This window comes from Streptomyces sp. NPDC058741, from assembly GCF_042746715.1.
In the GTDB taxonomy this organism is placed as follows: Bacteria; Actinomycetota; Actinomycetes; order Streptomycetales; family Streptomycetaceae; genus Streptomyces.
The window spans coordinates 94,313-206,847 of the sequence record NZ_JBHYQH010000007.1 but is presented as its reverse complement, the minus strand read 5'-3'; the positions used below and the strand labels follow the sequence as shown (position 1 = coordinate 206,847).

General features: G+C 71.9%; 98 protein-coding genes, 2 tRNA genes and 8 pseudogenes. 53 read left to right on the top strand and 55 right to left on the bottom strand.

What is annotated here, in order from left to right; genetic code table 11:
• Window positions 1-68 precede the first annotated feature (68 nt).
• From ACFW6P_RS08760 to ACFW6P_RS08735, 6 genes are all read right to left on the bottom strand, one after another.
• Window positions 69-665 (bottom strand): RcpC/CpaB family pilus assembly protein, encoded by a 597-nt coding sequence (locus ACFW6P_RS08760; RefSeq protein ID WP_386347443.1) that lies wholly within the window; start codon window positions 663-665, stop codon window positions 69-71.
• Window positions 666-684: 19 nt separating this feature from the next.
• Window positions 685-876: a hypothetical protein gene (locus tag ACFW6P_RS08755; protein WP_386423254.1), complete on the bottom strand. Its 192-nt coding sequence runs from the start codon at window positions 874-876 to the stop codon at window positions 685-687.
• Window positions 877-1,050: 174 nt separating this feature from the next.
• Window positions 1,051-2,052 carry an S-methyl-5'-thioadenosine phosphorylase gene (locus ACFW6P_RS08750; RefSeq protein ID WP_386423252.1) on the bottom strand — a complete coding sequence of 334 codons (1,002 nt, stop codon included), beginning with the start codon at window positions 2,050-2,052 and terminating at the stop codon, window positions 1,051-1,053.
• A 78-nt stretch (window positions 2,053-2,130) separates the two neighbouring features.
• On the bottom strand, window positions 2,131-2,448 hold the full coding sequence (locus ACFW6P_RS08745; RefSeq protein ID WP_386346868.1) for an FmdB family zinc ribbon protein: 318 nt from the start codon (window positions 2,446-2,448) through the stop codon (window positions 2,131-2,133).
• A gap of 67 nt (window positions 2,449-2,515) precedes the next feature.
• The gene (locus ACFW6P_RS08740; RefSeq protein WP_386423251.1) at window positions 2,516-3,808 is read right to left on the bottom strand and encodes an MFS transporter; all 1,293 of its coding nucleotides are present in this window, start codon (window positions 3,806-3,808) and stop codon (window positions 2,516-2,518) included.
• 296 nt (window positions 3,809-4,104) lie between these two features.
• Window positions 4,105-5,664, bottom strand: a complete 1,560-nt coding sequence (locus tag ACFW6P_RS08735) for a potassium/proton antiporter (RefSeq protein WP_386346864.1) — start codon at window positions 5,662-5,664, stop codon at window positions 4,105-4,107.
• A gap of 209 nt (window positions 5,665-5,873) precedes the next feature.
• Here ACFW6P_RS08735 and ACFW6P_RS08730 point away from each other — a divergent pair, with 209 nt between their 5' ends.
• Window positions 5,874-8,747 carry a penicillin acylase family protein gene (locus ACFW6P_RS08730; protein ID WP_386423250.1) on the top strand — a complete coding sequence of 958 codons (2,874 nt, stop codon included), beginning with the start codon at window positions 5,874-5,876 and terminating at the stop codon, window positions 8,745-8,747.
• Window positions 8,748-8,813: 66 nt separating this feature from the next.
• Here the strand turns inward: ACFW6P_RS08730 and ACFW6P_RS08725 are convergent, their stop codons facing one another.
• Window positions 8,814-9,356, bottom strand: coding sequence for a 5-formyltetrahydrofolate cyclo-ligase (locus tag ACFW6P_RS08725; RefSeq protein WP_386346860.1), 543 nt, complete (start codon window positions 9,354-9,356; stop codon window positions 8,814-8,816).
• A gap of 168 nt (window positions 9,357-9,524) precedes the next feature.
• Here ACFW6P_RS08725 and galU point away from each other — a divergent pair, with 168 nt between their 5' ends.
• The 7 genes from galU (at window position 9,525) to ACFW6P_RS08690 (ending at window position 14,990) form a co-directional block, all read left to right on the top strand.
• Window positions 9,525-10,427 (top strand): UTP--glucose-1-phosphate uridylyltransferase GalU, encoded by a 903-nt coding sequence (gene galU, locus ACFW6P_RS08720; RefSeq protein ID WP_386346858.1) that lies wholly within the window; start codon window positions 9,525-9,527, stop codon window positions 10,425-10,427.
• A gap of 4 nt (window positions 10,428-10,431) precedes the next feature.
• A complete protein-coding gene (glp, locus tag ACFW6P_RS08715) occupies window positions 10,432-11,772 on the top strand; it encodes a gephyrin-like molybdotransferase Glp (protein ID WP_386346856.1) in 1,341 nt (446 codons plus the stop codon).
• Between the two features lie 83 nt (window positions 11,773-11,855).
• Window positions 11,856-12,350: a cyclic pyranopterin monophosphate synthase MoaC gene (moaC, locus tag ACFW6P_RS08710; protein ID WP_386346855.1), complete on the top strand. Its 495-nt coding sequence runs from the start codon at window positions 11,856-11,858 to the stop codon at window positions 12,348-12,350.
• Entirely contained in the window at window positions 12,347-12,847 is a 501-nt protein-coding gene (locus ACFW6P_RS08705) for a molybdenum cofactor biosynthesis protein B (protein ID WP_386346854.1), read from the top strand. Before moaC ends, ACFW6P_RS08705 begins: the two co-directional genes overlap by 4 nt.
• 23 nt (window positions 12,848-12,870) lie before the next feature.
• Complete coding sequence (locus ACFW6P_RS08700) at window positions 12,871-13,491, top strand: GNAT family N-acetyltransferase (RefSeq protein ID WP_386347437.1); 621 nt, start codon at window positions 12,871-12,873, stop codon at window positions 13,489-13,491.
• Window positions 13,492-13,663: 172 nt separating this feature from the next.
• On the top strand, window positions 13,664-14,833 hold the full coding sequence (gene glpR, locus ACFW6P_RS08695; protein WP_386346852.1) for a gephyrin-like molybdotransferase receptor GlpR: 1,170 nt from the start codon (window positions 13,664-13,666) through the stop codon (window positions 14,831-14,833).
• Window positions 14,834-14,916: 83 nt separating this feature from the next.
• Window positions 14,917-14,990: transfer RNA gene (locus ACFW6P_RS08690), tRNA-Ala, on the top strand.
• A 220-nt stretch (window positions 14,991-15,210) separates the two neighbouring features.
• Here the strand turns inward: ACFW6P_RS08690 and ACFW6P_RS08685 are convergent.
• Together ACFW6P_RS08685 and ACFW6P_RS08680 are read right to left on the bottom strand one after the other, a co-directional pair.
• Window positions 15,211-17,022, bottom strand: a complete 1,812-nt coding sequence (locus ACFW6P_RS08685) for a hypothetical protein (protein ID WP_386423249.1) — start codon at window positions 17,020-17,022, stop codon at window positions 15,211-15,213.
• Window positions 17,022-17,945, bottom strand: coding sequence for a hypothetical protein (locus ACFW6P_RS08680; protein ID WP_386423248.1), 924 nt, complete (start codon window positions 17,943-17,945; stop codon window positions 17,022-17,024). The genes ACFW6P_RS08685 and ACFW6P_RS08680 overlap by 1 nt, the downstream gene beginning before the upstream one ends.
• 75 nt (window positions 17,946-18,020) lie before the next feature.
• Between ACFW6P_RS08680 and ACFW6P_RS08675 the strand changes: the two genes are divergently transcribed.
• Window positions 18,021-18,383 (top strand): helix-turn-helix transcriptional regulator, encoded by a 363-nt coding sequence (locus tag ACFW6P_RS08675; RefSeq protein ID WP_386423247.1) that lies wholly within the window; start codon window positions 18,021-18,023, stop codon window positions 18,381-18,383.
• A 172-nt stretch (window positions 18,384-18,555) separates the two neighbouring features.
• On the opposite strand, the gene ACFW6P_RS08670 is transcribed toward ACFW6P_RS08675, so the two are convergent.
• The 3 genes from ACFW6P_RS08670 to ACFW6P_RS08660 form a co-directional block, all read right to left on the bottom strand.
• A complete protein-coding gene (locus ACFW6P_RS08670; RefSeq protein ID WP_386423245.1) occupies window positions 18,556-19,080 on the bottom strand; it encodes a hypothetical protein in 525 nt (174 codons plus the stop codon).
• Window positions 19,081-19,270: 190 nt separating this feature from the next.
• A complete protein-coding gene (locus ACFW6P_RS08665; RefSeq protein ID WP_386423244.1) occupies window positions 19,271-19,501 on the bottom strand; it encodes a hypothetical protein in 231 nt (76 codons plus the stop codon).
• A 214-nt stretch (window positions 19,502-19,715) separates the two neighbouring features.
• Window positions 19,716-20,684 (bottom strand): LysR family transcriptional regulator, encoded by a 969-nt coding sequence (locus ACFW6P_RS08660; protein WP_386423243.1) that lies wholly within the window; start codon window positions 20,682-20,684, stop codon window positions 19,716-19,718.
• Between the two features lie 44 nt (window positions 20,685-20,728).
• Here ACFW6P_RS08660 and ACFW6P_RS08655 point away from each other — a divergent pair, with 44 nt between their 5' ends.
• Window positions 20,729-21,937, top strand: a complete 1,209-nt coding sequence (locus ACFW6P_RS08655) for a nuclear transport factor 2 family protein (RefSeq protein ID WP_386423242.1) — start codon at window positions 20,729-20,731, stop codon at window positions 21,935-21,937.
• A 120-nt stretch (window positions 21,938-22,057) separates the two neighbouring features.
• Here the strand turns inward: ACFW6P_RS08655 and ACFW6P_RS08650 are convergent, their stop codons facing one another.
• The 3 genes from ACFW6P_RS08650 to ACFW6P_RS08640 form a co-directional block, all read right to left on the bottom strand.
• Window positions 22,058-22,315, bottom strand: a complete 258-nt coding sequence (locus tag ACFW6P_RS08650; protein WP_386423240.1) for a hypothetical protein — start codon at window positions 22,313-22,315, stop codon at window positions 22,058-22,060.
• Entirely contained in the window at window positions 22,312-22,791 is a 480-nt protein-coding gene (locus ACFW6P_RS08645) for a hypothetical protein (protein WP_386423238.1), read from the bottom strand. Before ACFW6P_RS08645 ends, ACFW6P_RS08650 begins: the two co-directional genes overlap by 4 nt.
• A 289-nt stretch (window positions 22,792-23,080) precedes the next feature.
• Window positions 23,081-23,557, bottom strand: a complete 477-nt coding sequence (locus ACFW6P_RS08640) for a GNAT family N-acetyltransferase (RefSeq protein WP_386423236.1) — start codon at window positions 23,555-23,557, stop codon at window positions 23,081-23,083.
• Window positions 23,558-23,625: 68 nt separating this feature from the next.
• Here ACFW6P_RS08640 and ACFW6P_RS08635 point away from each other — a divergent pair, with 68 nt between their 5' ends.
• Window positions 23,626-24,429 carry an exodeoxyribonuclease III gene (locus tag ACFW6P_RS08635; protein ID WP_386423234.1) on the top strand — a complete coding sequence of 268 codons (804 nt, stop codon included), beginning with the start codon at window positions 23,626-23,628 and terminating at the stop codon, window positions 24,427-24,429.
• An 11-nt stretch (window positions 24,430-24,440) separates the two neighbouring features.
• On the opposite strand, the gene ACFW6P_RS08630 is transcribed toward ACFW6P_RS08635, so the two are convergent.
• Window positions 24,441-25,058, bottom strand: a complete 618-nt coding sequence (locus tag ACFW6P_RS08630) for a MerR family transcriptional regulator (RefSeq protein ID WP_386347434.1) — start codon at window positions 25,056-25,058, stop codon at window positions 24,441-24,443.
• 155 nt (window positions 25,059-25,213) lie between these two features.
• Between ACFW6P_RS08630 and ACFW6P_RS08625 the strand changes: the two genes are divergently transcribed.
• The 4 genes from ACFW6P_RS08625 (at window position 25,214) to ACFW6P_RS08610 (ending at window position 28,812) form a co-directional block, all read left to right on the top strand.
• Window positions 25,214-26,737 (top strand): flavin-containing monooxygenase, encoded by a 1,524-nt coding sequence (locus ACFW6P_RS08625; RefSeq protein WP_386346846.1) that lies wholly within the window; start codon window positions 25,214-25,216, stop codon window positions 26,735-26,737.
• Window positions 26,734-27,657 (top strand): alpha/beta fold hydrolase, encoded by a 924-nt coding sequence (locus ACFW6P_RS08620; RefSeq protein ID WP_386346844.1) that lies wholly within the window; start codon window positions 26,734-26,736, stop codon window positions 27,655-27,657. The genes ACFW6P_RS08625 and ACFW6P_RS08620 overlap by 4 nt, the downstream gene beginning before the upstream one ends.
• Complete coding sequence (locus ACFW6P_RS08615) at window positions 27,654-28,538, top strand: SDR family oxidoreductase (RefSeq protein ID WP_386346842.1); 885 nt, start codon at window positions 27,654-27,656, stop codon at window positions 28,536-28,538. The genes ACFW6P_RS08620 and ACFW6P_RS08615 overlap by 4 nt, the downstream gene beginning before the upstream one ends.
• Window positions 28,539-28,614: 76 nt before the next feature.
• Window positions 28,615-28,812: a hypothetical protein gene (locus tag ACFW6P_RS08610; protein ID WP_386346840.1), complete on the top strand. Its 198-nt coding sequence runs from the start codon at window positions 28,615-28,617 to the stop codon at window positions 28,810-28,812.
• Window positions 28,813-28,873: 61 nt separating this feature from the next.
• On the opposite strand, the pseudogene ACFW6P_RS08605 reads toward ACFW6P_RS08610, so the two are convergent.
• Window positions 28,874-29,767: pseudogene (locus ACFW6P_RS08605) on the bottom strand (PDZ domain-containing protein); the annotation flags it as partial.
• Window positions 29,768-30,075: 308 nt separating this feature from the next.
• Between ACFW6P_RS08605 and ACFW6P_RS08600 the strand changes: the two are divergent.
• Both ACFW6P_RS08600 and ACFW6P_RS08595 read left to right on the top strand, forming a co-directional pair.
• Window positions 30,076-30,678 carry a TetR/AcrR family transcriptional regulator gene (locus tag ACFW6P_RS08600; protein ID WP_386346838.1) on the top strand — a complete coding sequence of 201 codons (603 nt, stop codon included), beginning with the start codon at window positions 30,076-30,078 and terminating at the stop codon, window positions 30,676-30,678.
• Window positions 30,679-30,775: 97 nt separating this feature from the next.
• Window positions 30,776-32,986, top strand: a complete 2,211-nt coding sequence (locus ACFW6P_RS08595) for an MMPL family transporter (protein WP_386423232.1) — start codon at window positions 30,776-30,778, stop codon at window positions 32,984-32,986.
• A gap of 97 nt (window positions 32,987-33,083) precedes the next feature.
• Here the strand turns inward: ACFW6P_RS08595 and ACFW6P_RS08590 are convergent, their stop codons facing one another.
• A complete protein-coding gene (locus tag ACFW6P_RS08590; RefSeq protein WP_386423230.1) occupies window positions 33,084-34,223 on the bottom strand; it encodes a glutathione-independent formaldehyde dehydrogenase in 1,140 nt (379 codons plus the stop codon).
• A gap of 90 nt (window positions 34,224-34,313) precedes the next feature.
• Here ACFW6P_RS08590 and ACFW6P_RS08585 point away from each other — a divergent pair, with 90 nt between their 5' ends.
• The 4 genes from ACFW6P_RS08585 to ACFW6P_RS08570 all read left to right on the top strand — a co-directional run bounded on the left by ACFW6P_RS08585 (window position 34,314) and on the right by ACFW6P_RS08570 (window position 36,245).
• On the top strand, window positions 34,314-34,499 hold the full coding sequence (locus ACFW6P_RS08585) for a hypothetical protein (RefSeq protein ID WP_386423228.1): 186 nt from the start codon (window positions 34,314-34,316) through the stop codon (window positions 34,497-34,499).
• Between the two features lie 42 nt (window positions 34,500-34,541).
• A complete protein-coding gene (locus ACFW6P_RS08580; protein ID WP_386423226.1) occupies window positions 34,542-35,057 on the top strand; it encodes a YbaK/EbsC family protein in 516 nt (171 codons plus the stop codon).
• Window positions 35,054-35,899 (top strand): EamA family transporter, encoded by an 846-nt coding sequence (locus ACFW6P_RS08575; RefSeq protein WP_386423224.1) that lies wholly within the window; start codon window positions 35,054-35,056, stop codon window positions 35,897-35,899. Before ACFW6P_RS08580 ends, ACFW6P_RS08575 begins: the two co-directional genes overlap by 4 nt.
• A 70-nt stretch (window positions 35,900-35,969) precedes the next feature.
• Window positions 35,970-36,245: a DUF1876 domain-containing protein gene (locus tag ACFW6P_RS08570; RefSeq protein WP_386423223.1), complete on the top strand. Its 276-nt coding sequence runs from the start codon at window positions 35,970-35,972 to the stop codon at window positions 36,243-36,245.
• Window positions 36,246-36,252: 7 nt separating this feature from the next.
• On the opposite strand, the gene ACFW6P_RS08565 is transcribed toward ACFW6P_RS08570, so the two are convergent.
• The 6 genes from ACFW6P_RS08565 to ACFW6P_RS08540 all read right to left on the bottom strand — a co-directional run bounded on the left by ACFW6P_RS08565 (window position 36,253) and on the right by ACFW6P_RS08540 (window position 41,070).
• On the bottom strand, window positions 36,253-37,416 hold the full coding sequence (locus tag ACFW6P_RS08565) for a serine hydrolase domain-containing protein (protein WP_386423221.1): 1,164 nt from the start codon (window positions 37,414-37,416) through the stop codon (window positions 36,253-36,255).
• Window positions 37,417-37,453: 37 nt separating this feature from the next.
• Window positions 37,454-37,900, bottom strand: coding sequence for an organic hydroperoxide resistance protein (locus ACFW6P_RS08560; RefSeq protein ID WP_386423219.1), 447 nt, complete (start codon window positions 37,898-37,900; stop codon window positions 37,454-37,456).
• 103 nt (window positions 37,901-38,003) lie between these two features.
• Entirely contained in the window at window positions 38,004-38,465 is a 462-nt protein-coding gene (locus ACFW6P_RS08555; RefSeq protein WP_386423218.1) for a MarR family winged helix-turn-helix transcriptional regulator, read from the bottom strand.
• 10 nt (window positions 38,466-38,475) lie between these two features.
• The gene (locus tag ACFW6P_RS08550) at window positions 38,476-39,243 is read right to left on the bottom strand and encodes an energy-coupling factor ABC transporter ATP-binding protein (RefSeq protein ID WP_386423217.1); all 768 of its coding nucleotides are present in this window, start codon (window positions 39,241-39,243) and stop codon (window positions 38,476-38,478) included.
• Window positions 39,231-39,992 (bottom strand): cobalt ECF transporter T component CbiQ, encoded by a 762-nt coding sequence (gene cbiQ / locus ACFW6P_RS08545; protein ID WP_386346816.1) that lies wholly within the window; start codon window positions 39,990-39,992, stop codon window positions 39,231-39,233. Before cbiQ ends, ACFW6P_RS08550 begins: the two co-directional genes overlap by 13 nt.
• A gap of 1 nt (window position 39,993) precedes the next feature.
• Window positions 39,994-41,070, bottom strand: a complete 1,077-nt coding sequence (locus ACFW6P_RS08540; protein ID WP_386423216.1) for an energy-coupling factor ABC transporter permease — start codon at window positions 41,068-41,070, stop codon at window positions 39,994-39,996.
• 168 nt (window positions 41,071-41,238) lie between these two features.
• Between ACFW6P_RS08540 and ACFW6P_RS08535 the strand changes: the two genes are divergently transcribed.
• Window positions 41,239-41,604 carry an SsgA family sporulation/cell division regulator gene (locus ACFW6P_RS08535; RefSeq protein ID WP_386346812.1) on the top strand — a complete coding sequence of 122 codons (366 nt, stop codon included), beginning with the start codon at window positions 41,239-41,241 and terminating at the stop codon, window positions 41,602-41,604.
• Window positions 41,605-41,613: 9 nt separating this feature from the next.
• Here the strand turns inward: ACFW6P_RS08535 and ACFW6P_RS08530 are convergent, their stop codons facing one another.
• The 3 genes from ACFW6P_RS08530 to ACFW6P_RS08520 form a co-directional block, all read right to left on the bottom strand.
• A complete protein-coding gene (locus tag ACFW6P_RS08530; protein WP_386346810.1) occupies window positions 41,614-43,284 on the bottom strand; it encodes a penicillin-binding transpeptidase domain-containing protein in 1,671 nt (556 codons plus the stop codon).
• Between the two features lie 97 nt (window positions 43,285-43,381).
• A complete protein-coding gene (locus ACFW6P_RS08525; protein WP_386346808.1) occupies window positions 43,382-45,004 on the bottom strand; it encodes a penicillin-binding transpeptidase domain-containing protein in 1,623 nt (540 codons plus the stop codon).
• Window positions 45,005-45,132: 128 nt separating this feature from the next.
• Window positions 45,133-46,881 carry a dolichyl-phosphate-mannose--protein mannosyltransferase gene (locus ACFW6P_RS08520; protein ID WP_386346806.1) on the bottom strand — a complete coding sequence of 583 codons (1,749 nt, stop codon included), beginning with the start codon at window positions 46,879-46,881 and terminating at the stop codon, window positions 45,133-45,135.
• 111 nt (window positions 46,882-46,992) lie between these two features.
• Between ACFW6P_RS08520 and rsmI the strand changes: the two genes are divergently transcribed.
• From rsmI to ACFW6P_RS08465, 11 genes and pseudogenes are all read left to right on the top strand, one after another.
• Window positions 46,993-47,838 (top strand): 16S rRNA (cytidine(1402)-2'-O)-methyltransferase, encoded by an 846-nt coding sequence (rsmI, locus tag ACFW6P_RS08515; protein ID WP_386346804.1) that lies wholly within the window; start codon window positions 46,993-46,995, stop codon window positions 47,836-47,838.
• A gap of 270 nt (window positions 47,839-48,108) precedes the next feature.
• Window positions 48,109-48,522, top strand: a complete 414-nt coding sequence (locus ACFW6P_RS08510; RefSeq protein ID WP_386346802.1) for a hypothetical protein — start codon at window positions 48,109-48,111, stop codon at window positions 48,520-48,522.
• Window positions 48,523-48,591: 69 nt separating this feature from the next.
• The gene (locus tag ACFW6P_RS08505) at window positions 48,592-49,482 is read left to right on the top strand and encodes a TatD family hydrolase (protein ID WP_386346800.1); all 891 of its coding nucleotides are present in this window, start codon (window positions 48,592-48,594) and stop codon (window positions 49,480-49,482) included.
• A 137-nt stretch (window positions 49,483-49,619) separates the two neighbouring features.
• Window positions 49,620-51,279: pseudogene (locus ACFW6P_RS08500) on the top strand (ubiquitin-like domain-containing protein).
• Window positions 51,276-52,163 carry a 16S rRNA (adenine(1518)-N(6)/adenine(1519)-N(6))-dimethyltransferase RsmA gene (gene rsmA / locus ACFW6P_RS08495; protein WP_386346798.1) on the top strand — a complete coding sequence of 296 codons (888 nt, stop codon included), beginning with the start codon at window positions 51,276-51,278 and terminating at the stop codon, window positions 52,161-52,163. Before ACFW6P_RS08500 ends, rsmA begins: the two are co-directional and overlap by 4 nt.
• Entirely contained in the window at window positions 52,160-53,059 is a 900-nt protein-coding gene (locus ACFW6P_RS08490) for a 4-(cytidine 5'-diphospho)-2-C-methyl-D-erythritol kinase (RefSeq protein WP_386346796.1), read from the top strand. Before rsmA ends, ACFW6P_RS08490 begins: the two co-directional genes overlap by 4 nt.
• 494 nt (window positions 53,060-53,553) lie before the next feature.
• Window positions 53,554-55,362: an ABC-F family ATP-binding cassette domain-containing protein gene (locus tag ACFW6P_RS08485; RefSeq protein ID WP_386346794.1), complete on the top strand. Its 1,809-nt coding sequence runs from the start codon at window positions 53,554-53,556 to the stop codon at window positions 55,360-55,362.
• Window positions 55,363-55,556: 194 nt separating this feature from the next.
• Window positions 55,557-57,335 (top strand): PQQ-binding-like beta-propeller repeat protein, encoded by a 1,779-nt coding sequence (locus ACFW6P_RS08480; protein WP_386423214.1) that lies wholly within the window; start codon window positions 55,557-55,559, stop codon window positions 57,333-57,335.
• 77 nt (window positions 57,336-57,412) lie between these two features.
• Complete coding sequence (locus tag ACFW6P_RS08475) at window positions 57,413-59,290, top strand: PQQ-binding-like beta-propeller repeat protein (RefSeq protein WP_386423212.1); 1,878 nt, start codon at window positions 57,413-57,415, stop codon at window positions 59,288-59,290.
• 260 nt (window positions 59,291-59,550) lie between these two features.
• Window positions 59,551-60,243 carry a LuxR C-terminal-related transcriptional regulator gene (locus ACFW6P_RS08470; protein WP_386346786.1) on the top strand — a complete coding sequence of 231 codons (693 nt, stop codon included), beginning with the start codon at window positions 59,551-59,553 and terminating at the stop codon, window positions 60,241-60,243.
• 29 nt (window positions 60,244-60,272) lie between these two features.
• On the top strand, window positions 60,273-60,704 hold the full coding sequence (locus tag ACFW6P_RS08465) for a hypothetical protein (protein WP_386346784.1): 432 nt from the start codon (window positions 60,273-60,275) through the stop codon (window positions 60,702-60,704).
• Between the two features lie 19 nt (window positions 60,705-60,723).
• On the opposite strand, the pseudogene ACFW6P_RS08460 reads toward ACFW6P_RS08465, so the two are convergent.
• A pseudogene (locus ACFW6P_RS08460) lies at window positions 60,724-61,829 on the bottom strand (Na+/galactose cotransporter); the annotation flags it as partial.
• 164 nt (window positions 61,830-61,993) lie between these two features.
• On the opposite strand from ACFW6P_RS08460, the gene galT reads away from it, so the two are divergent.
• The 3 genes from galT to galK are packed head-to-tail and all read left to right on the top strand — an operon-like array spanning window position 61,994 to window position 65,206.
• The gene (gene galT, locus ACFW6P_RS08455) at window positions 61,994-63,055 is read left to right on the top strand and encodes a galactose-1-phosphate uridylyltransferase (RefSeq protein WP_386346782.1); all 1,062 of its coding nucleotides are present in this window, start codon (window positions 61,994-61,996) and stop codon (window positions 63,053-63,055) included.
• Entirely contained in the window at window positions 63,052-64,014 is a 963-nt protein-coding gene (gene galE / locus ACFW6P_RS08450; RefSeq protein WP_386346780.1) for a UDP-glucose 4-epimerase GalE, read from the top strand. The genes galT and galE overlap by 4 nt, the downstream gene beginning before the upstream one ends.
• A 28-nt stretch (window positions 64,015-64,042) precedes the next feature.
• Entirely contained in the window at window positions 64,043-65,206 is a 1,164-nt protein-coding gene (gene galK, locus ACFW6P_RS08445; protein WP_386346778.1) for a galactokinase, read from the top strand.
• A 3-nt stretch (window positions 65,207-65,209) separates the two neighbouring features.
• On the opposite strand, the gene ACFW6P_RS08440 is transcribed toward galK, so the two are convergent.
• Entirely contained in the window at window positions 65,210-65,656 is a 447-nt protein-coding gene (locus ACFW6P_RS08440) for a GNAT family N-acetyltransferase (protein ID WP_386346776.1), read from the bottom strand.
• Window positions 65,657-65,965: 309 nt separating this feature from the next.
• On the opposite strand from ACFW6P_RS08440, the gene ACFW6P_RS08435 reads away from it, so the two are divergent.
• Window positions 65,966-66,733 carry a LuxR C-terminal-related transcriptional regulator gene (locus tag ACFW6P_RS08435; RefSeq protein ID WP_386346774.1) on the top strand — a complete coding sequence of 256 codons (768 nt, stop codon included), beginning with the start codon at window positions 65,966-65,968 and terminating at the stop codon, window positions 66,731-66,733.
• Here ACFW6P_RS08435 and tamR read toward each other — a convergent pair.
• Window positions 66,692-67,189 carry a MarR family transcriptional regulator TamR gene (gene tamR, locus ACFW6P_RS08430; RefSeq protein ID WP_059196100.1) on the bottom strand — a complete coding sequence of 166 codons (498 nt, stop codon included), beginning with the start codon at window positions 67,187-67,189 and terminating at the stop codon, window positions 66,692-66,694. The genes ACFW6P_RS08435 and tamR overlap by 42 nt on opposite strands.
• A 115-nt stretch (window positions 67,190-67,304) precedes the next feature.
• Between tamR and ACFW6P_RS08425 the strand changes: the two are divergent.
• Window positions 67,305-68,133: pseudogene (locus tag ACFW6P_RS08425) on the top strand (methyltransferase domain-containing protein).
• 7 nt (window positions 68,134-68,140) lie between these two features.
• On the opposite strand, the gene ACFW6P_RS08420 reads toward ACFW6P_RS08425, so the two are convergent.
• The 4 genes from ACFW6P_RS08420 to ACFW6P_RS08405 are packed head-to-tail and all read right to left on the bottom strand — an operon-like array spanning window position 68,141 to window position 70,382.
• Window positions 68,141-68,389, bottom strand: a complete 249-nt coding sequence (locus tag ACFW6P_RS08420) for a type II toxin-antitoxin system RelE/ParE family toxin (RefSeq protein ID WP_386346771.1) — start codon at window positions 68,387-68,389, stop codon at window positions 68,141-68,143.
• Window positions 68,386-68,637 carry a type II toxin-antitoxin system Phd/YefM family antitoxin gene (locus ACFW6P_RS08415; RefSeq protein WP_386346769.1) on the bottom strand — a complete coding sequence of 84 codons (252 nt, stop codon included), beginning with the start codon at window positions 68,635-68,637 and terminating at the stop codon, window positions 68,386-68,388. The genes ACFW6P_RS08420 and ACFW6P_RS08415 overlap by 4 nt, the downstream gene beginning before the upstream one ends.
• A gap of 51 nt (window positions 68,638-68,688) precedes the next feature.
• Complete coding sequence (locus ACFW6P_RS08410; RefSeq protein WP_386346767.1) at window positions 68,689-69,366, bottom strand: TetR family transcriptional regulator; 678 nt, start codon at window positions 69,364-69,366, stop codon at window positions 68,689-68,691.
• Window positions 69,363-70,382, bottom strand: a complete 1,020-nt coding sequence (locus ACFW6P_RS08405) for an acyl-CoA desaturase (protein WP_386346765.1) — start codon at window positions 70,380-70,382, stop codon at window positions 69,363-69,365. The genes ACFW6P_RS08410 and ACFW6P_RS08405 overlap by 4 nt, the downstream gene beginning before the upstream one ends.
• 297 nt (window positions 70,383-70,679) lie before the next feature.
• On the opposite strand from ACFW6P_RS08405, the gene ppc reads away from it, so the two are divergent.
• Window positions 70,680-73,412: a phosphoenolpyruvate carboxylase gene (gene ppc, locus ACFW6P_RS08400; protein WP_386423209.1), complete on the top strand. Its 2,733-nt coding sequence runs from the start codon at window positions 70,680-70,682 to the stop codon at window positions 73,410-73,412.
• 99 nt (window positions 73,413-73,511) lie between these two features.
• Here ppc and ACFW6P_RS08395 read toward each other — a convergent pair whose 3' ends face one another.
• The 7 genes and pseudogenes from ACFW6P_RS08395 to ACFW6P_RS08365 all read right to left on the bottom strand — a co-directional run bounded on the left by ACFW6P_RS08395 (window position 73,512) and on the right by ACFW6P_RS08365 (window position 79,183).
• Window positions 73,512-74,003: a hypothetical protein gene (locus ACFW6P_RS08395; protein ID WP_386346761.1), complete on the bottom strand. Its 492-nt coding sequence runs from the start codon at window positions 74,001-74,003 to the stop codon at window positions 73,512-73,514.
• Window positions 74,004-74,057: 54 nt separating this feature from the next.
• Window positions 74,058-74,660, bottom strand: coding sequence for an aminoacyl-tRNA hydrolase (gene pth / locus ACFW6P_RS08390; RefSeq protein WP_386346759.1), 603 nt, complete (start codon window positions 74,658-74,660; stop codon window positions 74,058-74,060).
• 87 nt (window positions 74,661-74,747) lie between these two features.
• The gene (locus ACFW6P_RS08385) at window positions 74,748-75,344 is read right to left on the bottom strand and encodes a 50S ribosomal protein L25/general stress protein Ctc (RefSeq protein ID WP_386346757.1); all 597 of its coding nucleotides are present in this window, start codon (window positions 75,342-75,344) and stop codon (window positions 74,748-74,750) included.
• A 197-nt stretch (window positions 75,345-75,541) separates the two neighbouring features.
• On the bottom strand, window positions 75,542-76,522 hold the full coding sequence (locus ACFW6P_RS08380; RefSeq protein WP_386346755.1) for a ribose-phosphate diphosphokinase: 981 nt from the start codon (window positions 76,520-76,522) through the stop codon (window positions 75,542-75,544).
• 136 nt (window positions 76,523-76,658) lie between these two features.
• A complete protein-coding gene (gene glmU, locus ACFW6P_RS08375; protein WP_386423208.1) occupies window positions 76,659-78,104 on the bottom strand; it encodes a bifunctional UDP-N-acetylglucosamine diphosphorylase/glucosamine-1-phosphate N-acetyltransferase GlmU in 1,446 nt (481 codons plus the stop codon).
• A gap of 122 nt (window positions 78,105-78,226) precedes the next feature.
• Window positions 78,227-78,298: transfer RNA gene (locus ACFW6P_RS08370), tRNA-Gln, on the bottom strand.
• Window positions 78,299-78,310: 12 nt separating this feature from the next.
• Window positions 78,311-79,183, bottom strand: a pseudogene (locus tag ACFW6P_RS08365) (hypothetical protein).
• 166 nt (window positions 79,184-79,349) lie between these two features.
• On the opposite strand from ACFW6P_RS08365, the gene ACFW6P_RS08360 reads away from it, so the two are divergent.
• Window positions 79,350-80,648 (top strand): sensor histidine kinase, encoded by a 1,299-nt coding sequence (locus ACFW6P_RS08360; protein WP_386346751.1) that lies wholly within the window; start codon window positions 79,350-79,352, stop codon window positions 80,646-80,648.
• Window positions 80,649-80,680: 32 nt separating this feature from the next.
• On the opposite strand, the gene ACFW6P_RS08355 is transcribed toward ACFW6P_RS08360, so the two are convergent.
• Together ACFW6P_RS08355 and ACFW6P_RS08350 are read right to left on the bottom strand one after the other, a co-directional pair.
• Window positions 80,681-81,175 carry an SUKH-3 domain-containing protein gene (locus ACFW6P_RS08355; protein WP_386346749.1) on the bottom strand — a complete coding sequence of 165 codons (495 nt, stop codon included), beginning with the start codon at window positions 81,173-81,175 and terminating at the stop codon, window positions 80,681-80,683.
• A gap of 107 nt (window positions 81,176-81,282) precedes the next feature.
• Window positions 81,283-81,813 (bottom strand): YwqJ-related putative deaminase, encoded by a 531-nt coding sequence (locus tag ACFW6P_RS08350; RefSeq protein WP_386346747.1) that lies wholly within the window; start codon window positions 81,811-81,813, stop codon window positions 81,283-81,285.
• Window positions 81,814-82,119: 306 nt separating this feature from the next.
• Between ACFW6P_RS08350 and ACFW6P_RS08345 the strand changes: the two genes are divergently transcribed.
• Together ACFW6P_RS08345 and ACFW6P_RS08340 are read left to right on the top strand one after the other, a co-directional pair.
• Window positions 82,120-83,154 (top strand): SMI1/KNR4 family protein, encoded by a 1,035-nt coding sequence (locus tag ACFW6P_RS08345; protein ID WP_386346745.1) that lies wholly within the window; start codon window positions 82,120-82,122, stop codon window positions 83,152-83,154.
• Between the two features lie 8 nt (window positions 83,155-83,162).
• Entirely contained in the window at window positions 83,163-85,838 is a 2,676-nt protein-coding gene (locus ACFW6P_RS08340) for an SUKH-4 family immunity protein (RefSeq protein WP_386346743.1), read from the top strand.
• Between the two features lie 198 nt (window positions 85,839-86,036).
• Here ACFW6P_RS08340 and ACFW6P_RS08335 read toward each other — a convergent pair whose 3' ends face one another.
• From ACFW6P_RS08335 to ACFW6P_RS08320, 4 genes and pseudogenes are all read right to left on the bottom strand, one after another.
• Entirely contained in the window at window positions 86,037-87,650 is a 1,614-nt protein-coding gene (locus ACFW6P_RS08335) for a cation acetate symporter (RefSeq protein ID WP_386346741.1), read from the bottom strand.
• Window positions 87,647-88,096, bottom strand: a complete 450-nt coding sequence (locus ACFW6P_RS08330; RefSeq protein WP_386346739.1) for a DUF485 domain-containing protein — start codon at window positions 88,094-88,096, stop codon at window positions 87,647-87,649. The genes ACFW6P_RS08335 and ACFW6P_RS08330 overlap by 4 nt, the downstream gene beginning before the upstream one ends.
• Before the next feature lie 203 nt (window positions 88,097-88,299).
• A complete protein-coding gene (locus ACFW6P_RS08325) occupies window positions 88,300-88,806 on the bottom strand; it encodes a GNAT family N-acetyltransferase (RefSeq protein ID WP_386346737.1) in 507 nt (168 codons plus the stop codon).
• Between the two features lie 19 nt (window positions 88,807-88,825).
• Window positions 88,826-89,609 (bottom strand): annotated as a pseudogene (locus ACFW6P_RS08320) (MFS transporter).
• A 442-nt stretch (window positions 89,610-90,051) separates the two neighbouring features.
• Between ACFW6P_RS08320 and ACFW6P_RS08315 the strand changes: the two are divergent.
• The 3 genes from ACFW6P_RS08315 (at window position 90,052) to mfd (ending at window position 97,233) form a co-directional block, all read left to right on the top strand.
• Window positions 90,052-90,840: an ABC transporter ATP-binding protein gene (locus ACFW6P_RS08315; RefSeq protein ID WP_356440760.1), complete on the top strand. Its 789-nt coding sequence runs from the start codon at window positions 90,052-90,054 to the stop codon at window positions 90,838-90,840.
• Entirely contained in the window at window positions 90,837-93,416 is a 2,580-nt protein-coding gene (locus tag ACFW6P_RS08310; RefSeq protein WP_386423205.1) for an ABC transporter permease, read from the top strand. Before ACFW6P_RS08315 ends, ACFW6P_RS08310 begins: the two co-directional genes overlap by 4 nt.
• A gap of 283 nt (window positions 93,417-93,699) precedes the next feature.
• Window positions 93,700-97,233, top strand: a complete 3,534-nt coding sequence (gene mfd, locus ACFW6P_RS08305; RefSeq protein ID WP_386423204.1) for a transcription-repair coupling factor — start codon at window positions 93,700-93,702, stop codon at window positions 97,231-97,233.
• Between the two features lie 19 nt (window positions 97,234-97,252).
• On the opposite strand, the gene ACFW6P_RS08300 is transcribed toward mfd, so the two are convergent.
• From ACFW6P_RS08300 to ACFW6P_RS08290, 3 genes are read right to left on the bottom strand one after another with little or no spacing between them, the layout of a single operon-like run.
• On the bottom strand, window positions 97,253-97,450 hold the full coding sequence (locus ACFW6P_RS08300) for a GNAT family N-acetyltransferase (protein WP_386346731.1): 198 nt from the start codon (window positions 97,448-97,450) through the stop codon (window positions 97,253-97,255).
• Window positions 97,408-97,704, bottom strand: coding sequence for a hypothetical protein (locus ACFW6P_RS08295; RefSeq protein ID WP_386346729.1), 297 nt, complete (start codon window positions 97,702-97,704; stop codon window positions 97,408-97,410). Before ACFW6P_RS08295 ends, ACFW6P_RS08300 begins: the two co-directional genes overlap by 43 nt.
• Window positions 97,701-98,348 carry a TetR/AcrR family transcriptional regulator gene (locus ACFW6P_RS08290; RefSeq protein WP_386423202.1) on the bottom strand — a complete coding sequence of 216 codons (648 nt, stop codon included), beginning with the start codon at window positions 98,346-98,348 and terminating at the stop codon, window positions 97,701-97,703. Before ACFW6P_RS08290 ends, ACFW6P_RS08295 begins: the two co-directional genes overlap by 4 nt.
• 130 nt (window positions 98,349-98,478) lie before the next feature.
• On the opposite strand from ACFW6P_RS08290, the gene ACFW6P_RS08285 reads away from it, so the two are divergent.
• The 3 genes and pseudogenes from ACFW6P_RS08285 to ACFW6P_RS08275 all read left to right on the top strand — a co-directional run bounded on the left by ACFW6P_RS08285 (window position 98,479) and on the right by ACFW6P_RS08275 (window position 101,138).
• Entirely contained in the window at window positions 98,479-99,417 is a 939-nt protein-coding gene (locus ACFW6P_RS08285; RefSeq protein ID WP_386346725.1) for a hypothetical protein, read from the top strand.
• A 275-nt stretch (window positions 99,418-99,692) separates the two neighbouring features.
• Window positions 99,693-100,238 (top strand): annotated as a pseudogene (locus ACFW6P_RS08280) (HNH endonuclease family protein); the annotation flags it as partial.
• A 135-nt stretch (window positions 100,239-100,373) separates the two neighbouring features.
• A complete protein-coding gene (locus ACFW6P_RS08275; RefSeq protein WP_386347431.1) occupies window positions 100,374-101,138 on the top strand; it encodes an HNH endonuclease family protein in 765 nt (254 codons plus the stop codon).
• 60 nt (window positions 101,139-101,198) lie between these two features.
• Here ACFW6P_RS08275 and ACFW6P_RS08270 read toward each other — a convergent pair whose 3' ends face one another.
• The 5 genes from ACFW6P_RS08270 to ACFW6P_RS08250 form a co-directional block, all read right to left on the bottom strand.
• Window positions 101,199-102,140 carry an aminoglycoside phosphotransferase family protein gene (locus ACFW6P_RS08270; RefSeq protein WP_386346723.1) on the bottom strand — a complete coding sequence of 314 codons (942 nt, stop codon included), beginning with the start codon at window positions 102,138-102,140 and terminating at the stop codon, window positions 101,199-101,201.
• A 130-nt stretch (window positions 102,141-102,270) separates the two neighbouring features.
• Window positions 102,271-102,795: a hypothetical protein gene (locus ACFW6P_RS08265; RefSeq protein ID WP_386423200.1), complete on the bottom strand. Its 525-nt coding sequence runs from the start codon at window positions 102,793-102,795 to the stop codon at window positions 102,271-102,273.
• Complete coding sequence (locus ACFW6P_RS08260) at window positions 102,792-104,957, bottom strand: hypothetical protein (RefSeq protein WP_386346719.1); 2,166 nt, start codon at window positions 104,955-104,957, stop codon at window positions 102,792-102,794. Before ACFW6P_RS08260 ends, ACFW6P_RS08265 begins: the two co-directional genes overlap by 4 nt.
• Window positions 104,954-106,762: a hypothetical protein gene (locus tag ACFW6P_RS08255; protein WP_386346717.1), complete on the bottom strand. Its 1,809-nt coding sequence runs from the start codon at window positions 106,760-106,762 to the stop codon at window positions 104,954-104,956. Before ACFW6P_RS08255 ends, ACFW6P_RS08260 begins: the two co-directional genes overlap by 4 nt.
• Window positions 106,759-108,138: a tyrosine-type recombinase/integrase gene (locus tag ACFW6P_RS08250; RefSeq protein WP_386423198.1), complete on the bottom strand. Its 1,380-nt coding sequence runs from the start codon at window positions 108,136-108,138 to the stop codon at window positions 106,759-106,761. The genes ACFW6P_RS08255 and ACFW6P_RS08250 overlap by 4 nt, the downstream gene beginning before the upstream one ends.
• 182 nt (window positions 108,139-108,320) lie before the next feature.
• Between ACFW6P_RS08250 and ACFW6P_RS08245 the strand changes: the two are divergent.
• The 5 genes and pseudogenes from ACFW6P_RS08245 to ACFW6P_RS08225 form a co-directional block, all read left to right on the top strand.
• Window positions 108,321-108,518: pseudogene (locus tag ACFW6P_RS08245) on the top strand (DUF1524 domain-containing protein); the annotation flags it as partial.
• Between the two features lie 332 nt (window positions 108,519-108,850).
• Window positions 108,851-109,303 (top strand): DNA alkylation repair protein, encoded by a 453-nt coding sequence (locus ACFW6P_RS08240; RefSeq protein WP_386423196.1) that lies wholly within the window; start codon window positions 108,851-108,853, stop codon window positions 109,301-109,303.
• Between the two features lie 149 nt (window positions 109,304-109,452).
• The gene (locus ACFW6P_RS08235; RefSeq protein ID WP_386346711.1) at window positions 109,453-110,097 is read left to right on the top strand and encodes a hypothetical protein; all 645 of its coding nucleotides are present in this window, start codon (window positions 109,453-109,455) and stop codon (window positions 110,095-110,097) included.
• A 38-nt stretch (window positions 110,098-110,135) separates the two neighbouring features.
• Complete coding sequence (locus ACFW6P_RS08230; protein ID WP_386347428.1) at window positions 110,136-111,635, top strand: protein kinase; 1,500 nt, start codon at window positions 110,136-110,138, stop codon at window positions 111,633-111,635.
• A 142-nt stretch (window positions 111,636-111,777) separates the two neighbouring features.
• The gene (locus tag ACFW6P_RS08225) at window positions 111,778-112,422 is read left to right on the top strand and encodes a SurA N-terminal domain-containing protein (protein ID WP_386346709.1); all 645 of its coding nucleotides are present in this window, start codon (window positions 111,778-111,780) and stop codon (window positions 112,420-112,422) included.
• The last annotated feature ends 113 nt before the right edge of the window (window positions 112,423-112,535 follow it).

Below are 112,535 nucleotides of genomic sequence, written 5' to 3'. Positions count from 1 at the left end.
TGTCCACGTGACCTCCGCACTCCTCACCGGGCTCACCGGGCTCACCGGGCTCATCGGGCTCACCGCCCTCACCACAAGGTCACCGCCAACCGAGCCGTGGCACCGGCCCCGGCCAGGCGTGCGGCGGTCGAACGCGGTACCGCGAGCACCACCAGCGCCCCGTCCCCGGAAACCTTTCCGGCAACACCTCCGGAAACGGAAGCACCCTCGGAAACGCCGTCCGGCGGCTCCGGCACCTTCGCCACCCGGGCCCCGCGCGCGACGACCCGGACGTCACCGCCTCGCGCGGTCTCCTCGGCTGCGATGACGTCCACCCGGTCACCGGGCCGCAGCAGCCGGACGGCCGCCGCGTCGGCGATCCGGACCGGGGCACTCACCGTCCGCGCGGAACGCTGCGAGCCGATGGACTGCTCCGAGGGCCGATCCCCGGGCCGATCTCCGGGCCTTTCCCCGAACCGATCCCCGGTCGGCTCTCCATACCGAGCCCCGGACGCGGAGCCCACGTGAGCCGGCGCGTGCGCCCGGGGGTGACCGCGGGCACCGTCGGCATCCCGTGGTCCCGCCGCCACCAGCGCGGTCGCGGTGACCGCGAGACCGACCACCACGGCTCGCCTCTTCCGATGCCCCAGCCGGCCCGTCCCGCGCCGCCCGCCACGCACCCGCACGGGATCGAACCGCGGCACCTCACGGGTCGCCGGGACCTCGGGCCCGGGCGGGCACGGGACGGCGGACCAGGAGGGCGACGGCGCCACGGACCACGAGGGCGACGACGCCACGGACCACGAGGGCGAGGACGCCATGGACCGAGAGGGCGAGGACGCCATGGACCGAGAGGGCGAGGACGCCATGGACCGAGAGGGCGACGACGGCACGCACGAAGACCGAGCTTGGGACACGGAGACCACCACCTGCGTCGAGGGACCGGCTTGCGCTCCCCACGATGAGGCTTCGGCCCGCCGCCCGTTCAGGCCTGTGGACCGGCCACGACCCTGTGGACAACTCGCTCACCCGAACGGCGAGTTCCGCACCTGAGACCCCCCGGCGCCACCCCTACGGCAGGGCGAACCCCGGATCCATCCCACCCAGCGCACTCACACACAGGCAGTCCCGCTCGACCTCGGCCGGCAACCCCGCCACCGCGTCGAACAGCACGCCCCGCAGCCGGTCGACGTTCGCCGAGAACACCCGCAGCACCTCGTCGTGCGAGACGCCCTCGCCCGTCTCGGCCCCCGCGTCGAGGTCGGTGACCAGGGTCAACGACGTGTAGCAGAGCTCCAGCTCACGGGCGAGGGCCGCCTCGGGATGACCGGTCATGCCCACCACGGACCAGCCCTGGGCCTGGTGCCACAGCGATTCTGCGCGGGTCGAGAAGCGCGGCCCCTCGACCACGACCAGCGTGCCGCCGTCCACCGGCTCCCAGTCCCGTCCGCGCGCCGCCTTCAGCGCGACGGCCCGCCCGGTCGGGCAGTAGGGGTCGGCCAGCGAGACGTGCACCACGTTGGGCACCGTGCCGTCGGGCAGCGGCAGCCCGTCGAAGTAGGAGTTCGCGCGGGTCCTCGTGCGGTCGACCAGCTGGTCCGGCACGAGCAGCGTGCCCGGCCCGTACTCGGGACGCAGCCCGCCCACGGCACACGGGGCGAGCACCTGCCCTACGCCGACCGAGCGAAGGGCCCACAGGTTGGCCCGGTAGTTGATCCGGTGGGGCGGCAGGTGGTGGCCCCGTCCGTGCCGGGGCAGGAAGGCCACCCGCCGGCCCGCGACCTCACCGAGGAAGAGGGAGTCGCTGGGCGCCCCGTAAGGCGTGTCGATCTGCACCTCGGTCACGTCGTCCAGGAAGGAGTAGAAGCCGGACCCACCGATGACACCGATCCCGGCGCCCTCGACTCCGGCACCGGCACCGACTCCGGCACCGGCACCGACTCCGGCACCGGCACCGACTCCGGCACCGGCACCGACTCCGGCACCGACTCCGGTACCGACTCCGGTACCGACTCCGGCACCCGCCCCGTCGCCCGCGCTCACCTTGTTCGCCTTACCCGCTGTTTCCGCCATGTCGGCACCCTAACCGCATGCGGAAACGGCGGGGACCCTGTCGCCCGAGGGCGACAGGGTCCCGTAAGAATCAGGGCCTTACGCGGCGGTGGTGCTGCTGCTGGAGGAGCTGCCGGCCGACGACGAGCTCGAGGTGGAGCTCGACGAGCCGGAGTCGGAGGACGAGCTCGACGAGGAGCCGCTCGACGACTTCGACGCCGGGGTGCTGCTCGACGAGGAGCCGCGGCTGTCGTTCCGGTAGAAGCCGGAGCCCTTGAAGACGATGCCGACAGCCGAGAACACCTTCTTCAGGCGGCCCTTGCAGCTGGGGCACTCGGTGAGAGCGTCGTCGGTGAACTTCTGCACCGCCTCGAGGCCCTCGCCGCACTCGGTGCACTGGTACTGGTAGGTGGGCACTGTCTTCCTCCTGGCACTCTCACTCGATGAGTGCTAACGACGCTCCATACTGACGTATTCCGGCCGCTCAGTCCACTGCCACCGGCACGCGGTGACCCACGCCACGTGCCAGCGTCCGGCCGTGGGCGCGCACGGACAGCCGGGATTGCAGTGCCAGGAGGGTCGTGAGGGCGAGCACCGTGCCGCCCGTCGGGACCAGGAAACCGGCGCCGCCCCAGAGGCGGTCCTCCAGTTGTCCGGCGACCGTGACGGCGGCCGCCTGGCCCAGGGCCACCGCACCGGTCAGCCAGGTGAAGGCCTCGGTGCGGGCACCGGCGGGGACCAGGCCCTCGACGAGGGTGTAGCCGGTGATCAGGGCGGGCGCGATGCACATGCCCACGAGCAGGCCGAGTCCGGCCAGGACCAGGACCGAGTGGGCGGCCCACAGGCCGGACGCGGTGAGCGCGAGCGCCGCGTAGCAGACGACCAGGCGCCGCTGCGGGGCGATCCTCCAGGCGACCGCGCCGCACGCCAGGCCGGAGAGCATGTTGCCCGCGGCGAAGACGCCGTACAGGACGCCGTTCAGGCCCGGTTCGCCGATCGACTCGGTGAACGCTGCCAGGGAGACCTGCATGCCGCCGAAGACGGAGCCGATGCCCAGGAAGGTCACGATCAGCACCCGCACACCGGGGATGCGCAGCGCGGAGGCGTGCTCCACGCGCGCGTGCCCGCCGCCGGAGACCGAGGGCTGCGTGCGCTTCTGCGCGGCGAACAGCAGACCGCCGACCAGGCTCAGCGACGCCTCCGTGACCAGGCCCGCGGCCGGGTCGACGGTGGTGCACAGGGCGGTGGCCAGCAGCGGTCCGACGACGAAGGTCAGCTCGTCCGTGACGGACTCGAAGGCCGCCGCGGTGGTCGTCAGGGGCGAGTCCTTCAGGACGACGCCCCAGCGGGCCCGCACCATCGGGCCGACCTGCGGCACCGAGGCGCCGGTGGGGACGGCCGCCGCGAAGACCGCCCACAGCGGGGCGTCCATGAGGGCCAGCCCCGTCAGGACCAGCCCGGACAGCGCGTGCAGCAGTACGCCGGGGATCAGCACGGTCCGCTGCCCGTAGCGGTCGGCGAGGCGCCCGCTGTAGGGCGCGAACAGGGCCATGGAGACGCCGGTGACGGCCGCGGCGGCGCCCGCCGCGCCGTAGGAGCCCGTGGTGTGCTGCACCAGCAGCACGATGGAGATCGTCAGCATCGCGAAGGGCTGGCGCGCCGCGAAGCCGGGGAGCAGGAACGTCCAGGCGCCGCGGGTGCGCAGCAGCCGGCCGTATCCCGGGCGGGTGGAGGCCGTCGAGTTCACCGGCTTCTCCGAGGTGACCGTGGATGCCACGGCCCGTGCCTTTCTGCCGCCTGGTAGCGCGGCCCCGTCGTGGGCGGCGCCGAGAGCTGTCCTCTTGCGCGGAACTGCGGTAGATGCCGGGGCCCGGTGAGGAGGGGCTTCCCGACCGCCATACGGTCGCGCCAGCTCTGCGTCAGGCAGAGTGGGTTCGATCTGAATACGCCTTCATGTTACAGGGATCAAGGGCGGCAGACCTGTGGAAGCGAGCACCGTCGGCCCGGCCGCCTCCACATGCAGATCAACCCTCCGAATGCAGACCGACGCGAAGAGCACACAACGGCCCTGCGTCATCGGCCCGCCCCGTCCGTCCCCAGCCACCCGGCCAGCTTGCCCCCGTGCCCGACCGCGCGCAGGCGCTTCTCCGCCGCGTCCCGGACCGGGTCCGTGGCGATCACCAGGAGCTCGTCCCCGCGCTGCAATATCGTCGCCGGCAGCGGCACGAAGGACTCGCCCCCGCGCACGACGAGGGTCACGGCCGCGCCGTGCGGCAGCCGCAGTTCGGCCACCTCCACGCCGTGCATCCTGGAGCCGTCCGGGATCGCCACCGACAGCAGGTGCCCTTGCAGCCGTTCCAGCGGGGCCGACTCGATGCCGAGGTCGGCCGCCTCCGGACCGTCGCCGAGATGCAGCTTGCGGCCCAGCCAGGGCAGCGTCGGGCCCTGGACCAGCGTGTAGACGACGACCAGGATGAAGACGATGTTGAAGATCCGGCGGCTGGCCTCCACGCCCTCCACCATGGGGATGGTCGCCAGGATGATGGGCACGGCGCCGCGCAGGCCCGCCCAGGACATCAGGGCCTGCTCCTGCCACGGCACCCGCAACGGGGTCAGGCAGACCAGCACGCTCAGCGGGCGCGCCACCATGGTCAGCACCAGCCCGATGACCAGCGCGGGCACGATGTCGTCGCCCAGTTCGTGCGGGGTGACCAGCAGGCCGAGCAGGACGAACATGCCGATCTGAGCCATCCAGCCCAGCCCGTCGGCGAACCCGCGGGTGGCCGGCCAGTGCGGCAGCCGCGCGTTGCCCATCACCATCGCGGCGAGGTACACCGCGAGGAAGCCGCTGCCGTGGGCCAGCGCACCGGCCGCGTAGGCCACCACGGCGATCGCCATCACGGCGATCGGGTAGAGGCCGGAGGCCGGCAGGGCCACGTGCCGCAGCCCCAGGGATCCCAGCCAGCCCACCGCGAGCCCGATGGCGGCGCCGATGGCCAGTTCCAGCAGGATGACGCCCAGCAGCACGTACCAGTGCTCGACCGGGCCCGCCGTCGACAGGGACACCACCAGGATGACCACCGGGGCGTCGTTGAAGCCGGACTCCGCCTCCAGGGTGCCGGTCACGCGGGCCGGCAGGGGGATCTTCCGCAGCACGGAGAACACCGCCGCCGCGTCGGTCGAGGAGACGACCGCCCCGATGATGAGCGCCTGCCGCCACTCCAGCCCGACCAGGTAGTGCGCGGCCGAGGCGGTGACCCCGACGCTCACCGCGACACCCGCCAAGGCCAGGGCGCTGGCGGCCGGCAGGGCCGGCCTGATCTCCTTCCACTTCGTGCCCAGGCCGCCCTCGGCCAGGATCACGACCAGGGCCGCGTAGCCGATGACCTGGGTCAGCTCGGCGTTGTCGAAGTGGATGTCGCCCACGCCGTCCTGGCCCATGGCGACGCCGATCCCCAGGTACACGAGCAGGCTGGGGAGCCCGCTGCGCGAGGAGATCCGTACCGCTGCGACGGCGACGAGCAGGACGAGCGAGCAGACGAGCAGGAGCTGGTTGAGATGGTGGACAGTCAGCGGCCGAATCCTTTCCTGGCCCGACGCGCACCCGCGCGCGGGCTCACGTACATCGCACATGAAACTGGGGCGCAACGCGCCGACTACTTCGTTACCTTACCTAACTCTTGACGATTTCTTGACACTCGGGAGGGCAAGATCGAACGTCCGTGCGCGCTGGTTCCCGACTCCGCGTCAAGGGGCGCAAGGCCCTGCGCCTATCGTTGCTCCAGCGCTCAGTTAGAAGCACAGCCGAACCTGCCGCTCGCGTTAGGACAGCAAGGACAGCGATGCCCCCCAACACCACCGCCTCCACGGGTCAGCAGCCCGGCAAGTCCGGCAGGAGAAAGGGGCGCAAAGCCCGTCTCGTCGTGCTCGTCCTGGTGCTGGCCCTCATCGGGGGCGTCGCCTTCGCGGGGTACTGGACCGTCAGTACCGTCCGGGCCTCCTTCCCGCAGACCAAGGGCACCCTCACATTGAAGGGCCTGTCGGGACCCGTCGAGGTCAAGCGGGACGGCTACGGCATCCCGCAGATCTACGCCTCCTCCGACGCGGACCTGTTCATGGCGCAGGGCTACGTCCAGGCCCAGGACCGCTTCTACGAGATGGACGTCCGCCGCCACATGGCCGCCGGGCGCCTGTCCGAGATGTTCGGCAAGAGCCAGGTCGACAACGACGAGTTCCTGCGCACGCTCGGCTGGGACCGGGTCGCCAAGCAGGAGTACGACACCAAGCTCTCGGCCGCCACGAAGAAGCACCTGCAGGCCTACTCCGCGGGAGTCAACGCCTACCTCCAGGACAAGGAGGGCGAGGACATCTCCCTGGAGTACGCGGCGCTGGGCTTCACCAACAGCTACAAGCCGCAGCGGTGGACCCCGGTCGACTCGGTCTCCTGGTTGAAGGCGATGGCCTGGGACCTGCGCGGCAACATGCAGGACGAGATCGACCGCGCCCTGCTGACCAGCCGCCTCGGCCCGAAGCAGATCGCCGACCTGTACCCGCGGTACCCGTACGGCCGCAACAAGGCGATAGTGCAGGAGGGCCGGTACGACGAGCTCGCGGAGTCCTTCGAGCAGGGCGGCACGACCGGCGCGGCGGGAGGGAACGGCACCGGCGGGACCGGCGGCTCATCCGGTACCTCCGGAGCGAACGGCACCGGCGGGACCGGCGGTACATCCGGCACCGGCGGGACCGCCCCTGGCAGCACGGGCGGCACTGGCGGCCCGGGCACCGGCGGGACCGCCGCGGGCGCTTCCGCCGGCTCGGACCTGAACAGCCAGCTCACCGGACTCACCAAGGTCCTGGAGGACCTCCCGCCGGCCGTCGGCGTGAACGGCGACGGCATCGGCTCCAACTCCTGGGTCGTCCGCGGGCAGCACACCATCACCGGCAAGCCGCTGCTGGCCAACGACCCGCACCTGGGCCCCTCGCTGCCGTCCGTCTGGTACCAGATGGGCCTGCACTGCCGCAGCGTCTCCAGCACCTGCCAGTACGACGTCACGGGGTACACCTTCGCCGGCATGCCCGGCGTGATCATCGGCCACAACCAGGACATCGCCTGGGGCATGACGAACTCCGGCGTCGACGTCACCGACCTCTACCTGCAGAAGATCACCGGCGACGGCTATCTCTACGACGGCAAGGTCAGGCCCTTCGAGACCCGCGAGGAGACCATCAAGGTCGCCGGCGGCCCGTCCAAGAAGATCGTCGTCCGTACGACGGACAACGGGCCGCTGCTCTCCGACCGCGCCGAGGAGCTCGTGAGGGTCGGCAAGAAGGCCACCGTCGACACGGCGGCCCCCGACCGCGGCGACGGCTACGGCGTCGCCCTGCGCTGGACCGCACTCGACCCGGGCACCACGATGGACGCCGTCTTCGCCATGAACCGGGCGAAGGACTGGACCGGCTTCCGCAAGGCCGCCGCCCTGTTCGAGGTGCCCTCGCAGAACCTGATCTACGCCGACACCGAGAACAACATCGGCTACACGCTGCCCGGCAGGATCCCCACCCGCGCGAAGGCCGTCGACGGCTCCGTCCCGGCGCCCGGCTGGGACCCCGACTACCGCTGGACCGGCTACGTCCCGCAGGAGGCGCTGCCGTACGAGTACAACCCGGAGCGCGGCTACATCGTCACCGCCAACCAGGCCGTGGTCGACCCTGACACGTACCCGTACACGCTCACCGCGGACTGGGGCTACGGCACGCGCAGCCAGCGGATCTCCGACCTGATCCAGTCGAAGATCAAGGACGGCGGCAAGATCTCCACGGACGACATGCGCCAGATGCAGCTGGACAACAGCAGCGAGGTCGCGCGGCTGCTGGTGCCCACGCTGCTGAAGATCGACACCGAGGACGGGGACGTCCGCGAGGCGCAGAAGCTGCTGGAGGGCTGGGACTACACCCAGGACGCCGACTCGGCGGCCGCCGCGTACTTCAACGCCGTCTGGCGCAACGTCCTCAAGCTCGCGTTCGGCAACAAACTGCCCAAGGAGCTGCGGCCCAAGGGCCAGTGCCTCATGGTCGAGCCGGTGAACACCACCGGCCCCGCCGACGAGGCCGGGAAGGTGCGCGAGTGCGGCCGGCGCGACCCGGACCAGGCGCAGCCCGACGGCGGCGACCGCTGGTTCGAGGTCGTCCGGGGGCTCATGGACACGCCGGACAGCGACTGGTGGACGGCGCCGGAGGCGGGCACGCGCCCGGCGGCCGCCAACCGCGACCAGCTGTTCAAGCGCGCCCTGATCGACGCCCGCTGGGAGCTGACCGCCAAGCTCGGCAAGGACATCGACTCCTGGAGCTGGGGCCGGCTGCACCGGCTGTTCCTGAAGAACCAGACCCTCGGCACCGCGGGCCCCGGTTTCGTGCAGTACGCGCTCAACCGCGGCCCCTGGGAGCTCAGCGGCGGCGAGGCGACGGTCAACGCGACCGGCTGGAACGCCGCCGGCGGCTTCGGGGTGGTGTGGGTGCCGTCCATGCGGATGGTGGTGAACCTCGGCGACCTCGACAAGTCCCGCTGGATCAACCTCACCGGCGCCTCCGGGCACGCCTACAGCGCCCACTACGTCGACCAGACGGACAAGTGGGCCGACGGCGAGCTGCTGCCGTGGTCCTTCTCGGACCGGGCGGTCGAGGGCGGCACGGCCGACAAGCTGGTGCTCAAGCCGTGAGCCGCTGACCCCGTCGGACGGGAACGGCCCTCCACGCGCGCGTGGAGGGCCGTTCCCGTGTCCGGGCTACCGCCGGAACCGCCGTACCCCCGACGGCGTCACCACCGCGTCCACCGGCCGGTCGTGCGGCTCCCCGGGGACGTGCGCGACGACCTCGGAGTCGTACAGCAGCACCACCAGCGCCGGACGCGCCCCCGCCCGCTCCAGCCGCTCCAGCACCCGGTCGTAGGAGCCGCCGCCGCGCCCCAGCCGCATCCCGCGCGCGTCGACCGCGAGCCCGGGCAGCAGCACGGCGTCGGCCGCGGTCACCGCGTCCGGCCCGAGGCGCTCGCCCGCGGGCTCGAGGAGGGCCATCCTGCCGCCGTGCCGGACCCGCGCCAGCGAGCCCTCGCCCTCGTACGCGCCCCAGTCCAGGTCGTTGTCGGGCAGCAGCACCGGCAACAGCACGCGCACGCCCCGGGCGCGCAGCGCGTCGAGGAGCGCGAGCGTCCCCGGTTCACTCCCCACCGAGACGTATGCGGCGACCGTGCCGGCCCGCGCCAACTCCGGCAGCTCCAGCGCCCGCCCGGCCAGCGCCGCCGATGTCTCCCGCAGGTCATTCGCCGTCAATCCGCTTCTCACCGCGAGGATTTCCCGGCGCAACGTGCGCTTGTCAGGATCGTCCTGACCTGCGAAGTGCCTCAATGGTTGCTCCCGTACCGTGACAATATGCTCGTATGAGCGCCTTTAATCCGGAGCCCCAGATTCCGTCTCAAGGCACCGGATAAGGTGGCGGCCATGACACAGTCCCACCCTCGGATCAGCAAGGCTGTCATCCCCGCAGCGGGCCTCGGCACCCGGTTCCTGCCGGCCACCAAGGCCACGCCCAAGGAGATGCTGCCGGTCGTCGACAAGCCGGCGATCCAGTACGTGGTCGAGGAGGCCGTCGCCGCGGGCCTGGACGATGTCCTCATGGTGACGGGCCGCAACAAGCGCCCCCTGGAGGACCACTTCGACCGCAACTACGAGCTGGAATCCGCCCTCATGAAGAAGGGTGACGAGAGCCGCCTCGCCAAGGTCCAGGAATCCAGCGACCTCGCGACCATCCACTACGTGCGCCAGGGCGACCCCAAGGGCCTGGGTCACGCCGTCCTGTGCGCCGCGCCACACGTCGGTGACGAGCCCTTCGCCGTCCTCCTCGGCGACGACCTGATCGACCCCCGCGACCCGCTCCTGCGGCGCATGGTCGAGGTCCAAGGGCAGCACGGCGGCAGCGTCGTCGCCCTCATGGAGGTCGCCCCGGAGCAGATCCACCTCTACGGCTGCGCCGCCGTCGAGAACACCGAGGACGGCGACGTCGTCAAGGTCGGCGGCCTCGTCGAGAAGCCCGACCCGGCCGACGCCCCGTCGAACTACGCGGTCATCGGCCGCTACGTCCTCGACCCGCACATCTTCGACATACTGCACCGGACCGAGCCGGGCCGCGGCGGCGAGATCCAGCTCACCGACGCCCTCCAGCAGCTCGCCGAGGACGAGAAGATCGGCGGACCGGTGCACGGCGTCGTCTTCAAGGGCCGCCGCTATGACACCGGCGACCGCGGCGACTACCTGCGTGCCATTGTCCGACTCGCGTGCGAACGTGAAGACCTGGGCCCGGAGTTCCGGACCTGGCTTCGCAGTTACGTAGCCGAGGAGATGTAACACGTTGAGCAGCGCCGCGCCCCGCGTCACCGGCCAGGACCACTCCGGCCCCGACCACCTGTGGTCGGTGGACGAGCACCTGGAGGACATCCTCGCCACCGTCCGCCCCCTGGAACCGATCGAACTGCACCTGCTCGACGCCCAGGGCTGCGTCCTGGTCGACGACGTCACGGTGCCGGTGTCCCTGCCGCCGTTCGACAACAGCTCCATGGACGGCTACGCGGTACGGGTCGCGGACGTGGCGGGCGCGAGCGAGGAGTACCCGGCGGCCCTGGAGGTCGTCGGGGACGTCGCCGCGGGCCAGGCCGAGCCGCTCCACGTCGGGCCCGGCCAGGCCGCCCGCATCATGACCGGCGCCCCGCTGCCGCCCGGCGCCGAGACGGTCGTGCCCGTCGAGTGGACCGACGGCGGACTCGGCGAGGGCCCGGTGCGCGGGATGCGCGCCCGCAGCCTCGCCCCCGAGGGCGCCACCGGCCATGTGCACGTCTACCGCCCGGCCGGGGCCCGCGCGCACGTGCGCGCCAAGGGCAGCGACGTGAAGGCCGGCGACCGTGCCCTGGAGGCGGGCACGGTCCTCGGCCCGCCCCAGATCGCCCTGCTCGCCGCCATCGGCCGCGGCACCGTCCGCGTCCGCCCGCGCCCGCGCGTGGTGGTGCTCTCCACCGGCAGCGAACTCGTCCAGCCCGACACGGAACTGGGCACGGGTCAGATCTACGACTCCAACAGCTTCGCCCTGACCGCGGCCGCCCGCGACGCCGGCGCCCTCGCCTACCGCGTCGGCGCCGTCGCCGACGACGCCGAGACCCTGCGCTCCACCATCGAGGACCAGCTGGTCCGCGCCGACCTGATGGTCACCACCGGCGGCGTGAGCGTCGGTGCCTACGACGTCGTCAAGGAGGCCCTGTCCCACGTCGGCGACGAGGACGAGCCGGGCAGCGGCGTGGAGTTCCGCGAGCTCGCCATGCAGCCCGGCAAGCCCCAGGGCTTCGGCTCCGTCGGCCCCGACCACACCCCGCTGCTGGCCCTGCCGGGCAACCCGGTGTCGTCGTACGTCTCCTTCGAGCTGTTCGTCCGCCCGGCGATCCGCAGGCTCATGGGCCTGGAGGACGTCCACCGCCCAGTGACCCGGGCGACCCTGCGCGCCCCGAAGCCGCTGACCTCGCCCAGGGGCCGCCGCCAGTTCCTGCGCGGCAGATACGCCGACGGCGGCGTCACGCCGGTCGGCGGCGCCGGATCCCACCTCGTCGCGGCCCTGGCCCGGGCCGACGCGCTGATCGTCGTCCCCGAGGACACCGAGTCCGTCGAGCCCGGCAGCGAGGTCGAGGTGGTCCTGCTCGGCCGATAGCCCCTGGTTGGGGGTACCGTGTCGCGCACAGCAGGCCCGTAGCGCCGCACCGCGACGGGCCCGGACCGGGAGCGCCACACAGCATGAGCACGCAGGACCCATCCCCGCAGGACCGGCTGACGCACCTCGACGAGGCGGGTGCCGCCCGCATGGTCGACGTGTCGGACAAGGACGTGACCGCCCGCACCGCCCGCGCCGGCGGGCGCGTCCTCGTCTCGCCCCGCGTGATCGAGCTGCTGCGCGGCGAGGGCGTACCCAAGGGCGACGCCCTCGCGACCGCGCGCATCGCCGGGATCATGGGCGCCAAGCGCACCCCCGACCTGATTCCCCTGTGCCACCCGCTGGCCGTCTCCGGTGTGAAACTGGACCTGTCGGTCGCGGACGACGCCGTGGAGATCCGGGCCACGGTGAGGACGACGGACCGCACGGGCGTCGAGATGGAGGCGCTCACCGCGGTCTGTGTCGCCGGGCTCACCGTGATCGACATGGTCAAGGCGGTCGACAAGGGAGCGGTCATCACGGACGTGCGGGTGGAGGAGAAGACGGGCGGCACGTCGGGCGACTGGAGCCGGGCATGACCTATCGCGCTCTCGTCGTCACGGCCTCCAACCGGGCCGCCGCCGGGGTCTACGAGGACACGGGCGGTCCGCTGATCGCCCACGGCCTGCAGGGCTTCGGCTTCGAGGTCGACGGCCCGCAGGTGGTCCCCGACGGCGACCCGGTCGAGGCGGCCCTGCGCGCCGGTGTCGGGGCCGGCTACGACGTCATCGTCACCACGGGCGGCACGGGCATCTCGCCCACCGACCGCACCCCCGAGGCGACCCGCCGGGTGATCGACCACGAGGTCCCCGGCATCGCCGAGGCCATCCGGGCGTTCGGCCGCGAGAAGGTGCCGACCGCGGCACTCTCCCGTGGCCTGGCCGGAGTCACGGGCCGGACCCTGATCGTCAACCTGCCCGGCTCCCGCGGCGGCGTGCAGGACGGCCTCGCCGTCCTGGAGCCGCTGCTCGTCCACGCCGTCGAGCAGCTGCGGGGCGGCGACCATCCGGGATCCGGCAGCGGGGGTGCGAGCTGAACAGCCCGTCCTGGCCCGCCGAGCTGGTGGACGGTGACGTCGTCCTGAGGCCGATAAAGCTGCGCGACCAGCGGGCGTGGCGCGAGGTCAACCGGCGCAACCGCGACTGGCTGCGCCCCTGGGAGGCGACCATCCCGCCGCCCACGCCCGGCGGCCCGATCACCCACCGCCCGACCTTCCGCCAGATGGTCCGCCATCTGAGGTCGGAGGCGAACGCGGGCCGGATGCTGCCCTTCGTCATCGAGTACCAGGGGCGGCTGGTGGGGCAGTTGACGGTCGCCGGGATCACCTGGGGGTCGATGTGCTCGGGGCACGTCGGCTACTGGGTGGACGAGGAGGTGGCCGGGCGCGGGGTGATGCCCACGGCCGTGGCGCTCGTGGTGGACCACTGTTTCCGCACGGTCGGACTGCACCGCGTCGAGGTCTGCATTCGCCCCGAGAACACGCCGAGCCGGCGCGTGGTGGAGAAACTCGGATTCCGCGAGGAGGGACTGCGCCCGCGTTATCTCCACATCGACGGGGCCTGGCGGGACCATCTGGTCTTCGCGCTCACGGCGGAGGAGCTGCCGGACGGGTTGCTCAGGCGCTGGCACCGGTCGCGCGCGCAGAGCAATCCGGGAATGCGGCGCCACCCCGGAAATTGAATATGTGTTCGAAAATGATCGGCGGGTGACCGTCTCAGGGCAATGAATTCCCCGCCTCGACGGTGTGCTGATCGCATCCATCACAAAAAAAGCTCGAAATATCAGCCAGATCGTGCGACACACCGGCTCAATTGGCGGATGGCCCCCGGCAAACCCCTCTACGGTGTGAGACGTGAGCAGCAGCGGCCTCATCTACGCAGTCATTGTCGGGGCCTGGGCCGCCTACTTGGTGCCGATGTGGCTCCGTAGGCAGGACGAGCTGAACGAGGCCCGTCCGACGGAACGCTTCAGCACCGCCATCCGGCTGCTGTCCGGACGGGCGGGGATGGAGCGCCGGTACGCCAAGGACCTGCAGGCGCGCTCCACCGAGGAGGGGGAGCAGGACGCCGACGACCTGGACGTCACCGAGTCGGTGGACGTCCGGGCCTTCGCCGTGTCCAAGACCCGTCCGCAGACCCAGGTTCCCGTACCGTCGCCCGAACCCGAACAGCCGGCCCGCCCCGCACCCGCGGGTCCGGCGCGCGCCGGACGCGGCCGGGTTCCCGTGCCCGCCGCCCGGCGCCCGTCGCCGCAGGCCCAGGCGGCCGCGGCACGAGCCCGGCGCACGAAGGTGCTCGCACGCCGCCGGCGCACCACCACCATGCTGTTCCTCGCCTTCACCCTCGGCGCGATCGTCGCCGCGGTCGGGGGGCTGGCCTTCCTGTGGGCGCCCGGCGTGCCCGCGGTGATGCTCAGCGTGTACATCGGCTACCTCCGCGCCCAGGAGCGCCGCCGCTTCGCGTACCAGATGGACCGCCGTCGCGCCGAGGCCGCCGCCCAGCGGCTGCGGGAGCGGCAGCGCCAGCCCCGCCGTCGTCCGCCGGGCGAGGAGGACGCCGACGAGCCGGAGGAGGGCCCCGAGCCGGTGACCGACCCCGGCCTGTCGGCCCTCGCGGCCGACCGGCGCGCGCTCGTGGAGCAGACCGACCACGCGGAGTGGGTCGACCAGCAGCGCGAACGGCAGCGCCGGCCCGGCCAGGGCGACAGCTGGGACCCGGTGCCGGTGCCCCTGCCGACGTACGTGACCGCCCCGGTCGCCCCGCGGGCCGTCGGCGACGTCGACCTCGGCGCCCCCGACACCTGGAGTTCGGCCCGGTCGAGTACCGTCACCCCGGACGCCGAGGCCGAGCCCGACCTGGCCGACCCGGCCGAGCCGGAGCCCCACGCGCAGGACAGGACGGACGACGACGGGCGCACCGACGCCCGCCGTGCGGCCTCCGCACGACGGGCCCGCGAGCGCGGCCGGACGCCGCTGTTCGACCAGTACGAGGACGGGGACCGGCCCCGGGCCGCCAACGAGTAGGGCCACGAAACCGCAGGTGACCGCCCCTCGGGAACGGATTTCCAAGCAGGCCGATCGGGGTGCTAGAGTTTCACTCGTTGCAAGGGCCTGTGGCGCAGTCCGGTAGCGCACCTCGTTCGCATCGAGGGGGCCAGGGGTTCAAATCCCCTCAGGTCCACGCACGGCCGTTCTTGAGTTAGCTCAAGGTCGGTTGACGAGATCCCGGCGATCATGACGATCGCACGGGATCTTCGTCGTTTCCGGGGTCTGTTCGATGGTGTTCGGGGTGGCGGATGGCGAGCGGTGGTCGTGCCACTGTCCCCCGTTTCCGTGTCGCACGCATCACAGCCAGCCCCGGGGCGCCGGGGCTGGCTGCGGTCGTGTTCGGTTCTTGTGGTTCAGCGGCCTGTGGTGGGTGGCGGCGGCCGTCCGGTCTGTGTGGGTGGTTCCGTCTCCCGTGGTGCTGGCGGCTGGGGATCAGCGTTGTAGAAGACGGTGTCGGTGAGTCGGGTGCCGGTGTGCTGGTAGAGCCAGGTCTCGAGGATGTCGAGGTTTCCGGCGGTGACCATGAGGGCGACGAGGAGCGTCTGGGCTACCTGGCCCGGTGCCCGGCGGTGCTTCGGGTTGCTGATGTCGATCTCGTCGCCCTTGAGGCGCCCGTGGATGCCCTCGTTGTGAGAGCGGATGGGCTTGTAGGCGGCGATCCAGTCGTCGGACAGGTAGTGGCTGTCCTGCCGGAACTTGGCGGTCTTGAGATCGCCCGCGGCGTCGGCGGGGACGGTGATGTCGGACTTGCTGCAGACGCGGGGCAGTTCGTCCGCTGGTGGTGGGTTGAGCCATTCGTCCTGGGGGAGTTGGACGGTGGGCCGGGCGGAGGGGTGTGCGGCGCGTTGGCGGCGGTCGCTGAAGTCGACCACTGCAGAGGGCGGGCCCGGGGTGCGGGGACGGAGGCGGTCGCGGCGTGCGCAGTTCACCGACGGCGACGGTCCGGCGGCCGGGCACTGGAGGCGGATCGCGCCTCGGGCATCGGGCCCTTGTTTGGTCTTGAGGTAGTGCGGCTCGCGGGCGGTGATGTGTTCGGTGAGCTGCTGGTTTTCGTGGATTTCGCGTACGGCTTTGTCGTCCAGCCCGCTGGTGGCCTCCACGAGTGTGTCACGCATGTGGGGGCATGCGAGGGAGCCGTCAACGAGCAGGGCGCCCTGCCAACTGCCCTGCTGACCGCGGTCATTGACCTTGTAGTCGAGGGCGAGTCGGTAGCCGAGACGGCGTACGGGGATCTGGAAGTTCTCGGGAGAGCACCCGGTGTAGGCGCGGTCGGCAGCGCAGGTGCCCGCCGGCACTCCGAGTCCGGACAGTTCTTCCAGGGCGAGGACCGCGTTGCGGCTGGTGCGGACGGTGGGCGTGTCCAGGACCAGGCCGACACACATCTGCGGGTAGGCGGTCGGTTTTCCCGCGCGCTCGCCGGGGCGGCGGCGGTGGGCCGCGACGACGAAGGTGGCGCTGTAGCCGAAGGTGCCCTCTCCGGAGCCGCCGCTGTAGTGCCAGCCTGCGGTGATCTCCACCGGCGCGGTCGGGGTGCGGTCGCCGGCGGGACGGGCCAGAACGGGGATGGAGGTGGCATCCACGCCCACGTCCCCGCGCCAGCCGCGCAGGTGACCGCGCTCCTGGGCGAAGCGGACCGGGGTCAGGACCAACTGGTTGGCCAGCAATTGGAGCCGCTCGGCGGCCTGCCGGCCGGAGGGGACGTTCCAGGCGTCCGCGTAGGCGTCGGCGATCTCCTGGGGCAGGCGGGAGCGGCGGTCGCAGCGGGCTGGGTCGAGGACGGTGGTGATGCGGTCGAAGCCTCGGTAGAGGCGGCGGCTGGCCGCGACGCATTCACGCGCAGTCGCCGGGGCCTGTTGTGGGATGTCCAGCCAGGTGCGGGCTCTGGGTTCGAGGCGGAAGTGGAGGATGCGCCAGGCTTCGGCGATGGTGGCCCGGCCCGTGTAGTAGGCGGCCAGCAGCAGTCCGGCCAGCACCGTGCGCGGACGCACCCCCGCTGGTCCCGGCCGCCCGGCCAGGAGTTCCTCCAGTTGCTGGGGGACGCCGGAGCGGTCGAGCAGGGTCAGCAGCTGGCCGACCTTGGAGTCCTCGATCTTCGTGATTTTCCCGGGCCGGATACGAGGCCGCAGAGCGCGTGCGGCCGTCTCGTCCGCCGCCGGGCGAGCCATCACCGGCGGTGTCCGTGCAGCAGCCGGATGACCTCCTTCCTCGGCAGCGGCGGGACCCACTGGTGGTAGGGAGCCAGGCCAGCTGGCGAGGACATCCCGGCAGCCGCAGCGACGACGGACGGGCTGATGCCCTCGGCCAGCAGGCCCACGATCCACGTGGAGCGCAGACGGCGGGCCGACAACGGCGGCAGTCCGCCGGAGGGCCGGTGTCGGGAGGGCCAGGACGACACCAGGTTCTTCGCCGCCGTGACCTTCCGGCCGGGCCGGAACAGGTAGCCCTCTCCTGCGGTGTCGGCCAGCTCTGCCAGTACGACGCTCCAGCCCGCCCGGCAGGCCACGAGCCGACCCAACAGGTCCTCGTCCAGGACCGGAACACCGCTGGTGGTGTCGATGTGGTGGCCGCGCACCTGACGGAGTTCACCGGATGTGAGACCGCAGCCGGCGCCGAGTGCCATCAGCGCCAGCCCGTCCAGCCGCGCTCGCCCCGGCAGATGCCCGGCCCAGTCCCGGAGCCTAGCCAACTCACCTTCCTCGTAGGGAGGTTGCGGGCTGCGCGGAGAGGCGATCCGCACCGGCGGGGCCTCGCCGCGCTCGACCCATACGAGGGCTTCCCGGGTACGCCGCAGCCAGGTCCGGCAGGTCTGCACGGTCGAGCCCTCCAGGTCCGGGCAGCCGGACAGCACGAATGCGTCGATCGTCTCCGTCCGCAGCCACAGACCTGGATCGCGCGGCAGTCCTCCGCTGTCGGCCCACACGGCCAGCCGCCCGACGGCATACAGAAGCCGCCGCACCTCATAACAAGTGGCCGGGGCGGCGGCCGCCACCGTCGCCCGCACCTGGTCGGCGACCGGCGCCCACCGCCGGTACGGCAGCCGCGGGCGATAGTCGCGGATCAGACCGGAGATCTCCGAGTTCAAGGTCACGGACCAAGCCCACCGGCTGGTCAAGCAGCCAGTGAAGGGGTTGAAGCCGATCTTCACGGAAAGGAGTGCATCTGCATGGTCGGAGGCATGAACCGACGAAGGCCGCCGCGCGAGCTTGCCGGCGATCCGGAAGCCTGGCCCCACGCCCAGCTCGCCGACCCCGGCGCCGCCGCCGTCCAGCACATCGCCCGTACCCTTGCCGAGTTCCTGGCGGAGCACGGTGTGAGTCTGCGCAGGGTCGCGGTCCGTTCCGGCGTGAACCGTCAGGCCGTCGCCGACCTGATCAACGGGCGGTCCTGGCCGGACGTCGCCACCGTGGCCCGTCTCGGAGCCGCCCTCGCAATCCCGCTGTGGCCGCAGAAGGCCGCTTTTGACGGGAAGATGAGCCATGAAACCTCGTTCCCTGCCCGAACTCGCGCGAACGGTGATCGGGCATGACGATTTCGTGGCTCCACCCGTCGAGCGCTGTATGCCTCGATTACGCTCGGACACGCGTTGAGCCACCTGATGGGAGCTCGCGTGCCGGCACCGCCGATCGGTTACCAGGCCACCGGCGGTGCCGACCCTCTCCTGCCACGCGCCTTCAAAAGGCGGCGCAGGAGTCTGTGTTTCAGCCCTCTTCGGCCGTCCCTTCTCCGCTGCCTGCGGCGATGGCGAACCAGCCGACAGGGTCCTCCACCACGTGACCTTCCTCCGCCAGCCTTTTCAGACGGCCGCGGGTGGTTTCCACCCTGGCCGGAGTCGAGACGTCCTCGCCGATCGCCATAGCAATCTCCCGCGCTTTCATCGCCTGCCCCGCCGTGGCCAGCAACGACAACATCCGCTGCCGCCCCTCCTCCCACTCAAGCGGCCCCGCAGACCCAGGCGCGGCCTCGGAAGCCGGTGGGACGTGAACCTCTTCAGGCATCGGCGCTGACGGAGCAGCCGACTCGCCCTCCGGCGCTCCGGTGCCGCCTGGCGGGTCGGTATCCGGCGGCAAAGAGTTCAGGGTCTCCCGCGTGATGGCCAACCGGCGCAGCCGGTCCTCGGCCTCGCCGATCTGCTTGTGGATCTGCTCGCGATCCTCATGCAGCCCGGACAGCTGATCACGTACCGCTGACTCTTCCCGGTCCAAACGCTCAAAGTACGACGCCACGATCTGCTCCGGCTCCCGTCGACACCGCAGAAAGACCCCACAGCCCCGTCAGGGCCTCAGCACACCGTAGGAGTCGCAGTCACAAGATCGCACGAGCTGTCCGCCAACGATCGCAAAGGACAACTCCCGTCCGCCTCACGGCCCTTGATGCCACAAGCGAAGGAAGGGTTGGACCGGCCGACTGGGGGTTTCAGCCCTGGGTGCCCCGCAGCTTCGACCACCGGTGCCACTGGCCAGTGAGGAAGCGGTTGCAAGCCACGAGAAGAACCAGGCACAGCGCCAGCAGAGCCAGCCCCTTGAGCACGTCGGCACTCAGCCCGCCATGGGCCGCCACGAGCACCCCACATGCCAGGCCAAGGACGAGGACCGCAAGGACAAGGACGCCTGCGAAGAAAACAACCAGCGGACGCAGAACGCTCATGTTCACCTCTCTTCGGCGCGGCAGGAGACCACGTGAGTCGCAAAGGGTCCTGATCGCATCAGGCCGAAACCCTAACAGTCGCGATCTTCACACGACCTCAAGGCCCCAGGGCCAAGTCGCCCTGGAGCCACATCAGTTGATGCTTCCGGGCGGGAGATGCCCCCGCTTCCGGGCTGGTCGGGAGGTCCCGGTGCGGATACCGGGGGGCGGGGTTCTATTCCGTGGGAGGTTGGCCAGCGGACGCGTGCGGGTGGTGGGTGCCCGTCCCATCCGGCTGGTGGGTGGTGTGAGCTGGACGGTCCGAGGCGAACACAGCGGCGAGCCGGTCATGGAGAGACCCTGCGCAGGGGTGGACATCGCCCCGCGGTGTGATCGTGTAGATACCGCGCGTCGGGGGATCCACAAGGCTGACCGTGGTGGCATCGGCCCGCAGTGCGCTCGTCAGCACTCCGGGGATCAACGCGATGGCATGACCGGTGGCGACCAGGGCCAGCTTGCCGGGCAGATCGGCCGCGGCGAGGTCGATGCGGGCGCTGACTCGGGCGCGGGCGGCGTGCTGGCGCAGGAGTGCCGCCGAGCCGTCGTTGTCCTCGACCCAGGTCTCGTCGGCCAGCGCCTCAATGCGCACAGGCCCGCGCCCGGCCAGCGGATGACCGGCGGGCAGTACGACGACCATCTCGTCCAGCCCGAGGAACCGCCGGTCGACCCGCGGGTCGACGGCCAGCCCCGGCGGAGCGTCGGTGACGACGGCGATGTCGAGATCGCCCGCGATCACCCGTCCGTGCAGCTGTGCGCTCAGGCCGGGGAGCAGGCTCCACCGGATGGATCCGGCCTGCCTCAGCAGACCCCGCACGGCCTCAGGGACGATCCCCGCAGCGAGAGATGGTGTCGCGCCGATGGCCAGGGGCCGATCACACACTCCGTCACGAACGTCTCGTACCGCGCGAACGGCGCGGTCGGCCTCGTTGAGCGTGGCCAGGGCACGGCGCCGGAACACCTCACCGGCCGGCGTCGGACGCACACCACGCGCGTGGCGCTCCACCAGAGGCACGCCGAGCTGCCGTTCCAGTCCGGCGATCTGCCGGGAGACAGCCGACTGTGTGTGATTCAGCTCGGCTGCCGCCGCCGACAGCGATCCGACCCGGCACACGGTCACGAAGGCCCGCCACACAGTCAGATCCATGGCGGCAGTATGCCCAACCCATATGCGAGTCCCGCAGGGCGGGCATGCGAAATCTGCGCTTGTCGCAGTCATCGCGGTGCACCACTGTGGCGCGCATGACCACACCGCACACGATCGCCGTCCTCGGTCTGGGGCGCATGGGCGGCGCGATCGCGACACGCCTGGCCGCCCAGGACTGGGACGTCGTCGGCTGGACGCGCTCAGGGCGCACATCAGGCACCGTCAAGACGACCGCCGACCCGAACGAGGCCGTGGCCCAGGCGGACCTCGTCCTCCTGGCCCTGTTCGACGGCCCGGCCTGCCAGCAAGTCCTCGACGAAGTCCGTGACTCACTGCGAACGGACACGATCGTGCTCAACACCAGCACCATCGCCCCAGCCGAAGCATCGAGGCTGGCCCGGCAACTCGGCTCGTCCTACGTCCACGCGCCCCTGCTCGGCTCGGCGCCGGCTGCCGCCGCCGGCACCCTGCAGATCCTCGCCGCCGCCGACCAGAACGCACTCGACCGAGTCCGACCGGTTCTGGAAACACTCGGCACCATCCGGCACACGGACGACGCCTCCACCGCCGCCATGCTCAAGCTGATCGCCAACAACGGCCTCGCCGGCGCCGTCCTCGCGCTGCGGGACTCGCTGCGGCAGGCCGACGCCCTCGCCCTGCCCCGTACCCAGACGCTGGACATCCTCGAACTCGGCCAGCTCGGCGGCCTCGTGGCCCGCAAGCGACACTTCCTCCTCGATGAGCCGACCGCTGCCGCAGCCGAATTCACGATCGGTGCGCTCGCCAAGGACATGGCGCTGCTGGCCGCCGCGTCGGACACCCCTTTGCGCAGCGCGGCCGGCCTGGCCGACACCCCTGCCGCCCCCGAGGCCGACATCGCCGTCGCCGCCACGGTCCCCGCCGTGGAGAAGGCCGTGCTCAAACCGCTCCACGCCTACATCCGCGGACACGCCACCGGCGACCCCACCCACTTCCGCGACGCGTTCCTTCCCACCGCCCACATCGAAGGGATCCGAGACGGCTCATTCGTCTCCTGGCGACTGGACGAGTACTGCACCCTCTTCCAGGGCCAGCCCGCCCCGGACGAACCGACCCGCACCCGCCGCATCGACGCCATCGATGTCCACGGCACCGTCGCGACCGCGACCATGACGCTCTCGCACGGGGCAGACACGTTCACTGACATCTTCCTGCTGATCCGTGCCGACGACAGCTGGCGCATCGCCAACAAGGCGTATCACCGGCACTCTTGAGAGGGCGCCCACTCGGCTGTCAGCATCAATCTGTGGCTCGCGGGTGCCCCGCACCTGCGAAGGTGATCCAGCAAGTCTCCCGGACAGTGTCGAGGAGATACCAGATACGGCCGCCGCTGGTCACCTCGACTGCCATTGTTCGCAGGTCTGTCCGCGGTGGGTGCCATGTGCCAGACCCCCCTTGAGGCGATGGTGGCGGGGTGTCTCGGTGGCCGGTCTGGGGGCGGTGCGCATGGTGATCCAGGCACGGTAGGTGTTCTCACGGGCCTGCTGGGCGAGGTTCTCCCAGCCCTTGGCCGAGGCGGCGTCAGCGAAGCGGACTTCCCAGTGGCCGTTCGGTGCCGGGGGCGCGGCGCGGTCGCCGCGGCCCGCAGTCATGCGACGTCCCGCGGGTCTGGTACCGGGCCGTAGTCCTCGCCGTGGTCCCTGGTCAGCGCGGCCAGCAGCTCAGGGTCGGAGTAGACCTCGGCGGTGTGCTGCCAGGCGATGAGCAGCTGGGCGACGGAGGCACTGTTGCCGAGCGAGTCGGCGGCGCGCATGGTGTCGACAAGTTCGACGGCGAAGGCGTGGAGATCGGGCTCGGGCAGGAAACGGATCCAGGGGAAGGCGTCCGGCAGTATGTCGAGCAGCAGTTCCGTGCTGCCGGGCTCCCGGCGGGCCATCGCGGCCAGCATCCGGGTGGCTGCCGACACTACCGTCTGGTCCTGCTCGGCCCGCGCCGCGGTGGTCAGGACCAGATCCTCGCCGTCTCTGCGGTGCAGGAGCAGTCTCGGCGATTCCTGGAGCCGGGCAAGCGTCTGCTTGTTCTTGTTCACCAGCTCGGAGAAGTTCACGGCCGCGTTCTCGGTACCCATGACTTTGAAAGTACTTTGAAATTTGCCGCGGCGCCATCACCCAAAAGGAGGGGAACAGGGCAGTGACTGGTCACGCCCGCCTCGCGCCCGGCCGATCACCGGCGACCGGTTCCGTTCTCTTCATTGTCGGGTAACGATCTCCGACGGCACGGGGAGCGATCTTCAGAGCCTCTCGTCGCCCCACGTCAGCCCCACTCGTGAACACCCCACGCAGCTTCGAGCCCCTGTCGGCGACAGCCGACAGGGGCTCTGCTCTGTTCACAGGGTCTCCGCCCGCCCCTTCGGCCCGTCAGAGGCGCTTGGCGTAGCAGCGGCTGGTCTCGTAGAAGCGGTAGTAGCCGAACTTCGCGCACGGCTCGTAGCCGCTGGACGTGTACAGGGCGATCGCCTCCGGCTGCTTGGTGCCCGTCTCCAGGACCATCCGGACGCGGCCCGCCTGCCGGGCGTCCTCCTCCAGGGCGGCCAGGATGCGGCCGGCCAGGCCCCGGCCGCGCATCTGATCCACCACGTACATGCGCTTCACCTCGGCGTCGCCGTCCAGGTTCCCCTCGTCGTTGGCGTCCTGCGCGCGCCAGCCGCCCGAGGCGACCGGGGAGCCGTGCTCGTCGTACGCGATCAGGTAGGTGCCGTTCGGCGGCCGGAAGTCCGCGGCGGCCATGGGCGTGGCGTCGCCGTCGTCGCCGTAGCGGACGGCGTACTCGGCCTGGACCTGGTCGTTGAGCTTCACGGCGTCGGGGTGGTCGAAGGGGACCCGGCGTATGTACATGCTCGCTACCGTATGCCGATTCGGAGAGGGGGGCAGGGTCTTGTCCAGTGTGCCGGTATCGTGCCGGGGTGCTGACAGTGACCTCTGTGAACGTGAACGGGCTGCGGGCCGCCGCGAAGAAGGGCTTCGTGGAGTGGCTGGCCGGGACCGACGCCGACGTGCTGTGTCTGCAGGAGGTGCGTGCCGAGCCGGAGCAGCTGCCCGAGCACGTCCGCGCGCCCGAGGGGTGGCATGTGGTGCACGCCCCGGCCGCCGCCAAGGGGCGGGCCGGGGTCTCGCTGTACAGCCGGCGCGAGCCCGAGCGGGTGCGGATCGGATTCGGCTCCGCCGAGTTCGACACCGCCGGACGGTACGTGGAGGCCGATCTGCCGGGCGTCACCGTCGCCTCCCTCTACCTGCCCTCCGGCGAGGTCGGCACCGAGCGGCAGGACGAGAAGGAGCGCTTCATGGGCGAGTTCCTCGCCCACCTGAAGGAGCTCCGGGAGCGGGCCGCCGCCGAGGGGCGCGAGGTGCTGGTGTGCGGCGACTGGAACATCGCCCACCAGCGGGCCGACCTGAGGAACTGGCGCGGCAACGCCAAGAGCTCCGGCTTCCTGCCCGAGGAGCGGGAGTGGCTGACCCGCGTACTCGACCCGGCCGACGGCGGCTACGCCGACGTCGTGCGGGCGCTGCACCCGGACGTCGAGGGGCCGTACTCGTGGTGGTCGTACCGGGGGCGGGCGTTTCAGAACGACACGGGTTGGCGCATCGATTACCACATGGCCACCCCCGGGCTCGCCGGGCGGGCGGTGAAGGGGTTCGTGGAGCGGGCCGCCACGCATGCCGAGCGCTGGTCGGACCACGCGCCGGTGACCGTCGTCTACGAGCGTTAGGGCGCAGGCCGTCAGGACCCGCGCATCCTGCGGTCCAGTGCCAGCGACAGCTCCGCCTCCACCACGCTGCGGGCCAGGGGGCGCAGGCGGGGCAGGTCGGTGGGGGAGGCGTGGCGGAGGACCAGGTTCGCGAAGAGGTCGGCGAGGGCGTCCGCGTGGGTGCGGACCTGCTGGGCGGCGGCGAGGACCGCGGCGAGCGGGATGCCCTCGCGGACCAGGGCCGAGGAGACGTCCAGGAGGCGGCGGCTGATGTGGACGATCTCGCCGCCGTCGGTGCCGAGGTAGCCGAGGTCCATCGCGGCGGCGAGGTTCTCGGGGGTGGCCTCGCCGGCGAAGTGGTCGGCGAGTTCCTCGGGCGTGAGGTGGACCGGCTCCTCCTCGGTGGGGGCGCCGACGCCGAGGAGGTCGCCGACGTCGCGGCCGTGGTCGAAGGCCTCCGCCAGCTCCGCGATGCCGCTGAGGGTGTGCCCGCGCTCCAGCAGGGCCGTGATGGTGCGCAGCCGGGCCAGGTGGTCGTCGTCGTACCAGGCGATACGGCCCTCGCGGCGGGGCGGGGGGATCAGTTTGCGCTCCCGGTAGAAGCGCAGGGTGCGCACTGTGATCCCGGCGAGGCGGGCCAGCTCTTCCATGCGGTATTCACGCTTCTCGGCCACCTGGGCACCCTAAGGCGTACCGCGGGTAACTTCCTCGTCCTGCCCCCTACCCATCGGTAGGGCCTCTGCCCTACTCTCCCATTGCGCCAGTGTTCACTGGCGCGGTTCTCGTGGTGTGTGGAGGTGTCGGCATGGGCGAGCGCGAGCACGTACGGGTCGCGGTGGTGGGGTCCGGGTTCGGCGGGCTGGGGGCCGCCGTGCGGCTCCGCCGGGAGGGGATCACCGACTTCGTCGTCCTGGAGCGGGCGAGCGGCGTCGGCGGCACCTGGCGGGACAACAGCTACCCGGGGTGCGCGTGCGACGTGCCGTCGCATCTGTACTCGTTCTCCTTCGCGCCCCACCCCGACTGGCCGCGCACCTTCTCCGGGCAGGAGCACATCCGCGCCTACCTGGAGCACGTGACGGACACGTTCCGGCTGCGCCCGCACATCCGCTTCGACTCGGAGGTGAAGCGGATGGCCTGGGACGGCGAGCGGTTGTGCTGGGACATCGAGACCAGCAGCGGGAACCTCTCCGCCGACCTCGTCGTGTCGGCCACCGGGCCGCTGTCCGACCCCAGGGTTCCGGACATCCCCGGCCTGGACACCTTCCCCGGGAAGGTCTTCCACTCGGCCCGCTGGGACCACGACTACGACCTGCGCGGCAAGCGCGTCGCCATGGTGGGCACCGGCGCCTCGGCCATCCAGATCGTGCCGTCGATCCAGCCGGACGTCTCCCGCCTCACCCTCTTCCAGCGCACCCCGCCGTGGGTCATGCCCCGGGTCGACCGGGCCATCAGCGGCGCCGAGCGGTGGCTGCACCGGCAGCTGCCGGTCACCTCGCAGGTGCGGCGCGGACTGCTGTGGGGCATCCGGGAGTTGCAGGTCCAGGCGTTCACCAGGCGGCCGAACGAGCTCGGCCTCGTCGAGAAGCTGGCCAAGCGCAACATGGCCCGCGCCGTCAAGGACCCGGGGCTGCGGGCCAAGCTCACCCCGGACTACCGCATCGGCTGCAAGCGGATCCTGCTGTCCAGCACCTACTATCCGGCGCTCGCGCAGCCCAACGTGGACGTCGTCGCCAGCGGCCTGGCCGAGGTGCGCGGCTCGACCCTGGTCGCCGCCGACGGCAGCGAGGCCGAGGTGGACGCGATCGTCTTCGGCACCGGCTTCCACGTCACCGACATGCCCATCGCCGACCGGGTCGTGGGCGCCGACGGACGGACCCTCGCGGAGGCCTGGAAGGGCGGCATGGAGGCCCTGCGCGGCGCCTCCGCGGCCGGCTTCCCCAACTGGATGACGATCATCGGCCCCAACACCGGCCTCGGGAACTCCTCGATGATCCTCATGATCGAGTCCCAGCTGAACTACCTCGCCGACTACGTCCGCCAGCTCGACGTCCTCGGCGGCCGCGTCGCCCTGGACGCCCTCCCGAGCGCGGTGCGGGACTGGAACCACCGGGTGCAGGAGCGCATGAAGCGCACGGTGTGGAACACCGGCGGCTGCACCAGCTGGTACCTCGACGCCAACGGCCGTAACACCACCATCTGGCCCGGGACGACGGCCGAGTTCCGGCGCGCCACGCGGCGCGTCGACCTCGCGGAGTACGACGTGCTGCGGCCCCCCGCCGCGTCACCGGCCGGGCGGCAGAGCGCGACGAAGGCGGAGGTGGACGCGTGAGCCGCCTCCTGCACGTCGACTCCGGCCCCTACGCCCCGCCCGTCCCGGCCCGTGAACTGACCGCCGTCTCCGCCGACGGCGCCCGGCTGCACGTCGAGATCCACGGCCCCGAGGGCGCCCCCGCCGTGGTGCTCGCCCACGGCTGGACCTGCTCCACGGCCTTCTGGGCGGCCCAGATCCGCGCACTGGCCGCCGACCACCGCGTCATCGCCTACGACCAGCGCGGCCACGGGCGCAGTCCCGCGCACCCGACGTGCAGCACCGACGCCCTCGCCGACGACCTGGAAGCCGTCCTCGACGCCGCCCTGGCCCCCGGCGAACAGGCCGTGATCGCGGGGCACTCCATGGGCGGCATGACCGTCATGGCGGCCTCCGCCCGGGCCGGATTCCGGGCGCACGCCGCAGCCGTCCTGCTGTGCAGCACGGGCAGTTCGCAGCTGGTCGCGGCCTCCACCGTCGTGCCCATGCGGCCCGGGCGGCTGCGGACCTGGCTGACCCGGCGGATCCTCGGCTCGCGCGCCCCGCTCGGACCGGTGACGCCGCTGGCCCGCCGGATCCTCAAGTACGGGACCATGGGCCCCGCTTCCGCCCCGCACATGGTCGAGGCCTGCGCCCGCATCGTGCACGCCTGCCCGCGCGCGGTCCGCCACACCTGGTCGAACGTGCTGGACGTGCTCGATCTCGACCACGCCGTGCGGGAGGTGCGGGTGCCCGCGGTGGTGGTCGCCGGTACGGCGGACCGGCTGACGCCGCCGGTGCACGCCCGGGCCCTGGCCGCGGCCCTGCCGCAGTGCACCGGGCTCGTGGAGCTGCCCGGCATCGGCCACATGACGCCGGTGGAGGCGCCCGAGCTGGTCACCGGGAAGATACGGGAACTCGTCCACGCACACATCCGGGTCGTCACCGAGGAGAGCGCATGAGCAGGGTCAGCCTCGAAGGCAGGGTCGCCGTGGTGACCGGGGCGGCGCGCGGCGTCGGGGAGTTGCTCGCCCGCAAGCTCTCCGCGCGCGGGGTGAAGGTCGCGCTGGTCGGCCTGGAGCCGGACGCCCTCAAGCAGGTCTCGGCGCGGCTGCACGGCGACAGCGGCCACTGGCACGCCGACGTCACCGACCACGTGGCGATGGCCCGGGTCGCCGAGGAGGTCGAGGAGCGCTTCGGCCGGGTCGACATCGTCGTCGCCAACGCCGGTGTGGCCACGGGCGGTCCGTTCACCGAGTCCGACCCGGAGTCGTGGCGGCGGGTGATCGAGGTCAATCTCGTCGGGTCGGCGGTGACCGCCCGCGCCTTCCTCCCGATGCTGCTGGAGAGCCGCGGCTATCTGCTGCAGATCGCCTCCCTCGCGGCGATCACCCCGGCGCCGATGATGTCCGCGTACTGCGCCTCCAAGTCGGGCGTGGAGGCGTACGCGCACAGCCTGCGCGCCGAGGTCGGCCACCGGGGCGTGAAGGTCGGCGTCGGCTATCTGTCGTGGACCGACACCGACATGGTGCGCGGGGCCGACCAGGACGACGTGATGCGGGAGTTGAGGCAGCGGCTGCCCTGGCCGTCCAACAAGACGTATCCGCTGGGGCCGGCCGTGGACCGGCTGGTGGCCGGGATCGAGCGGCGGTCGAGCCATGTGTACGGGCAGTGGTGGCTGCGCGGGATGCAGGGCGTGCGGGGTTGTCTGCCCGCGGTCATCGGGACGGTGGGACAGCGCGAGATGCGGCGGTTCGCGGACCGGCTGACGGGCGTCCGCACGGGCCTGGTCGGGGCCGGTGGAGCGGCCGACGAGCAGCAGCGCGCTACGCTCCGTGAGTGATCGACGTGCGCGGCGTCACGGCCCGTGTGAATCTGAACGAGCCAGATCCCCTCACCCCCAACGGGAGTGAACCCACATGGGTATGAAGGACCAGTTCCAGGAGAAGTCCGAGCAGTGGCAGGACCAGGCCCGTCAGAAGGCGGACCAGGCTCGCGAACAGACGCAGGGCCGCGGCCGCCGGCGTGACGAGGACATGGACCCCTCGCAGCCGCGGCGCGACCGCGAGCGTGAGCGCGAGCAGGAGGACCGCTTCGACCAGGACTTCGACGCCTGACGTCGCGTGCCGAGGGGAAGGGGCGTCCCGCGCGGGGACGCCCCTTCCCCGCGTTCCGCCCTCACGCCCTCGGCGGCAGCTCCGGGCGGGAGCGGTCGGGTACGTCGCTGTAAGTCGGCGGTGTGGCGAGCGGGTTGGTCTCCAGCAGCCCGAGCGCGACTTCCACCGCGTCGGTCAGCCGGGCGGGCCGTCCCTCGGCCCAGTCCGGCGGGGTGCGCAGCACGTCGACGTCCGGGTCGACGCCCCGGTTCTCCACGGACCAGCCGTAGGCGTCGAACCGGGCGCGGCCGTTCGTCGGCCGGCGGGACGACCGCGACCCGGCGGAGCGGTCCCTCGCCCCCGGCGGGGCAGAAGGTCAGCTCCACCGTCGTCCCGCCCGCACCGGCCGGCAGCGGGTTGGGGCCCGCGTCCGGGTCGACCGCGCGGCCGTCGACATGGGTGAGGACCGCGCCCTCCCGGATGCCCGTACCGGCCGGCGGGGAGCGGGCCTCGGAGTCGGAGGAGTCGCCGGGCAGGATGCGCCGGACGTCCAGCCGGCTTCCCCGCGGACGAAGTTGGCGCCCAGCAGGCCGTGGCGGCGCTGGTGGTGCGGTGGGTCCTCGTTGCGCCGGGCGGCGGTGACGTACGCGTGGGAGGTGCCCGGCTCGCCCAGCACCTCGCGCCGCAGGTCCGCGAACTCGTCCGGGGAGGCGACCCGTTCGACCAGCGGACGGTACTGCTCCAGCACCCCGTCCCCGTCGATGCCGCACATGCCCGGGTCCCGGAAGTGGGCCCGGATCAGCCGCCCGGCCTCGTCGTAGGCCTGCCGCCACTCGGCCTCCGGGTCGACCGTGTGCAGGATGCGCCGCGCGTCGATCCACACCGTCGAGTCGGATTCGCCCGGCTCGGCCGCCGGGACCGCGCGCCGTTCGCCCTCGTCGACGATCACCGGGCGGCTGCCGTCGCCGCGGACCGCGGGCGAGGTGGCGGCCGGGGGGCGAGAGGCGGGGGTGACCGACCTTGGTGCGGTCGACGGTGAGCCGCCAGGCACCGGGGCCGTCGAACGGGGCCGGCCAGAGGTCGTCCTCGGCCACGACGGCAGGTCGTCATGGAGGTGCGGCAGAGGCAGACAGGTCACGCCCTCATGCTGTGCCGGGGTGCAGCAAGTCAATACAGAACGCGCACGTGCGCCCAGCGTTCGTACGAAACAGTTTCGTTTCTCTGATGGATGGGGTACCGTCGTGGTGTACGAAACCGTATCGTTCGGAGCAGAAGGTGAGAGAGATGACCGAGGCCGCCGCCGCGCGTCGCAGTCGGATCACCCCCGAGCGCGAGGCCGAGTTCTACGGCGCCGTCCTCGACCTGCTCCGCGAGGTCGGCTACGACGCCCTCACCATGGACGCCGTGGCCGCCCGCACCCGCTCCAGCAAGGCCACGCTCTACCGCCAGTGGGGCGGCAAGCCGGAGCTGGTGGCGAAGGCGGTGCGGCACGGCAAGCCCGGTGACGTCTCCGACGTCGACACGGGGTCCCTGCGGGGCGACCTGCACGCCCTGGTCTCCCGTGAGGACGACTGCGCCATGCAGCAGAACGCCGCTTTGATGCGGGGTCTGTTCATGGCGGTGCACGCCGATCCGGACCTCTTCGAAGCCTTCAAGGAACTGCTCATCGAGCCGGAGATGGAGGAGTTCCGCCGGATGGTGCGGCGCGCCGTCGACCGCGGCGAGGTCCGGCCCGACTGCCCGGCCCTGGACTACGTCGTGCACATGCTCATCGGCGCGTTCGCGACCCGGACGGTGATCGACGACCGGCCGCCGACGCGCACCTTCCTCACCTCCTACATCGACGCCGTGGTCCTCCCCGCCCTCGGCGTCCCCACCCCCGAGTAGTCCCCCTCGGCAAGCCCCTACCTGACGTCTCCGCTCACGTCGTCGGGCTGATCACCCCTGCCCCGAAGACCCACGACCTGACCGGGAGTACGCCCTCGTGGCCACATTCCTCTGCAAACTCGGCCGGCTCTCGTTCCGGCGGCGGCACCTCGTCGCCCTGATCTGGGTGGCCCTGCTGGCCCTCGCCGGTGCCGGCGCGGCCAGCGCCCCGGCCGCCGGCAACAGCTCGTTCTCGATCCCCGGCACGGAGGCACAGAAGGCCTTCGACCTGCTGGAACAGCGCTTCCCCGGCACCACCGCCGACGGGGCCACCGCCCGCGTGGTCTTCAAGGCGCCGGACGGCGAGAAGATGACCGACCCGGGCAACAAGGCGACCGTCCAGGACACCGTCAAGGAACTGGCCGACGGCTCCGAGGTCGCCCGCGTCACCGACCCGTACCAGGCGAAGGCCGTCAGCAAGGACGGCACCATCGCCTACGCGCAGGTGTCGTACAAGGTCTCCGGCATGGAGCTCGACGACGCCGCCAAGGACGCCCTGCGGGACACCGCGCGGGACGCGCGCGAGGCCGGGCTCACCGTCGAGATCGGCGGTGACGCGCTCCAGGCGGTGCCGCACACCGGCTCCAGCGAGATCATCGGCATCGCGGTCGCCGCGGTCGTCCTCGTCATCACCTTCGGCTCGCTCGTCGCGGCCGGACTGCCGCTGCTGACGGCGCTCGTCGGCGTGGGCATCGGCGTCTCCACGATCACCGCCCTGGCCAGTGCCCTGGACCTCGGCTCCACCACCTCCATCCTCGCCACGATGATCGGGCTCGCGGTCGGCATCGACTACGCGCTGTTCATCGTCTCCCGCTACCGCGCGGAACTGGCCGAGGGCCGCGAGCGCGAGGAGGCGGCGGGCCGCGCCGTCGGCACGGCGGGCTCGGCGGTGGTCTTCGCGGGCCTGACGGTCGTCATCGCCCTGGTCGGCCTGTCCGTCGTCAACATCCCGATGCTGACCAAGATGGGCATCGCCGCGGCCGGCACCGTGGCCATCGCCGTGCTGATCGCCCTCACCATGATCCCCGCGCTCCTCGGCTACGCCGGGCGCAAGGTCAGGCCCGCGGGACAGAAGGGCAAGCTGCCCGGCCGCTCCCGCACGCGGCAGGACACCCCGGCCCGGCCGAACCTCGGCACCCGCTGGGCGAGTTTCGTCGTGCGCCGCCCCGTCGCGGTCCTGCTGCTCGGCGTCATCGGCCTCGGCGCCGCGGCCGTCCCCGCGGCGAGCCTGGAGCTGGGCCTGCCCGACGACGGCTCCCAGCCCGTCTCCACCACCCAGCGCCGCGCCTACGACCTGCTCTCCGAGGGCTTCGGTCCGGGCGTCAACGGCCCGCTGGTGGTGGTGGTCGACGCGCGGGGCAGCGACGACCCGAAGGCGGCCTTCACCCGGGCCGGCGACGAGATCAAGGGCCTGGAGGACGTCGTCACGGTCACCCCGGCGCAGCCCAACCAGGCCGGTGACACCGCGACCATCACCGTCGTCCCCGGCTCCCCGCCGTCCTCCGTGGCGACGGAGGACCTGGTGCACGGCATCCGCGACGCGGGCACCGGCATCAAGGCCGGCACCGGCGCGGACGTCCTGGTCACCGGCAGCACGGCCATGAACATCGACGTCAGCGAGAAGCTCAACGACGCCCTGGTCCCGTACCTGGTCCTGGTGGTCGGCCTGGCCTTCCTGCTGCTGATCGTGGTCTTCCGCTCGATCCTGGTCCCGCTGAAGGCGGCCCTCGGCTTCCTGCTGTCGGTGACGGCGGCCCTCGGCGCGGTCGTCGCGGTCTTCCAGTGGGGCTGGCTGTCGGACCTCGTGGGTGTGGAGCAGACGGGCCCGGTCATGTCGATGATGCCGATCTTCATGGTCGGCGTGGTCTTCGGCCTGGCGATGGACTACGAGGTGTTCCTCGTGACCCGGATGCGGGAGGCCTACGTGCACGGCGAGAAGCCCACGCAGGCGGTCGTGACGGGCTTCCGGCACGGGGCGAGGGTGGTGACGGCCGCCGCGGTCATCATGATGGCCGTCTTCGCCGGCTTCATCGGCTCCTCCGACTCGATGGTCAAGATGATCGGCTTCGGCCTCGCGATCGCGGTCCTCTTCGACGCGTTCGTCGTCCGCATGGCCGTCGTCCCGGCGGTCCTGGCGCTCCTCGGCCGCAAGGCCTGGTGGCTGCCCGGGTGGCTCGACCGCGCCCTGCCCAACGTCGACGTCGAGGGCGAGGGCCTGCGTGCCGCGGACGACGGCGACGACACGGACCGGGAGCTGGTACGCGCCTGACCCTCCGCCTCCGGCGGGAAACCGGCCGCCCGCGCCGGCGACAACGGCAGTGATGACGCCGGGGCCTTCGACGGCCCCGGCGTCAGCCCTTCTCTTCTCAGCCGTGCGGATGGAGGACGACCTTGGTGTAGCCCTCGACCCGCTTGTCGAACTTCTCGTACGCCGACGGGGCCTGGTCCAGAGGCAGTTCGTGCGAGACGACGAAGCTCGGCGTCGCGCGGTCCTCGATGATCATGTCCCGCAGCTGGCGGTTGTACCGCTTGACGTTGCACTGGCCGGTGCCCATGCGGAGCCCCTTCTCGAAGAGGCGCCCGATGGAGACCATCAGCATGCCCTGCTTGGCCTGGTCGTCCGGCCCGCCCGGATCGCGCGGGACGTACAGGCCCGGCACACCGAGAGCACCGGTCGGGCGGACGGTGTCGACGAGCGAGTTCAGCACGATCGCCGGCTCCTCGCGGTCCTCGCCCTGGGCCTGGGCCTGGTAGCCGACGGCGTCGACGCCCTTGTCCGTGCCCTGGCCGTCCGTGTGCTCCTTGATCTGCTCCGCCGGGTTGCCCCGGGTGAAGTCGATCGGCACGGCGCCGATCTCCTCCGCCTTCTGCAGGCGCTCCGCCACACGGTCGACCACGAACACCTTGCTCGCGCCGCGCAGCATCGCGGAGTAGGCCGCCATGAGTCCGACGGGGCCGCCGCCGTACACGGCGACGCTCTCACCGGGACGCACATCGGCCAGCTCGTTGCCGTGGTAGCCGGTCGGGAAGATGTCGGCGAGAAGGACGAAGTCGGTCTCCTTCTCGGTGCCCTCCGGGAGCTTGAGGCAGTTGAAGTCGGCGTACGGCACGCGTACGTACTCCGCCTGCCCGCCCACGTAGGGCCCCATCGCGACATAGCCGTAGGCACCGCCGGCGAACCCCGGGTTCACGGTCAGGCAGAAGCCCGTGAATCCCGCCGTACAGTTCTTGCAGAATCCGCAGGCGACGTTGAACGGCATGACCACCCGGTCGCCGCGGCTGAGTGAGGTGACTCCCTCTCCCGTCTCCTCGATGACGCCGAGGTTCTCGTGACCGAACACGATACCCGGCTCGGCGGCGGTCCTGCCCTCGTACATGTGCAGGTCCGAGCCGCAGATGGCGGTCGACGTGACCCTGACGATCACATCGTTCGGATGCTGGATTCGAGGATCCTCCACTTGCTCGATCGCAACCTCGAAGGGGCCCTTGTAGACGACAGCCCTCATTGTGAAGCACCTCCCAATGTGCCGTAGCTCATATACCAGGCTGGTGCATGATGAGACGATTTGCACTCAGAAGAGAAAGGATCTACGACCTTGTCACGACGAAACGGCACACTTCTCGTAGCGGTCTCCGGGCTGTCCGGCCGGACCTACCCCGTGGGAACCCACGTCGCCATCCACGGCACCGGAGGGTCCGTCGACGGCTTCGTCGACGGGGACTGGCTGCCTCTGGCGTGGTGGGAGTTCGCGGACGTCCCGGTGGAGGAGGGCGCCGTCTGAAACCGCTCGCGTGCCCCGTGCACGCGCCACTAGCGTGCCCGCATGACGACGACAGCCGCCCCTGACGCCGAAGACTCCGGAGCACACCCCCGATTCGTCGAGGCCCTGCGCCGGTCCGGGCTCGACGGTCTCGTGGGCCGGGTCCGCCGGTTCCCGGAAGCCACCCGCACCGCCGCCGAGGCCGCCGCCGCCCTCGGCTGCGAGCTGAGCCAGATCTGCAAGTCCCTGATCTTCGCGGCCGACCGGGTGCCCGTGCTGGTGCTCATGGACGGGGCCTCGCGGGTCGACGTCGAGCGCGTGCGCGACGTGCTCGGCGCGCGGAACGTCACCCGCGCCGGGGCGGACCTCGTACGGGAGACCACCGGGTACGCCATCGGCGGTGTGCCCCCCTTCGGGCACCGGACGAACACGCGCGTCCTCGCCGACCGCTCCCTGCTGCACCACGACGTCGTCTGGGCCGCCGCCGGGACGCCGTACACCGTGTTCCCGATGGCGCCCGACGCCCTCGTCGCCCACGCCGGCGGCACGCTCGTGGACGTGCGTGAGCGCACCTCGTGACCCCCCTGGTCACCACCGCCGTCCTGCTCGCCGCCGTCACCCACGCCAGCTGGAACGCCATCGCCCACAAGATCACCGACAAGCTCGCCGGCTTCGCGCTGATCTCGGGCGGGGGACTCGTCATCGGGCTCGCCCTGGCACCCTTCGTGAGCTTCCCCGCGGCCGGGGCCCGGCCGTACCTGCTCGGCTCCGCCGCCATCCACCTCGTCTACTACGCCCTGCTGATGACGTCCTTCCGGCTGGGCGACTTCGGGCAGGCCTACCCGATCGCCCGCGGCACCGCGCCGCTGGTCGTGACCTTGTTCGCCGCCCTCTTCGCGCACGAGGTGCCCGACGGCCCGGCCGCCGCCGGCATCGCCCTGTCCTGCGCCGGGCTGACCGGCGTCGCGCTGTGGGGCGTGCGCGGCCGCCGGCCCGACTGGGCAGCCGTCGGGGCCGCCCTCGCCACCGGGCTGACGATCGCCGCGTACACCGTCGTCGACGGGCTCGGCGTGCGCGCCTCCGGCTCCTCCCTCGGATACATCGCCTGGCTGATGGCGGTGCAGGGAGCCGTGATCCCGGCGTACGTGCTGGTGCGCCGGCGCGGGCGGACCGCGGCGACCCTGCGGCCCTTCGCGGCCCTCGGCCTGCTCGGCGCCGCGCTGTCCGTCGCCGCCTACGCCCTCGTCCTGTGGGCCCAGACCAAGGCGGAGCTGGCGCCCATCGCGGCCCTGCGCGAGTCGTCGATCCTGGTCGGCGCGGCGATCGGGGCCGTGTTCTTCAAGGAGCGTTTCGGGGCGCCGAGGATCGCCGCGGCCGGGCTGCTCGTCGTCGGGATCGGGCTGATGCTGCGCTCCGGATAGACCCGAGCGGGACGGGTGCGCCCGGCCGCATCGAGGAGCACCCTGGAACTAGGTCTTCCGGAGGTGATCCATGATGCACACCACAGTGGGATGGCACGTCGAGCTGGAGTTCATGGAGGACGACCAGCACACGCGCGCGGCCGCGCTGGTCCGCTTGCCGGACGGCACCGAGGTACGGGCGCACGGTCAGGCGAGCCGGCACCGGTCCGACGCGAACCAGCCCCGGGTCGGCGAGGAGATCGCCGGGGCCCGGGCGCTCAACGAACTTGCCATGCAGCTGCTGACCAAGGCGCACGAGGAGATCGACCAGGCGTCCGGGCGGACCTCCCACCCGATCCACGTCTAGCTCCCCTCTACGCTCCGAGCACCCCCCGCACCGCGCGGACCAGCCCCTGCGCTCTCGGGTCCGCCGTCACGGTCTTGCGGAAGCCGTTGGTGACATAGCCGAAGGCGATGCCGCTCTCCGGGTCGGCGAAGCCGAGGGCGCCGCCGCGGCCCGGGTGGCCGAAGGAGCCCGGTGCGAGGAAGGGGGAGGCCGTGCCGTGCAGCATGTAGCCGAGGCCGAAGCGGGTGCCGACCACCAGGACCCGGTCGGGGCCCGCCGACTCCTCGGCCCGGGCCCGCTCCACCGTCTCCGGCGTGAACAGCCGTGAGGTCCCGGTGGTGCCGCCGATCAGCGCCGCGTAGAAGCGGGCCAGCCCGTCCGCCGTCGCGACGGCGTTGGTGGCGGGGAGGGCCGCCGCGCGGTAGGCGGGGTCGTTCTGCTCGGGGAACGGCGTGATCGCGGCGAAGGCACGGCGGGTGAGGGAGTCCGGGTCCTGGTAGGCCTCGGAGACCGAGCGCTTCGGGCGGGCGCGCAGCCCCCCGGCCGGTTCCGGTCCCTCGACCCGGCCGACGCGCCCGACCCGCCCGGCCTCCGCCTCGGGCAGACCGAGCCAGAGGTCCAGCCCCAGCGGGCCGGATATCCGCTCGGCGAGCCACCGGCCGGTGCCCTGCCCGGTCACCCGCCGCACCAGTTCGTCGACCAGCCAGCCGTAGGTCAGGGCGTGGTAGCCGTGGTCGGTGCCGGGCTCCCAGACGGGGGCCTGCGCGGCGAGGGCATCCGGTCCCCGGCTCGGGTCCAGGGCCTCCTGGGGGGTGAGGGGCCGGTCCAGGACCGGAAGACCGGCCCGGTGGTTCAGCACGTGCCGGACCAGCACCCGCTCCTTGCCCCGCGCCTTGAACTCCGGCCAGTAGTGCCCCACCGGCGCGTCCAGGTCCAGCCGCCCGTCCTGGTGCAGCAGCAGGAGCACGGCGGCGGCCACGCCCTTCGTCGCCGACCGCACGACCTGTGCCGTGCCACGCTCCCAGGGGCCGGTGCCGTCGACGTCCCTCGTGCCGCCCCACAGGTCGACGACGCGCCGCCCGTCCCGATAGACCGCGACCGCGGCGCCCCGCTCCCCGAGCGTGGCGAAGTTCCGCGCGAACGCCTCTCTCACCGGCTCGAAGCCTTCGGCCACTGTGCCGTGCACGTCCACGCCCGGTACCTCTCCTCGTCGCGCCTGCTCGCCCCCCTCACCCAAGCAGGATGGTCACGTCGATGTTCCCGCGGGTGGCGTTCGAGTACGGGCAGACCTCGTGCGCCGCGTCCACCAGCCGGTTCGCGAGGTCGGGGTCGACGACCGGGAGGGAGACGGTGAGGGCGACCGCGAGGCCGTAGCCGTGCTGCCGGTTGGGGCCTATGCCGACCTTCGCGGAGACCGCGGAGCCGGTCAGGTCGTATCCCTCGCGGTTGCCGACCAGGATCAGGGCGTTGTGGAAGCAGGAGCTGTAGCCGGCCGCGAAGAGCTGTTCGGGGTTGGTGCCGTTGCCGTCGCCACCGAGCTGCGGGGGCATCGCGACCTTGAGGTCGAGGTGCCCGTCCTGGCTGGTGACATAGCCGTCGCGGCCACCGTGGGCGGTGGCCTCGGCCACGTACATGATCTTCGTCGGGCGGGTGTCGACGTCGGGGCCGTCAGTCATGCTGTCCTCCCCCGGAAACAAGTGCGTACAAACACATCGCGCACAAGGTACTGGCCGGTAATCGAACGGTCCCCGCCAGGGGGTGTAACCGGGGGTAACGAGATCAGCGGGCCCGGTCCGCGGCCGACCCCGCCCGTTCGGCCAGGCGCCACAGCTCCGCGCGCAGCCGTGCGACCTCCGCCTCGTCGAGTCGCGTCGCCTCGAGCAGCGCGCCCGGCACCCGCGCCGCGCGCTCCCGCAGCGCCTCACCGCGCCCCGTCACCGCCACGAGCACCGAGCGCTCGTCACGTTCCGAGCGCTCACGCCGGACGAGACCGGCCGACTCCAGCCGCTTCAGCAGCGGCGAGACCGTGCCGTAGTCCAGACGCAGGGCCGCGGCCAGGTCCTTCACCGGGGTCTCGCCGCGCTCCCAGAGGACCAGCAGCACCAGGTACTGCGGGTAGGTGAGACCGAGCTTGTCGAGGAGCGGACGGTACGCGGCCGTCACCGCGCGCTGGGCCGCGTACAGCGCGAAGCACAGCTGCTCGTCCAGCAGCGGGGAACCGCCGGCCTCCTCGTTCGTCACCCGCCCATTGTCACGGACGGGCCGCGGGAGCCGGTACGGAACGCGGGTCGAAACCGAACGGCAGCTCCAGCCGGTGCGCCCGCATCAGCTCCTCGTCGCCCAGCAGCTCGGCGGTCGGCCCGTCCGCCGCGATCACGCCCTCGCTGAGCACCAGGGAGCGCGGGCACAGCTCCAGGGCGTAGGGCAGGTCGTGCGTGACCATCAGCACGGTCACGTCCAGCGAGCGCAGGATGTCGGCCAGCTCGCGGCGGGAGGCGGGGTCGAGGTTGGAGGAGGGCTCGTCCAGCACGAGGATCTCCGGCTCCATCGCCAGCACGGTCGCCACGGCCACCCGGCGGCGCTGCCCGAAGGACAGGTGGTGCGGCGGCCGGTCCTTGAACTCGGCCATGCCGACCCGCTCCAGCGCCCGGTCGACGCGCTCCTCCAGTTCCGCCCCCTTCAGCCCGGCCGCGGCCGGACCGAACGCCACGTCCTCGCGGACCGTCGGCATGAAGAGCTGGTCGTCCGGGTCCTGGAAGACGATGCCGACCCGGCGCCGGATCTCCGCCATGTGCTGCCGCCCCACGGGCAGCCCCGCCACCCGCACCGTGCCGGTGCCTCCGCTCAGGATGCCGTTGAGGTGCAGGACGAGGGTCGTCTTGCCGGCGCCGTTCGGCCCGAGCAGCGCGACCCGCTCGCCGCGCGCGAGGGAGAAGTCCACGCCGAACAGGGCCTGGTGGCCGTCGGGATAGGCGAAGGCCAGTCCGGCCACGTCGAGAGAAGGTGTCACAGGGTCCATCCCAGCAGACAGACGACCAGGGCCGTGCAGGGGAGGGCGAGGGCGTACGACCACTGCGCCCGGGACGCGGTCACCTCGTCGATGACCGGCATGGAGCCGGCGTAGCCGCGGCTGACCATCGCCAGGTGCACGCGCTCGCCGCGCTCGTAGGAGCGGATGAACAGCGCGCCGGCCGACTTGGCCAGCACGCCCCAGTGCCGTACGCCCCTGGCCTCGAAGCCGCGCGACTCCCGGGCGATGCGCATGCGCCGCATCTCGCCGGTGATCACGTCGCCGTAGCGGATCATGAAGGACGCGATCTGCACCAGCAGCGGCGGGAGCTTCAGACGCTGCAGGCCGAGGAGCAGTTCGCGCAGCTCGGTGGTGGCGGCCAGCAGGACCGAGGCGGCGACGCCGAGGGTGCCCTTGGCGAGCACGTTCCAGGCGCCCCACAGGCCGTTCACGCTCAGGGACAGACCGAGGACCTCGACCCGCTCGCCCTCCGCCACGAACGGCATCAGCACCGCGAACGCGACGAACGGCACCTCGATCAGCAGCCGCTTCAGCAGGAAGGCGGCGGGCACGCGCGCGGCCACCGCCACGGCCGCCAGCAGCACCGCGTACAGGGCGAACGCCCACATCGCCTCGCGGGGCGTGGACACCACGACGACCACGAAGGCGAAGACGGCGGCCAGCTTGGTGTGCGGCGGAAGGGCGTGCACGGGCGAGTGCCCGTGCCGGTAGAGCTTGTGCGCGTGCCCGGCTCCCACGTCAGACGCCCGTGGTGCGCGAGGGGGCCGGCACGTTCCTGGTGTCCGCCGGGGACGCGCCGTCGCAGCGGCGGCGCCGTACCGCCCAGAAGACCGTGCTGCCCGCGGCGACCGTGACACCCACGCCGATGACACCCGCCAGCCCCCCGGACAGGCGGGCGTCGTCGACGTCCTCGACGCCGTAGTCGGCGAGCGGGGATCCGGCCGCGTCGTGGTCCTCGGTCTTCCGGTCGATGCCGTGGTCGGCGGCGACCTTCTCCAGGCCGTCCGGGTTCGCGGAGGCGTAGAAGCTGACGAACCCGGCCAGCACGAGGGAGGCGACCAGGCCCGCGGCCCACACCGCGCGCGGCGAGGTCCGGGCCGCGGCCGGAGCGGGCCCGGTGCCGGGGGCGTCGACCAGTTCGCCGTTCACCCGCAGCTTCAGCTTTCGCCTCAGGCCGCGCGCCCCGTACACCAGGTCGGGCCGTACGGCGACGACCGCGCCCACGGTCAGCGAGGTGATCACGGCCTCTCCGATGCCGATCAGCAGGTGCACGCCGACCATGGCGGTGGCGACCTTGCCGATCGAGACGTCGGTGGTGCCGCCGACGGCGTACATCAGGGTGAAGGCCAGCGCGGCGGCGGGGACGGAGACCAGGGCGGCGACGAAGGAGGCCACGGTGACCGAGCGGCGGGTGCGGGGCAGCACCTTCACCAGTCCGCGGAAGAGGGCGTAGGCGACCACGACCGTGACGATCGCCATGGTGGTGATGTTCACCCCGAGCGCGGTCAGCCCGCCGTCCGCGAAGAGGACGCCCTGCATCAGCAGCACGACGGAGACGCACAGCACCCCGGTGAAGGGCCCGACCAGGATCGCGGCCAGCGCACCCCCGAGCAGATGGCCGCTGGTCCCGGCGGCCACGGGGAAGTTCAGCATCTGCACCGCGAAGATGAACGCCGCCACGAGTCCGGCCAGCGGCGCGGTGCGCTCGTCGAGCTCCCGTCGTGCCCCGCGCAGGCTCACGGCGATGGCGCTCGCCGCGACGACACCGGCGGCGGCGGAGGTGGGGGCGTCGATGAATCCGTCAGGTACATGCACCGTTCGATGATGTGGTCAGATGCGAACGATATGCAAGAGCGTGCTGCTTGTTTTATCTCACGGGCGACATCACCGGCCGAGCAGGCGCAATCACGGAAATATGCGACATTGGTGGAGGGGTGGACTCGCGGTTTCCGGTGGGTTGGCGCACGGAGAAGGGGTCGTCCGATGTCCGTAGTCGAGCAGTACGCGCGAGCCCACATCGTCACGGACGCGGCCGTCCCGCTGGTCGACGAGCTGGAGACGATCCCGGTCACCCTCCGGTACGACCCCGAGCGCGACCCCGGCCGTGTGCGCGTCGGGCTGCCCGGCACCGGGGGACGCGAGTGGACCTTCGACCGCCGGCTGCTGGAGGAGGGGCTGCGCGCCCCCGCGGGCAGCGGCGAGGTGCGGGTCTGGCCGTGCGGGCGGGTGCAGGCCATCGTGGAGTTCCACTCCCCGCAGGGCGTGTCGGTGGTGCAGTTCGAGCGTCAGGCGCTGCTGCGGTTCCTGCGGCGGACGTACATGGCCGCCGCGGAACCCGTCAGCCACTGACCCCCCGGGTCAGCCGCCCGCCTTCAGCAGGGCCGCGACGATCGGTCCGGCCGTGGAGCCGCCGTGCCCGCCCTGCTGGACCACGCCCGCGGCCGCCAGGTCACCCCGGTAGGCCGTGAACCATCCGTTGGGCTTCTTCTGCCCGTCGACCTCGGCGGAGCCGGTCTTCGCGCCGACGTCACCGCCCACCCCGGCCATGGCCTCGGCGGCGGTGCCGGCCGTGGCCGTGTAGGCCATCAGCTCGCGCAGCTGCCCCAGAGTGCCCGCCGACATCGTGCGCGAGGCGGTGGCCAGCTCGCGGCCGTCGACCTCCGGGGAGACCAGGTACGGCTGGCGGAACCTGCCGGACTTGACCGTCGCCGACACCGACGCCATGTTCAGCGGGTTCATCCGCACCCCGCCCTGCCCGATCAGCGAGGCCCCCATCTGGGCCGCCGACTGCACCGGCACCGAGCCGTCGAAGGACGGCACCCCGATCGCCCAGTCGCCCAGCCCCAGCCCGAAGACCTGCTGGGCCTGCCTGGTCAGGTCGTCGTCCTTCAGCTTCGGCGCCTGGCTGATGAAGGCCGTGTTGCAGGAGCGGGCGAAGCTCGCCTTGAACGTGCCGTCCTTGATCTGGAACTTGTCGTCGTTCTGGAACTTCCAGTGCCCGTACGTGAAGTACTTCGGGCACGGGTGCTTCTTGTCGGCCGAGGCCAGGCCCTTCTCGATCAGCAGCGAGGAGGTGACGACCTTCATCGTGGAACCGGGGGCCAGGGAGCCCAGGAAGGCGGTGTTGAAGCCTGCGGAGGCGTTGGCGGCGGCCAGGATCTCACCGGTCGACACCCGCACCACGGCCACCGACGACCTGGCCTTCTTCGCGACCTGCTCCTCGGCGGCCGCCTGCAGTCCCGGGTCCAGCGTGGTCCGCACCGTGCCGGGCGTGCCCTCGCTCAGCTCCAGCAGGGTCTTGTCGGACAGGTCCGCGGCCTTGGCGGCCTTCCCGCGCACGACCCGGAGCTCGACGCCGGCCCTGCCGCCCGCCGTCTTGCCGTACTTCTCGCGCAGCCCGTCCAGGATCGGGCCGAGCGAGGCGTACTTCTTCCGGGTCAGCTCGCCGCCCTCCCGGTCGAGGGCCTTGACCGGGGGCGTGCCCGCCTCGCCGGTGACCAGGCTGTCGCCGTCCCTCAGGTCCGGGTGGACGACCGCCGCGTGCCACTGCACCAGGGGCTTGCCGTCGTCGGCGCGGCGGGCGACGGTCAGCGCGCTGGCGTACGTCAGCGGCTTCTCGGTGCCCTCGTGGGCGACCGTCGCCCTGACGGTGAACGGCACCTTGGCGCCCGCGCGGGCGCCCGGGGTCAGGGTGACGTCCTTGATGCGGGCGTCCTCGGCGTAGCCGGTGAGCACGGAAAGGGCGGCGGAGGGGTCGTCGGTGGCGTCGGCGGCCCGGGCGGCCTGCCCCGACTGCCAGGCGGTCAGGAAGGCCCGGGCGGCGGTGGTGACCTCGGCGGCCGACAGCGGGCCGGTCTTCACCTCGGCCTTCTGGTCGGTGGCCGCGTGCCCCCCGTCGTCCGCGGCGGCTCCGCCGCCGTACAGCGCGTAGGCACCGAGCCCGGCGCCGCCGACGACCACGGCGATCATCCCGCCGACCACCGCGGGCTTCGTCTTCCGTCGCTCGGCGACGCGCCTTCTGTTGCCCACTGCTGTCCCGTTCCTCCGCGAATCCCCAGGGTCCCCGTCGCCCTCAGCCGCACCCATGACGGCCCCCACCCTAGAGTCCGCTCCGGCGGGGGCGATATCAGCCACCCGTTCGTAGCACGGCTGCGACAATCGGACCGGCCGCGTCGCCGCCGTGGCCGCCCCGCTCGGTCATGGCCGCGGCCGCGATGTCGTCGCGGAATCCGGTGAACCAGCTGTTGGACTTCGCGGCCCCGTCGACCTCGGCGGAACCGGTCTTGGCGCCGACGTCGCCGCCGATCCCGCGCATGGCCTCCTCGGCGGTGCCCTGGGTGGCGGTGAGCCGCATCATCTGCTTCAGCTGGGCGGCGGTGCCCGGCCGCAGGCCCTCGGCCCGCGCCGGCTCGCGGCCGTCGAGCCCGGGTGGGACGAGGTAGGGCTGGCGGAACGTGCCGGTGATCGCGGTCGCGGTCACCGAGGCCATGTTCAGCGGGCTCATCTGCACCTGGCCCTGCCCGATGGCACCGGCCGCCCGGTCCGGTCCGCCGGCTTCGGGGACGCTGCCGTCGAAGGACGCGATGCCGGTCCTCCAGTCGTTCCGTCCGAGCCCGAAGCGCTCGGCCTCCCGGGCCAGCGAGGCGTCCGTCAGCGGCTTCTCGTCGATGAGCTTGATGAAGGCGGTGTTGCAGGAGCGCAGGAAGCTGTTCGCGAGCGTGGCGTTCTCGTCGGGCCGCATGTCCGTGAGGTTCTTGAACGTCTGGCCCTGCCACACGGCGGTGTCGGGGCAGGGAGCCGGGCCGTTCATGGACGTCACGCCGTTGTCGATGAGCATCGCGGCGGTGATGATCTTCATGGTGGAGCCGGGGGCCGCCTGGCCCTGGAAGGCCGCGTTGAAGCCGTCCGCGCGGTGGTTCGCGACGGCCAGGACCTCGCCGGTGCTGGGTTCGACGGCCACCACCGACGACTCGGCGAACCGCTGGACCGCCTTCTCCGCCGCCGCCTGGGCGCTCGGGCTGATGGTCGTCCGCAGCGTGCCGGCCCTGCCCTCGGCGAGGGTCAGCAGCGGGGTGTCGGGAGCGCCGTTGCCGGGATGGCGGACGACCAGCTCGATCCCGGGGGTGCCGCCGGCCCTGTCGCCGTACTTCTCGCGCAAGGTGTCCAGCACCGGGCCGAGGGAGGGGTACTTCTCCCTCGTCAGCTCGCCGCCGTCGCGGCCGACGGCCTTGATCGGCGGGACGGGCGCCTGCTCGGTGACGAGGGTGTCGTCCTTCTTCAGCCCGGGGTGCACGACGGACGGCTGCCAGTCGACCAGCGCCCGGCCGGTGGTGAGCCCGCGCACGACGGTGAGCCGGCTCCTGTAGCTCAGCGGCCTCGACTTCCCCTCGTAGGTCACCTGGGCCTTCACCGTGTACGGCACGGCGGCGCCCCGCACCGGACCGGGCGTGATCCTCACGTCGGTGAGGTGCGCGTCGTCCGCGAAGGCGGTGAGCAGCCGCTCGGCGGCCGCGTCGTTGTTCGTGTACGAGGCCGCCGTGGAGGAGGCTCCCGACTCCCAGGCCGCGAAGAACTCGGCCGTGGTCTCCTCGACCTCGCCCTCGTCCGGCGGCCCCGACTTCTTCTCCGCCGCGGCCCCGCCCGCGTCACCGCCCAGCGCGCTCACGAGGTTGTAGGCGCCGTACCCCGCGCCCCCCACCATCACCGCGAAGACGCCGCCTATGACGGCGACCTTGACCCCCTTGCCCATGGGAATGTCCCCTCCCCGTTGAGCCCCACACGCCCGACTGAACGCGTTCAGAAAGCTCGGTCCCGGAGCACTCTAGGGTCAGGGAGTCACATCGGAGCCACAGGTTGTCAACTTTGGCCGAACGTCGGTCACACCCAGGTGTCCAGCCACATCCTTGAACGCCAGTCGTCGATCGGGATGGCCTGGCCGGTGTACAGCGGCCAGAAGTAGATGAAGTTCCAGGCGATCAGCAGGACCAGGACGCCCGCCGTCGTGGCGCCCGCGACGCGGCGGGTGTCGGTGGAGCGGGGCGGGCCGATGATCGCGCCGAGGAGCATCGCCACCGCCAGGCACAGGAAGGGGAGGAAGACGACGGCGTAGAAGAAGAAGATCGTGCGCTCCTGGTACATGAACCAGGGCAGGTAGCCGGCCGCGATGCCGCAGGCGATGGCGCCCGCGCGCCAGTCGCGGCGGAACAGCCAGCGCCACAGCACGTACAGGACCGCGAAGCAGGCCACCCACCACAGCAGCGGTGTGCCGAGGGCCAGGACCTCGCGGGCGCACTTCTCGCCGGCGTCGGCCGGGCAGCCGTCCTTGCCGGGCGCCGGGGACTCGTAGAAGTACGACACCGGGCGGCCCAGGACGAGCCAGCTCCACGGGTTGGACTGGTAGGTGTGCGGCGAGGACAGGCCGACGTGGAACTCGTACACCTGGTGCTCGTAGTGCCACAGGCTGCGCAGCCAGTCGGGCAGGAACGTCCAGCTGCCCCCCTTGCCGCCGGTCGAGGCCCAGTCGCGGAAGTAGCCGCCGGAGCCGTCCGTCGCGGACAGGATCCAGCCCGTCCAGGAGGCGAGGTAGGTGACCAGGGCGACCGGGACGGTGGCCACGAACGCCAGGGGCGTGTCGCGGCGCAGCACGGCCGAGTAGGGGTGGCGGGCACCGGCGACGCGGCGCGAGCCGACGTCCCACAACACGGCCATCAGACAGAACGCGGCCAGGATGTACAGGCCGTTCCACTTGGTGCCGATGGCCAGGCCCAGCATCAGGCCCGCCGCCCAGCGCCAGGGGCGCCATCCGAGCCGGGCCGACTCGGCCGTGTCCCGGTCGGGGCGCACCCGGCCGTCGGCGTCCACCGGCAGCGCGGCGGCCAGTCGCTCGCGGGCCTTGTCCCGGTCGACCAGCAGACAGCCGAACGCGGCCAGCACGAAGAACATCAGCACGCCGTCGAGCAGCGCCGTGCGGCTCATCACGAAGTGCAGGCCGTCCAGCGCCATCAGCGTGCCCGCGAGGCACCCCAGGAACGTGGAGCGGAACAGCCGGCGGCCGATCCGGCACAGCAGCAGCACCGACAGCGTGCCGAGCAGGGCCGTCATGAAGCGCCAGCCGAACGGGTCGAAGCCGAACACCAGCTCGCCCAGACCGATGACGTACTTGCCGACCGGCGGGTGAACGACGTACGCCGCCTCGGTCGGGATCGGCACCTGGCCGCCCGACGACAGCACCTGGCCGTTGGCGTTCTTGTCCCAGCTGACCTCGAAGCCGCGGTGGATCAGACCCCACGCGTCCTTCGCGTAGTACGTCTCGTCGAATATCACCGCCTTCGGGCTGCCCAGGTGCCAGAACCGCAGCACCCCCGCCAGCAGCGTGACCAGCAGCGGGCCGATCCAGCCCGACCAGCGCACCAGCCGGCCCGCGAGGGTGTGCGGGATGCCGAGCGCCCCCCACAGGCGCGGGGAGGGCTCGGTGTACGGCGGCACCAGGCGGTCACGGACGTCGCGGGTGGCGCTTCTCGGCTGCCCCTGGTAGCCGAAGCGGCGCAGCCGCTGCTGCCAGGACGGCCGCTGCTCGTGCGGCGTCTGGCCCTTCCGGGTGTCCGTGGAGGACGCGGTACTGGTCACCGCGCCATCGTAGGGAACCGTGCTGTGTGAGTCCCGTGCATGGCCGGTATGCGTCCGCGTCCTCCGCCCCTGGGAGGAGTCCGGGCCTCGGTCCCCTGGGAGGATGGGGGCGTGACCGGAACCCTCGTACTCGCAGGCACCCCCATCGGCGACATCGCGGACGCCCCGCCCCGGCTCGCCGAGGAACTGGCCGGAGCCGACGTCGTCGCCGCGGAGGACACGCGGCGGCTGCGCCGGCTGACCCAGGCGCTCGGCGTCACGCCCAAGGGGCGGGTGGTGTCGTACTTCGAGGGCAACGAGTCCGCGCGGACTCCGGAACTGGTCGAGGAACTGGTGGGCGGGGCGCGGGTGCTGCTCGTCACGGACGCGGGCATGCCGTCGGTGTCCGACCCGGGCTACCGGCTGGTCGCGGCCGCGGTCGAGCGGGACGTACGGGTCACCGCCGTGCCCGGGCCGTCGGCGGTGCTCACCGCGCTCGCGCTGTCGGGGCTGCCCGTGGACCGGTTCTGCTTCGAGGGCTTCCTGCCGCGGAAGGCGGGGGAGCGGCTCGGGCGGCTGCGGGAGGTGGCCGACGAGCGGCGCACGCTCGTGTACTTCGAGGCCCCGCACCGGCTGGACGACACGCTCGCCGCCATGGCCGAGGCGTTCGGGGCCGAGCGGCGGGCCGCGGTGTGCCGGGAGCTCACCAAGACGTACGAAGAGGTCCGGCGGGGCGGTCTCGGCGAGTTGGCGGCCTGGGCCGCGGAGGGCGTGCGCGGAGAGATCACCGTCGTGGTGGAGGGGGCGCCGGAGAAGGGGCCCGAGGAGGTCGGGCCGGAGGAACTGGTGCGGCGGGTGCGGGCGCGGGAGGAGGCCGGGGAGCGGCGCAAGGAGGCGATCGCGGCCGTGGCGGTGGAGGCCGGTGTGCCGAAGCGGGCCGTGTTCGACGCCGTGGTCGCCGCGAAGAACGCCGGCTGACGGCCGGTCCCGGCCGCGGGCAGGAATGCCGGCTGACGCCCGGCCCCGGTCGCGCGCACGGCTCCTGACGGCGCTGCACCACCTCTGAGCAGGGCGCTTGTCGTTTGAGCGTGCGCCCCATGGGCGGGCAAAGGCGATCCGCCCCCGGGGCAAGGGACGCCCAAATCGGGGCCAACACTCGACAGGTCTGCTGCCAACCGTCCTTGCCGGGCGGTCCACTGGGGTGCGGGGAGCGAATCGTCCCCACGCCACAGCGGAACAGGAGTGGGCATGAGTGAGATCGCAGGGTGGACCGGGCTCCGCGCCGGTGCGAACGCCGTCGTCAAGGAGTCGTACTCCTTCGCCTGCATGCGCTGCGGGTACGGCTGGGAGCAGTCGTACGAGATAGAGCACCACACCGATGCCGAGGGCCACGAGTTCGTCCTGTACGTCGCGGACGGCAAGGTCGTGCCCTCGCCCCTGAGCAAGCCGGCCTGCCAGAACTGCGACGGGCACGTCGTCCGGATCATGCGGCCCGGCCGGGTCGCCTCGGCCCACGACGCCGCGCACCGGCCCCACCGGGTGCCGCCACCCGCCGGTCCCGTCGAGGCGCCCATCGCGCACCCGGAGGCCGGTGAGCCCCACGACAGGCACCACTGGCACCTGTCCGACCTGCTGCACCCCTTCCAGCGCAGGGCGAGCTGACCCGCGGGCCCCTTCGTCGCGGCGCCCTCCCCCGGCGGGGAGGGCGCCGCCCTTTCGTAGGATCGGGACATGCCTTCGAACGACGCCGGCCCGCAGGACAAGAACGCCGCCCCGCCCCTGCCGGAACCCCTCCGGGTGCCGGTCGCCGACTCCCACACCCACCTGGACATGCAGTCCGGCACGGTCGAGGAGGCGCTGGCGAAGGCCGCGTCGGTCGGGGTGACGACGGTCGTGCAGGTCGGCTGCGACCTGGAGGGCTCCCGGTGGGCGGCCGAGACGGCGGCGGCGTACGACGCCGTCCACGCGACGGTCGCCCTGCACCCGAACGAGGCACCGCGCATCGTGCACGGCGACCCCGACGGCTGGTCCCGGCAGGGCGCCCGCGCCCCCGGCGGGCAGGCGGCCCTGGACGACGCCCTCGCCGAGATCGACCGGCTGGCCGCGCTGGAGCACGTCAAGGGCGTCGGCGAGACCGGCCTCGACCACTTCCGCACCGGACCCGAGGGCAAGGACGCGCAGGAGCTGTCCTTCCGCGCGCACATCGAGATCGCCAAGCGGCACGGCAAGGCCCTGGTCATCCACGACCGCGAGGCCCACGCCGACGTGCTGCGCGTGCTGAAGGAGGAGGGCGCCCCCGAGCGGACCGTCTTCCACTGCTACTCCGGCGACGCCGAGATGGCGGAGATCTGCGCGAGCGCCGGCTACTTCATGTCCTTCGCCGGCAACGTCACCTTCAAGAACGCCCGGAACCTGCGGGACGCGGTGGCGGTGGCCCCGCTGGAGCTGCTGCTCGTGGAGACGGACGCGCCCTTCCTCACGCCCGTGCCCTATCGCGGGCGGCCCAACGCGCCCTGTCTCGTGCCGATCACCGTGCGGGCGATGGCCGAGGTGCGCGGCGTGGACGAGGACACGCTGGCCTCGGCGCTCGGCGCGAACACGGCACGCGCGTTCGGGTACTGACCCGCTCCCGCGCTCCCCGCCGCACCGCACGACTGTGCGTAGCCGCGTCGATCCTGAGGGTGACGAACGCTCCGCTAGGTTCTGGGGGCCCGATCCGGACCCCTCTGGAACCCCTCCGGCCCCTGGAGCGTGTCGGCGTGAGCAATCCGCAGTACGAGACGTACGAGAGGTACGAGCCGTACGCCGCGGCGCCGTACGCCCCGGCCCACGCGGACACCGTGCCCGGCGGCCTCGCCGTGCCGCCCGCCGGCCCGCACAGCGCCGAGACGCTCGCGTACGGAGCCCCGGCCGCGTACGGAGCCCCGGCCGCGTACGACGACCCGTACCGTCCCGGCTACGACGACCCGTACCGTCCCGGCTACGAGGACCCCTACCGTCCCGGCTACGAGGACGTCGTCCGTCCGCCCGCACACGAGGCGCCCACCCTGCCGGCGCTGCCCCGGCAGGGGGCACCGGACGGCCGCGCGGTCCCCGGCCCCGGCGAGCGGTCTGCCCTCGGCGAGCGGCCCGCGGCCGACGAGCGGCCTGCCCCCGGTGAGGGATCTGCCTCCGGCGAGCGGCCCGCGGCCGGCGCGGGCGGACGCGCGGGCTCGCGCGTCGTGCCGCGCACCGGCGCGCACCGCGGATCCGCACGCCCGCGCAGGGCCCGCTCCGCAGAGCGCCCCGACCACGGCCCCCTGCTGAGGCTGCTCCCGCAGGCCCTGGTCGTCGCCTTCCTGGCGGGCGGCACCACGGCGTTCGTCGCCGAGGACAAGGCGATCGAGCTGAACGTCGACGGCAGGACGCGCACCCTGCACACCTTCGCCGACGACGTCACCGGACTGCTCGCGCAGGAAGGCGTCGAGATCGGCGCCCACGACCTGGTCGCGCCCCGGGCCCGGCGCGCGGATCACCAGGGGTGACGAGGTCGACGTGCGCCACGCCCGCCCCGTACGGCTCACCCTCGACGGACGGCGGCGCGAGGTGTGGACGACCGCCCGCACGGTGGACGAGGCGCTCCGGCGGCTCGGCGTGCGGCAGGAGGGCGCCTACGTGTCCACCTCGGGCTCCCGGCGCATCGGGCGCGAGGGCCTCGCCCTGGACGTGCGGACCGAGCGCACGGTCAGCGTCATGGCGGACGGCCGGGCCCGCACCGTCCGCACCAACGCGGCCACCGTGCGCGAGGCCGTCGAGCAGGCGGGCATCACCCTGCGAGGCCAGGACACCACCTCGATGCCGCAGGGCAGCTTCCCGCGGGACGGGCAGACCGTCACGGTGCTGCGGATCACCGGCGGCCGGGAGGTCCGCGAGGAGGCGGTCCCGTTCGCCGTGCGGCGCACGGAGGATCCGGAGCTGTTCCGGGGCACGGAGGTCGTGGAGCGGGCCGGCGAGCCGGGGCTGCGCCGCATCACCTACGCCGTGCGCACCGTCAACGGCGTCCGGCAGAAGCCGCGCCGCATCCGGTCCGAGGTGGTGCGCACGCCGCGCACCCAGGTGGTGAAGGTCGGCACCAAGCCACGCCCCGCCTCCGTCCGGGACGCCGGCCACCTCGACTGGCGGGGCCTGGCGGCCTGTGAGTCCGGCGGCCGCCCCGACGCGGTCGACCCCTCCGGCACCTACGGCGGCCTCTACCAGTTCGACACCCACACCTGGCAGTCCCTCGGAGGCCGCGGCCGCCCCCAGGACGCCCCGGCGGCGGAGCAGACGTACCGGGCGAAGAAGCTGTACGTGCGGCGGGGAGCAGGTCCCTGGCCGCACTGCGGAGGGCGGCTGCACGGACAGGGCGCGGAGGCACGCCCCGTACCCTTGTCCCCGTGACCAGCAGCCCCACCCCCGACGCCCTCCTGGGCCCCGCCGACATCCGCGAGCTCGCGGCAGCGCTCGGCGTACGCCCCACCAAGCAGCGCGGACAGAACTTCGTCATCGACGCGAACACCGTCCGCCGTATCGTCCGCACCGCACAGGTCCGCCCCGACGACGTGGTCGTCGAGGTCGGCCCGGGGCTCGGGTCGCTCACCCTGGCGCTGCTGGAGGTCGCCGAGCGGGTCACGGCCGTGGAGATCGACGACGTGCTGGCCGCCGCGCTGCCCGCGACCATCACGGCCCGGATGCCCGGGCGCGCCGACCGGTTCGCCCTCGTCCACTCCGACGCGATGCACGTCGCCGGGCTGCCGGGCCCCGCCCCGACCGCGCTGGTCGCCAACCTCCCCTACAACGTGGCCGTCCCGGTGCTGCTGCACATGCTCGACACCTTCCCGACCATCGAACGCACCCTCGTCATGGTCCAGTCGGAGGTCGCCGACCGGCTCGCCGCCGCCCCCGGTTCCAAGGTGTACGGCGTCCCCTCGGTCAAGGCCAACTGGTACGCCGAGGTCAAGCGCGCCGGCGCCATCGGCCGGAACGTGTTCTGGCCTGCGCCCAACGTCGACAGCGGCCTGGTCTCCCTCGTCCGCCGGACCGAGCCGGTGCGGACGACGGCCTCGAAGCGCGAGGTCTTCGCCGTCGTCGACGCGGCCTTCGCGCAGCGCCGCAAGACGCTGCGGGCCGCCCTCGCCGGCTGGGCGGGCTCCGCCGCCGCGGCGGAGGCGGCCCTCGTCGCCGCCGGTGTCCCGCCGCAGGCCCGGGGCGAGTCCCTGACCGTGGAAGAGTTCGCGCGTATCGCCGAGCACAAGGCGCGGCACCAGCAGAAGGAGCCCGTGTGAGCGTCACGGTCCGCGTCCCCGCCAAGGTCAACGTCCAGCTGGCGGTCGGCGCCGCCCGCCCCGACGGCTTCCACGACCTGGCCAACGTCTTCCTCGCGGTCGGCCTCTACGACGAGATCACCGTCACCCCCGCCGAGGGACTCCGCGTCACCTGCGAGGGTCCGGACGCCGACCAGGTCCCCCTGGACCGCACCAACCTGGCGGCCCGCGCGGCCGTCGCGCTGGCCGAGCGGTACGGCCTCAGCCCCGACGTCCACGTCCACATCGCCAAGGACATCCCCGTCGCCGGCGGCATGGCGGGCGGCAGCGCCGACGGCGCCGGCGCGCTGGTCGCCTGCGACGCGCTGTGGGGGACCGGCGCCTCGCGTGACGAACTGCTCCGGATCTGCGCCGAGTTGGGCAGTGACGTGCCGTTCAGCCTGGTCGGCGGCGCGGCCCTCGGTGTCGGACGGGGTGAGCGGCTGACGCCCCTGGACGCCGGCGGCGTCTTCCACTGGGTGTTCGCGATGGCCGGCCGCGGCCTGTCCACCCCGGCCGTGTTCCGCGAGTTCGACCGGCTGGGGGAGGGCACGGACATCCCCGAGCCCGTCGCCTCCCAGGAGCTCCTCGCCGCCCTCGCCAAGGGCGACCCGGACGCGCTCGCCGCCGCCGTCTCCAACGACCTGCAGCCCGCCGCGCTCTCCCTGTTCCCGGAGCTCGCCGGCACGCTCGCCACCGGCCGCGCCGCGGGCGCCCTCGCCGCCCTGGTCTCCGGCTCCGGCCCCACCACGGCGTTCCTGGTGCGCGACCCGGAGTCGGCGGCCGCGGTGGCCCAGGCCCTGGTCGCGTCGGGCACCTGCCGGACCGTGCGGACTGCCTCGGGGCCGGCGCCGGGAGCGACGATCGCCGGGCGCTGACGTCGTGCGGAGGGCTTCGGGGCCGGTGCCGGGAGCGACGGTCGCCGGGTGCTGGCGTCGTGCGGAGGGCTTCGGGGCCGGTGCCGGGAGCGACGGTCGCCGGGTGCTGGCGTCGTGCGGAGGGCTTCGGGGCCGGTGCCGGGAGCGACGGTCGCCGGGTGCTGGCGTCGTGCGGAGGGCTTCGGGGCCGGTGCCGGGAGCGACCGGGCGCTGACGCCACGCACGGATCCCGGCGGACGGGGGCGCCCGTGCCCACCCGCGGCGACGGCAGCGCGGTCCCGGGCTGCGAGGAGTACCAGGGGTCACGCCAGGGCGGCGCACGTCCCCCCGGGGCCCGTGCGCGTGCCGGCCGCGCCCTCGGGCGTGGGGCTGCCGGACGTGTGGCGCCACCGGCGGCGGCAGGACTCCGCCCGGCCCCGCTGAACACCCCGGCCGCGGCACCCCGCCGCCCGACTACCCTGGAGGGTCGATCGATCCCCCCTGTCAGGAGAGAAATGGCCGTCAACCTGGTCAATGTCGAGAACGTCAGCAAGGTGTACGGCACCCGCGCCCTGCTCGACGGCGTCTCCCTCGGCGTCTCCGAAGGGGACCGCATCGGCGTCGTCGGCCGCAACGGCGACGGCAAGACCACGCTGATCCGCATGCTCGCCAAGCAGGAGAGCGCCGACACCGGACGCGTCACGCACTCCGGCGGGCTGCGCCTGGGCGTGCTCACCCAGCACGACTCCCTCGACCCCGCGGCCACCGTCCGCCACGAGGTCATCGGCGACATGGCCGACCACGAGTGGGCGGGCGACGCCAAGGTCCGGGACGTGCTGACCGGTCTGTTCGGCGGGCTCGACCTGCCGGGGTTCCCCAAGGGGCTCGACACCGTCATCGGCCCGCTCTCCGGCGGTGAGCGCCGCCGAATCGCGCTGGCCAAGCTGCTCATCGAGGAGCAGGACCTGCTCGTCCTCGACGAGCCCACCAACCACCTCGACGTGGAGGGCATCGCCTGGCTCGCCCGGCACCTGCAGAACCGCCGCTCCGGCCTCGTCTGCGTCACCCACGACCGCTGGTTCCTCGACCAGGTCTGCACCCGCATGTGGGACGTCCAGCGCGGCGCGGTCTACGAGTACGAGGGCGGCTACTCCGACTACGTCTTCGCCCGGGCCGAGCGCGAGCGCATCGCCGCCACCGAGGAGGTCAAGCGGCAGAACCTCGTCCGCAAGGAGCTGGCCTGGCTGCGCCGCGGGGCACCGGCCCGGACGTCCAAGCCGCGCTTCCGCGTCGAGGCCGCCAACGAGCTGATCAAGGACGTGCCCCCGCCCCGGGACAGCAGCGAGCTGATGCGCTTCGCGTCCTCGCGGCTCGGCAAGACCGTGTTCGACCTGGAGGACATCACCGTCCAGGCGGGTCCCAAGGTCCTCCTCAAGCACGTCACCTGGCAGCTCGGTCCCGGCGACCGCATCGGCCTCGTCGGCGTCAACGGCGCCGGCAAGACGTCCCTGCTGCGGGCCATGGCGGAGGCGGCCCGGACGGAGGGCGACGTCCAGCCCGCCGGCGGCCGCGTCCGCGTCGGGAAGACCGTCAGGCTGGCCTACCTCTCCCAGGAGGTCGCCGAACTCGACCCGGCCACCCGCGTGCTGGAGGCCGTGCAGCAGGTGCGCGAGCGGGTCGACCTCGGCAAGGGGCGCGAGATGACGGCCGGGCAGCTGTGCGAGACGTTCGGCTTCACCAAGGAGAAGCAGTGGACGCCGGTCGGCGACCTGTCCGGCGGTGAGCGCCGCAGGCTCCAGCTGCTGCGCCTGCTCATGGACGAGCCCAACGTCCTCTTCCTCGACGAGCCCACCAACGACCTGGACATCGAGACCCTGAACCAGCTGGAGGACGTCCTCGACGGCTGGCCCGGCTCGATGATCGTCATCTCCCACGACCGGTTCTTCATCGAGCGCACCACCGACCGGGTGTTCGCGCTGCTCGGCGACGGCGCCCTGCGGATGCTGCCGCGCGGCATCGACGAGTACCTGGAGCGGCGGCAGCGCATGGAGGAGGCCGCCGTCTCCGCGCCCGCCGCGGCGCCGCAGCCGTCCGCGGCCCCGGAGCGGAGCGCGCAGGACCAGCGCGCCGCCAAGAAGGAGCTGCAGAAGATCGAGCGGCAGCTCGACAAGGTCTCCGAGAAGGAGACCAAGCTCCACGCACAAATCGCCGAAAATGCCACGGAATTCGCCAAGGTCGCCGAACTGGACGCCGAGCTGCGCGAATTGGCTGGTCAGCGCGAGGAACTCGAAATGCGGTGGCTGGAACTCGCCGAGGACGCGTGAAGGGTGCGTGAAGGCGCGTAACAACGGCATCACGGGCCGGTCCTCCCTTGGGAACAGGGGTTGGGACGGCCCGGTCCCTTCTGGGAACGGGGTGATAGAAAGAGCCGTCTTGGAACTTTATGAAGCGACTCTGAGCCCATCGCGTACCTCAGGGCGTGGCTAAAAATCAGTGAAGTGAACGGGGGAAGCGACTGATGACTCAGCCGCCCAGTCAGCCACCGTACGGTGGTTTCGGAGCACCGCAGGACCCGCCGCCGCAGGGTGGTGGCTTCGGGGCGCCGCAGACCCCGCCACCGCCCCAGGGCGCGCCCCAGCCGCCGCCGCACCCGCAGGGGCCGCCGCAGCCCGGGTACGGCTACCCGCAGCAGCCCGGCCCCTACGGGCAGCCCGGCCCCTACACCTCCGGTCCCTACGGCCAGCCGCAGCAGCCCGGCCCCTACGGCCAGCAGCCCGGCCCGTACGGACAGCCCGCCTACGGCCACCCGACCCAGCCCTCGTACCCGGGCGGTCCCGGCACCCCGCCCGGGGGCGGTTCCGGCAACCCCTTCAAGGGCAAGCCGGCCATGATCATCGGCGCGGCCCTCGCCGTGCTGCTCGTGGTCGGCGGCACCGTCCTCGCCGTCACCGGCGGTGGTGACGACGACGGCAAGGGCAAGAAGAAGCCCGTCGCCCAGCCGAGCGACGACGCCAAGCAGGGCGGCTCCGACCCCGTGAACCCCGGTGACGGCAGCGGCGACGGCGGCGAGGACCCGGAGAACCTCAACGAGGGCCGCCAGGCCGGCGAGGCCAGGGTCCTCTGGTACAAGGAGGCGCCCGACGCCCCCGGGCGGGGCGCCGACGCCGACGGCATGTGGATCACCGACAAGGCCGCCGTGAAGGCCGCGTACAAGCAACTCTTCGCCTACGACGTCGGGGACGGCAAGCCCGCCTGGGACGCCGTCACCTTCCCGCAGAAGATCTGCGCCACGACCCCGCAGAAGACCGACGACGACAAGATCGTCGTCGCGTACATGAGCGGCAGCAGCGACCGCGCCAAGTGCAACCAGCTCCAGGAGATCGACCTCGCCACCGGTGAGAAGGGCTGGAAGGAACAGGTCGCCGACGGCGCCCTGTTCGACTCCACGCTCTCCGTCGAACTGTCCATCACCGGCACCACGCTGATGGTGGGCCGCTCCCAGTCCGGCACGGCCTACGACGTCACCAGCGGCGACAAGCTGTTCGACAAGAAGCGCTACGGCAACGCCTGCTTCCCCGCCGCGTTCGCCGGCGGCGAGAAGCTGATCGCCGTCTCCTCCTGCGGTGCCGGCACCGGCAAGGAGCACGACGAGGTCCAGGAGCTCGACCCGAAGACCGGCAAGGCCCTGTGGACCCAGCCGTTCGACAAGGGCTGGCGGGTCGCGCGCACCTACTCGGTGAGCCCGCTGGTCGTCTACAGCACCAACGAGGACAAGAAGGCCTGGAACATCTCCACCTTCACCTCCGGCGGCAAGTTCCGCTCGCAGGTCGGCTTCGACGAGGACTTCGCCCCCGAGTGCGGCTGGGCGATCCTGGAGCGCGACCTCACGGGCTGCCGGGGCGTCGCCGCCGACGCCGACACGCTCTACCTGCCGACGAAGGCGACCACCGGCGCCAACGAGATCGTCGCGGTCAACCTCGCCGACGGCAAGGAGAAGTGGCGGGTGAAGTCCCCGGCCGACGAGTCGATGCTGCCGATGAAGGTCGAGAACGGAAAGCTCATCGCCTACGTGCAGCCGTCCTACGACGCCGGCGGCCAGATCGTCGCCATCCCGACCGGCGGCGGCAGCCACGAGCCCGCCAAGCTGCTGCAGAACCCGCAGGGCGCCGCGGACATCGAGAACGGGTTCTTCTCCAAGGACGTCGACTGGGTCGACGGGCGCTTCTACATCTCGACGACCCGGCTGAGCGGAAACGACGACACGAAGGAGAAGTTGATGCTCGCCTACGGCAAGTGACGCTTCCCCCCGGCGCTTCTCCCTCCCTTCGCGCGTTCGTCCCCGCCGACCGTCCCCTTCCCCGAGGTACTCACGACATGAGCCAGCCCCCGCCGCCGCAGCAGCCCCCGCAGGGGGACGGCTTCGGACCGCCGCAGGACCAGCCGCCGCAGACCCCGCCGCCCGCGCCCGGCCCGGACCTGAGCAAGAACCCCCAGCCGGGCTACGGGTACCCGCAGGCCCCCCAGCCGCCGCAGGCTCCGCAGACGCCTTTGCCGCAGTCACCCCCGCCCGGACCGCCCCAGCCGCAGCCCGGCTACGGGTACCCGCAGGCCCCCCAGCCGCCGCAGGCTCCGCCCGGTTACGGCTACCCCGGTCAGCAGCCGGGCCCGTACGGCCAGCCCGGGTACGGGCAGCCGCCGACCCAGCCCGGGTACGGGCAGCCGCCGACCCAGCCCGGGTACGGGCAGCCGCCCGGCTACGGCTACCCGCAGGCGACCGTGCCGCTCCAGCCGCAGCCCGGACAGCCCGGCGGCGGCGGGAAGTTCAACGCCCAGGTGGCGATCATCGTCGCCGCGGTCGCGGCCATCGCCCTGATCATCGGCGGCGGCATCTGGTACTCCTCGACCAAGGACGACGGTGGGAAGGACGGCACCGCGAGCTCCGGCGGTGCCACCGGCGGCACGACCGAGGGCAAGGGCGGCGGCTCCGGCGGCAAGGAGAAGGTCCCGTCCGACCCCGGCGCCAAGGTCCTCTTCCAGGTCCCGGCGCCCGAGGTGAAGAACGACAGCACGGTCGTCGTCGCCGGCTCGTGGCTCACCGACAAGGCCTACGTCAAGAGCGGCATCGCCCAGATCGTCGGCTACGACCGCGACAAGGGCGAGGAGCTGTGGAAGATCCCGCTGGACGGCCCGGTCTGCCAGGCCAGCCGCCAGGTCACCGACGACAACCTGACGGCGGTCGTCTACCAGCCCGCCATGCCGACCAAGGCCGAGCCCTCGCACGGGTGCAGCCAGGTCGCGCTGATCGACCTCGACGCGGGCAAGGAGCTGTGGACCAAGACGGTCAAGACCGGTGACCGGCTGATCAATCTCGACAACATCACGCTCAGCGGGAAGACCATCGCGGTCGGCAGCACCAGCGGCGGCGCCGCCTTCGACGTGTCCGGCAGGCTGCTGTGGAGTCCGAAACCGACCGACTCCTGCTACGACGCCGGGTACGGCGGCGGCGCGAAGCTGGTCGCCGTGCGCAAGTGCGGTTCGTACGACGACCGGCAGCTGAACATCCAGACCATCGACCCGAAGTCCGGGAAGGTGATCTCGGAGTACAAGATGACCCGGGGCATCGAGTACGCGAGCATCGTGTCGACCGACCCGCTGGTGGTGGCCGCCGACGTCGGCGACTCCGCGGGCGACGGCAGCGGCATCTCGGACTTCTTCTCCATCGACAACAAGACCGGCAAGCTGCGCACCCGCATCTCCGCGCCGGGCGAGCAGTTCGCGGCCCGCTGCGAGGGCATCACCCGCATCGAGGCCTGCACGCTGCTGGCCGTCGGCAACGACCGGCTCTACCTGCCGACCGAGGAGCACGACGGGACGGGCGAGTACAGCCAGACCAACGAGATCGTCAGCTTCGACCTCGCGACCGGCAAGCAGACCGGCCAGCGGGCCGACGCCGGGGACGGCTACACCATCACGCCGCTGCGCATGGACGGCGGCAACCTCCTCGCGTACAAGCGGCCGCCGTACAACAAGGGCGGACAGGTCGTCAGCATCGACGCCGGCAGCTTCAAGCAGACGACGCTGCTGGAGAACCCCGCGACGAGGCAGGTGCGCGACGTGGAGACCAGCATGTCGCCGGAGTACGCCGAGTTCCTGTACGGCGACGGGCGGCTGTACATGTCCAAGGTGTACGCGAGCAAGCGGTCCGGCATCAGCGACAAGGAGTACCTCGCGGTCGGCTTCGGCACCGGTTGATCGACTGCTGACGGCTGGTGATCAATGGCTGATCGCCGGCTGACCTTCTGGTGGTCCGTACGGTCCCGTCCCTGGTCAGGGGCGGGACCGTACGCGTGTGGCCCAGTCGACCTCGTGGGCGGGGAATTTCGGTGATCCGGGGCGATTCTCGCGGGTAGGGGAAGCGCGACGTCGAACAAGCGTGTAGCTTCCGGGGGCATGAAGGCGGGGAGGCCGGGGGGCTTCCATCGGGGGGTACTGGGTGACTGGGGGGTTGCTCGATGGGAGTGCGGCTCATGGTGGTCGACGACCACCGACTGCTGGCGGAAGCGCTGGCCTCGGCGCTGAAGTTGCGGGGCCACCGGGTGCTGGCCGCGGCGGCACCGGCGGCGGGGGCGGCTGAACTGGTGATCACGCGGGCGCCGGAGGTGTGCCTGCTGGGGACGGCCGCGCCGGCCGAGCCGGGGATCTTCGACCCGGTGGTGCGGATCAAGCGGGAGCGGCCGCAGGTGGCGATGGTGGTGCTGGGCCCGGTGCCCAGTCCGCGCGGCATCGCGGCGGCCTTCGCGGCGGGCGCCTCCGGCTACGTCCGGCACGACGAGCGCATCGAGGGCGTCGAGCGGGCGATCATGAAGGCACGGGCGGGGGAGGCGGCGGTGGCGCCGCAACTGCTGCAAGGGGCGTTCAGCGAGCTGCTCAACCCGGCGGCCCAGCCGGACGACGAGGGCCGGCGCCTGCTGTCGATGCTCACGCCCCGGGAGATCGAGGTCCTGGTCCGCGTCGCGGACGGCGAGGACACACGCCTGATCGCGGCGGGCATGGGCATCGCCCCGTCGACGGCCCGCACGCACGTCCAGCGGGTCCTGATGAAACTGGGTGTGGGCTCCCGCCTGGAGGCGGCGGCCCTGGCGGCGCGGACGGGGCTGCTGGACCGGGCGGGTGCGGTGAACCGGGACCCGGGGCCGGGGGTCTGACGCGGTGGCAGGACTTCGGTAGGAGTTCCATGAGTCACAGCCCGTCGATCTACCGGTTCGTCGACGGGGACGACGTGCCCGTTCCCCTGGACCTGGTGGGGGTGCGGGCACTCCTTGAGCCTCACGATGCCGGGGACCCGCAGCTCACGGTGGGCGAGGACGGAAGCCTGCGGTTCTGGATCCGGGCGTCCGGCGGCGGCGCAGCCGAGATCTCCGTTGATGAGACCGGCATCCTGGTGGAGCGCCCACAGAACGGTGGCGTCCTCGCCGTCCTCGCGGAACTGGTCGCCGAGCTCGGAGCTGTGGTCATCGACCCCGCAGCGGCAGAGCTGTGCGCCGTGCGGAGGAGCGAACACAACTCCCCCCGGACATGCAGGAGGACGGAGGTCATCGTCATCGACACGACCGGTGACGCCCTTGTCGACGCGCTGACAGGACCGACTCGCCGGGCGTCCCAGTGACCGCCACCGCACTGTGACAGATGTCCGTCGTGAACACGGTGTTGACGGACGACACGTTCGCCGCCATGCCCGCCATGAAGGCCGCGAGCAGCCCGGTGACGGCGATGCCCAGCACCCCGTTGGGCAGCAGCTGTTCCATCAGGTAGGCGATGGCGTCGTTGTACTGCAGGTCGGAGCCCGAGGTGCCGATCTTCGGGACCAGGACCGCGGCGACCAGGCCCGGGATCATCACCAGGAACACGATGAAGATCTTCGGGAACGCGGCGATGAGCGGGGTGCGCCGGGCTGCCGAGAGGTTCTTCGCCGACAGGGCGCGCTGCACCTCGGCGAAGTTCGTCGTCCAGTAGCCGAAGGAGAGGACGAAGCCGAGGCCGAGGACCATGGTCAGCCAGTTCGCGCCCAGCGGGTTGGCGTTGCCGATGCCGGTGCCGCCCCAGGACGTCAGGAAGTCGGCGCCGCGGCTGGCGGTGAGCGAGCCGGACAGGCCGTCCCAGCCGCCGACCTTCTTCAGGCCGAGGGCGGTGAGGGGGATGAGCGCGGCGAGGATGACGAAGAACTGCGGTACGTCGTGGTAGATGGCCGAGGACAGGCCGCCGAGGGTGATGTAGGCGAGGACGAAGAAGGCGGCGACCACGATCGCCACCCACGCCGGCCAGCCCAGCAGCGCCTCCACGACGATGGCGAGCGCGTAGAGGTTGACGCCGGCGAAGGCGAACAGGACCGAGCTCAGCAGGTGCGCCGCCCGGTCGAAGCGCAGCAGCAGGAACGCGGGGACCGAGCGGACCTTGGAGCCGTAGTAGAAGGGCATCATCACCAGGCCGAGGAAGACCATGGCCGGGATGGCGCCGATCCAGTACCAGTGGGTCGTGGAGACGCCGTACTGCGCGCTGTTGGCGGCCATGCCCAGGATCTCGGTCGCGCCCAGGTTGGCGGCGATGAACGCCAGACCGGTGACCCGGGCGGGCAGGGAGCGGCCGGAGAGGAAGAAGTCGAGGCTGGTCCTCACCGAGCGTCTGGCGGCGAAGCCATGCCGAGGACGACGACGAAGTAGAGGCCGAGGATCGTGTAGTCGAGCCAGTTGGCCGGGAGCCGCAGCTCGGCTGCCAGGTACGTGGGGGGATGCATGAGCCCTCGCTTCGTCGCGCGAACCGATACCTCGCGGAATCTACGCCTCGGCGGTCGGCGATCGCACACGTCCGGTGATGCCCTTTGTTGGATTGTGATGTTGACGTATGGGGTGAGGTGTGTTGTGATCTGTTGAGTTATGTTTGAAGGATGAGGAGTCCGGTGTGAAGAAGACCTCGACCCGGCTGGCCGACGGTCGTGAGCTCATCTACTACGACCTGCGGGACGACCGCGTGCGCGGCGCGGCCGACCGCCGCCCGCTGGACCGCACCGTCACCACGTCGGAGGTCCGCCGCGACCCCCTCCTCGGAGACGCCGTCGCCGTGGCCTCGCACCGCCAGGGCCGTACGTACCACCCGCCGGCCGACGAGTGCCCCCTGTGCCCCTCCGAGGGCGACCGCCTGAGCGAGATCCCGGACTCCTCGTACGACGTCGTGGTCTTCGAGAACCGCTTCCCGTCGCTGGCCGGCGACTCCGGCCGCTGCGAGGTCGTGTGCTTCACCTCCGACCACACCGCGTCCTTCGCCGATCTCTCCGAGGAGCAGGCGCGCCTGGTGCTGGAGGCGTGGACGGACCGCACGTCGGAGCTGTCCCATCTCCCCTCCGTCGAGCAGGTGTTCTGCTTCGAGAACCGCGGCGCCGAGATCGGTGTGACGCTCCAGCACCCCCACGGGCAGATCTACGCCTACCCCTTCACCACACCGCGCACCGCCCTGATGCTCCGTTCGGCCGCCGACCACAAGGAGATGACCGGCGGGGAGAACCTCTTCGACGCCGTCCTGGAGAGCGAACTCGCCGGTGAGCGGGTCGTCCTGGAGGGCGAGCACTGGGTGGCCTTCGTCCCGTACGCGGCGCACTGGCCCTACGAGGTGCACCTCTACCCCAAGCGCCGGGTGCCCGACCTGCTCGGGCTGGGCGAGGACGCGCGCACGGAGTTCCCCAAGGTCTACCTGGAACTGTTGCGGCGGTTCGACCGGATCTTCGGCGAGGGTGAGCCTCCGACGCCGTACATCGCGGCCTGGCACCAGGCCCCGTTCGGCGCGCTGGAGGACTTCGACGGGGTCGTGCGCGAGGACTTCGCGCTCCACCTCGAGCTTTTCACCATCCGCCGTACTTCCGGCAAGCTGAAGTTTCTCGCGGGTTCCGAGTCCGGCATGAACGTGTTCATCAACGACGTGCCGCCGGAGCGCGCGGCCGAGCGACTGCGAGAGGTAGCGAGTTCATGAGCGGGAAGTACCTGGTGACGGGCGGCGCGGGTTACGTCGGCAGCGTGGTCGCACAGCACCTGCTGGAGGCCGGTCACGAGGTCGTCGTCCTCGACAACCTCTCCACGGGCTTCCGCGAGGGCGTCCCGGCGGGCGCCGCCTTCGTGGAGGGCGACATCCGCGACGCCGCCAAGTGGCTGGACGCCTCCTTCGACGGCGTCCTGCACTTCGCTGCGTTCTCCCAGGTCGGCGAGTCCGTCGTCAAGCCGGAGAAGTACTGGGACAACAACGTCGGCGGCACCATGGCCCTGCTCGCGGCGATGCGCGAGGCAGGCGTGCGCACCCTCGTCTTCTCCTCCACGGCCGCGACCTACGGCGAGCCGGAGCAGGTCCCGATCGTGGAGTCGGCACCGACGCAGCCGACGAACCCCTACGGCGCCTCGAAGCTCGCCGTCGACCACATGATCACGGGCGAGGCGGCGGCGCACGGCCTGGGCGCGGTCTCGCTGCGCTACTTCAACGTGGCCGGGGCGTACGGCGCGTACGGCGAGCGCCACGACCCCGAGTCGCACCTGATCCCGCTGGTGCTGCAGGTCGCGCAGGGCCGGCGCGAGGCGATCTCCGTCTTCGGCGACGACTACCCGACGCCGGACGGCACCTGCGTGCGCGACTACATCCACGTCGCGGACCTCGCCGAGGCCCACCTGCTGGCCCTGAAGGCCGCCGCCCCCGGCGAGCACCTCATCTGCAACCTCGGCAACGGCAACGGCTTCTCCGTCCGCGAGGTCGTCGAGACGGTCCGCCGCGTGACCGGCCACCCGATCCCGGAAGTGATCGCTCCCCGCCGCGCCGGCGACCCGGCGGTCCTGGTGGCCTCGGCCGCCACCGCCCGCGAGAAGCTGGGCTGGAACCCGTCCCGCGCGGACCTCGCGGGCATCGTCGCCGACGCGTGGGACTTCGCGCAGCGGCACGGCAACTAGTACGTACGGAAGGGTCAGGGGTCAGGGCATGAGCGAGGCTGTTGCCGAGACGGTCGCCGGGCGGTTCACCGAGCTGTACGGCGCCGAGCCGCACGGGGTGTGGGCGGCGCCGGGCCGCGTCAACCTCATCGGCGAGCACACCGACTACAACGACGGCTTCGTCATGCCGTTCGCCCTGCCGCACCGGGCGGTGGCGGCGGTCTCACGCCGGGAGGACGGCGTGCTGCGCCTGCACTCGGGGGACGTCGAGGGCGGGGTCGCCGAGTTCCGCCTGGAGGACCTGGCGCCCGAGACGGACCGGAACTGGACGGCGTACCCGGCCGGCGTGGTGTGGGCCCTGCGCGAGGCCGGCCACGCGGTCACGGGCGCGGACATCCACCTGTCCTCCGCGGTCCCCTCGGGCGCTGGCCTGTCGTCCTCGGCGGCCCTGGAGGTCGTGGTCGCCCTGGCCCTGAACGACCTGTTCTCCCTCGGCCTGCGCGGCTGGCAGCTGGCCCGCCTGTGCCAGCGCGCCGAGAACGTCTACGTCGGCGCCCCGGTCGGCATCATGGACCAGACGGCGTCGGCGTGCTGCGAGGCCGGTCACGCGCTGTTCCTCGACACCCGGGACCTCTCCCAGCGCCAGATCCCCTTCGACCTGGCCGCCGAGGGCATGCGCCTGCTGGTCGTCGACACGCAGGTCAAGCACTCCCACAGCGAGGGCGAGTACGGCAAGCGCCGCGCGGGCTGCGAGAGGGGCGCCGCCCTGCTCGGCCTCGACGCCCTGCGCGACGTCCCCTACGCCGGCCTGGACGCGGCCCTGGCCCGCCTGGGCGACGAGGAGGAGGTCCGCCGCCTGGTCCGCCACGTGGTCACGGAGGACCAGCGCGTGGAGCGCGTGGTCTCCCTCCTGGAGGCCGGTGAGACCCGCGCGATCGGCCCGGTCCTGGTCGAGGGCCACGCCTCCCTGCGCGACGACTTCCGCATCTCCTGCCCGGAACTGGACCTGGTCGTCGACACGGCCCTGTCCGCCGGCGCCCTGGGCGCCCGTATGACCGGCGGCGGCTTCGGCGGCTCGGCGATCGTCCTCGCGGAGGAGGCGGACGTCGACGGCATCACCAAGGCCGTCACGGAGGCCTTCGCGGCGGCGGGCTTCACGGCCCCCCGGGTCTTCGAGGCGGTACCCGCGGCGGGCGCCCACCGTCTGGCCTGAGGCTCAGCCCAGCTTCTTCGTCAGCAGGTACTCCGTGATACCCGGCGGATAGTCCGGCACCGCGCACACCACCTCGTACCCCCGTTTCTCGTAGAAGCGGGGGGCCTGGAAGTCCCAGGTCTCCAGGCGGGCCGCGCGGCAGCCGCGCCGGGTGGCCGCGAGGTGCTCCGCACGCGCCAGGAGGCGGGTGCCCAGGCCCGCGCCCCGGAGGCGGTCGTCGACCCACAGGTAGGTCACGTGGAGCCAGGTCGCCCAGGTGTAGCCGACCAGGCCGCCGGCGAGGGTGCCGTCCGTGTCGTTCACAGCCCACACGTGCAACGGGACGTCCCGTTCGGCCGGTGTTCCGCGCAGGGCTCGCAGGACCGGGGAGGCGGCTGTGTTCGAGTCCCGCAGCCGTGTGCGGAGCAGATCACGTCGGGCCTTGTCGACTTCTGTCTCAAGACGGAACATGCGGCACACCATAAACGCGCCGGACGGCCAGTTCTGCAAAGAGCCTTCCGCTCCGGGCCCCCGTCCGTACCCTGATGAACAGCACCGGAGGGGGCCGGTGCCGTTCAGGGGGCGAGACAGCCGGGTACGACGCCCGGGGTGGGGGTGGCGGTTCCTGCACGGCGGCGGCCGTGCGGCTGCGGCGACCCGGCCAGGCCGCGGCACGGACGGACGCGGCGATCAGGACACCCCGGCGTCGTGCCCGCGCGGTGTCGTCTGCCGCCGATGGGGTATCCCCTGCTCCTCAGGAGCACCGGGGAAGGGGGTTAGGTGGTTCGCATCCGAGTCCTGGTCGTCGACGACCATCGCATCTTCGCCGAGTCACTCGCCGCGGCCCTGGCCGCCGAGCCCGACGTGGAGGTCTCCGCGGCCGCCAGCGGCCCGGCCGCGCTGCGCTGCCTGGAGCGGGCGGTCGCCGAGGGGCGCCGGTTCGACGTGCTGCTCGTCGACGCCGACCTGGGCGGGAAGGTGCCGGGCGCCCGGCCGGCCGTACCCGTCCAGGAGGGCAACGAGGACGGGCTCGTCGACGGGATCTCCCTCGTCACGGGCGTGCGCTCCGCGCAGCCGAACGTACGGATCGTGGTGCTCGCCGCGAAGGACGACCCGCGCCGGGCGGCGCTCGCCCTGCAGGCCGGCGCGTCCGGCTGGGTCGCGAAGGACTGCTCGCTCTCCCGGCTGCTCACCGTCGTCCGGGGCGTCCTGCGGGACGAGACGCATCTGCCGCCCGCCCTGCTCACCGGTGTGCTGCGCGAGCTCACCGCCGCCCGCAAGCACCGCACCGAGAGCGAGCGGCTCGTCCAGTCGCTGACGCCGAGGGAGCGGGAAGTGCTGCGCTGCATGCTCGCCGGGCTGGGGCGCAAGGCCGTCGCCGAGCGGCTCTACCTGTCGCCGCACACCGTACGGACCCATATGCAGAACGTCCTCGGCAAGCTGGGCGTGCACTCCACGCTCGCCGCCGTCGCCCTCGCGCGCCGGGCCGGTGTCGGGCCCGTCGACCTAGCCGGGGATGTTGTCGAACGGGGCGGTCAGCTGGCGTAGCAGCCCCGCCAGTTCGCCGCGCTGGGCGCGGGAGAGCTCCGCGAGGATCGCGCGCTCCTGGTCCAGCAGACCCGCCAGGGCCTGGTCCGCGCGGTCGCGGCCCTCGTCCGTCAGCCGGACCAGCACACCGCGGCGGTCGGAGGGGTCGGGGAGGCGCTCCACCAGGCCCTTCTTGGCCAGGCGGTCGATGCGGTTCGTCATCGTGCCCGACGTGACCAGCGTCTGGGTCAGGAGCTGACCGGGGGAGAGCTGGTACGGCGTGCCCGCGCGCCGCAGGGCCGTCAGGACGTCGAACTCCCACGGCTCCAGACTGTGCTCCGAGAAGGCCAGCCGGCGCGCCCGGTCCAGATGCCGGGCCAGTCTGCTCACGCGGCTCAGCACCTCGAGCGGTTCCACGTCGAGGTCCGGGCGCTCCCGGCGCCATGCTGCGACCAGCCGGTCGACCTCGTCCTCCATGGCGATCAGTGTAGTGGTTGTGTCGACGTAGAGTCTCTTGACGCCCACTATCTTGACATCGAGATACTGTGGGCCGAGGCCGGCCTCACGTCCCGTACGGTCAGCACCACAGGACATCCGGAGGAGCCGTGTCCGCTGCCGTCCCCACCGGGACCCCGCCCAGTACCTGCGCCACGCCGGCCCTCGCGCCCGCCCCTTCGCCGACCTCCTCGCCCGCGTCCCCGATCCGCCCACGGACCCGCCCCGCATCGCAGACCTCGGCTGCGGCCCCGGCAACGTCACCGCGCTGCTCACCGGCCGCCGGCCCGCCGCCCGCTCACCGGCTACGCCGACTCCCCCGAGATGCTCGACCGGGCCCACGTCGACCACGAGGGCCCGACGCCCGGCGGCGGACACCTCGACTTCACCCACGCCGACGTCCGGACCTGGACGCCCGGAGAGCCGCACGACCTGATCATCGGCAACGCCACGCTGCAGTGGGTGCTCGGGCACGTCGAACGCTTCACCGACGGGGCCGCCGGCCTGAAACCCGGAGGCACCTCGCCTTCCAGGTCCCCGGTAACTTCGCCGCCCCCAGTCACCGCCTGATGCGCGAGCCCGCCGCGTCGCCCCGCTGGCGCGACCGGCCGGGCGGCGTCCTGCGGCACGCCGACGCCGTGCACACCCCCGGGACCTACCTGGAACGGCTGACGTCCGTCGGCTGCGTGGCGGACGTCTGGGAGACGACGTACCTCCACCTGCTGCACGGCGAGGACCCGGTGCTCGACCGGGTGCGGGGGACCGGGCTGCGGCCCGTGCTGACCGCCCTCGCCGACGACCCCGGAGCCCGGGACGCCGTCGTCGCCGCGTACCGGACCGCCCTGCGCCAGGCGTGTCCGGCCGGGCCGCACGGCACGCCGTTTCCGTTCCGCCGGGTCTTCGCGGTGGCGCGGAAGCCGGCGTGACCGGTGGTCAGGTGATGCGGCCGAGGTGGGTGACGAGGATGTGGATGACGTCGTCGTCGAGGGCGTAGAGGACGCGGTAGGCGCCGACGCGGAGCCGGCGGAATTCCCAGCCGAAAGGGGCTGAGGTGGAGGGACGTGGAGTCTCGGCGAGTGCGTCGACGGCCTCGTACACGGCGGCGAGCCCGGTCGGATCGTCCTTGAGGAAGCGCACCGCCGCGTCCGTGGCGTTCGGTTCCCAGATGATGCGGTAGGTCACGGACGCAGCCCCAGCACGCGCCCGACCTCTTCGTGCGGAATGCCCTCGCCGAGCGTGCCCTCCGCCTTGCGCCGCTGATAGTCCGCGACGGCCAGCGCGTCTTCGAGATCCTCTATCACCTGCGGAGACACGAGCAGCGCGGCCACGTGGCCGTGGTCGGTGATGGCGATGGTCTCGCGGCTGTGGGCCGCGCGCCGGACCAGGTCGCCGAGCTGGGAACGGGCGGAGCTGATCGTGATCTCAGTCATGCGCACATGATGTCACAAGATTAATCTCGTGACCCAAGCGTGCACATGTCCTCAGCTCTTGCGCCGGCCTATCAGGTGCGGCTTGGCCTCCAGGCCGTCCAGACCGTGCCACGCCAGGTTCACCAGGTGCGCGGCCACCTCGGCCTTCCCCGGCTTGCGCACGTCCAGCCACCACTGGCCGGTCAGCGCGACCATGCCGACCAGCGCCTGGGCGTACAGCGGCGCCAGCTTGGGGTCGAAGCCCCGGCTCTTGAACTCCCGGCCCAGGATGTCCTCGACCTGCGTGGCGATGTCGGAGATCAGCGAGGCGAAGGAGCCGGTCGACTGGGGGATGGGGGAGTCACGGACCAGGATGCGGAACCCGTCCGTGTACTCCTCGATGTAGTCCAGGAGCGCGAAGGCAGCCTGTTCGCACAGCTCACGGGGGTGGCCGGCGGTCAGCGAGCCGGTGACCATGTCCAGCAGGCGCCGCATCTCGCGGTCCACCACCACCGCGTACAGGCCCTCCTTGCCGCCGAAGTGCTCGTACACCACCGGCTTGGAGACCCCGGCCTTCGCCGCGATCTCCTCCACCGACGTGCCCTCGAAGCCCTTCGCGGCGAAGAGCGTGCGACCGATCTCCAGCAGCTGCTGACGGCGCTCGGCACCGGTCATCCGGGTGCGACGCACTCGCCGCGGCTTGTCATCGCTGGGGGTGCTGCTCGAGTCGGTCGCCACAGCGACCATCATGCCGCCTCGACGGGCTCCTTCCCGCGCCGGGAGCCGCCTTCCCCGGAGTCACGCCGCGAATCGATACGCGAGCGTGACGGCCACCGCACGTCGTACGCCCAGCCCGCCAGTTCGAACCAGCGGATCAGCCGGGCGGAGGAGTCCACCTGCCCGCGCATCACGCCGTGCCGCGCGGAGGTCGGGTCGGCGTGGTGCAGGTTGTGCCAGGACTCGCCGCAGGACAGGACCGCCAGCCACCACACGTTGCCCGATCGGTCACGCGACTTGAACGGGCGCTTGCCCACCGCGTGGCAGATCGAGTTGATCGACCAGGTCACGTGGTGCAGCAGGGCCACCCGGACGAGCGAACCCCAGAAGAACGCCGTGAACGCGCCCCACCAGGACATCGTCACCAGACCGCCGATCAACGCCGGCAGCCCCAGCGACACCACGGTCCACAGCACGAACTGACGGGAGACGGTCCGCAGCGTCCTGTCCTTGATCAGGTCAGGGGCGTACTTCTCCTGCGACGTCTGCTCCTCGTCGAACATCCAGCCGATGTGCGCCCACCACAGGCCCTTCATCAGGGCCGGCAGCGTCTCGCCGAACCGCCACGGCGAGTGCGGGTCGCCCTCCGCGTCGGAGAACTTGTGGTGCTTGCGGTGATCGGCCACCCAGCGCACCAGCGGACCCTCGACCGCCATCGACCCCGCGATCGCCAGCGCGATCTTCAGCGGCCGCTTCGCCTTGAACGAACCGTGCGTGAAGTGACGGTGGAAACCGATCGTGATGCCGTGGCACCCCAGGAAGTAGAAGAAGACCAGCAGGCCCAGGTCCAGCCAGCTCACTCCCCAGCCCCACGCCAGCGGCACCGCCGCCAGCAGCGCGAGGAACGGGACGGTGATGAAGAGCAGGAGGGCGATCTGCTCGATGGACCGCTTCTTCTCGCCGCCGAGCGTGGCGGAGGGCTCTGCAAGATCAGTGGCCTGACCGGGTGCTTTCGGAGCGTCGTCGATCACGTCGGAACTACTGGTCATACGCGTCCCCTGGGGGTGTGCGGAACGGGAGGGGGTGTGACCGGGTCACGCGAACCGCGAGGTGCTTCCTACGGTTCCGTAACCTACGGCTTCGCAAGTATGGCAGTGCCCCGCCCGGCGGCAAGAGCCCGCGAGCCTGCGCGTCCCGGCCGACACCTATCCTGGAGACGGTCGGACAGCGCGGTCCGCTCTGAATTTCTTCCCGGACGTCCGGACCGTACGCGGCCCCCCGCCGCCGCGAGACGCCGTCCGGGTTCCCCTCCCAGACGAGCTTCAACACTGCAAGGAGCCGCACCTGTGAGCAGTGCCGACGACCAGACCACGACGACGAGCAGCGAACTGCGCGCCGACATCCGCCGACTGGGCGACCTCCTCGGGGAGACCCTCGTCCGCCAGGAGGGCCCCGAGCTCCTGGAACTCGTCGAGAAGGTCCGCCGTCTCACCCGAGAGGACGGCGAAGCCGCCGCCGAGCTGCTGCGCGGCACCGAACTCGACACCGCGGCCAAGCTGGTCCGCGCCTTCTCCACCTACTTCCACCTGGCCAACGTCACCGAGCAGGTGCACCGCGGCCGCGAACTGCGCGCCCGGCGCGCCGCCGAGGGCGGACTCCTCGCCCGGACCGCGGACCGGCTCAAGGACGCCGACCCCGAGCACCTGCGCGACACGGTCCGCAACCTCACCGTCCGCCCCGTCTTCACCGCCCACCCCACCGAGGCTGCGCGCCGCTCCGTCCTCAACAAGCTCCGGCGCATCGCCGAGCTCCTGGAGACACCGGTCATCGAGTCCGACCGCCGCCGCCTCGACATCCGCCTCGCCGAGAACATCGACCTCGTCTGGCAGACCGACGAACTGCGCGTCGTCCGCCCCGAGCCCGCCGACGAGGCCCGCAACGCCATCTACTACCTCGACGAGCTGCACGCGGGCGCCGTCGGAGACGTCCTCGAAGACCTCACCGCCGAACTCGAACGGGCCGGCGTCAAGCTCCCCGACGAGACCCGCCCCCTCACCTTCGGCACCTGGATCGGCGGCGACCGCGACGGCAACCCCAACGTCACCCCCCAGGTCACCTGGGACGTCCTCATCCTCCAGCACGAGCACGGCATCAACGACGCCCTGGAGACCATCGACGAACTCCGCGGCTTCCTGTCGAACTCCATCCGCTACACCGGCGCCACCGAGGAACTGCTGACTTCCCTCCAGACCGACCTGGACAACCTCCCCGAGATCAGCCCCCGCTACAAGCGCCTCAACGCCGAGGAGCCCTACCGGCTCAAGGCCACCTGCATCCGGCAGAAGCTGGAGAACACCAAGCAGCGCCTCGCCAAGGGCACGGCACACCAGCCCGGCCGCGACTACCTCGGCACCGGCGAACTCCTCGCCGACCTGCGGATCATCCAGAGCTCCCTGCGCGAACACCGCGGCGGACTCTTCGCCGACGGCCGCCTCGCCCGCACCATCCGCACCCTCGCCGCCTTCGGCCTCCAGCTCGCCACCATGGACGTCCGCGAACACGCCGACGCCCACCACCACGCCCTCGGCCAGCTCTTCGACCGGCTCGGCGAGGAGTCCTGGCGCTACGCCGACATGCCCCGCGAGTACCGCGCCAAGCTCCTCGCCAAGGAACTCCGCTCCCGGCGCCCCCTCGCCCCCACCCCCGCGCCCGTCGACGCGCCCGGCGAGAAGACCCTCGGCGTCTTCCTGACCGTGAAGAAGGCCCTGGAGGTCTTCGGGCCCGAGGTCATCGAGTCCTACATCATCTCCATGTGCCAGGGCGCCGACGACGTCTTCGCCGCCGCCGTCCTCGCCCGCGAGGCCGGGCTCATCGACCTGCACGCCGGCTGGGCCAAGATCGGCATCGTGCCGCTGCTGGAGACCACCGACGAGCTCAAGTCCGCCGACACCATCCTCGAGGAGATGCTCTCCGACCCGTCCTACCGGCGCCTCGTCGCGCTCCGGGGCGACGTCCAGGAGGTCATGCTCGGCTACTCCGACTCCTCCAAGTTCGGCGGCATCACCACCAGCCAGTGGGAGATCCACCGCGCCCAGCGCCGCCTGCGCGACGTCGCCCACCGCTACGGCGTCCGCCTGCGCCTCTTCCACGGCCGCGGCGGCACCGTCGGCCGCGGCGGCGGCCCCACCCACGACGCCATCCTCGCCCAGCCCTGGGGCACCCTCGAGGGCGAGATCAAGGTCACCGAACAGGGCGAGGTCATCTCCGACAAGTACCTCATCCCGTCCCTGGCCCGCGAGAACCTCGAACTCACCGTCGCGGCCACCCTCCAGGCCTCCGCCCTGCACACCGCGCCCCGCCAGTCCGACGAGGCCCTCGCCCGCTGGGACGCCGCGATGGACGTCGTCTCCGACGCCGCCCACGCCGCCTACCGCCGCCTCGTCGAGGACCCCGACCTGCCGACGTACTTCCTCGCGTCGACACCGGTGGACCAGCTCGCCGACCTGCATCTGGGCTCCCGGCCCTCCCGCCGCCCCGGCTCCGGCGTCTCGCTCGACGGTCTGCGCGCCATCCCCTGGGTGTTCGGCTGGACCCAGTCCCGGCAGATCGTCCCCGGCTGGTTCGGCGTCGGCTCCGGCCTCAAGGCCCTGCGCGAGGCCGGCCTCGACACCGTCCTCGACGAGATGCACGAGCAGTGGCACTTCTTCCGCAACTTCATCTCCAACGTCGAGATGACCCTCGCCAAGACCGACCTGCGGATCGCCCAGCACTACGTCGACACCCTCGTCCCCGACGAGCTCAAGCACGTCTTCGACACCATCAAGGCCGAACACGCGCTCACCGTCCGCGAGGTCCTGCGCGTCACCGGCGAGAACGAACTCCTCGACGCCACACCCGTGCTGAAGCAGACCTTCACCATCCGCGACGCCTACCTCGACCCCATCTCCTACCTCCAGGTCGCCCTGCTCAAGCGGCAGCGCGACGCCGTGGCCGCCGGCGAACAGCCCGACCCGCTGCTCGCCCGCGCCCTGCTCCTCACCGTCAACGGCGTGGCAGCCGGCCTGCGCAACACCGGCTGACCCGCCCCGGACACGACCGTGCCCTCGAACCCGTACGGGCTCGGGGGCACGGCACATTCCGGATCAGCCCAGCCGACCCCCGCGGCGGCGCGGCACCCCTCACACCGACACGAACGCAGCCGTCAGCAACGCCACCCCGGACAACCCCATGGCCCACCCCAACCGCGTCCGCAGCAGACCCCCCGCCACCACCACCGACGCCAGCAGCAGAGCACCACCCATAGGAACCCACGCGTACAGCACCCCGGCCGGACCCGAACGGACCGCGTCCTCCCCGCCCGGCTTCATGACGACCGTGTAGGTCCTGCCCCGCTCCACCGCGACCGACTTCTCCAGCTCCACCCGCGGCCGCGGCTGCGAACCCTCCGACAACGGCGTGTACCGGCCCGTGCACGTCTTCGGCCCGCACCGCGTCACATCCACCGTGCCCCGCTCACGGCCCTTCGTCAGCATCACGTGCTGCGCCGTACCCCACGACGCCCACACCCCCGCGATCAGGATCAGCACCGCGACCGCACCCATCACCGCGAACCGCCCGAACCGCAGCGCGGCCATCGAGGTCCGGCGGGAAGAGGCGGCAGTGGCAGGCATGGCCGGGATCATTGGCCATGCCTGAACGGCCCGTCAACCTCACCGGGCGACAAGTCAGGAGTTGTACGTACTCTGCGCCCGCTCCAGACCCTCGATCACCAGACACTCCACCGCGTCCGCCGCCCTGTCGACGAAGTAGTCCAGCTCCTTGCGCTCCGCCGACGAGAAATCCCTCAGCACGAAGTCCGCCACCGGCATCCGCCCCGGCGGCCGCCCGATCCCGAACCGCACCCGGTGATACTCCGCACCGAAGGCCTTCGTCATCGACTTCAGCCCGTTGTGCCCGTTGTCCCCGCCACCCAGCTTCAACCGCAACGACCCGAAGTCGATGTCCAACTCGTCGTGAACCGCCACCACATGCCCCACCGGCACCTTGTAGAAGTCCCGCAACGCGTTCACCGGCCCACCCGACAGATTCATGTAGGACATCGGCTTCGCCACGATCACCCGCCGGTTCGACGGCCCCGGCGGCCCGATCCGCCCCTCGACCACCTGCGCCTGCGCCCGGCCGGCCCGCTTGAACCTCCCCCCGACCCGGTCCGCCAGCAGATCGGCCACCATGAAACCCACGTTGTGCCGGTTCCCCGCATACTCAGGCCCCGGATTGCCCAGACCCACGATCAGCCAGGGAGCAGCGGCATCGGTCGTCACGTCCATGTCTCCTTCCTGTCCACGCGTCCACACATACGCGTCGGCCGCTGCCCCGCGCGGGAACAGCGGCCGACGCAACGACGACGCGGAGGATCAGGCCTCGGCGGCCTCTCCCCCAGCGGCCTCCTCGCCCTCCTGTGCCTCCTCGGCCTGAGCGGACAGCACCTGCAGGACGACAGCGTCCTCGTCCACGGCCAGCGTGACACCCTTGGGCAGCTCGATGTCCTTCGCCAGGATCGAGGCACCGGCCGTCAGACCCTCCACGGACACCGTCACGGCCTCCGGGATGTGCGTCGCCTCGGCCTCGACGGGCAGCGCGTTCAGCACGTGCTCCAGCAGGTAGCCACCCGGAGCCAGCTCACCCTCGGTCTGCACCGGGATCTCCACCGTGACCTGCTCGCCGCGCTTCACCAGCAGCAGGTCCACGTGCTCCAGGAAACCCTTCAGCGGGTCACGCTGCACGGACTTCGGAATCGCCAGCTCGTTCGTCTTGCCGTCGATGTCCAGCGCGATCAGCACGTTCGGCGCACGCAGCGCCATCAGCAGCTCGTGACCCGGCAGGGTCAGGTGCAGCGGGTCCGAACCGTGCCCGTACAGCACACCCGGAACCTTGTCCTCACGACGGATACGGCGCGCCGCACCCTTGCCGAACTCGGTGCGCGTCGCCGCGGAGATCTTCACCTCGGACATGTCAACCACTCCTCGAAGTCAGAAACGGGTGGGGTTACCCCCTGCTCTTTGGAGCTTGGGGGAGGTCACCCGGCCACGAACGGCCTGCTACGAAGAGCGCGTCGATAACGGACCACCGACCCACAACGGGAACGGCCTCCCTCGCCGAGCAACTGCAGCAGTCTACTCGGAGAGGGAGGCCAGACCCAAAAGGATCTCTACTGCTCGTCGAACAGACTCGTCACCGAACCGTCCTCGAACACCTCACGCACCGCACTCGCGATCGTGGGTGCGATCGACAGCACCGAGATCTTGTCCAGATCTCCGCTCAGCTCCGACGGCGTCGGCAGCGTGTTCGTGAACACGAACTCACTCACCCGCGAGTTCTTCAGCCGGTCCGCCGCCGGACCCGACAGCACACCGTGCGTCGCCGTCACGATCACGTCCTCCGCGCCGTGCGCGAACAACGCGTCCGCCGCGGCGCAGATCGTCCCACCGGTGTCGATCATGTCGTCCACCAGCACGCACACGCGACCCTCGACCTCGCCCACCACCTCGTGGACGGTCACCTGGTTCGCCACGTCCTTGTCCCGGCGCTTGTGCACGATCGCCAGCGGCGCACCCAGCCGGTCGCACCAGCGGTCCGCGACCCGCACCCGGCCCGCGTCCGGGGACACCACCGTCAGCTTGTCCCGGTCCACCTTCCGGCCCACGTAGTCCGCCAGCAGCGGCAACGCGAACAGATGATCCACCGGACCGTCGAAGAAGCCCTGGATCTGGTCCGTGTGCAGATCCACCGTCAGGATCCGGTCCGCACCCGCGGTCTTCATCATGTCCGCGATCAGACGCGCCGAGATCGGTTCACGCCCGCGGTGCTTCTTGTCCTGCCGCGCGTAACCGTAGAACGGCACGATCACCGTGATGGAACGAGCCGACGCCCGCTTCAACGCGTCGATCATGATCAACTGCTCCATGATCCACTTGTTGATCGGAGCCGTGTGGCTCTGGATCAGGAAGCAGTCCGCGCCACGCGCCGACTCCTGATAACGCACATAGATCTCACCGTTCGCGAAGTCGAAGGCCTTCGTCGGGACGACCCCGACACCCAGCTGTTGGGCGACCTCCTCCGCAAGCTCGGGGTGGGCGCGGCCGGAGAAGAACCGCAACTTCTTCTCGCCGGTCGTCTTGATCCCGGTCACAGCACTGTCTCCTCAGAGGTGTCGCAGCTGGGTGTCGAGAGACCTCGCAAGCCGGCTTGCCGGAGGCCGTCTCAGCTGGTGGGGGTGCGGGTGTGCACTTATCACCGTACGCCGTGTTTGAGGCACCGGTTTCCGGTCACCCCTCCCCGGACGACTCCCGGGAAGCCGCCTCCGCCGCCTTCGCGGCCGCGCTCCCCGGACGCTTGCGCGCCACCCAACCCTCGATATTCCGCTGCTGACCACGGGCCACGGCCAGCGAACCGGCCGGAACGTCCTTCGTGATCACCGACCCCGCAGCGGTGTACGCACCGTCCCCCACCGTGACAGGTGCCACAAACATGTTGTCCGCGCCCGTCCTGCAGTGCGAACCGATGGTCGACTGGTGCTTGTCCTGCCCGTCGTAGTTCACGAAGACACTCGCCGCACCGATGTTCGTCTGCTCGCCGATCGTCGCGTCCCCCACGTAGGAGAGATGCGGAACCTTCGTCCCCTCCCCGATCGACGCGTTCTTCGTCTCCACGTACGTACCGATCTTGCCCTTGGCGCCCAGCCGGGTCCCCGGACGCAGGTACGCGTACGGCCCCACCGTCGCCCCCGGACCGACCTCGGCCCCCGACGCCACCGTGTTGTCCACCCGCGCACCCGCACCGACCCGCGTGTCCGTCAGCCGGCAGTTCGGCCCCACCTCGGCACCCTCGGCCAGATGCGTCGCACCGTGCAGCTGCGTACCCGGGTGGACGACGGCGTCCCGCTCGAACGTCACCGTGACATCGACCCAGGTGGTGGCCGGATCGACGACGGTCACCCCGGCGAGCATGGCCGCGTCCAGCAGCCGGTCGTTCAGGATCCGGCGCGCCTGGGACAACTGCACACGGTTGTTGATCCCCGCGATCTCGCGGTGGTCGCCCGCCACGGACGCCCCGACCCGGTGCCCGGCCTCCCGCAGGATCCCCAGCACGTCCGTCAGGTACTCCTCACCCTGGCTGTTGTCCGTCCGCACCTTCTTCAGCGCGTCCGCCAGCAGCCGGCCGTCGAACGCGAACACACCCGAGTTGATCTCCCGGATCGACCGCTGCGCGTCGCCGGCGTCCTTGTGCTCGACGATCGCCGTCACGGCGCCCGTGTCGTCCCGCACGATCCGGCCGTAGCCGGTCGCGTCCGGCACCTCGGCGGTCAGCACGGTGACGGCGTTGCCGTCCGCGGAGTGCGTCCCGGTGAGGGCCCGCAGGGTCGCGCCCGTCAGCAGGGGCGTGTCCCCGCACACGACGACGACCGTCCCGTCGACGGACCCGCCGAGCTCCTCCAGACCCCTCCGCACGGCGTGCCCGGTCCCGTTCTGCTCCGCCTGCACGGCGGTGCGGACGTCGGGCGCGATCCCGCCCAGGTGCGCGGTGACCTTCTCCCGCGCGTGGCCGACCACGACGACCAGGTGCTCGGGGTCCAGCTCACCCGCGGCGGCGAGCACATGCCCCACGAGACTGCGTCCGCAGAGCTCGTGCAGGACCTTGGGTGTGGCCGACTTCATACGGGTGCCCTCACCCGCTGCGAGAACGACGACGGCTGCCGGGCGGTTGGCGCTCACGGAATGCCCTTCGGCTGTGGACGGGGTGGGGTGACATCCGCAGGATACCGGGGGGTTTGTGGAGGGCAGGGGTGTGGGTCCTGACCGGCATCGCCTCAGCCAGGACCCGAACGGAGTGTGTGCTCCCCTGCCAGGACTCGAACCTGGAACAAATCATCCAAAGTGACCCGTGTTGCCCATTACACCACAGGGGACCGTGAACCAGGCTAATCGGACATATCGCCGACCGGCCGGGTGGCTCCCAACACTATGCCGTACCAAGAGCCTTCGATGCGACGGTACAGGTCGGCGCTTTTCCGGACCTTGATCACGAGGCAGCCCCGAGAGGAGTCGCCGGTGTTCTTGCGGACGGTCCTGGGGTTGTGCTTCTTGAGCGTCGTCTTGTTGCACGCGGTGTTGTCCGCGCCGACAAGAGCCGCGCGGTAGCGCTCGGCACCCGCGTCGGCGCTCTCATGGATCATGACCGCGAACCGGACGCGTTCGTGTTCCACCCCCAGCAAGTCCAGCCAGGCCAGGGAACGCCTCGATCATGCCGGGGTCGCTGTTGACGAAGCAGACGTTCTCGCGACGGTCGTAGGGCTTGTCCTTGCCGCCCTCCGCCCAGTGCAGGCCGACCCCTAGCAGGAACAGCTCGCGCGGCGACCAGGTGCCGACGGCCTGCCTCGCCACCTCCTTGGTGCGCCGTCGCTCCCCGTCCCGCAGGCGCATGGTGGCCTCCCAGCCCCGCTTCGCGATCGCCGACGCCTCCTCGGGGGTCCGTCGTCGGTGCTCCGGCTTCGGCGGATCCCGCACCCACAACGGGATCGAACTCTTGGAGCACCCCAGCTCCACCTGGATCCGGTCGTAGGTCCAGCCCTGGAGCCGGGGTTCCCTGGCCTTTCCCCCAGGTCGTCCTTGGCGTTCGGGCGCCTCGTCCAGTCCGGATGCGGCTCGCCCTCCAGGAGGCGGTTGAGGATGTCGTTGTTGTCGACGCGCAGGCGGTCACGGATCTGGCGTCGGCTCAGCCCTGCGCGCCGCAGCGCCACCGCCCGCTCCCGCGGTCCCTCGAAGTCGGTGTACGTGCCGTGTGCATGTGCCATGGGCGTACCGCCCGGCGGAATGAAGAGTTCCGGGCGCGAACAGTGAGTGATTCACTAGTTCGAGGGAGAGCGGGTCTTCTCGCAGGCGAAGGGTCACGGAGTGTGGTGCCGTCAGGTCGGGGAAACTCGCCGGAGAACCGGCGGGGGCCGCCCGTAGGCTGGAGGCATGACCGCGACGGGGGAAGACCATGTGACGGCCCGGGGAGGGCCGTGGTGGTGGGCCAGACGGCGCAGTGCCGTGCTTGATGTGAGTCTGGCCGTGGTGTCCGCGCTGGAGTGCGGGCTGGAAGGGATTCCGTTCGCCCGGGACGCCGGGGTGCCGGTGTCCGCGGGGGTGGTGTTCGGGCTGCTCGCCGGTGCCGTGCTGCTGGTGCGCCGGCAGTGGCCGATCGCCGTCGTGCTGGTGTCGATCGCGATCACGCCGGCCCAGATGGGCTTCCTGATGGGCGTCGTGGGTCTGTACACGCTGGCCGCGTCGGAGCTGCCCCGCCGGATCATCGCCTCGCTGGCGGGGATGTCGCTGGTGGGCACGTTGATCGTGACGTTCGTGAAGACGCGGCAGGACATGTCGCGGGGGGACCTCGGCATAGGGGACTGGTTCGTGCCCTTCGCGGCCGTCACGATGTCGCTCGGGTTCACGGCGCCGCCCGTGCTGCTCGGTCTGTACGTGGGGGCGCGGCGGCGGCTGATGGAGAGTCTGCGGGAGCGGGCGGACAGTCTGGAGCGGGAGCTGCAGTTGCTGGCCGAGCGGGCCGAGGAGCGGGCCGAGTGGGCCCGGAACGAGGAGCGGACGCGGATCGCGCGGGAGATGCACGACGTGGTGGCGCACCGGGTGAGTCTGATGGTGGTGCACGCGGCGGCGTTGCAGGCCGTGGCGCGGAAGGATCCCGAGAAGGCGGTGCGCAACGCCGCGTTGGTGGGGGACATGGGGCGGCAGGCGCTGACCGAGTTGCGGGAGATGCTCGGGGTGCTGCGCAGTGGTGGGGGCCGGCGTGAGTCCGCGGTGGCGGTGCCGTTGGCCGCGGTGGGGGCGGCCGCGGCTGCTGCGGCGTCGCGGGCGGCCGGTGACGAGGGGCCGTGTCTGGCGGAGATCGAGGAGCTGGTGGGGCAGTCGGCCGCGGCGGGGATGGTGGTGGATCTGTCGGTGGAGGGGGAGGTCCGCTCGTATGCGCCGCTGGTGGAGCAGACGGCGTATCGGGTGGTGCAGGAGGCGTTGACGAACGTCCACAAGCACGCGGCGGGTGCGAAGACGTATGTGCGGCTGGCGCATCGGGTGTCGGAGATCGCGGTGCAGGTGGAGAACGAGCCGCCGTTGGAGGCGGCGTCGTCGGCGCGGTTGCCGTCCGGGGGGAACGGGCTGGTGGGGATGAAGGAGCGGGTGTCGGCGCTGGGCGGGGTGTTCGTGTCGGGGCCGACGGACGCGGGGGGTTTCCGGGTGTCGGCGGTGATTCCGGCGTCTTCGTAGGGGGTGGCCCGTGGGGGGTCCGGGCGTGGGGGTCAGGCGGTGGTGAGGCGTGGGGGTTCGGTGCCGGTGACGAGGGTGGTGAGGGCCTGGTCGATGTCGGCTCCGAGGTACCAGTCGCCGGTGTGGTCGAGGGCGTAGACGCGGCCGTCGGTGTCGATGGCGAGGAGGGCCTGGCTGTCGGTTTCGACGCCGAGGGGGCAGACCTCGGTGCCGAGGGCGCGTCCGAGGTCGCCGAGGGTGCGGGCCATGTGGAGGCCGTGTATCGGGTCGAGGTGGAGGGGGGCGGGGGCGACCTGGCGGGCGGGGCCGGTGGGGGTGATGTGGAGTCCGCCGAATTCGGCCCAGGCTTCGACGGCGGCGGGGAAGACCGCGTGGCGGTGGCCGGCGGGTGAGGTGTGGTCGCGCAGGGTGTCGGCCCAGATCTCGGCTTGTTTGATGTCCCAGCGTCCGGGGTGCCAGCCGGCGGCGCGCAGGGCGGCGTCGACGGGTACGGCGAAGCGGGTGGTCGAGGTGCGGTCGGCGTGCATCTGCCCTTCGTCTCGTCGAGGTCATGGGGTGGTGCGCGGCCCGGGGTGGGGGTGCTGTGCTGTGCGTGGGGTGGTGCCTGTGGGTGGGGTGGGTGTCGGTCGTCGGGTCAGCTGTCGTGGGATGCCGGGTCGACGATGCGGACGCCGAAGTGGGCGCTGAGTGCGGTGCAGGCGTGGCAGGGGGTGGCGAAGCTGCCGTGGAGGGGGTCGCCGTCCTCGCGGATGCGGCGGGTGGTGAGTTTGGCCTGTTTGAGGGCTTTGCGCGCCTCGCCGTTGGTCATGGGTCTGCGGGCGGCGCGTTTGCTGCGGGCGGCGTCGGCGGCGGCGATGTGGCGGGAGATGAGGATGGACTCGGCGCAGCGGCCGGTGAAGCGGTCGCGCTGGGCGCTGGTGAGGGTGTCGAGGAAGTCCTGGACGAGGGGGTGCAGGGCGGGGGGTGTGTCGCCGCGGGCGGCGGTGCCGGTGAGGGTGGTGCCGCGGACGGAGAGGGCGGCGGCGACGGTGGGGAGGATGCCGTCGCGGCGGTGGTGCAGGGCGGGGGCGTGGGTGGTGTCGGTGGCGCTCCAGCCGATGCGGGGGTCGCCGGAGCGTGGGTCGGTGGACCTGCCGGTGTGCGGTCCTGTCTGTGTCGCGTTCATGATCGTGCTCCCCTCCGTGCATCCCCCGGGAGGTCACAGACTGCCAAATGGCGAGGCTGGTGCGGAAGCTGGGGCGCTGCGACACGCCCGCAGCGGGTCATGGCGTCACGGTGGGGTGACGCCTGGTCACGGAGGCGGAGGAGGGGGTGGACCGGTGCCGGTGACCGGGCCGGCCGTACCGCATAGGCTGTCGGCACCGCGGGTGATGCGGTGAGGTCGAGACAGCAGACGTGACAGTCGATAGGGGCCGTAGTGCGCCAGGGTGGTCATTACGGGTCGTACAGAGTGCCGCAGGGGGCAACCGCCATGACGACAGGTCGGCTCGGGCTGGGGGCGCTTCCCGGCCGCCAGGCCGGGGGACACGCCGCGCCGCCGAACGCGGCCTACGCCGGGCAGGTCGTGCATTTCCCGGATCCGGTCCGGGCGGCCCGTCACCCGAGGGGGGTGCGGGTGGACGAGCGTGGTTATCCCGACTTCTCGCCTTATGCGCGTGCGGCGGCGGAGATCGCGGAGCCGCCGGAGGGTTTCGGGGTCGACGAGTTGCGGCTGACGGACTACGTGTCGGCGAACACGGCGTTGTCGGCGTCGGGGCACGCGTTGTGGGACACGGTCCCGGCGGTGGCGACGCCGCACGGCTGGACGTGGCACCACGTGGCGGGTACGCGGCGGCTGGAACTGGTGCCGGTCGAGGTGAAGGCGTTGCTGCGGCATCACGGTGGTGTGGCGACGTCGGGCGTGGACCAGGCCAAGCGGGGGACGCGGCCGTTGCAGGAGACGCGTCCGGCGCATTTCGGGTTGCCGAAGTCGGGTGTGGCGGTGAGTGAGGCGCAGGTGCAGGGGGTCGAGGAGGATCTCGGGTACCGGCTGCCGGGTGCGTACCGGTCGTTCCTGAAGGCGGCGGGCGGATGTGCGCCGGTGGGTGCGGCGCTGGACGCGGAGCTGGGGCTGCTGATCGACCAGCCGTTCTTCACGGTGCGCGACGAGGCGGCGGTGAACGACCTGGTGTACGTCAACAAGTGTCTGCGTGACCATCTGACCAAGGACTATCTGGGTGTCTCGTTCGTGCAGGGCGGGTTGCTCGCCGTGAAGGTGAAGGGTGAGCGGCTGGGGTCCGTGTGGTTCTGCGCGTACGACGACGTGCGGGACGTGGATCCGTCGTCGCCGCCCGCTGAGCGGGTGGAGCGGCTGTTGCTGCCGTGCGGGGACGACTTCGACGTCTTCCTGTCGCGGTTGGCGGGCAATCCGCCGGAGTTGGAGACGGTGGCGAACCTGATGGTGGACGGCGGGTTCGCGCGTGTGGTGCCGGTGGACGCGGTGTCGTCGTCGGCTGTGGGGGAGTGACGTCGGCGATGGTGACCTTCGCGCAGGCGCAGGAGCGCGCGGAAGAGTGGATCAACGGGGACGTGCCGTCGTACCAGCATCGTGAGGTGCGGGTGCGGGAGTTCGATCTCGGGTTCGTGGTGTGGGCCGAGGACCGTGCGGACGGGCCGCGCTCGGACGGTGGCGCGCAGCGGTTGGTGATCGCGCGCGACAGTGGTGAGGCGACGTTGTGGCCGGGGCTGCCGGTGGGTGAGGTGGTCCGGCGGTACGAGGAGGAGTACGGGCGTGCGGAGGCCGCGGACGAGCCGGTGGCTGCGCCGGCGGCGCGGATCGATCTGAACCAGACGTCGTTCCTGCTGACTCCGCCGGAGTGGTTGCAGGACGCGGCGGACAAGCTGGGCATTCCGGACCGGCGTGGGGCCGGTTCGGGGGCCGGTGCTTCCGGTGGTGGGGGGGCTGCCGGTGGCGGGCAGGATGCGTCCGGCGCTTCGGGCAGTGGTGCGTCGTGGCCGGCGGCCGGGGGGAGTGACGAGCCCGAGGGCGCGGGTGCTTCGGGGGCGCCGGTGCCGGAGGGGGCGACGCCCTGGGCCGGTACGGACACCAACGCGGATGCCGGTGAGGACGGTTCCGTCCCGCTGCCCGCGACCGTTTTCGCGCCGCCGCTGAGCGGGGCCGACGAGCAGGAGCCGCCCGCGTCGTCGGCTTCCGACGCCAAGACTGCTCTGATGTCGGGCGGCAGCGGGCTTCCGCCGACGGCGGTGGTGCCGGCGGTCGACGATCCGAACGCGCGGGGCGCGGGTGCGCCCGGGTGGCCGGGGACGCCGCCCGGCGGTGTGCCGCAGGGCGGTACGCCGCCGCACGGGTATCCGCAGGGGACCGGCGGTGCCGCCGGTCCCGGTCCCGGCTCCGCCGGTGGGCCGCAGCCGCCTTCGGGGCCGGGGGCCGCGCCGAGTGCCGGGGACATCGCGGACGCCGCGACGAGCAAGGCGGCTCCGCCGCAGGGGCGTGGGCGGGGTGCGGGTCCGGCGACGCCGCCTCCGCCGGGTGCGCCGGGGACGCCGGGCGCGCGGCCGGGTGCCACGCCCGCGCCGTCGGGGCCCGGGGTTCCGGGTACTCCGGCGGGCGGGTACGTGCCCACGCAGATGGTGTCGGCGCTCGGGCCTGAAGGGCCGGGGGCCGAGGCACTCGGTGGGCCCGGGGTCCCAGGTGGGCCCGGGGACTCCTCGGGTACGGGAGCCGTGCCGGGCGCCCAGGGCCCCCCGACTCCGCCCGGTCCTCCCGGTGCGCCCGGTGGTACGCCGCCCGGTGGTGTCCACCATGCCGCCACGATGTTCGCCGACCCCGGCCGGCCGGGCCCGGGTGCGCCGCAGCCGCCGGGGCCGCCTGGTGCTCCCCAGCCGCCTGGTGCTCCGAACCCGCCTGGTGCACCGCGGCCTCCGGGTGCGCCCGGTGTTCCTGGCGCTCCCCACCCTCCTGGCGCGCCTCAGCCTCCGGGTGCTCCGAACCCGCCCGGTGGTCCGGGTCCCGTGCACCACGCGGAGACCATGCTGGCCGCGCCCCCGGTGGGCGGCCCCGGCGTGCCTCCGCCGCCGCAGGCTCCCGGCGCGCCTCCCGCCGCCCCGGGTGCGCCCGGTGTGCCGCCCGGTATGCCGCCGGGCGTGATGCCGCCGCACGGCGGGCCGGTGCCCGGGCGGTCCGCGGCGTACGGCTATCCGCAGCAGCCGGCCGGGCAGCCGACGGTCGGGCCCGGCTACCAGGCCGTGCTGCGCTACCGCGCGCAGGACGGGTCCGAGCAGCAGGTGATCCGGCGTTCGGCGCCGGGCACGCCGCACCCGGAGTGGCAGATCTTCCACGAGCTGCGGGCGATGAACGTGCCCACGGACCAGGTGCTGGAGCTGCACACCGAGCTGGAGTCGTGCGAGCTGCCGGGTGCGTACTGCGCGCGGATGATCCGGGAGCAGTGGCCGCAGGCGCGGATCACGAGCATCGCGCCGTACGGCACGGACCATGCGAGCCGGCAGCAGGGCATGCAGCAACTGCTGGCGCACCAGGGCGAGTTGCATCAGGTGGCGGACGGCCCGGCGCGTCCGGCGCCGGTGCGTGCGCCGTTGCCGCCGGTGCCGCCGGCGCCGCCGATTCCGCCGGAGGGCATCGCGCAGGAGCTGGCGGCGGCGTTCGGGCCGGGGGTGTTCCGGTTCGAGCAGGCGGCGGTGTCCCGGCAGGGTGTGCCGCCGGTCGTGGCGCACACGCTGGTGGTGGCCGGTCTGCCGATGGACATGGGCCCGTTCTTCTGGGCGCAGGCCCAGCCGGGGCGGCCCGTTCCGACGCTGGCGGAGCTGGCGGCCGAGCGTGGTGTGCAGCCGGCCGCGGACGCGGGCTCCTACCTGGTGATGGGCAGCGACTTCGGCAAGGCGGTCTGTGTGCAGTACGGCACGGCCAACATCGTCGCCGTGCCGGTGGAGGCGGGGCCGGGCGGGGCGCCCGTACCGCCGCAGTTCGTCAACACCGGGCTGCCGGAGTTCGCGCGCTGCCTGGCGTTGCTCGGGCGGATGTGGCGGCTGCGGTTCGGGCTGAACCAGGAGCAGGCGGGCCGTTGGACCGTCGACTTCCAGGCGCAGTTGGCCGCGCTCGACCCGGCGGCGCTGGGGTCGCCGGAGAGCTGGTGGTCCGTGCTGCTGGAGCAGATGTGGGACGGGCTGCTGTGAGCCGTCGCGGCTGACGTGTCCGACGAAGCCGGGCCCGGTCGCTCGTGCGGCCGTGCCCGGCTTTCCTGTGCCCGAGTCGGTGGGCACGGGGCGGAAGGGCCGCTGCGCGACCACGCCCGGCAGGGTGACGACGCATACCGGTCAACGGGGGGCGGAGCGGAGCCCCGTCGGCCGGCGAGCGGCGGCCCCGCCCCCCCCTCACTCGTGCCTGCGCACCGCGCCCGCCAGGATCCAGCCCTCCACCGCCTCGTACTGGTGGCGCTGCTCCTGCGACCTGCGGCGGCCCGACGCCACGGTGCCCAGCCAGCCGCAGGCGAAGCCGAAGGGGATGGAGAGCAGGCCGGTCGTGGTGAACGGGAACCAGTTGAAGTCGGCCTCCGGGAAGGCGGACAGCGGTGAGCCGGAGACCAGGTTGGTGCCGGGCATCAGCAGCAGGACGGCCAGTGAGCCGCCGATGAGGGTGCTGAGCAGGCCCGTTCGGGTGTAGCGGCGCCAGAAGAGGCTGTAGACCAGGGCGGGTGCGATGGCGGAGGCGCCCAGGCAGAACGACAGCGTCACCAGGGGCTGCAGGCTGCGGTGCTGGACGAGCGTCGCCAGGGCGATCGCCGGGATGCCCACCGCGAGGGCGGAGACGCGGGCCAGGGTCATCTCCCGGCGCGGTGACATCTCCCGTACCCGGGCGGCGAACACGTCGTGGGCCAGGGAGTTGGCGCAGGCGAGGATCATGCCGGCGACGGAGGCGAGCACCGTGAGGAAGACGGCCGTGGTGACGGTGGTGAACAGGAACGTTTCCGCCGTGGACACGTCCGCGCCGAACGCCGCCTGCGAGCCCAGCAGGAACGCGGTGTTGCCCCGCGGGTCCATCTGCGCGATCACCGCCCGTCCGACCAGCGCGGTCGCACCGAAGCCGATGACCGTGATGACGAGCACGAACAGGGCCACGACGGACACCGCCCAGGACATCGACCGCCGTACCTGCCGGGCGCTGCGGGCGGTGTACATGCGCATGGTGACGTGCGGCAGGCAGGCGCCGCCGAGGACGACCGTCAGGTGCGCGGTGATCATGTCCAGGTCGGGGCTGGAGCCGCCGCGGAACTGGAGCCCGGACGACAGGAACGCCGGGCCCGCGCCGCTCCTGGCGGCGGCCGCGGCGAACAGCGCTCCCGGGTCCCAGCCGAAGCGGTGCAGGATCAGCGCCGCGACCACCAGGCCGGAGCCGAGCAGCAGCACGATCTTCAGGATCTGGATGAGGGCGGTGCCCTTCATGCCGCCGATGGCCGCGTAGCTGATCATCAGGGCGCCGACGCCGATGATGCAGCCGGTCTGCAGCGACTCCCCGGAGAAGCCGAGGATGAACGCCATCAGCTGCCCGGTACCGGCCAGCTGCACCAGCATCAGCGGCAGCAGCGCCGCGAGGGTCACCAGGCAGGCCGCGATCCGCACGGCGCGTCCCGGCATACGGCGGGCCAGCGCGTCGCCCATGGTGAACCGGCCCGCGTTGCGCAGGGGTTCGGCCAGCAGGAACATCAGCAGCATCAGCGACAGCGCGGTGCTGAGGGCCAGGACGGTCCCGTCGTAGCCGAACAGGGCGATGACGCCGCCGGTGCCGAGGACGGTGGCGGCGGAGATGTAGTCGCCGGCGATCGCCAGGCCGTTGCGCATCGGGGACAGGGAGCCGTACCCGGTGTAGAACTCGTCGAGGTCGTCCCGGTCCGGGCCCGTCATCACGCACAGCAGCAGCGTGATGGTGGCGACCGCGGTGAAGCCGACCAGGGACATCGCCTGGGCGTTGCCGCTGAACCCGGTGGTCACCGCGTCGCCTCCCGCTTGGCGTCCAGCGCGGCCTGCTTGCGGATCCGGTCCGCGATCGGGTCCACGCGGCGCCGGGCGGTCGTCTCGTACAGGACGATCGCCGCCCAGGTCACGGGGACCTGCAGGAGCGCGAGGAGCAGGCCGGTGGGGACGCCGTCGGTGACGGTGCTCGTCATGAACGAGGGCGCGAGCGCCGACAGGAGCAGGAACAGCACGAAGTAGCCGAGTGCCGCGAGCGTGGCCGTACGCCGCTGCCGGCGGTAGGCGCCGCGCAGGAGCCGCAGGTCGCTGTGGTGCCCGAGCGCGGGGTGGCGCTGGGGGCGCCGCGGGGCCGGTTCGGGCTCCTGCCGCGGCGCCCACGGGTAGGTCTCGGAGGAGTAGGTGCGGTACGAGGGGGAGGAGTCGGGGGGTGGGTACGGGGAGGACGGCTGCGGGTCGTAGGACATCCCGGTTGCTCCTTGCGAGGGTGGGATCCGGTGCGGCGGACCGCAGGGAGGTGGGGGCGGGCGGCCCCGCAGGTTACTTCGGAGTACGGGGCTTGCGCGAGGGTTTCGACAAACTGATCGGTCGGTACATGCTTGCCGCTGCGACCTGGGGTGTTACGCGAGTTGCCACGGATGTGCGAGTGTCCCTTGGTGCCCGCGGGGTGTCAGCGTCCGGCGGCGGCGGCCAAGTGGGGGCGCACGAAAAGGACTTCGGGTCGGCCGTCCGCCGCGGTCTGCTCCACCCGGACGAATCCGTTGCGCGTCAGGACCTTCATGGAGGCCGTGTTGTCCGGTGCGGTGACGGCGGTGAGGGACGTCAGCCCGTAGTCGGTGGCGGCCAGCCGGCACACCGCCGCGACGGCCGCCGTCGCCACGCCCCGGCCGGCGGCGCGTTCGCCGACGCGGTAGCCGAGTTCGGCGCGGCCGTCCACCGCGTCCACCAGGTTCACCCGGCCGACCGGCTCGCCCTCCTCCCCGAGGACGACGTGGAAGTGGCACACGCCCGTCTGCTGCTCGTCGAGGAGCGCCCGGTGCCGTGCGGCGAAGCCCTCGGGCGTGAAGTAGGCGTCCCCGCGGTCCGGGACCGTGCGCGCGAAGTACGCCCGGTTCTCCCGCTCGAACGCCAGCACGGCGTCCGCGTGATCCGCCCGCAGCCGTTCCAGGGTCACCATGCGGGAACCGTACGTACGGTCAGTCCTTGAGGACCGGGAATCTCCGGGGCGCGAGGAACAGCAGCACCGCGAACGCCAGCGCCGCCGCGCACGACGCGCCCAGGTAGACCGCGTGCACGGCGTCGGCGATGGCCCGCCTGGTCGCCTCCGGGGCCGTGCCCGCGTCCAGCGCCCTCGTCACCGGGTCGAGGTCTCCCGCCCCGCCGAGCCGGGCGGCGAGCACGCCGTTGGCGACCGCGCCGAAGACCGCCGCGCGGATCGTCTGGCCGGTCTGACGGCAGAACAGCGCGGACGCGGTCGCCCCCGCGCTCGTTCCAGCCCACCGTCGACTGCACCCCCACGATGAGCGGCAACAGCTTCGCCTGGATCCGGGGCCGCTCCTTCAGCGGGTACAGGTCGGCGGCGAGGGTCTGCACGGTGCCCTGCAGAGCGCCGCCGCCCAGCCCCTGCACCACCCGGAAGGCGATGAGGGAGCCCATGTCCCAGGCCAGCGCGCACAGCAGGGAACCGGCGAGGAAGAGCGCCGAGCCCGCGATCAGGACCGGCTTGCGGCCGAAGGTGTCGGACAGCTTGCCGTACACGGGCAGGGTGACGGTCACTGCCAGCAGATAGCCGGAGAACAGCCAGGAGAAGACGGAGAACCCGCCGAGATCCGCCACGATCTGCGGGACGGCGGTCGAGACGATGGTGGAGTCCAGCGCCGCCAGCGCCATCGACAGCATCAGCGCCGCCGCGACGGCCCCGCGCCCGCCGGTCGCGGCCGGTCGTGCGGCCTCACGTGCCGCGGGTCTGGTGCCGCCCACCCCCGGGATCCCTCCCCCTCGCGTCTGCCTGGCCCCTGCACCTATCTGCCGCCGGACAGCGTCCCACTTGACCCTGACGTCGCGGGAGGGTGGATCCTGACCGGGCCCCGGGGTGGAGCGAACCCTGAGAACGTCTCCACCCTTCGGCGGACTGCCCCTAGGGGTACCTCCGTACTACGACCTGGGGAGGGTTCGTACCGGCGGAGGACGAGACCGGCGGGGGGCCGTCCTTAACCTGGCTTTACGCCGCCGGGGGGCGGTGGTGACACCGGCGGGGGTGGGGTTTTCCACAGTAGAAGACTGCGCTGAACACCAGCGCGCGGGACCCCTCCCCGCCGCGAGACTGAGACGCGTCGGACGGATTCCGTGGTCCGGCACCGCACCAGCGGCTGCCGACCGGACACCGCCATCACCATCTGCTGACCGATTGAGGAGACATACCGTGACTTCGGCTGTGACCATTCCCAGGCACGGGGGTACTGGAGGGCGTACGGCCGTTGCCGCGCGGGCGCGGCAGGTCGTGAAGGCGTACGGGTCCGGAGAGACCCGCGTCGTCGCCCTCGACCACGTCGACGTGGACATCGCACGCGGCCAGTTCACCGCGATCATGGGCCCCTCGGGCTCCGGCAAGTCCACGCTCATGCACTGCCTCGCCGGGCTCGACACCGTCACCGGCGGCCAGATCTACCTCGACGAGACCGAGATCACCGGGCTGAAGGACAAGAAGCTCACGCAGCTGCGCCGGGACCGCATCGGGTTCATCTTCCAGGCGTTCAACCTGCTGCCGACGCTCAACGCCATCGAGAACATCACGCTGCCCATGGACATCGCGGGCCGCAAGCCGGACAAGCAGTGGTTGGACCGGGTCGTGGAGACCGTCGGGCTCGCCGACCGGCTCAGGCACCGGCCCACCCAGCTCTCCGGCGGACAGCAGCAACGCGTCGCCGTGGCCCGGGCCCTGGCGGCCCGGCCCGAGATCATCTTCGGGGACGAGCCGACCGGAAACCTCGACTCGCGCGCCGGCGCCGAGGTGCTGGGCTTCCTGCGCCGCTCGGTCGACGAACTGGGCCAGACCATCGTCATGGTCACGCACGACCCCGTCGCCGCCAGCTACGCCGACCGCGTGCTGTACCTCGCCGACGGCCGCATCGTCGACGAGATGTTCAAGCCGACCGCCGAGGCCGTGCTCGACCGCATGAAGGACTTCGACGCCCGGGGGCGCACGTCATGACCGTCATGAAGACCTCGATGCGCAACTTCCTCGCGCACAAGGGCCGCATGGCGCTCTCCGCGATCGCCGTCCTGCTGTCGGTGGCCTTCGTCTGCGGGACGCTCGTCTTCACGGACACCATGTCGACCACCTTCGACAAGCTCTTCGCGGCCACCTCCTCCGACGTCACGGTGAGCGCCGAGAGCGCCTCCGACACCGGTGAGACGACCGCCGACAACGGCAAGCCGCCGGTCATGCCGGCCTCCGTGCTCGCCGAGGTCCGCAAGGCGCCGGGCGTGAAGTCGGCCGAGGGCGCCGTGTTCTCCAGCGCCGTCACCGTCGTCGACGCCGACAAGGACAGCCTCTCGCCCTCCAGCGGCGCCCCGACCATCGTGGGCAGCTGGAACAGCAACGAGGCCCGCACCATGAAGATCACCTCGGGTGCGGCCCCCGAGGGCGCCGGCCAGATCATGGTGGACGCCGACACCGCCGGCAAGCACGACCTGGAGCTCGGCGACGAGATCGGCGTCATCAGCGCGGTCGGCACGCACAGGGCGAAGATCTCCGGCATCGCCGACTTCACGGTCACCAACCCCGGCGCGGCGATGCTCTACCTCGACACCGAGACCGCCCAGCGGGCCCTGGTCGGCGAGAGCGGCGTCTACACGAACGTCAACGTCACCGCGGCCTCCGGCGTCAGCGACGAGCAGCTCAAGAAGAACGTCGCGGCCGAACTCGGCGGCGGTTACCAGGTCAAGACCGCCAAGGAGACCGCCGACGCGAACCAGAAGGACGTCGCGGGCTTCATGAACGTCCTGAAGTACGCGATGCTCGGCTTCGCCGGGATCGCCTTCCTCGTCGGCATCTTCCTGATCATCAACACCTTCTCCATGCTGGTCGCCCAGCGCACCCGGGAGATCGGCCTGATGCGCGCCATCGGCTCCTCCCGCAAGCAGGTCAACCGCTCCGTGCTCGCCGAGGCGCTGCTGCTCGGCCTCGTCGGATCGGCGCTCGGCGTGGGCGCGGGCGTCGGCCTCGCCGTCGGCCTGATGAAGCTCATGGGTCAGATGGGCATGGACCTGTCCACCGACGACCTCACCGTGGCCTGGACGACCCCCGTGGTCGGCCTCGTCCTCGGCGTGATCGTCACCGTCCTGGCCGCCTACCTGCCCGCCCGCCGCGCCGGCAAGATCTCCCCGATGGCCGCCCTGCGCGACGCCGGTGCCCCGGCCGACGCCAGGGCCGGCTGGATCCGCGGCGTGATCGGCACGGTCCTCACCGGCGCCGGCGCCTTCGCCCTGTACCTCGCGGCCGACGCCGACCAGGCCAAGGACGGCTCGCTGTGGCTCGGCCTCGGCGTGGTGCTGTCGCTGATCGGCTTCGTCGTCGTCGGCCCGCTGCTCGCGGGCGCAGTGGTCCGCGTCCTCGGCGCGGTCCTGCTGCGGATGTTCGGGCCCGTCGGCCGCATGGCCGAGCGCAACGCCCTGCGCAACCCGCGCCGCACCGGCGCGACCGGCGCCGCGCTGATGATCGGCCTCGCCCTGGTGGCGTGCCTGTCCGTGGTCGGCTCCTCCATGGTGGCGTCCGCCACCGACCAGCTCGACAAGACCGTCGGCACGGACTTCATCGTCCAGTCCGACAGCGGCCAGCTCATCACCCCGCAGGCGGTCGAGGCCGTGAAGGCCGCGCCGGACCTGGAGCGGGTCACCGAGTACAAGTGGACCAAGGCCGACTTCACCACCCCCGACGGCAAGACGCTGAAGGACACGGCGATCACCGCGGCCGACCCGTCCTACGCCACCGACCTGCGCACCGAGGTCGTCGCCGGCAAGCTGCCGGACGCCTACAGGCCCGACTCCATGTCGGTGCACGAGAAGTTCGCGAAGGACCACGGCATCAGCCTCGGCTCCAGGATCGAGGTGGCCTTCGACAACGGCAGGACGGCCGACCTGACCGTCCGGGCGATCACCAGCAGCGACGTCGTGATCGACGCGGGCGCGATGTACACGTCCATCGCGACGCTGGCCGAGTACGTCCCGGCGGACAAGATGCCGCTCGACTCGCTGCTCTTCGCCACCGCCGAGGACGGGCGGCAGGACGCCGCCTACGCGTCCCTGAAGTCGGCGCTGGACGACTACCCGCAGTACATCGTGCGCGACCAGACCGACTACAAGGAGGCCCTGAAGGACCAGATCGGCCAGCTGCTCAACATGATCTACGGCCTGCTGGCCCTGGCGATCGTCGTGGCGATCCTGGGCGTGGTGAACACCCTGGCCCTGTCGGTGGTGGAGCGAACCCGGGAGATCGGACTGATGCGGGCGATCGGCCTCTCCCGCCGCCAGCTGCGCCGCATGATCCGCATGGAGTCGGTCGTGATCGCCCTCTTCGGCGCCCTGCTGGGCCTCGGCCTCGGCATGGGCTGGGGCGCCACCGCGCAGCAGCTGCTCGCCCTGGAGGGCCTGGTGGTCCTCGACATCCCCTGGCCGACGATCACCGGCGTGTTCATCGGCTCGGCGTTCGTGGGCCTGTTCGCGGCACTCGTCCCGGCGTTCCGGGCGGGGCGGATGAACGTCCTGAACGCCATCGCGACGGAGTAGTCACCGCCGTCCACCGCCACCGCACACGGGGGTTGCGGGGGGCCCGGCGCCGGGAAGTCCAGTCCAGGACTTCCCGGCGCCGGGCGCGTGCGGAACCGGGCGGGCGCTGTGCGGAACCGGGGGCGGGTGCCGCGCGGAACCGAGGGCCCGGCCTCCCGCCGGTGCCCGGGGCGTCATCCACAGCCCCGCCGCCCGGCCGCGCGGCGTCGTACGCTGGAGAACCCCGGCCCGCGGCGCGCGTCGGGCCCGTCGTGTTGCCCACCCTGGACGGAAAAAGCCCCTCATGAGCCTGCACGGTCTGCTCGACGCCGTCACGAAGGACGCCGCCCTCGCGGAAGCGATCAAGGCGGCCGCGGACGGCAACCGCATGCACGTCGACCTGGTCGGCCCCCCTGCGGCCCGCCCCTTCGCGGTCGCCGCCCTGGCCCGTGACTCGGGCCGCCCGGTGCTGGCCGTGACGGCGACGGGCCGCGAGGCGGAGGACCTGGCCGCCGCCCTGCGCTCCCTCCTCCCGCCGGAGGAGGTCGTGCAGTACCCGTCCTGGGAGACCCTCCCGCACGAGCGGCTCAGCCCGCGCAGCGACACCGTCGGCCGCCGCCTCGCCGTGCTGCGCCGCCTGGCCCACCCCCGCCCCGACGACCCCGAGACCGGCCCCGTCTCCGTCGTCGTGGCACCGGTGCGCTCGGTGCTCCAGCCGCAGGTCAAGGGTCTCGGCGACCTGGAGCCCGTCTCCCTGCGACAGGGGCAGAGCGCCGACCTGGGAGAGGTCGTCGAGGCCCTGGCGGCCGCGGCGTACGCGCGCGTGGAACTGGTGGAGAAGCGCGGCGAGTTCGCCGTGCGCGGCGGCATCCTCGACGTCTTCCCGCCCACGGAGGAACATCCGCTGCGCGTCGAGTTCTGGGGCGACGACGTCGAGGAGATCCGCTACTTCAAGGTCGCCGACCAGCGCTCCCTCGAAGTCGCCGAGCACGGCCTGTGGGCCCCGCCCTGCCGCGAACTGCTCCTCACCGAGGACGTCCGCGCCCGCGCCCGTGCCCTGGCCGAACAGCACCCCGAGCTGGGCGAACTGCTCGGGAAGATCGCCGAGGGGATCGCCGTCGAGGGCATGGAGTCCCTCGCCCCGGTGCTGGTCGACGACATGGAGCTGCTGCTCGACGTGCTGCCCCAGGGCGCCATGGCCCTGGTGTGCGACCCGGAGCGGGTCCGCACGCGCGCGTCGGACCTCGTGGCCACCTCGCAGGAGTTCCTGCAGGCCTCCTGGGCGGCCACCGCGGGTGGCGGCGAGGCGCCCATCGACGTCGGCGCGGCCTCGCTGTGGTCCCTCGCCGACGTCCGGGACCGGGCCCGCGAGCTGGACATGATGTGGTGGTCGGTGTCGCCGTTCGCCGCCGACGAGGAACTCGACGAGGACACCCTCAAGCTCGGCATGCACGCCCCCGAGACCTACCGCGGGGACACCGCCAAGGCCCTCGCCGACACCAAGGGCTGGCTCGCCGACGGCTGGCGCACGGTGTTCGTCACCGAGGGGCACGGCCCGGCGGCCCGTACGGTCGAGGTGCTCGGCGGCGAGGGCATCGCCGCCCGCCTGGAAGCGGAGCTGGCCGAGATCTCCCCGTCGGTCGTGCACGTGGCGTGCGGCTCGATCGAGCACGGCTTCGTCGACGCGAACCTCAGGCTCGCCGTCCTCACCGAGACCGACCTGTCCGGCCAGAGGGCCGCGGGCCGCGACGGCACCCGCATGCCGGCCCGCCGCCGCAAGACCATCGACCCGCTCACCCTGGAGCCCGGCGACCACATCGTCCACGAGCAGCACGGCGTGGGCCGCTACGTCGAGATGGTGCAGCGCACCGTGCAGGGCGCCACCCGCGAGTACCTGGTCGTGGAGTACGCCCCCGCCAAGCGCGGCCAGCCCGGCGACCGCCTCTACATCCCCACCGACCAACTGGAGCAGATCACCAAGTACGTCGGCGGCGAGGCCCCGACCCTGCACCGCCTCGGCGGCGCCGACTGGACGAAGACCAAGGCCCGCGCGAAGAAGGCCGTCAAGGAGATCGCCGCCGACCTCATCAGGCTCTACAGCGCCCGCATGGCGGCCCCCGGGCACGCCTTCGGTGCGGACACCCCCTGGCAGCGCGAGCTGGAGGACGCCTTCCCCTACGCGGAGACGCCCGACCAGCTCACCACCATCGCCGAGGTCAAGGAGGACATGGAGAAGTCCGTCCCCATGGACCGCCTGATCTGCGGCGACGTCGGCTACGGAAAGACCGAGATCGCCGTGCGGGCCGCCTTCAAGGCCGTCCAGGACGGCAAGCAGGCGGCCGTCCTGGTGCCCACGACGCTGCTGGTGCAGCAGCACTTCGGGACGTTCAGCGAACGGTACGCGCAGTTCCCGGTGACCGTGAAGGCCCTGTCCCGCTTCCAGACCGAGACCGAGGCCAAGGCGGTCCTGGAGGGCCTGCGCGAGGGCTCGGTCGACATCGTCATCGGCACGCACCGGCTGTTCTCCTCCGAGACGAAGTTCAAGGACCTCGGCCTGGTCATCGTCGACGAGGAGCAGCGCTTCGGCGTCGAGCACAAGGAGCAGCTGAAGAAGCTGCGCGCCAACGTCGACGTGCTGACGATGTCCGCGACCCCGATCCCGCGGACCCTGGAGATGGCGGTCACCGGCATCCGCGAGATGTCCACGATCACCACCCCGCCGGAGGAGCGCCACCCGGTGCTCACCTTCGTCGGCCCCTACGAGGAGAAGCAGATCGGCGCCGCCGTCCGCCGCGAGCTGCTGCGCGAGGGCCAGGTCTTCTACATCCACAACCGGGTCGAGTCCATCGACCGGGCGGCGGCCCGGCTGCGCGAGATCGTCCCCGAGGCGCGCGTCGCCACCGCGCACGGGCAGATGTCGGAGTCGGCGCTGGAGCAGGTCGTCGTCGACTTCTGGGAGAAGAAGTTCGACGTGCTGGTGTCCACGACGATCGTCGAGTCCGGCATCGACATCTCCAACGCCAACACCCTGATCGTGGAGCGCGGCGACAACTTCGGCCTCAGCCAGCTGCACCAGCTGCGCGGCCGGGTGGGCCGGGGCCGGGAGCGCGGCTACGCCTACTTCCTGTACCCGCCCGAGAAGCCGCTCACGGAGACCGCGCACGAGCGGCTCGCGACGATCGCCCAGCACACGGAGATGGGCGCGGGCATGTACGTGGCGATGAAGGACCTGGAGATCCGCGGCGCGGGCAACCTCCTCGGCGGCGAGCAGTCCGGCCACATCGCGGGCGTCGGCTTCGACCTGTACGTGCGGATGGTCGGCGAGGCCGTGGCCGACTACCGGCGCCAGCTGGAGACCGGTGAGATCGAGGAGGAGCCGCCGCTCGAGGTCAAGATCGAGCTGCCCGTCGACGCGCACGTCCCGCACGACTACGCGCCCGGCGAGCGCCTGCGCCTCCAGGCGTACCGCGCCATCGCCTCCGCCAACTCGGAGGAGGACATCAAGGCGGTGCGCGAGGAGCTCGTCGACCGCTACGGCAAGCTGCCCGAACCCGTGGAGAACCTCCTCCTCGTGGCGGGCCTGCGGATGTTCGCGCGCGCGTGCGGCGTCGGCGAGATCGTGCTGCAGGGCAGCAACATCCGCTTCGCGCCGGTGGAACTGCGCGAGTCGCAGGAGCTGCGGCTCAAGCGGCTCTACCCCGGCGTCGTCATCAAGCCGTCCGTGCACCAGGTGCTGGTGCCGCGCCCGAAGACGGCGAAGGTGGGCGGCAAGCCGCTGGTCGGGCGGGAACTGCTCGCGTGGGTGGGGGAGTTCCTGACGTCGGTGCTGGGGTCCTGACCCCTCCCGTGCGGTCGGGTCAGCTCGCGGGCGGAGGGAGGTGGCGTCGGAACCCCTCCGCCAGGGCTTCGAGACCGCACGCGCGGTAGAAGGTGTGGACGTAGGCGTCGTCGGCCGCCGGCAGCTGGACCTTGTAGCAGCCGGCCGCCTCGCCCCGTCGCACGGCGGACTCCGTCAGCAGACGGCCGACACCGCGCCGCCGGAAGGACCCGGCCACCACGACGTCCTCACGAACAGGAGGGAACGGCCGCCCCGCGTCAGGTTCGGCACGACGATGCGGTCCGCCGTGCCGGCCACGGTGCCGTCGGCATCGGCCACCAGGACCGTCCGTCCCTGCCGGCTCGCTGTGGCTGCCCAGACGGCGTCCGCCGACGCCTGGGGCAGCGGGCCGTCGTCCGGATTCAGCTCGCCGTTGACCGTCAGCAACGCCGGCGGGTCCGCCTCGGCCGCCGGCCGCCCCGGGATCCTCACGCGCCGAGTCCAGGGCGGGCATCCCTCTCGGCCGGCGGCCGCTGGTCGGCCTGACGGAAGAGCATCGCCGCCAGCCGGCGGAACACCTCATCGGGTTCCTGGTCGCCCACGGGGCCGTCCAGGTTGTGACCGAGCAGCAGCGTGGCGAAGCCGTGGGCCAGGGACCAGGCGGCGACACCGGCGAGGCGGGCGTCCGCGCCCCGGCCCTCGGCCGGCACGGCGGTGACGGCGTCGCGCAGGGCGTCACCGGCGAGGGCGCGGGCCGTGTTCAGTTCCAGATCGCCGGTGCGCAGGTGCTCGGGCGTGAACATCACCTGGAAGTGGGCCGGGTGCTCCCGCGCGAACCGTACGTAGCGCACGCCGGCCTCCTGCAGGTCACCGGCTTCCCGGAGCGTGGTCGCCAGCAGCCCGAACCCTTCCGCGGCGATCGCCGTGAGCAGTCCGGCACGGTCCTTGAAGTGGTGCGCGGGCGCCGCGTGCGAGACACCGGCGCGGCGGGCGAGGCCGCGCAGGCTGAGCGCGGACGGTCCGTCGGCCGCGATCACGTCGAGCGCCGCGGTGAGGATGGCGCGGCGCAGGTCGCCGTGGTGGTACGGCCGCCCGGAGGGGGCGTCGTCGCTTGCTGGTTCCTCGGCGGAGCTCATGGTCAGCAGCGTACGCCGAATCTAGCCATTGACAAGTTCGTGGAGGCCGGGCAATCTTGTCAGTGTCAAGTTGTGTGGGGGGCGCGACGGGATCGCGCGCCACCGGGCCGGGCGGAAGCGGAGGTACGTCATGTCGGAACGGGCCGGCGGGGTCGGCGAAGGCGCGGTGCCGCGGGGAGCGGCTGGAGCGGTGGCACAGGAGGGCGGCGTGGAACCGGCCCGCGTACGGCAGATGTGGCACCTGCTGGAGCCCCTGCACGCCGTGCTCTACTACGCGCCGGAGGCGTTCGAGGAGGCGGCAGCTCTCGGCTTCGGCACGCAGGAGCGCTGGCCGAGCTACTTCCCCTATCGCGCGGCCCCGTTGGGGAACGTCGGCCCGCAACAGGTGACTTCGGCCTTCTACAGCTTCAGTCCGCGCATGGTCGCCGCACACATCGGGCCCGCATGGGACATCGCCGGCCCGGCCGCGGTGCTGGAGGCGAGGACCCGCGCCGTCGACCGGGCCTGCCGCACCCTGTTCGGCGACCGGGTGGACAGCCCCGAACTGGCGGAGGCCGCCGCCCTCGCCCACCGCGCGGCACAGGCGGCGGACACGGCGGGGCGTCCCCTCGCCGCGGCCAATGCCGCACTCGGCCCGCCCCGGGCCTCGCACCTGCGGTTGTGGCACGCCGCGACGATCCTGCGTGAACACCGCGGCGACGGCCACCTCGCGGCCCTGCTCCTGGCGGACCTGGACCCGGTGGAGTCGCTCGTCTCCTTCGCCGCGACAGGCGCCGCGCCGGTCGAGCGCTTCGCCGGCCGCGGCTGGAGCGCGGAGGAATGGGCGGCCGCACGCGGGCGCCTGACGGCGAGGGGCCTGGTCGCCGAGGACGGTACGGCCACGGACGCCGGCCGCGACCTGCGCCACCGCGTGGAGCACCACACCGACCGGCTGGCGGCCCGGCCCTGGCAGTCGCTCGGCCCGGAGGGCGTCGACCGTCTCGCCGGGCTCCTGGGCGACTTCTGGGTCGCGGTCCTGGCATCGGGCCTGCTGCCCTCGGAGACGACGCTGGGCATAGGCAAGGTCTGAGGCTGTGGGAGTACCCGTGGCGAGCCCGGTGAAGAGGCCGTGAGCCGCCCGCAGGAGCCGCGCGCTGCGGGGACGCGTCCTCGTTGACGGCGCGGGTGCCGCGGGTGCCGCAGGCCCGGGCCTGGCCCGCTCGTTCCGGTGGGCCGATGTGGCCGAACCCTCCCCTCGCTACCGTGGACCGAGGCACAGGCCGTCCCCGCGGGGCGGACCCGGAACGAGCAGGGGAGGGGCGCAGCGTGACGCGTCTGAGGGGTGGGGCGGCGCTGGCCGCCGCGATGGTGTTCGCCGGAGCGGCACTGACCGGTTGCGAGGGCCTGGCCCCGCCCGCCGACGGTGACGGTCCCTCCGGATCCGGTGCGCAGGCCGCCGGCGACGGCCGGGCCGTGAGCCCGCTGGACAACCCGGACGGCACGAAACCGGGCCTGGCGGCGATCGCCTCCGGGGCGGACAAGACCGAGGCGCGTGCCCTGATCGAGAAGGTGACGACCAAGGGCCGCGGCCCCAGGACGGGTTACGAACGCGACGCGTTCGGCTACGCCTGGACGGACTCGGCACCGCGCGACGTCCCCTACTCCCACAACGGCTGCGACACGCGCAACGACCTGCTGAAGCGGGACGGGGAATCCCTGCGCTTCCGGTCGGGCTCGGACTGCGTCGTCACGTCGATGACGCTGCGCGACCCGTACACCGGCCAGGTCATCGAATGGACCAAGTCCCGCGCGGCGAAAGTCCAGATCGACCACGTCATGCCGCTGTCCTACGACTGGCAGATGGGCGCCTCGCGCTGGACTGAGGACAAGCGGGAGTCGATCGCCAACGACCTTATGTTGGCGGTGTAGGTGTCTCACGCTGATGTGTCTCAGGGGCAGGGCGCCCGTATCGAGCAGCCGTGTCTCACGCGGAGCGTGTTCCGATCTGGTGGTGGGAGAAGGGGTGGGGAAGTGACCGGACGCGCGATCCGGGCTACTCGTGGCGCGGGGACCGGCTGTGTTGTGCTGGTACTCGGGGCAGTACTGGCAGGCTGCACGGGGAGTGACCTCTCTGGCGGGAGCGGTTCGCCGGGCGGCGGTTCGTCGGCGTCGGACGTGCACGGAACCAGCCCTCTGGCCGATCCGGACGGCACGAAGCCGGGACTGGAAGCGATCTCCTCCGAGAAGGACCTGGCGGCGGCGCGAGAACTTATCTCCAAGCTGGCGACCAAGGGGCGAGGGCCGAAGACCGGGTACGACCGTGACGAGTTCGGTTACGCGTGGATGGATACAGCGGATGGCGTGCCTCTGGCACGGAACGGCTGTGACACGCGGAACGACTTGTTGAAACGCGATGGCCAGGACGTTCGGTTCCGCACCGGTTCCGACTGCGTGGTCGTCTCGATGAAGCTGCATGACCCCTACACGGGCAAGGACATCGCCTGGAAGAAGGCGAAGGCCACCGAGGTACAGATAGACCACGTGGTGCCGCTGTCGTACGCCTGGCAGATGGGTGCTGCACGCTGGGACAAGCAGAAGCGGCAGCGCCTGGCGAACGATGTGCTGAACCTTCTGCCCGTCTCGGGCTCGACGAACTCGGCCAAGGGGGACTCGGGGCCCGCGTCCTGGCTGCCGCCCAGCAAGGCGATTCGCTGCTCGTACTCGGTGCGGTTCGCGCAAGTGGCGCTGAAGTACGAACTGCCTGTCACCGCGCCGGACAAGACCATGATGCTCAAGCAGTGCGGAACTTGAGCCAACAGGCGGTCCTCACGCCCGGTGATCAACGGAGGCTGAGTTGTTCCGCGCCACCCTTCACCAGCGAGAGTGCGGTTCCGTGAGCAACTCGGCCAGGCCGTCTGCGAATTCGGTGAGCCAGTCCAACCGTGGTCCGCTGCGGGCAATACGGAATCCGTGACGACGGCCCCAGAACGCAGCCTGGACGGCATGGAACTGGGCCCAACGCTGGACGCGTTCGCGATCGAGTTCCGTGGCCTCGGCGAAGATGTCCAAGGCGCGGTGAACAGCCTTACGCAGGTCGTCCGCTTCGAGGAGCGTCAGGGCGCGCGCTTTGAGTAGCGTGCCGCCGTCGTAGGCGGGGTCCCCCGCGTACCCCTTGGGGTCGACGGTCAGCCACGGCTCGCGGTCGGCGCGCAGGATGTTGCGGGCGTGCAGGTCGCCGTCGATGAGAGTCTCGGGCTGGGCGGGGCCCAGTTCCCGGATTGTCGCCACGGTGGCGTCCAGTACGTGGCGCGACAGCGTGTGTGACAGCTCCCTGGCATCCTTGCGAAGCTGTTCCTTCCAGGTGTCCGCCTGGTCTCGCAGCCGGGGCAGGCCGGGCGGTGCGGGGACGGCCAGACGGCGATTGATCCGCCCCGCCACCGTCATCACCTCGTCCCCGTCCTCGACCTCCGCCAGAGTCGAGGTCTGTGCCCGTTCGAGCAGCATCGCGAACCGTTCGTCGTTGCGTTCGTGCAGGAGAACAGCACCACGCCCGCACCACGTCGCGAACGCGTCCGGCTCATGGACATTGCCGGGATGTGGAAACGACACCTTCAGCACGGCGGCATCTTCAGTCTGCCGTCGCACCGGGACGATCACCCCGACACCTCCGTGCATGACCTCGCCGTCCGGCACACAGCCCCAGTACCTCAGCAGGTCATCGACGATCCTGGGAGGTTTGGCGAGCCACACCGATCCAGGTTCTCCTTCGCGCCCGACAGTGCCCCGCGCGAACTCCTCTGGTACCGCAATCATTCGGGCACCCTATGTGCCAGCATGACATCGCTACCAGGGACGGCTCCAAGCCGGCCACATGGCCGGTAAGCCGCCCTTTTTGGTGCGAAGGGACACGATCTTCAGCTGGAGCCTTGAGCGATCTGGTGGCTCATGGGTGAACCGACGACGACCGGGCGCCTGTCCGTGGCAGTTGCCTGACGACCCCTTTCTCCACCTTGGTCAGCTGGGCTTTCAGCAAGCGGGTATCTGATTCGAGCTCGGCGTTCCTGAGCGCGAGCACCTGGATCTGGTTCGCGTACGCCGCGACGGTGGCACGCAACTCCCGGATCTCTTCACCCTTCTCCCGGCGGAGCTCCCGCTCGGACTGCTTCAGGCGCAGGATCTCCTGCCTGAGTTCGTCGGACTCCGGACGCCTGGCCTCGGGAGAGCTGAGAATCCCCTTGATCACTGCCGCGACGGGAGAGCGGTAGTACGAGGCTCGGGAGACGCCGGCCTCGGCGCAGATGTTCACCGCCGAGGTCCGGCCGTCGGTGATCTCGGGGCGGCCGAGCATGAGCTGCTCGAAGGCGCGCATGATCTTGTGGTCGATGTCAGTCAGGCGGGGGTTCTCCCGGGCGAGGCGGTCGAAGGCGGTGCGGACGACTCGGAGGGTGTCGTCCATGGTGTCGGTCATCGTCGGGTGTCCTCGTGGTCGATCTCGGCGATCAGGCGGGTGAGCGTGGACAGGTGCTCGGTGATGGCGAACTGCTGGAGTCGCGGGAGGCCGGTGGCCGCGCCGAGTTCGGCCCGGGCCATGTCCTGCGCTCGTTCCAGGCGGGGCAGGTGGACGGCGGAGCGGCGTGAGTTGGGGCAGTTCATGCACATGTCGAGCATGGCGACGGGGCGTCCCAGAGGCTTGGCCCGCTTGCTGCACACGGCCGTCTCCGCCTGGTAGAAGCAGTCGTTGAGCACGCCGGGGTGCAGGGTCTTCGTGAGATGGTGCAGCAGCGTCCTCAGGCGGGAAGGGCTGGCCACCGTGCCCGGCAGGTCGCCGAGTTCGCTGCGGATGCGGTCGAACTCGGCCTCGATGCGCCGGGCGGCGCCGCCCGCTGAGGCGCCGCCGTCGTTCCAGTCGTGGTAAAGGTCCTCGACATAGTCGAGTTTGGCCACGGCCTCCTCGGCGGCAACCTCGTCGGCGAAGCCGGAGGCTGAAGTTCCTGCGTATCCCTCGAACATGGTGATCGCGGCGTGCTTGTACTGGCGGGCGCCCGCGACCACGCCGAAGGGCTGATGGGCGATGTGCCAGGCGAGAGTCCGGCGGAACTGCCGGGTGTCGAAGCCCCAAGGGAGAGCCGTGCTCTCTTCCGTCGTGTCGTCATCCGCCGTTTCATCGTTCGCTGCGTCGTCTGTGACCGGGCCGGGATCGGGCGACGGGGCCGCCGTGACCATGGGGACGTAGAGACCCTCGGGCGTGCTGAACAGCTCGTTGAGATGGTCCCGGAAGGCCCGGATGCGCGTCGGCATGTTGCTGAGCAGCACGCTCCCGTGGCGGCCACCGCCGTCGTAGCCGAAGAGGTGGCGGGGGTCGTCGTTGATCTCGCGGAGTACGGCGACGGCCCGGTGCACGACATCCAGGACTACCCACTCGGCTTCCTCCCCGCTGAGCTCACGCCCCCTCCCCTTGTAGACCCTGCCTCGGACCTTGTACCGGGTTCGTCCGTCGGCCCCGCGCTCGATGAGGGCACAGTCCCGACCCAGCTCACGCACCTCCGCGTCTCGCATCCCCGACAGGTAGGCGATGACGATCCAGCATGCCGTGCGCAGGAAGGACAGCTCGTTGGCCAGGGTTAAGGGGCTGAGCCTCGGCCGCCACGGGCTGCCCGAGCCGGGCCACCGCGACATCGAGGTGTCGAGCCCGCCCTCCTCGTAGCCGATCTCCTTCCCGGCCTCGACCATCAGTGCTCGCAGATGCGACGCCTTCCCGCAGCCGGCGAGGAGAGAGACGAGAGCGTGGTTGGGGGCCTGGAGCACGCCGTCGACAACGACGGCGTCCGGCACGGTGTGGGCCGTCTCGCGCGGAACGGCGGGGATGCCCCGGCCGGCCGCGCGGCGTTCGGCGATGAGGGCCAGCACCCGCGCGCGTGCCTGGCCATGACCGAGGTTCCGGCCCTTGCGGGCTGCTTCGAGCGCGGAGACTTCTCGCTGTGCGGCGAGGATGTCGCCGCTTGCCGTCTCCACGTAGAAGACCGCTGCCCGTAGCAGGGGAGCGAGGACCTCCCCGGGGATGCGGGGCGTGGTGTTCTCGCCCTTGACGCGCTGGAGCCCGACGATGCCGTAGGCGCTGCGGCCGTTCCACGGCAGGACGCCCAGCCTGTCCTCGGACAGGAACGGCCCGTGGGCCGACAGGTGCTTCAGGAAAGTCACGTTGCGGACTGCGGTGTGCGGGCTGCTCTTCCACTTCTTCAGCGCGGCGTCCAGGTGGGCGCGGTCCACGTCGGACAGCCGTGGGGCGCCCACGTCCCGCAGATCCTTCATGACGGCGACGAACGTGCGCAGCTCAGCGGCTGCTGCCGTGGCCTTGAGCGGCCCCAGGCCCAGCGAACCCCGGCTCAGGCGGGAGGCGACGTACTCCTTCGCCGCGCGTCGCGTCACGGGGTCGCCGATCTGCGTGAAGTCGAGCCGCCACGCCCGCCATGTGCGGGGGAGCACGCACCGCAGGTCCCAGATGTCCTCGGCCAGTCGCGGGCCCCGGCTCGGCAGGGCCACAGTGAGCCGCTTCGGAAGTACGAACTCCTCGGACTCGTCGGACGGTGTGAGGTCCTGATGCTCTGTACTGGGGCTTGGAACTGCAGTCATGCGATGACCTCCAGAAACGACGGGGGCAGCAGCAGGCGATCACCGTCGGCCTCGACGATGGCCTGTGCCGCGGCGATCTGGCGGGTGCTGAAGCGGGCGCGGACACCGTGGACGATGCGGTCCCATGCGAGCCCGAACCGCGCGTTCCATTCGGCGGCGGGGTACTCCTCGCGCTGCCGCTCCAGGAAATCCAGGAAGGACAGCAGGCTCGGCAGGTGGCGGCTGGTGAACACCGCGTTCGGGCACTCCAGACAGCCCCAGGCCGGGACCGGGCAGGCAGCCCCGGGCTTGCGGGCGAACGGGGAGGCGAAGAAGTCGCGGCATGAGGCGAGCCACACGTCCTGCTCACCGGAGAGTGCCGACTCGATCTCCTGCGCGCTCAACGCGGCGTCACCGTCGTCGAGACGGCCGCCGTCGTCCGACAGCACCACCGGTGGGGCCACGGCCGCGCCGAGCGCCTGCTCAAGACCGGCCTCCACTGCTTGCTCGTGGATCTCCTCGTGGGCGTCGATGTCCGCGTAGTGCTTCGCCGCGACCGGTCGGGTGTGGCCCGATGAGAAGTCCTCCAGCACCCCGCCGGCCCGCAGGTACTGCCGGGACTTGACGGTCTTGCGTACTCGGCGCAGATCAAGGGCGACTGGTTGGCCATTGCTGTCGGTAAGGCGGTCGAGCCCTTGCTCGAACATCCATTCCCGGGTCACGGCTGACCAGGCGTGCGGGCCGTCGAAGGGCGCTCGGGCCTGCCCATGGCCGCTGACGTCGCACCACAGCGCGTCGGTGCCGATCAGTTCGCGGGTCCGTTTCGTCAGGCGCAGCGCCAGGCGGATCACGCCGCCGGGAAAGCGCAGCGAGCCGCCGTCGGCGACCCTGACCGTCTTGTGCGCGGAGCCCGGGGCGCGTTTCTTGACGTAGGCGACGCTGACGTAGCCGCGTGCCGGACTGGCCAGGCAGCCGGAGCGCAACTGCCGGATGCACTCCGGTTCCATGCCCGTCTGGCAGGCCAGCAGGAGGAGGAAGGGCACCAGGTCCCGCGCCGTGAGGTGGAGGCGGCCGTTGAGTTCCGATCTGCCGCCCCAGGGGCGCAAGATCTTGTACGAGACGTCGTCAGCAGTCAGCGGACCGTGGTGCACGATGTACCAGAGGATGTTCTCCTGCCGGCCCCAGCCGTGCTGACGTGGGTCGCGGCCCGTGGCGGCCAGCTTCTCGCCCTCCAGGATCCGGTCGCGGATGCGGGCGACGTCATCTCGGGCGGCACGCTCCAGCGTGTCGAGCACCGGGAACGGGTACGCGTCGAGCGGTTTCGACGCCCGGTGGGCCGAGGCCGACGTAAAGCCCAGGCGGGCGTGGAAGGCGGCGGCGAAGGCGGCAGGGTGTGCCTCGTGCACCGACTTCAGCAGCCGCACGAGGTACGTCATGGCCAAGTACGGCTCTTTGCTGGTCTTCCCGTACCTGGAGATCAGCCGTAGCTCGAACGCGTCCAGGAGATCGGGGCGCAGGTCATCCAGCCGCAGATCGGCAGCGGAGCCGGGGAGAGCGGCGGCGGTGAACTCGACGAACTCCCGGACATACCTGACGAGTCGGCGGACACCACCGCGGCTACGCAGGGTGCGGGGCGCGCTGATGACCTCGGTGAAGGCCGTGGCGAGGGCCCGGGTGAGGCACGGACACGGCAGGTCGGACAGGTCGATGCGCTCGGGCTTCCCGTTCAGGTTCACCATGAAGGTCACCGGACCGATCGACGGCACGCTGTCCGCCGTGTCCGGGGTGTCGACGGTGGCGGGGAAGCGAACGCGGCGCGGGCTCACTGGTACTCCTCCGTTTCCGGGCGTACCTGCTCGAAGGCTGCGGCCTGTTCGTCCCAGTCGTCGAGAGCCGCAAGAACGATCTCCTGGGCCTCGTCCAGCACGTCCAGGTAGGTGTAGACCGTCGCCTCGTGACGGTGTCCGAGCAGCAGCTGGAGTCTGCGCAGAGGATTGCCGATGAGCAGGCGTTTCACCTCGGCGTGCGTGAACCGTCGGTCCTCCCGCATGCCGAGCGCCCGGACGGTCTGACGCAGCAGAAGCCCCAGCATGTGGACGGCGAAGGAGTGTCGCAGGGTGTGCGGGTGGACGTCGAAGTCCAGGCCGAGGGCCGCGCACCGCTCGTTCGCCCGCCGGAACACCGACTGCCAGGTGCTGCCGCGCAACGGCAGCCCGTTCTCTCCAAGCCACAGCCACAGGGGCCCGCTCGCGCGGCCCTGACCGTCGACCTGCAGGAGTCGTGCCCGGTCCGCCGTGCCGATCCGCGAGTACGACCAGCTGGTGCCGGACTCGACCGCGAGGGCGTGCCGGTTCGCCCGACGCACCGGAAGCCGATCCGTGCACGCCTCGTACACCCCCTCGACGTGCCGCCGCTGCACGAGCTCGTCCCGCTCGATGCTGACGTAGTGGTGCAGATCGCGGGCGACCCGGGGGCGGACGTACACCGTCCGTGCCCTGTTGCGTTTGGCCACGGCGGCCGAGACGGTGATGTCGCCGAGCACGCGTCTTCCGGTGACCGGTGGCAGTTCCGGCGTCAGCAGGCTCGTGGCTTCGCCCAGTCGCATGCCAGTGCAGATCAGCAGGTCGGCGAAGAGGGCGTTGCGTTCGCCGTTGCGCCCCCGCCACGCGGGGTCGGGGGAGCCGTCCGGTAGTAGTCCCCGCAGGCCGACGTCCCGCCAGAGCATGAAGTCCTCGTGCGACAGGAATCTGATCGGCTGCCGAGGCACTTCAGACTCGGCGTCGGCGTTGACCCGTACCCGCTTCGGCCCCTGTGGCGACACCACGGTCTTGTCGATGTAGCGGAACGGCTCGGCAGGCAGCAGTTCCTCGTACACCGACCACTGAACCCACTTGTCGAGCGCGGCGACGGAGCGGTTCCAGGTCGCCACCGACACCTTGTCGGGGCCGTTGCCGTTCAGCCGCACGGCCTTGTACGCGCGCAGGTCGGCGCCGTCTGTGTCCCAGATGGACTTCCCGTTCCGGGACTCTTGGAGGAACCGGCAGTAGAGCATGACGTCGGTGCTGTAGGCGATCCGGCTGTTCTCCGACCGCACGCCCCAGTTCTCCAGATCGCGCAGGAAACGGTTGAGGTGGGGATCGTAAGTGCCGTCGGAGCCGAGGATGAAGAGCCTGCCCTCGTCGACACCGGCGCGCCGCAGCACTGCTTCTGTATCGAAGGAGAGTTCATCTGCGGCAGAGGTCCCGACTGCAGTCCTGTGTAACAGCACCGTCGCTTCCGTATCGGCGCCGGCATCGTCCGTGCTCAAGCCACCCTCCCCGTGTGAGACAAGCTGTACGCGCACATAACGGGACGAGCGGTGAGACAGTTACTGGTGCCGACATAAACGACCCGCTCAACCTCGTCCCGGTGGACGGTCCCACCAACAGCGCCAAGGGAGACTCCGGCCCGGCGTCCTGGCTCCCCCCGAACAAGGCGATCCGCTGCGCCTACTCGGTGCGCTTCGCCCAGGTGTCCCTGAAGTACGACCTGCCCGTGACGACGGCCGACAAGGAGATGATGCTGCGACAGTGCGGCGGGTGAGGCGGGTCGGACCGCTCACGCCCCGAGACGTGGCGGCGGGTGCGCTGCCGTCCGCCGGCATGACGGTCCAGGCGCTGGAAGCCCTGCGGGCCGAGCCGAGGGACCGGTCGGAGCCGGAGTTCGGGGCTCAGCGGCTCCGGGTGCCCAGGCTACCCCGGAGGACGACGAACCGCTCGGGCTGCGTGTGCCGGTGGAGCGTCAACTTGTGCGGGCATAGCGGGACTTGGCGCTTGGGGACGTGGACGCGCTGCTGCGCGGCCGGGTGCACGAGGAGCGGCTGGCGGGGCTCCTGGTGCTCGCCGAGCGGATGCGGACCGCGCGGGGTGCGGAGCGTGAGGTCCTGGCCGTCTTCCACCTGGCGCGGACCGGCTGGTGTGGACGGCTGGGACCTGCTGGACGGCTCCGCGCACGTCGTGCTCGGCCCCTGGCTCGTGCACGGGCCAGGAGGCGCCCTGGAGATCCTCGACGACCTGGCCGGCTCGTCCCGGCTCCGGGACCGCGGGATCGCCGTGGTCGCCACACCGGCGCTGATCCGTGAGGGGCGGTTCGAGCCGACGCTGCGTCTGCCGCGCCGCTTGTGCCGGGATCCGGAACCGCTGATCCACAAGGCGCTCGGCTGGATGTCGCGCGAGACCGGCCGCCGCGACGAGGCGCGCATGGTGGCGTTCCTCGACCGGCATCACGCCGAACTGGCGCGCGTCACCGTGCGGTACGCGACCGAACGCCTGCCGGCGCGGGAGCGGGCCCGGTTCGTGAGAGCGCGGCCGGTGTCCCGCACGGAGTGATCAGCACGTGAAGTGATCAGCACGACAACGGTTCGGTACAACCCGTGACGTGTCGTCCGTGTCGGGCTATACGCTCGGATCCCCACGGGCACTGTCACTCGCACACTCGCACACTCGTCCCCATCGGCTACACCGGTCCAGGAGCAGTCATGTACGGCCACGGCGCGGCGCCGCCTCCCCGCAGCGCGGCAACGGTCATCTCCCTGCGCGTGCTGATCGCGGCCGCCGGTGTGCTCAGCTGCGGCCTGCTGGCCTGCGCTCCGCTCTTCCGGGTGGCCGTGCTGCGGCGGCGCGCCCTGGACTGGGCGGCGGCCTGGTCCAGCCTGCCGCTGTCCATCGCGTGTTTCGCCGTGGTCGGCGCGCTGCCAGAGGACGACTACCGGACCGACATCGCCGTGGCCGTGATCCTGCTGCTCGGCGCCGCCAGCTCCGTCTACTTCCTGGTCGTGGACATCACCCACCACGGCGAGCGCCGGCGGTACACCCCCTACCCGCCCTCGCCCCACGCGTCCACGGCCGTCCACACGCCGTACGGCTACCCGCAGCCGGCGCCGCCCTACGCCCCGACGGGCACGCCCCCGCCGCCCACGTCCACGCCCGTCCCGCAGCCCCCCGCCCCCCACACCCCCGCCCCGCGCAACGCCGCGACGCAAGGCCCCGGCCAGGTCCAGCCGCCGCAGCAGCGCCCCGCGCCGGCCCGCATCGACCAGGTCCGCGCCGAACTCGACGAACTCAGCGACTACCTGCGCCGGCACGACGGCGAGGGCCGCGGCGACCACGAGGGCGGAAGGTGACCGCGGCGGCAGGACGTGTCGTCGCCGGCCGTTACGAGCTGTCCACGCTCCTCGGGCAGGGCGGCATGGGACAGGTCTGGACGGCCTACGACCAGCGGCTCGACCGCCGCGTGGCGGTGAAGCTGCTGCGCCCCGACAAGGTGGCCGGCCAGGACGCGGAGGACCTGCGCCGCCGTTTCGTGCGCGAGTGCCGGGTGACCGCGCAGGTCGACCACCCCGGGCTCGTCACCGTGCACGACGCCGGCAGCGAGGGCGAGGAGCTGTTCCTCGTCATGCAGTACATCGACGGCGCCGACCTGGCCGACCATCTCGCCGAGCACGTCCCGTACCCGTGGCAGTGGGCGGTCGCGGTCGCCGCGCAGCTGTGCGCCGTACTGAGCGCCGTGCACGCCGTGCCGATCGTCCACCGCGACCTCAAACCGCGGAACGTGATGGTGAAGCAGGACGGCACGGTCACCGTCCTCGACCTCGGCGTGGCCTCCGTGATGGACGCCGACACCACGCGCCTGACCCACACCGGCACCCCCATCGGCTCGCCCGCCTACATGGCCCCGGAGCAGGCGATGGGCGGTGCGGTCGGCCCCTACACCGACCTGTACGCCCTCGGCGTGCTCCTGCACGAACTGCTCAGCGGCGACGTGCCCTTCTCCGGCTCCACGGCACTCGGCGTGCTGCACCGGCACCTCTACGAGCCACCGGTGGCGGTCCGCAGCCTGCGCCCCGAGGTCCCCGAGGCCCTGGAGGCCCTCGTGCTGCGCCTGCTGGCCAAGGACCCGCAGCACCGACCCGCGTCCGCGCAGGAGGTCTACGAGCACCTGGAGCTGCTCCTGCCCGCGCGCGGCACGCCCACCGGAGCACCCCTCGACCCCACCCGCCCCTTCCTGCGCCCGCACGCCCCCTGGCCGGACCGGGCCCGCACCCCCGCACCGCAGCCCACACCGCCCGCCGCCCCCGTCGCCGGGACCGGCGGGAAGACGGACATCGCCCGCGCCGTCGACGAGGTCAAGCGGCTCCTCGGCGAGGGCCGGGTCACCCAGGCCGTCGACATCCTCGGCGCGATCCTGCCCGCCGCGGCGGAACAGCACGGTGAGCACTCCCCGGTCGTGCGCACCCTGCGCAAGCAGTACGCGGCCACGCTCCTCGACGACGGCCAGTACCGCCGCGCCCTGCCCGAGCTGCGCCGCCTCGCGGACGAACGGGCCGCCGAGGCCGGCCAGGCCGACCCGCAGTCCCTGCGCTTCCGCTACGAGGCCGCCCAGTGCCTCGAACAGCTGGGCGAACCGGCCGCGGCTCTCGCCGAGTACCGGGCGGTGCTGCCCTACTACGAGAACCAGTACGTCGCCGCCGGCGGCCCCGACCAGGCGTACGACGTCCGCCGCCGCATCGGGCACCTCCTGCTCGCCCTCGGCGACCGGGGCGCGGCCCACGACAGCCTGGCGCGGCTGCTGCACGACGTGGAGCGCACCCACGGTCTGGGGCATCCGCTGGGCGCCGAGATCCGTAGGACGCTGCTGTGGCTGGGGCAGGTCCGCGGCTGACGGCGCACCCGGGCGGGGCGCGGGAGTGCCGGAAGTCCCGGTGAATCGTTGGTCGAATGGGTTGGCCGGAGCCTGGTCACTGCCTACCATCGATCACCGCAAGACTTTGTGCACCGCCGCACAATCTCCTCAGGAGGTCTCCTTGCACCGCCGTCGCACCGCGCTCGTCCTCTCCGCCGCGATCGCCGCCGCGGCGCCCCTGCTCACCGCCTGCGGGAACGACGCGCACCCCGGCGCGGCCGCCGTGGTCGACGGGCAGCGGATCACCGTCTCCCAGCTGGAGGAGCGCGTCGGCGAGGTACGGGCGGCGCAGCGGGCGGCCGTGCGCGACGACGCCCAGTACCAGCAGGTCATCGCCCGGACCGGCACGCTCACCCGCGACACGCTGCACACCATGATCCTCGACCGGGTGCTTCACCACGCCGCCGAGGACGCCGGTGTGACCGTCAGCCGCAAGGAGATCCAGCGGATGCGCTCCGGCCTGGAGGAGCAGGCCGGCGGAGCCAAGGGCCTGGAGGCGACCTGGCTGCAGCAGTACGGCATCCCGCCGCAGCGCCTTGAGGAGAACCTCCGCCTCCAGCTGGAGGCCCAGAAGCTCGCCGAGCGGCTCGGCACCGACACCAGCCGCCCCGAGTTCTGGAAGGCCCTGTCCGAGGCATCGAAGCAACTGAACGTCGACCTCAACCCGCGCTACGGCACCTGGGACGTCCAGAAGAGCAGCCGCGCCGACGCGAAGACCCCGTGGGTGCGGGACGTCACGGCGCCGCAGGCCCAGCAGCCCATGTAGGACACCCTGCACCCCCCTGCACTCCGGGCCCCAGCACTCCGGCTCCGGGCTTCCGGTCCCCGGGGACTGCGGCCCCCGGGCTTCCGGTCTGCGGGGACTGCGGCCCCCGGGAC

Excerpts from the sequence above, each read along its gene's own strand:
- ACFW6P_RS08285 (WP_386346725.1), top strand. The coding sequence starts at position 98,479 with ATGTCGGAACGGGCCGGCGGGGTCGGCGAAGGCGCGGTGCCGCGGGGA.
- ACFW6P_RS08440 (WP_386346776.1), bottom strand. The coding sequence starts at position 65,656 with ATGTTCCGTCTTGAGACAGAAGTCGACAAGGCCCGACGTGATCTGCTC.
- galU (WP_386346858.1), top strand. The coding sequence starts at position 9,525 with ATGACACAGTCCCACCCTCGGATCAGCAAGGCTGTCATCCCCGCAGCG.
- ACFW6P_RS08625 (WP_386346846.1), top strand. The coding sequence starts at position 25,214 with ATGGGCGAGCGCGAGCACGTACGGGTCGCGGTGGTGGGGTCCGGGTTC.
- ACFW6P_RS08660 (WP_386423243.1), bottom strand. The coding sequence starts at position 20,684 with ATGGATCTGACTGTGTGGCGGGCCTTCGTGACCGTGTGCCGGGTCGGA.
- galE (WP_386346780.1), top strand. The coding sequence starts at position 63,052 with ATGAGCGGGAAGTACCTGGTGACGGGCGGCGCGGGTTACGTCGGCAGC.
- ACFW6P_RS08235 (WP_386346711.1), top strand. The coding sequence starts at position 109,453 with ATGTACGGCCACGGCGCGGCGCCGCCTCCCCGCAGCGCGGCAACGGTC.
- ACFW6P_RS08550 (WP_386423217.1), bottom strand. The coding sequence starts at position 39,243 with ATGGACCCTGTGACACCTTCTCTCGACGTGGCCGGACTGGCCTTCGCC.
- ACFW6P_RS08265 (WP_386423200.1), bottom strand. The coding sequence starts at position 102,795 with ATGACCGACACCATGGACGACACCCTCCGAGTCGTCCGCACCGCCTTC.
- ACFW6P_RS08640 (WP_386423236.1), bottom strand. The coding sequence starts at position 23,557 with ATGTACATACGCCGGGTCCCCTTCGACCACCCCGACGCCGTGAAGCTC.
- ACFW6P_RS08505 (WP_386346800.1), top strand. The coding sequence starts at position 48,592 with ATGCCTTCGAACGACGCCGGCCCGCAGGACAAGAACGCCGCCCCGCCC.
- ACFW6P_RS08350 (WP_386346747.1), bottom strand. The coding sequence starts at position 81,813 with ATGAACGCGACACAGACAGGACCGCACACCGGCAGGTCCACCGACCCA.
- ACFW6P_RS08600 (WP_386346838.1), top strand. The coding sequence starts at position 30,076 with ATGACCGAGGCCGCCGCCGCGCGTCGCAGTCGGATCACCCCCGAGCGC.
- ACFW6P_RS08345 (WP_386346745.1), top strand. The coding sequence starts at position 82,120 with ATGACGACAGGTCGGCTCGGGCTGGGGGCGCTTCCCGGCCGCCAGGCC.
- ACFW6P_RS08645 (WP_386423238.1), bottom strand. The coding sequence starts at position 22,791 with ATGGGTACCGAGAACGCGGCCGTGAACTTCTCCGAGCTGGTGAACAAG.
- ACFW6P_RS08405 (WP_386346765.1), bottom strand. The coding sequence starts at position 70,382 with ATGACCAGTAGTTCCGACGTGATCGACGACGCTCCGAAAGCACCCGGT.
- ACFW6P_RS08340 (WP_386346743.1), top strand. The coding sequence starts at position 83,163 with ATGGTGACCTTCGCGCAGGCGCAGGAGCGCGCGGAAGAGTGGATCAAC.
- tamR (WP_059196100.1), bottom strand. The coding sequence starts at position 67,189 with ATGGAGGACGAGGTCGACCGGCTGGTCGCAGCATGGCGCCGGGAGCGC.
- ACFW6P_RS08360 (WP_386346751.1), top strand. The coding sequence starts at position 79,350 with ATGACCGCGACGGGGGAAGACCATGTGACGGCCCGGGGAGGGCCGTGG.
- ACFW6P_RS08395 (WP_386346761.1), bottom strand. The coding sequence starts at position 74,003 with ATGCCTGCCACTGCCGCCTCTTCCCGCCGGACCTCGATGGCCGCGCTG.
- ACFW6P_RS08290 (WP_386423202.1), bottom strand. The coding sequence starts at position 98,348 with ATGAGCTCCGCCGAGGAACCAGCAAGCGACGACGCCCCCTCCGGGCGG.
- ACFW6P_RS08665 (WP_386423244.1), bottom strand. The coding sequence starts at position 19,501 with ATGAGCGTTCTGCGTCCGCTGGTTGTTTTCTTCGCAGGCGTCCTTGTC.
- ACFW6P_RS08650 (WP_386423240.1), bottom strand. The coding sequence starts at position 22,315 with ATGACTGCGGGCCGCGGCGACCGCGCCGCGCCCCCGGCACCGAACGGC.
- ACFW6P_RS08330 (WP_386346739.1), bottom strand. The coding sequence starts at position 88,096 with ATGTCCTACGACCCGCAGCCGTCCTCCCCGTACCCACCCCCCGACTCC.
- ACFW6P_RS08675 (WP_386423247.1), top strand. The coding sequence starts at position 18,021 with ATGGTCGGAGGCATGAACCGACGAAGGCCGCCGCGCGAGCTTGCCGGC.
- ACFW6P_RS08730 (WP_386423250.1), top strand. The coding sequence starts at position 5,874 with ATGCCCCCCAACACCACCGCCTCCACGGGTCAGCAGCCCGGCAAGTCC.
- ACFW6P_RS08325 (WP_386346737.1), bottom strand. The coding sequence starts at position 88,806 with ATGGTGACCCTGGAACGGCTGCGGGCGGATCACGCGGACGCCGTGCTG.
- mfd (WP_386423204.1), top strand. The coding sequence starts at position 93,700 with ATGAGCCTGCACGGTCTGCTCGACGCCGTCACGAAGGACGCCGCCCTC.
- ACFW6P_RS08655 (WP_386423242.1), top strand. The coding sequence starts at position 20,729 with ATGCGAAATCTGCGCTTGTCGCAGTCATCGCGGTGCACCACTGTGGCG.
- galK (WP_386346778.1), top strand. The coding sequence starts at position 64,043 with ATGAGCGAGGCTGTTGCCGAGACGGTCGCCGGGCGGTTCACCGAGCTG.
- ACFW6P_RS08610 (WP_386346840.1), top strand. The coding sequence starts at position 28,615 with ATGGGTATGAAGGACCAGTTCCAGGAGAAGTCCGAGCAGTGGCAGGAC.
- ACFW6P_RS08560 (WP_386423219.1), bottom strand. The coding sequence starts at position 37,900 with ATGACTGACGGCCCCGACGTCGACACCCGCCCGACGAAGATCATGTAC.
- ACFW6P_RS08310 (WP_386423205.1), top strand. The coding sequence starts at position 90,837 with ATGACCGTCATGAAGACCTCGATGCGCAACTTCCTCGCGCACAAGGGC.
- ACFW6P_RS08410 (WP_386346767.1), bottom strand. The coding sequence starts at position 69,366 with ATGATGGTCGCTGTGGCGACCGACTCGAGCAGCACCCCCAGCGATGAC.
- ACFW6P_RS08355 (WP_386346749.1), bottom strand. The coding sequence starts at position 81,175 with ATGCACGCCGACCGCACCTCGACCACCCGCTTCGCCGTACCCGTCGAC.
- ACFW6P_RS08415 (WP_386346769.1), bottom strand. The coding sequence starts at position 68,637 with ATGACTGAGATCACGATCAGCTCCGCCCGTTCCCAGCTCGGCGACCTG.
- ACFW6P_RS08705 (WP_386346854.1), top strand. The coding sequence starts at position 12,347 with ATGACCTATCGCGCTCTCGTCGTCACGGCCTCCAACCGGGCCGCCGCC.
- ACFW6P_RS08465 (WP_386346784.1), top strand. The coding sequence starts at position 60,273 with ATGAGTCACAGCCCGTCGATCTACCGGTTCGTCGACGGGGACGACGTG.
- ACFW6P_RS08470 (WP_386346786.1), top strand. The coding sequence starts at position 59,551 with ATGGGAGTGCGGCTCATGGTGGTCGACGACCACCGACTGCTGGCGGAA.
- ACFW6P_RS08580 (WP_386423226.1), top strand. The coding sequence starts at position 34,542 with ATGACGACGACAGCCGCCCCTGACGCCGAAGACTCCGGAGCACACCCC.
- pth (WP_386346759.1), bottom strand. The coding sequence starts at position 74,660 with ATGGACGTGACGACCGATGCCGCTGCTCCCTGGCTGATCGTGGGTCTG.
- ACFW6P_RS08510 (WP_386346802.1), top strand. The coding sequence starts at position 48,109 with ATGAGTGAGATCGCAGGGTGGACCGGGCTCCGCGCCGGTGCGAACGCC.
- ACFW6P_RS08270 (WP_386346723.1), bottom strand. The coding sequence starts at position 102,140 with ATGATTGCGGTACCAGAGGAGTTCGCGCGGGGCACTGTCGGGCGCGAA.
- ACFW6P_RS08685 (WP_386423249.1), bottom strand. The coding sequence starts at position 17,022 with ATGGCTCGCCCGGCGGCGGACGAGACGGCCGCACGCGCTCTGCGGCCT.
- ACFW6P_RS08735 (WP_386346864.1), bottom strand. The coding sequence starts at position 5,664 with ATGTGCGATGTACGTGAGCCCGCGCGCGGGTGCGCGTCGGGCCAGGAA.
- ACFW6P_RS08485 (WP_386346794.1), top strand. The coding sequence starts at position 53,554 with ATGGCCGTCAACCTGGTCAATGTCGAGAACGTCAGCAAGGTGTACGGC.
- ACFW6P_RS08480 (WP_386423214.1), top strand. The coding sequence starts at position 55,557 with ATGACTCAGCCGCCCAGTCAGCCACCGTACGGTGGTTTCGGAGCACCG.
- ACFW6P_RS08630 (WP_386347434.1), bottom strand. The coding sequence starts at position 25,058 with ATGGAAGAGCTGGCCCGCCTCGCCGGGATCACAGTGCGCACCCTGCGC.
- ACFW6P_RS08615 (WP_386346842.1), top strand. The coding sequence starts at position 27,654 with ATGAGCAGGGTCAGCCTCGAAGGCAGGGTCGCCGTGGTGACCGGGGCG.
- ACFW6P_RS08260 (WP_386346719.1), bottom strand. The coding sequence starts at position 104,957 with ATGACTGCAGTTCCAAGCCCCAGTACAGAGCATCAGGACCTCACACCG.
- moaC (WP_386346855.1), top strand. The coding sequence starts at position 11,856 with ATGAGCACGCAGGACCCATCCCCGCAGGACCGGCTGACGCACCTCGAC.
- ACFW6P_RS08525 (WP_386346808.1), bottom strand. The coding sequence starts at position 45,004 with ATGGGCAAGGGGGTCAAGGTCGCCGTCATAGGCGGCGTCTTCGCGGTG.
- ACFW6P_RS08475 (WP_386423212.1), top strand. The coding sequence starts at position 57,413 with ATGAGCCAGCCCCCGCCGCCGCAGCAGCCCCCGCAGGGGGACGGCTTC.
- ACFW6P_RS08750 (WP_386423252.1), bottom strand. The coding sequence starts at position 2,052 with ATGGCGGAAACAGCGGGTAAGGCGAACAAGGTGAGCGCGGGCGACGGG.
- ACFW6P_RS08590 (WP_386423230.1), bottom strand. The coding sequence starts at position 34,223 with ATGAGGGCTGTCGTCTACAAGGGCCCCTTCGAGGTTGCGATCGAGCAA.
- ACFW6P_RS08385 (WP_386346757.1), bottom strand. The coding sequence starts at position 75,344 with ATGTCCGAGGTGAAGATCTCCGCGGCGACGCGCACCGAGTTCGGCAAG.
- ACFW6P_RS08570 (WP_386423223.1), top strand. The coding sequence starts at position 35,970 with ATGATGCACACCACAGTGGGATGGCACGTCGAGCTGGAGTTCATGGAG.
- ACFW6P_RS08535 (WP_386346812.1), top strand. The coding sequence starts at position 41,239 with ATGTCCGTAGTCGAGCAGTACGCGCGAGCCCACATCGTCACGGACGCG.